The organism is Cedecea sp. VD22 (genome assembly GCF_037150195.1).
Classification (GTDB): Bacteria; Pseudomonadota; Gammaproteobacteria; order Enterobacterales; family Enterobacteriaceae; genus Cedecea.
On sequence record NZ_JBBCPX010000003.1, the window covers coordinates 228,326 to 343,668 of the forward strand.

95 protein-coding genes (2 of these 95 running past the window's edge) are annotated in these 115,343 nt (G+C 56.3%); 44 read left to right on the forward strand and 51 right to left on the reverse strand.

What is annotated here, in order from left to right; all coding sequences use genetic code 11:
* The 3 genes from WFK85_RS09385 to ibpA form a co-directional block, all read right to left on the reverse strand.
* Positions 1-1,515 carry the 5' portion of a putative transporter gene (locus WFK85_RS09385; RefSeq protein WP_008460667.1) on the reverse strand. It extends 144 nt beyond the left edge of the window, so only the first 1,515 of its 1,659 coding nucleotides appear in the window; it begins with the start codon at positions 1,513-1,515; its stop codon lies beyond the left edge, outside the window.
* A gap of 128 nt (positions 1,516-1,643) precedes the next feature.
* Complete coding sequence (gene ibpB / locus WFK85_RS09390) at positions 1,644-2,072, reverse strand: small heat shock chaperone IbpB (protein WP_008460665.1); 429 nt, start codon at positions 2,070-2,072, stop codon at positions 1,644-1,646.
* A 113-nt stretch (positions 2,073-2,185) separates the two neighbouring features.
* The gene (ibpA, locus tag WFK85_RS09395) at positions 2,186-2,599 is read right to left on the reverse strand and encodes a small heat shock chaperone IbpA (protein ID WP_008460663.1); all 414 of its coding nucleotides are present in this window, start codon (positions 2,597-2,599) and stop codon (positions 2,186-2,188) included.
* A gap of 314 nt (positions 2,600-2,913) precedes the next feature.
* On the opposite strand from ibpA, the gene WFK85_RS09400 reads away from it, so the two are divergent.
* Positions 2,914-3,246, forward strand: coding sequence for a YceK/YidQ family lipoprotein (locus WFK85_RS09400; RefSeq protein WP_008460661.1), 333 nt, complete (start codon positions 2,914-2,916; stop codon positions 3,244-3,246).
* 5 nt (positions 3,247-3,251) lie between these two features.
* On the opposite strand, the gene WFK85_RS09405 is transcribed toward WFK85_RS09400, so the two are convergent.
* Both WFK85_RS09405 and WFK85_RS09410 read right to left on the reverse strand, forming a co-directional pair.
* Positions 3,252-4,517 carry a DUF3748 domain-containing protein gene (locus tag WFK85_RS09405; protein ID WP_336706720.1) on the reverse strand — a complete coding sequence of 422 codons (1,266 nt, stop codon included), beginning with the start codon at positions 4,515-4,517 and terminating at the stop codon, positions 3,252-3,254.
* Positions 4,518-4,562: 45 nt separating this feature from the next.
* Positions 4,563-5,438 carry a LysR substrate-binding domain-containing protein gene (locus tag WFK85_RS09410; RefSeq protein WP_336706614.1) on the reverse strand — a complete coding sequence of 292 codons (876 nt, stop codon included), beginning with the start codon at positions 5,436-5,438 and terminating at the stop codon, positions 4,563-4,565.
* 130 nt (positions 5,439-5,568) lie between these two features.
* On the opposite strand from WFK85_RS09410, the gene WFK85_RS09415 reads away from it, so the two are divergent.
* Complete coding sequence (locus WFK85_RS09415; protein WP_336706616.1) at positions 5,569-6,690, forward strand: agmatine deiminase family protein; 1,122 nt, start codon at positions 5,569-5,571, stop codon at positions 6,688-6,690.
* A 53-nt stretch (positions 6,691-6,743) separates the two neighbouring features.
* Here the strand turns inward: WFK85_RS09415 and yidA are convergent, their stop codons facing one another.
* From yidA to dnaA, 6 genes are all read right to left on the reverse strand, one after another.
* The gene (gene yidA / locus WFK85_RS09420) at positions 6,744-7,556 is read right to left on the reverse strand and encodes a sugar-phosphatase (protein ID WP_008460655.1); all 813 of its coding nucleotides are present in this window, start codon (positions 7,554-7,556) and stop codon (positions 6,744-6,746) included.
* A 148-nt stretch (positions 7,557-7,704) separates the two neighbouring features.
* Positions 7,705-8,103: a YidB family protein gene (locus WFK85_RS09425; RefSeq protein WP_008460654.1), complete on the reverse strand. Its 399-nt coding sequence runs from the start codon at positions 8,101-8,103 to the stop codon at positions 7,705-7,707.
* A gap of 101 nt (positions 8,104-8,204) precedes the next feature.
* Positions 8,205-10,619: a DNA topoisomerase (ATP-hydrolyzing) subunit B gene (gyrB, locus tag WFK85_RS09430; protein WP_336706619.1), complete on the reverse strand. Its 2,415-nt coding sequence runs from the start codon at positions 10,617-10,619 to the stop codon at positions 8,205-8,207.
* A 28-nt stretch (positions 10,620-10,647) separates the two neighbouring features.
* The gene (gene recF, locus WFK85_RS09435) at positions 10,648-11,721 is read right to left on the reverse strand and encodes a DNA replication/repair protein RecF (protein WP_039298758.1); all 1,074 of its coding nucleotides are present in this window, start codon (positions 11,719-11,721) and stop codon (positions 10,648-10,650) included.
* Positions 11,722-12,822: a DNA polymerase III subunit beta gene (gene dnaN, locus WFK85_RS09440; protein ID WP_008460651.1), complete on the reverse strand. Its 1,101-nt coding sequence runs from the start codon at positions 12,820-12,822 to the stop codon at positions 11,722-11,724.
* A gap of 4 nt (positions 12,823-12,826) precedes the next feature.
* On the reverse strand, positions 12,827-14,209 hold the full coding sequence (gene dnaA / locus WFK85_RS09445) for a chromosomal replication initiator protein DnaA (protein ID WP_008460649.1): 1,383 nt from the start codon (positions 14,207-14,209) through the stop codon (positions 12,827-12,829).
* 593 nt (positions 14,210-14,802) lie between these two features.
* On the opposite strand from dnaA, the gene rpmH reads away from it, so the two are divergent.
* The 7 genes from rpmH (at position 14,803) to WFK85_RS09480 (ending at position 20,291) form a co-directional block, all read left to right on the forward strand.
* The gene (rpmH, locus tag WFK85_RS09450; RefSeq protein WP_003849659.1) at positions 14,803-14,943 is read left to right on the forward strand and encodes a 50S ribosomal protein L34; all 141 of its coding nucleotides are present in this window, start codon (positions 14,803-14,805) and stop codon (positions 14,941-14,943) included.
* A 17-nt stretch (positions 14,944-14,960) separates the two neighbouring features.
* On the forward strand, positions 14,961-15,320 hold the full coding sequence (gene rnpA, locus WFK85_RS09455; RefSeq protein ID WP_008460645.1) for a ribonuclease P protein component: 360 nt from the start codon (positions 14,961-14,963) through the stop codon (positions 15,318-15,320).
* Positions 15,284-15,541: a membrane protein insertion efficiency factor YidD gene (gene yidD, locus WFK85_RS09460; protein WP_071530513.1), complete on the forward strand. Its 258-nt coding sequence runs from the start codon at positions 15,284-15,286 to the stop codon at positions 15,539-15,541. The genes rnpA and yidD overlap by 37 nt, the downstream gene beginning before the upstream one ends.
* A gap of 2 nt (positions 15,542-15,543) precedes the next feature.
* Positions 15,544-17,187 (forward strand): membrane protein insertase YidC, encoded by a 1,644-nt coding sequence (gene yidC / locus WFK85_RS09465; RefSeq protein ID WP_336706624.1) that lies wholly within the window; start codon positions 15,544-15,546, stop codon positions 17,185-17,187.
* Between the two features lie 77 nt (positions 17,188-17,264).
* The gene (gene mnmE, locus WFK85_RS09470; RefSeq protein ID WP_336706626.1) at positions 17,265-18,629 is read left to right on the forward strand and encodes a tRNA uridine-5-carboxymethylaminomethyl(34) synthesis GTPase MnmE; all 1,365 of its coding nucleotides are present in this window, start codon (positions 17,265-17,267) and stop codon (positions 18,627-18,629) included.
* Between the two features lie 319 nt (positions 18,630-18,948).
* Positions 18,949-19,707, forward strand: a complete 759-nt coding sequence (locus WFK85_RS09475; protein WP_008460638.1) for a 4'-phosphopantetheinyl transferase family protein — start codon at positions 18,949-18,951, stop codon at positions 19,705-19,707.
* Between the two features lie 17 nt (positions 19,708-19,724).
* A complete protein-coding gene (locus tag WFK85_RS09480) occupies positions 19,725-20,291 on the forward strand; it encodes an NADPH-dependent FMN reductase (protein WP_008460636.1) in 567 nt (188 codons plus the stop codon).
* Between the two features lie 59 nt (positions 20,292-20,350).
* Here WFK85_RS09480 and WFK85_RS09485 read toward each other — a convergent pair whose 3' ends face one another.
* Positions 20,351-21,682, reverse strand: a complete 1,332-nt coding sequence (locus tag WFK85_RS09485; RefSeq protein WP_336706628.1) for an NCS2 family permease — start codon at positions 21,680-21,682, stop codon at positions 20,351-20,353.
* Between the two features lie 168 nt (positions 21,683-21,850).
* Between WFK85_RS09485 and yieH the strand changes: the two genes are divergently transcribed.
* On the forward strand, positions 21,851-22,516 hold the full coding sequence (gene yieH, locus WFK85_RS09490) for a 6-phosphogluconate phosphatase (protein WP_166994834.1): 666 nt from the start codon (positions 21,851-21,853) through the stop codon (positions 22,514-22,516).
* Between the two features lie 160 nt (positions 22,517-22,676).
* Here the strand turns inward: yieH and WFK85_RS09495 are convergent, their stop codons facing one another.
* Complete coding sequence (locus WFK85_RS09495) at positions 22,677-23,435, reverse strand: SDR family oxidoreductase (RefSeq protein WP_166994835.1); 759 nt, start codon at positions 23,433-23,435, stop codon at positions 22,677-22,679.
* 119 nt (positions 23,436-23,554) lie between these two features.
* Between WFK85_RS09495 and WFK85_RS09500 the strand changes: the two genes are divergently transcribed.
* The 4 genes from WFK85_RS09500 (at position 23,555) to WFK85_RS09515 (ending at position 27,837) form a co-directional block, all read left to right on the forward strand.
* Complete coding sequence (locus WFK85_RS09500; RefSeq protein WP_008460628.1) at positions 23,555-24,454, forward strand: LysR family transcriptional regulator; 900 nt, start codon at positions 23,555-23,557, stop codon at positions 24,452-24,454.
* Between the two features lie 55 nt (positions 24,455-24,509).
* The gene (gene yhjD / locus WFK85_RS09505; RefSeq protein WP_008460626.1) at positions 24,510-25,568 is read left to right on the forward strand and encodes an inner membrane protein YhjD; all 1,059 of its coding nucleotides are present in this window, start codon (positions 24,510-24,512) and stop codon (positions 25,566-25,568) included.
* A 90-nt stretch (positions 25,569-25,658) separates the two neighbouring features.
* The gene (locus WFK85_RS09510; RefSeq protein ID WP_008460624.1) at positions 25,659-26,315 is read left to right on the forward strand and encodes a DapH/DapD/GlmU-related protein; all 657 of its coding nucleotides are present in this window, start codon (positions 25,659-25,661) and stop codon (positions 26,313-26,315) included.
* 196 nt (positions 26,316-26,511) lie between these two features.
* On the forward strand, positions 26,512-27,837 hold the full coding sequence (locus WFK85_RS09515; RefSeq protein WP_039288941.1) for an MFS transporter: 1,326 nt from the start codon (positions 26,512-26,514) through the stop codon (positions 27,835-27,837).
* Between the two features lie 88 nt (positions 27,838-27,925).
* Here WFK85_RS09515 and WFK85_RS09520 read toward each other — a convergent pair whose 3' ends face one another.
* Positions 27,926-29,992, reverse strand: coding sequence for an AsmA family protein (locus tag WFK85_RS09520; RefSeq protein ID WP_166994836.1), 2,067 nt, complete (start codon positions 29,990-29,992; stop codon positions 27,926-27,928).
* Between the two features lie 65 nt (positions 29,993-30,057).
* Positions 30,058-30,831: a cyclic-guanylate-specific phosphodiesterase gene (gene pdeH, locus WFK85_RS09525; RefSeq protein ID WP_166994838.1), complete on the reverse strand. Its 774-nt coding sequence runs from the start codon at positions 30,829-30,831 to the stop codon at positions 30,058-30,060.
* A gap of 242 nt (positions 30,832-31,073) precedes the next feature.
* Here pdeH and WFK85_RS09530 point away from each other — a divergent pair, with 242 nt between their 5' ends.
* Positions 31,074-32,006 (forward strand): sugar kinase, encoded by a 933-nt coding sequence (locus WFK85_RS09530; protein WP_336706633.1) that lies wholly within the window; start codon positions 31,074-31,076, stop codon positions 32,004-32,006.
* Positions 32,007-32,122: 116 nt separating this feature from the next.
* On the opposite strand, the gene WFK85_RS09535 is transcribed toward WFK85_RS09530, so the two are convergent.
* From WFK85_RS09535 to bcsR, 9 genes are all read right to left on the reverse strand, one after another.
* Positions 32,123-33,607, reverse strand: a complete 1,485-nt coding sequence (locus WFK85_RS09535) for a M16 family metallopeptidase (protein ID WP_336706635.1) — start codon at positions 33,605-33,607, stop codon at positions 32,123-32,125.
* 217 nt (positions 33,608-33,824) lie between these two features.
* Entirely contained in the window at positions 33,825-35,111 is a 1,287-nt protein-coding gene (locus WFK85_RS09540; RefSeq protein WP_008460613.1) for a dicarboxylate/amino acid:cation symporter, read from the reverse strand.
* 181 nt (positions 35,112-35,292) lie between these two features.
* Positions 35,293-37,278, reverse strand: coding sequence for a biofilm formation regulator HmsP (gene hmsP, locus WFK85_RS09545; protein ID WP_336706637.1), 1,986 nt, complete (start codon positions 37,276-37,278; stop codon positions 35,293-35,295).
* Between the two features lie 202 nt (positions 37,279-37,480).
* Positions 37,481-40,978, reverse strand: coding sequence for a cellulose synthase complex outer membrane protein BcsC (gene bcsC / locus WFK85_RS09550; RefSeq protein ID WP_336706639.1), 3,498 nt, complete (start codon positions 40,976-40,978; stop codon positions 37,481-37,483).
* The gene (bcsZ, locus tag WFK85_RS09555) at positions 40,960-42,066 is read right to left on the reverse strand and encodes a cellulose synthase complex periplasmic endoglucanase BcsZ (protein WP_008460608.1); all 1,107 of its coding nucleotides are present in this window, start codon (positions 42,064-42,066) and stop codon (positions 40,960-40,962) included. Before bcsZ ends, bcsC begins: the two co-directional genes overlap by 19 nt.
* 5 nt (positions 42,067-42,071) lie before the next feature.
* A complete protein-coding gene (gene bcsB / locus WFK85_RS09560) occupies positions 42,072-44,465 on the reverse strand; it encodes a cellulose biosynthesis cyclic di-GMP-binding regulatory protein BcsB (RefSeq protein ID WP_166994848.1) in 2,394 nt (797 codons plus the stop codon).
* Positions 44,466-44,604: 139 nt separating this feature from the next.
* Positions 44,605-47,214: a UDP-forming cellulose synthase catalytic subunit gene (gene bcsA / locus WFK85_RS09565; protein ID WP_166994851.1), complete on the reverse strand. Its 2,610-nt coding sequence runs from the start codon at positions 47,212-47,214 to the stop codon at positions 44,605-44,607.
* A complete protein-coding gene (gene bcsQ / locus WFK85_RS09570) occupies positions 47,211-47,945 on the reverse strand; it encodes a cellulose biosynthesis protein BcsQ (RefSeq protein WP_166878813.1) in 735 nt (244 codons plus the stop codon). The genes bcsA and bcsQ overlap by 4 nt, the downstream gene beginning before the upstream one ends.
* 12 nt (positions 47,946-47,957) lie before the next feature.
* On the reverse strand, positions 47,958-48,143 hold the full coding sequence (gene bcsR / locus WFK85_RS09575; RefSeq protein WP_038483072.1) for a cellulose biosynthesis protein BcsR: 186 nt from the start codon (positions 48,141-48,143) through the stop codon (positions 47,958-47,960).
* 173 nt (positions 48,144-48,316) lie between these two features.
* Between bcsR and bcsE the strand changes: the two genes are divergently transcribed.
* From bcsE to bcsG, 3 genes are read left to right on the forward strand one after another with little or no spacing between them, the layout of a single operon-like run.
* Positions 48,317-49,879 carry a cellulose biosynthesis protein BcsE gene (gene bcsE, locus WFK85_RS09580; RefSeq protein ID WP_336706642.1) on the forward strand — a complete coding sequence of 521 codons (1,563 nt, stop codon included), beginning with the start codon at positions 48,317-48,319 and terminating at the stop codon, positions 49,877-49,879.
* Positions 49,876-50,070, forward strand: coding sequence for a cellulose biosynthesis protein BcsF (bcsF, locus tag WFK85_RS09585; protein ID WP_008460596.1), 195 nt, complete (start codon positions 49,876-49,878; stop codon positions 50,068-50,070). Before bcsE ends, bcsF begins: the two co-directional genes overlap by 4 nt.
* Positions 50,063-51,745, forward strand: coding sequence for a cellulose biosynthesis protein BcsG (gene bcsG, locus WFK85_RS09590; RefSeq protein WP_336706644.1), 1,683 nt, complete (start codon positions 50,063-50,065; stop codon positions 51,743-51,745). The genes bcsF and bcsG overlap by 8 nt, the downstream gene beginning before the upstream one ends.
* A 172-nt stretch (positions 51,746-51,917) precedes the next feature.
* Here bcsG and WFK85_RS09595 read toward each other — a convergent pair whose 3' ends face one another.
* The gene (locus WFK85_RS09595) at positions 51,918-52,580 is read right to left on the reverse strand and encodes an OmpA family lipoprotein (protein WP_039298832.1); all 663 of its coding nucleotides are present in this window, start codon (positions 52,578-52,580) and stop codon (positions 51,918-51,920) included.
* Between the two features lie 154 nt (positions 52,581-52,734).
* Here WFK85_RS09595 and WFK85_RS09600 point away from each other — a divergent pair, with 154 nt between their 5' ends.
* Positions 52,735-55,065 carry a molybdopterin guanine dinucleotide-containing S/N-oxide reductase gene (locus tag WFK85_RS09600; protein WP_336706645.1) on the forward strand — a complete coding sequence of 777 codons (2,331 nt, stop codon included), beginning with the start codon at positions 52,735-52,737 and terminating at the stop codon, positions 55,063-55,065.
* Here WFK85_RS09600 and WFK85_RS09605 read toward each other — a convergent pair.
* On the reverse strand, positions 55,013-55,474 hold the full coding sequence (locus WFK85_RS09605; protein WP_336706646.1) for an N-acetyltransferase: 462 nt from the start codon (positions 55,472-55,474) through the stop codon (positions 55,013-55,015). The two genes, WFK85_RS09600 and WFK85_RS09605, sit on opposite strands and share 53 nt — an antisense overlap.
* Positions 55,471-56,034 carry a DNA-3-methyladenine glycosylase I gene (gene tag, locus WFK85_RS09610; protein ID WP_336706648.1) on the reverse strand — a complete coding sequence of 188 codons (564 nt, stop codon included), beginning with the start codon at positions 56,032-56,034 and terminating at the stop codon, positions 55,471-55,473. Before tag ends, WFK85_RS09605 begins: the two co-directional genes overlap by 4 nt.
* 359 nt (positions 56,035-56,393) lie before the next feature.
* On the opposite strand from tag, the gene WFK85_RS09615 reads away from it, so the two are divergent.
* From WFK85_RS09615 to ghrB, 15 genes are all read left to right on the forward strand, one after another.
* Positions 56,394-57,602 (forward strand): L-lactate MFS transporter, encoded by a 1,209-nt coding sequence (locus WFK85_RS09615; RefSeq protein WP_166878835.1) that lies wholly within the window; start codon positions 56,394-56,396, stop codon positions 57,600-57,602.
* 272 nt (positions 57,603-57,874) lie between these two features.
* The gene (locus tag WFK85_RS09620) at positions 57,875-59,551 is read left to right on the forward strand and encodes an LTA synthase family protein (protein WP_336706650.1); all 1,677 of its coding nucleotides are present in this window, start codon (positions 57,875-57,877) and stop codon (positions 59,549-59,551) included.
* 191 nt (positions 59,552-59,742) lie between these two features.
* Positions 59,743-61,425: a kdo(2)-lipid A phosphoethanolamine 7''-transferase gene (eptB, locus tag WFK85_RS09625; RefSeq protein WP_336706651.1), complete on the forward strand. Its 1,683-nt coding sequence runs from the start codon at positions 59,743-59,745 to the stop codon at positions 61,423-61,425.
* 618 nt (positions 61,426-62,043) lie between these two features.
* Positions 62,044-63,651: a dipeptide ABC transporter periplasmic-binding protein DppA gene (gene dppA / locus WFK85_RS09630; protein ID WP_008457607.1), complete on the forward strand. Its 1,608-nt coding sequence runs from the start codon at positions 62,044-62,046 to the stop codon at positions 63,649-63,651.
* 174 nt (positions 63,652-63,825) lie between these two features.
* On the forward strand, positions 63,826-64,845 hold the full coding sequence (gene dppB / locus WFK85_RS09635) for a dipeptide ABC transporter permease DppB (RefSeq protein WP_166994868.1): 1,020 nt from the start codon (positions 63,826-63,828) through the stop codon (positions 64,843-64,845).
* A 9-nt stretch (positions 64,846-64,854) separates the two neighbouring features.
* Complete coding sequence (gene dppC, locus WFK85_RS09640; RefSeq protein WP_166994870.1) at positions 64,855-65,757, forward strand: dipeptide ABC transporter permease DppC; 903 nt, start codon at positions 64,855-64,857, stop codon at positions 65,755-65,757.
* A gap of 10 nt (positions 65,758-65,767) precedes the next feature.
* Positions 65,768-66,751 (forward strand): dipeptide ABC transporter ATP-binding protein, encoded by a 984-nt coding sequence (gene dppD, locus WFK85_RS09645; protein ID WP_008457613.1) that lies wholly within the window; start codon positions 65,768-65,770, stop codon positions 66,749-66,751.
* Complete coding sequence (gene dppF / locus WFK85_RS09650; RefSeq protein ID WP_166994872.1) at positions 66,748-67,755, forward strand: dipeptide ABC transporter ATP-binding subunit DppF; 1,008 nt, start codon at positions 66,748-66,750, stop codon at positions 67,753-67,755. The genes dppD and dppF overlap by 4 nt, the downstream gene beginning before the upstream one ends.
* Before the next feature lie 202 nt (positions 67,756-67,957).
* Positions 67,958-69,145: an MFS transporter gene (locus tag WFK85_RS09655; RefSeq protein WP_336706654.1), complete on the forward strand. Its 1,188-nt coding sequence runs from the start codon at positions 67,958-67,960 to the stop codon at positions 69,143-69,145.
* A 58-nt stretch (positions 69,146-69,203) separates the two neighbouring features.
* The gene (locus WFK85_RS09660) at positions 69,204-70,097 is read left to right on the forward strand and encodes a LysR family transcriptional regulator (RefSeq protein ID WP_008457619.1); all 894 of its coding nucleotides are present in this window, start codon (positions 69,204-69,206) and stop codon (positions 70,095-70,097) included.
* A 79-nt stretch (positions 70,098-70,176) separates the two neighbouring features.
* Complete coding sequence (locus WFK85_RS09665; RefSeq protein WP_166994876.1) at positions 70,177-71,196, forward strand: substrate-binding domain-containing protein; 1,020 nt, start codon at positions 70,177-70,179, stop codon at positions 71,194-71,196.
* A gap of 113 nt (positions 71,197-71,309) precedes the next feature.
* On the forward strand, positions 71,310-72,059 hold the full coding sequence (locus tag WFK85_RS09670) for a sugar phosphate isomerase/epimerase family protein (protein ID WP_008457623.1): 750 nt from the start codon (positions 71,310-71,312) through the stop codon (positions 72,057-72,059).
* A gap of 2 nt (positions 72,060-72,061) precedes the next feature.
* Complete coding sequence (locus tag WFK85_RS09675) at positions 72,062-72,997, forward strand: PfkB family carbohydrate kinase (RefSeq protein WP_166994877.1); 936 nt, start codon at positions 72,062-72,064, stop codon at positions 72,995-72,997.
* Between the two features lie 68 nt (positions 72,998-73,065).
* Positions 73,066-74,349, forward strand: a complete 1,284-nt coding sequence (locus tag WFK85_RS09680; protein WP_008457627.1) for an MFS transporter — start codon at positions 73,066-73,068, stop codon at positions 74,347-74,349.
* 56 nt (positions 74,350-74,405) lie between these two features.
* Positions 74,406-75,380 carry a glyoxylate/hydroxypyruvate reductase GhrB gene (gene ghrB, locus WFK85_RS09685; RefSeq protein ID WP_166994878.1) on the forward strand — a complete coding sequence of 325 codons (975 nt, stop codon included), beginning with the start codon at positions 74,406-74,408 and terminating at the stop codon, positions 75,378-75,380.
* 586 nt (positions 75,381-75,966) lie between these two features.
* On the opposite strand, the gene WFK85_RS09690 is transcribed toward ghrB, so the two are convergent.
* The 3 genes from WFK85_RS09690 to WFK85_RS09700 all read right to left on the reverse strand — a co-directional run bounded on the left by WFK85_RS09690 (position 75,967) and on the right by WFK85_RS09700 (position 78,625).
* Positions 75,967-76,659 (reverse strand): hypothetical protein, encoded by a 693-nt coding sequence (locus WFK85_RS09690; protein WP_166994879.1) that lies wholly within the window; start codon positions 76,657-76,659, stop codon positions 75,967-75,969.
* Positions 76,660-76,836: 177 nt separating this feature from the next.
* Entirely contained in the window at positions 76,837-77,547 is a 711-nt protein-coding gene (locus tag WFK85_RS09695; RefSeq protein WP_039296391.1) for a DUF3053 domain-containing protein, read from the reverse strand.
* A 271-nt stretch (positions 77,548-77,818) separates the two neighbouring features.
* Positions 77,819-78,625 carry a MipA/OmpV family protein gene (locus WFK85_RS09700; RefSeq protein ID WP_336706658.1) on the reverse strand — a complete coding sequence of 269 codons (807 nt, stop codon included), beginning with the start codon at positions 78,623-78,625 and terminating at the stop codon, positions 77,819-77,821.
* A gap of 547 nt (positions 78,626-79,172) precedes the next feature.
* Between WFK85_RS09700 and WFK85_RS09705 the strand changes: the two genes are divergently transcribed.
* Positions 79,173-79,460 (forward strand): HTH-type transcriptional regulator, encoded by a 288-nt coding sequence (locus WFK85_RS09705; protein WP_008457638.1) that lies wholly within the window; start codon positions 79,173-79,175, stop codon positions 79,458-79,460.
* Between the two features lie 111 nt (positions 79,461-79,571).
* Here the strand turns inward: WFK85_RS09705 and WFK85_RS09710 are convergent, their stop codons facing one another.
* Positions 79,572-79,964, reverse strand: a complete 393-nt coding sequence (locus WFK85_RS09710) for a nuclear transport factor 2 family protein (protein ID WP_166994881.1) — start codon at positions 79,962-79,964, stop codon at positions 79,572-79,574.
* A gap of 92 nt (positions 79,965-80,056) precedes the next feature.
* On the opposite strand from WFK85_RS09710, the gene WFK85_RS09715 reads away from it, so the two are divergent.
* A complete protein-coding gene (locus WFK85_RS09715) occupies positions 80,057-80,803 on the forward strand; it encodes an AraC family transcriptional regulator (protein WP_336706660.1) in 747 nt (248 codons plus the stop codon).
* 93 nt (positions 80,804-80,896) lie between these two features.
* On the opposite strand, the gene tcp is transcribed toward WFK85_RS09715, so the two are convergent.
* The 4 genes from tcp to WFK85_RS09735 all read right to left on the reverse strand — a co-directional run bounded on the left by tcp (position 80,897) and on the right by WFK85_RS09735 (position 86,117).
* Entirely contained in the window at positions 80,897-82,558 is a 1,662-nt protein-coding gene (gene tcp, locus WFK85_RS09720; protein WP_166994883.1) for a methyl-accepting chemotaxis citrate transducer, read from the reverse strand.
* Between the two features lie 172 nt (positions 82,559-82,730).
* Positions 82,731-84,800, reverse strand: coding sequence for a glycine--tRNA ligase subunit beta (gene glyS / locus WFK85_RS09725; RefSeq protein WP_008457646.1), 2,070 nt, complete (start codon positions 84,798-84,800; stop codon positions 82,731-82,733).
* A 9-nt stretch (positions 84,801-84,809) separates the two neighbouring features.
* Positions 84,810-85,721, reverse strand: coding sequence for a glycine--tRNA ligase subunit alpha (gene glyQ, locus WFK85_RS09730; protein ID WP_039298895.1), 912 nt, complete (start codon positions 85,719-85,721; stop codon positions 84,810-84,812).
* Between the two features lie 108 nt (positions 85,722-85,829).
* A complete protein-coding gene (locus WFK85_RS09735; protein WP_157141404.1) occupies positions 85,830-86,117 on the reverse strand; it encodes a YsaB family lipoprotein in 288 nt (95 codons plus the stop codon).
* A 199-nt stretch (positions 86,118-86,316) separates the two neighbouring features.
* Here WFK85_RS09735 and WFK85_RS09740 point away from each other — a divergent pair, with 199 nt between their 5' ends.
* On the forward strand, positions 86,317-87,312 hold the full coding sequence (locus tag WFK85_RS09740; protein ID WP_336706664.1) for an acyltransferase: 996 nt from the start codon (positions 86,317-86,319) through the stop codon (positions 87,310-87,312).
* On the opposite strand, the gene WFK85_RS09745 is transcribed toward WFK85_RS09740, so the two are convergent.
* The 4 genes from WFK85_RS09745 to xylA form a co-directional block, all read right to left on the reverse strand.
* A complete protein-coding gene (locus WFK85_RS09745; RefSeq protein ID WP_336706666.1) occupies positions 87,309-88,232 on the reverse strand; it encodes a GlxA family transcriptional regulator in 924 nt (307 codons plus the stop codon). The genes WFK85_RS09740 and WFK85_RS09745 overlap by 4 nt on opposite strands.
* Positions 88,229-88,771, reverse strand: a complete 543-nt coding sequence (locus WFK85_RS09750; RefSeq protein WP_336706668.1) for an isochorismatase family protein — start codon at positions 88,769-88,771, stop codon at positions 88,229-88,231. Before WFK85_RS09750 ends, WFK85_RS09745 begins: the two co-directional genes overlap by 4 nt.
* Before the next feature lie 250 nt (positions 88,772-89,021).
* A complete protein-coding gene (gene xylB / locus WFK85_RS09755) occupies positions 89,022-90,476 on the reverse strand; it encodes a xylulokinase (protein ID WP_312745230.1) in 1,455 nt (484 codons plus the stop codon).
* 45 nt (positions 90,477-90,521) lie between these two features.
* On the reverse strand, positions 90,522-91,844 hold the full coding sequence (gene xylA, locus WFK85_RS09760) for a xylose isomerase (protein ID WP_166994889.1): 1,323 nt from the start codon (positions 91,842-91,844) through the stop codon (positions 90,522-90,524).
* 371 nt (positions 91,845-92,215) lie between these two features.
* Here xylA and xylF point away from each other — a divergent pair, with 371 nt between their 5' ends.
* The 4 genes from xylF to xylR all read left to right on the forward strand — a co-directional run bounded on the left by xylF (position 92,216) and on the right by xylR (position 97,248).
* On the forward strand, positions 92,216-93,208 hold the full coding sequence (gene xylF, locus WFK85_RS09765; RefSeq protein ID WP_166994890.1) for a D-xylose ABC transporter substrate-binding protein: 993 nt from the start codon (positions 92,216-92,218) through the stop codon (positions 93,206-93,208).
* Positions 93,209-93,258: 50 nt separating this feature from the next.
* A complete protein-coding gene (locus tag WFK85_RS09770; protein WP_336706674.1) occupies positions 93,259-94,800 on the forward strand; it encodes a xylose ABC transporter ATP-binding protein in 1,542 nt (513 codons plus the stop codon).
* Positions 94,778-95,959: a xylose ABC transporter permease XylH gene (gene xylH / locus WFK85_RS09775; protein WP_166994892.1), complete on the forward strand. Its 1,182-nt coding sequence runs from the start codon at positions 94,778-94,780 to the stop codon at positions 95,957-95,959. The genes WFK85_RS09770 and xylH overlap by 23 nt, the downstream gene beginning before the upstream one ends.
* A 110-nt stretch (positions 95,960-96,069) precedes the next feature.
* Positions 96,070-97,248 (forward strand): D-xylose utilization transcriptional activator XylR, encoded by a 1,179-nt coding sequence (gene xylR / locus WFK85_RS09780; protein ID WP_166878899.1) that lies wholly within the window; start codon positions 96,070-96,072, stop codon positions 97,246-97,248.
* 183 nt (positions 97,249-97,431) lie between these two features.
* Here the strand turns inward: xylR and WFK85_RS09785 are convergent, their stop codons facing one another.
* A complete protein-coding gene (locus WFK85_RS09785; protein ID WP_008457665.1) occupies positions 97,432-98,268 on the reverse strand; it encodes a protein bax in 837 nt (278 codons plus the stop codon).
* 347 nt (positions 98,269-98,615) lie between these two features.
* Between WFK85_RS09785 and WFK85_RS09790 the strand changes: the two genes are divergently transcribed.
* The 3 genes from WFK85_RS09790 to avtA all read left to right on the forward strand — a co-directional run bounded on the left by WFK85_RS09790 (position 98,616) and on the right by avtA (position 103,017).
* Complete coding sequence (locus tag WFK85_RS09790; protein WP_166994893.1) at positions 98,616-99,371, forward strand: hypothetical protein; 756 nt, start codon at positions 98,616-98,618, stop codon at positions 99,369-99,371.
* 118 nt (positions 99,372-99,489) lie between these two features.
* Positions 99,490-101,520, forward strand: a complete 2,031-nt coding sequence (locus WFK85_RS09795; RefSeq protein ID WP_166994894.1) for an alpha-amylase — start codon at positions 99,490-99,492, stop codon at positions 101,518-101,520.
* 243 nt (positions 101,521-101,763) lie between these two features.
* A complete protein-coding gene (gene avtA, locus WFK85_RS09800; protein WP_166878906.1) occupies positions 101,764-103,017 on the forward strand; it encodes a valine--pyruvate transaminase in 1,254 nt (417 codons plus the stop codon).
* Between the two features lie 39 nt (positions 103,018-103,056).
* Here avtA and WFK85_RS09805 read toward each other — a convergent pair whose 3' ends face one another.
* The 11 genes from WFK85_RS09805 to hycC all read right to left on the reverse strand — a co-directional run.
* Entirely contained in the window at positions 103,057-104,079 is a 1,023-nt protein-coding gene (locus WFK85_RS09805) for a HoxN/HupN/NixA family nickel/cobalt transporter (protein ID WP_336706677.1), read from the reverse strand.
* Positions 104,057-106,315, reverse strand: coding sequence for a carbamoyltransferase HypF (gene hypF / locus WFK85_RS09810; RefSeq protein WP_336706678.1), 2,259 nt, complete (start codon positions 106,313-106,315; stop codon positions 104,057-104,059). The genes WFK85_RS09805 and hypF overlap by 23 nt, the downstream gene beginning before the upstream one ends.
* An 80-nt stretch (positions 106,316-106,395) precedes the next feature.
* On the reverse strand, positions 106,396-108,546 hold the full coding sequence (gene fdhF / locus WFK85_RS09815) for a formate dehydrogenase subunit alpha (RefSeq protein ID WP_166994898.1): 2,151 nt from the start codon (positions 108,544-108,546) through the stop codon (positions 106,396-106,398).
* Between the two features lie 37 nt (positions 108,547-108,583).
* Positions 108,584-109,129 carry an electron transport protein HydN gene (gene hydN / locus WFK85_RS09820; RefSeq protein WP_008457677.1) on the reverse strand — a complete coding sequence of 182 codons (546 nt, stop codon included), beginning with the start codon at positions 109,127-109,129 and terminating at the stop codon, positions 108,584-108,586.
* 253 nt (positions 109,130-109,382) lie between these two features.
* Positions 109,383-109,865: a hydrogenase maturation peptidase HycI gene (gene hycI, locus WFK85_RS09825; protein WP_166878912.1), complete on the reverse strand. Its 483-nt coding sequence runs from the start codon at positions 109,863-109,865 to the stop codon at positions 109,383-109,385.
* Complete coding sequence (locus tag WFK85_RS09830) at positions 109,858-110,268, reverse strand: formate hydrogenlyase maturation HycH family protein (RefSeq protein ID WP_008457679.1); 411 nt, start codon at positions 110,266-110,268, stop codon at positions 109,858-109,860. The genes hycI and WFK85_RS09830 overlap by 8 nt, the downstream gene beginning before the upstream one ends.
* Complete coding sequence (locus tag WFK85_RS09835; protein WP_008457680.1) at positions 110,268-111,032, reverse strand: NADH-quinone oxidoreductase subunit B family protein; 765 nt, start codon at positions 111,030-111,032, stop codon at positions 110,268-110,270. Before WFK85_RS09835 ends, WFK85_RS09830 begins: the two co-directional genes overlap by 1 nt.
* On the reverse strand, positions 111,032-111,574 hold the full coding sequence (locus WFK85_RS09840) for a formate hydrogenlyase complex iron-sulfur subunit (RefSeq protein WP_038477388.1): 543 nt from the start codon (positions 111,572-111,574) through the stop codon (positions 111,032-111,034). Before WFK85_RS09840 ends, WFK85_RS09835 begins: the two co-directional genes overlap by 1 nt.
* Positions 111,575-111,728: 154 nt before the next feature.
* A complete protein-coding gene (locus WFK85_RS09845; protein ID WP_166994900.1) occupies positions 111,729-113,438 on the reverse strand; it encodes an NADH-quinone oxidoreductase subunit C in 1,710 nt (569 codons plus the stop codon).
* Positions 113,439-113,455: 17 nt separating this feature from the next.
* Complete coding sequence (locus tag WFK85_RS09850) at positions 113,456-114,382, reverse strand: NADH-quinone oxidoreductase subunit H (protein ID WP_166994902.1); 927 nt, start codon at positions 114,380-114,382, stop codon at positions 113,456-113,458.
* Between the two features lie 9 nt (positions 114,383-114,391).
* Positions 114,392-115,343, reverse strand: the 3' portion of a protein-coding gene (gene hycC / locus WFK85_RS09855) for a formate hydrogenlyase subunit 3 (protein ID WP_166994904.1). Its footprint extends 857 nt past the window's final position; the window shows 952 of its 1,809 coding nt (coding positions 858-1,809); its start codon lies beyond the right edge, outside the window; its stop codon occupies positions 114,392-114,394.

The window sequence follows — 115,343 nt, forward strand, 5'->3', positions numbered from 1 at the left end:
TGTCATCGAGCCCGCCAGCATGCCGCACAGCGTCAGGTAGTTCATCTTCACCAGCAGGCGAGCAAGCAGGCCGACGGTAATCAGCGGCACCGCGGTGATCAGAATGCCGTAGCCAATCCAGCTTACGCCGTCGCCCACCAGCAGCGTGTCGATAAAATCCCCGCCGGACTTGAGCCCGACCACCGCCAGAAACAGGACGATACCCAGCTCACGCAGCGCCAGGTTCGCACTCGGCGGCATAAACCAGTAAAGCTTGCCGATACTGCCGATGCGCCCGAGGATCAGCGCCATAATCAGCGGCCCACCAGCCAGGCCAAGGCGCAGCGCCGCCGGGAAACCGGGGATAAACAGCGGAATGGAGCCCAGCAACACGCCAAGCCCGATGCCGATAAACACCGGCAGCATTTGCACCTGCTGCAGCTTATGCTGCGCGTTACCGACCTCTGCGGCCACCGCGTCGATCGATTGAGGGCGTCCGACCAGGTTGAGGATGTCGCCGAACTGCAGGCTGGCGTTGCTGCTGGCCACCAGCTCGACCCCGGCGCGGTTAAGGCGAGATATCACCACGTCATATTTCTGCTTCAGATGCAGATCGCGGATCTTCTTGCCCAGAACCTTTTCGTTGGTCACCACGACGCGCTCAACCCGCAGATCCGTGCCTCGCGTGGAAAGCGAAGTATCCACTTCGTTGCCGATCACCAGCAGCGCTTTGTGCAGATCTTTTTCTGCCCCAACGAGGTGCAGCAGGTCGCCAGTCTGAACGAGGGTGCCTGGAGAAGGCACCATCAGCAGCTCTCCGCGCTTGAGGCGGGAGCATATTATTTCGTCGCTGTTAAGAATAGGGATGTCCTGAATCGCCAGACCGTTCAGGTTTGGGTTGGCGACGCAGATATTCATGGTGTGCAGCTGGGCGTGATTTTGGCCGCTGTTGGCTTCAAACTGCTGAGCTTCTTTGTCAACGCTGACGCGAAAGGCCATGCGTAACAGCCACATGGTCAGCAGGATGCCGCAAATCCCAAACGGATAGGCCATCGCGTAGCTCATCCCCATTTGGTCAACCAATTGCCCCGGCGTGCCGAGATCGGTCAGGATCTGCTGCCCGGCCCCCAGCGCTGGCGTGTTCGTAACGGCACCGGAGAAGATCCCCAATACCACCGGCAGCGGCACATCAAACAGCTTGTAGACCACGGCAGTGACCAACGCACCGAGCACAACGATAAGAATAGCGAACAAATTTAGCCGCAAGCCGGAAACGCGCAGGGATGAGAAGAAGCCGGGTCCGACCTGGATGCCTATCGTGTAAACAAACAGGATCAGCCCAAATTCCTGGATAAAGTGCAGCATATCGCCGTTCAGGCCAATCCCGGCCTGATTGACAAAGTGGCCGACAATAATGCCGCCAAACAGCACGCCTCCGATCCCAAAGCCCACCCCGCGGATCTTGATATTACCGATCCACAATCCCACGACGGCAACCAGCGCCAGCATGCTGACGGTTAACGCTATTCCACTCATATATAATCCCTGTGAATAACATTATTGTTACTAAGGATTCTGGCAGAGCTATGGGGAGGATAATGGGGTGCGGAGCACAAAAAAGGCCCCATTTTCAGGGGCCTTAATACTTCATATGGGAAAATTATTTAGCTATTCAGCGCCGGGCGTTCGCTAATGGCGATCCGCTGCGGAGCAACCGCTTCCGGGATGTCCCGCACCAGGTCAATGTGCAGCAAGCCGTTGGTGAACGTTGCCCCTGAGACCTGCATATGCTCGGCCAGGGTAAAGCTCAGGCTGAACGGCTGAGTCACCAGCCCCTGATGCAGCCAGTTGGTCTCTTTTTCCGGTTTAACCGGGGTGCCCTTCACGCTCAGGCGGGTGCCTTCCAGCTCGATATCAAGATCTTCCTGGCGGAAACCGGCCAAAGCCAGCGTGATGCGGTAATGGTTATCGTCGCTTTTTTCGATGTTGTACGGCGGGAAGCCCTGGCTTTCACCGCTGGACTGCAGCGCGTTGGCCAGTTTATCGAAGCCGATCCATTGACGCAGAAGTGGGGATAAATCGTAGTTACGCATAGTGTTTTCTCCTTCTTTGAAGCAAGAAATAACCTGCCCGCATGCGAACGGGCATTGGCTCCCTGACGGCAAGCCAGCTTGATGACGGGCCGCGCACGGCGCGACCCCATGAATTAGTTGATTTCGATGCGGCGGGGCTTCATCGATTCAGGAATTTCACGTTCCAGGCTGATGTACAGCAGGCCGTTGACCAGGTTCGCGCCACGAACGTGGATGTTTTCCGCCAGCTGGAATTTGCGCTCGAAGTTGCGTTCGGCAATGCCCTGGTAGAGGTAAGTCCGCTCTTGCTGCTCGCCCGCGTGCGCCCCTTTGACGATAAGCAAGTTATCCTGGGCAGTGATCTCAAGTTCGCTTTCTGCGAAACCGGCGACGGCGATAGCAATGCGATAGTGATTTTCGTCCACTAATTCAACGTTGTACGGAGGGTATCCGCCGTTACTTTGGCTCTGGTTGCTTTCCAGCAGATTAAACAGACGGTCAAAACCAATGGCGGAACGGTACAGCGGAGAAAGATCGAAGTTACGCATAATAAAAAGCTCCTGAAATCAGCGAGTAAGATGTAAAAGCCTTCCCTTTGGACAGGCCATGAACCTGAGTACCCAATCGGCGTACTCTCTCTGGTTACCCTACTAAAATGTGGCTTGCTTAAAATTTTTCAAGGCGCCTGAACGCAAATTTTTTGCGTGAATGGCTTTCCTTACTTAGACTGGCAAACAGCATAAAAGGTTAAAAATATGCGATAGCCGCCGCAGAGCGGAACGAGGAACATTTTTAAATCACGGGCGGGTGTTATAACTCCGCTGGGGCTGGTACTCCGCCAACCATTGAAGATGACAGCAAAATGATAATGAGAAACTGGTTTCCAACTCTGGTGATTAGCAGCGGGCTGTTATTACTGACCGGCTGCTCAAGTATGATGTCACACAGCGGCGGCAAAGAAGGCTTGTATCCTGGTACACGAGCCAGTGCGGCAACGCTTGGCGACGACGACACCAGTTGGGCAATCAAGCCGCTGGTTGCGCTGGACCTGCCGTTTACCGCCGTGCTCGACACGGTGCTGCTGCCGTGGGATATGTTCCGCAAGGACAATTCGGTGAGATCGCGTGTGGAAGCCAGCGAGCAACAGAATCTGGCCACTAACGCCGTTATCCCACCGGCAGAACTGCCTCACTGAATCATTTACAGGCCGGTTTCCGCGCTCCATAACTGGCGGAAACCGTCGACGTCCTGCATCCAGGCAACCTGCTTGCCGTTCGGGGAGAAGACGATGGCATCGCCAGAAGGTGCTTCGCCCTCTGCCGAACTTAATGGCGTAATGACCCCGCTTTGCGCGTCACACAGCACCACACGCCCCTGCTGCACAAACCCAAGAGCTTTACCTGAAGAATGCCAGTTAAAGGCCGACTGAATGTCGTGCTCACCGTGGGTAACCTGCCGGGGCTCGCCGCCGTTCGGGGATATCACCCAAAGCTGCACCACGCCGCTGTCGTCGCGCATCAGGAAGGCAAGTTGGCTGCCGTCCGGGCTGCTGCGGATCCAGTGCCGGGGCTGATTCACCAGACCCGGATAACGGCGCTGATGGGTAAAGGTCAGCCGACGTTGCATCACGCTTTTTGGCGGCGCTGGCAGCGTCGTGGCGGTGCCACACAGCGGTTCACTTCCGGCCTGCTGGTAAGCCTGCGGCTCATTGGGAAGGTCCACGATAAACAGCTCGGGCACCTTCTCACCGTTTGCTAACCGGGTATCGCCGATAAACGCCAGCGCCCAGCGTTGAACGCTGCCGTCTGGCTTCCGGTAGCCATGTTCCCCGACCCAGCCTTCTTCGTAGGCACGGTTAATCTCATCGCTGCCGGGCTGTGGCTCTGCCGTCGTGCGGCTCACCAGCACGCAATAATGGCTCCCGCCGTATTCTCGTGGATGCTGTTTAGCCGGCATCACGGGGCCAAACGGCAGCGCGACGCCGACGTTACGCAGGTCGAGGCGCGCATCAAGCTCGTGCATAACGTGGTCGTTGTAGGTGAAGCTCAAGCGGCTGCCGTCCGGGCTCCAGACGTGAACATGGCTGCCGCCGCGCAGCGCCCCTGGGGTATAGGGCGAGGTAATGTCCATTGCATCAAGATTGCTGGCCTCACCCTGCGCCACAACCACGCCACGGCGGTGGTGGAAGTCATAGTGCCAGTCGACGTCCGGGTTTTCCGGGCCATGGATAAAAACGTAGCGCTCCGGCTGCCGTGGGTTCACGGTCACCACGCCAACGTGGGCGCCTTCAGGGGCGCGATAAACCACCTCGACGTCACCGTTCTGGATATTAACTCGCTCGATGGTTGTGCCGGTAAAAGAGGCTCCCGAAGGCCGAACGTCGAAGGCCAGCCACTGGCTGTCCGGCGTCCAGGTGTTAACGTTGGTAAGCTGATGATGACGCGGTGCGAAGGTGAGTTGTTTGATCACGATTTTGCCCTGAAGCGCTGAGTACGCCTCAGGGTAAAAGAATTAGCCAGGCCTTTCCACTTTGCCAGGCAACCTGCCCCGGAGCCACGCGCAAAACTGGCGCGTTAACGGGTCATTTTCGCTTTCACGATGGATAAGCCACGCCCAGTCAGCGCCGCGCACGGTTTGCTCCACCAGCGGGCGAAGTTGCTCAATTTCCCTTTTTCTTTCTGCCAGCAGCTGGCTGACAAGCGCAATACCCAGCCCGTCTGCGGCGGCGTCAAGCAACAATCCAGGATCGGAGAAATTCATCCCCTGGCTTTGCTGGCCGACGTCCACCCCGCCAGCCACGCTCCAGTGCTCCCAGCTCATCTCGCGTTCGCCGTGCAGCGTTAGTCGCTGCTCTACCGGCAAATCCTGCACGGCGGGATGGCTGGCCGGATAAAGTCTATCCTTGTACAACACCTCGAAAAGACATTCTGCCTGCTGGCTGAGGTCATCCCGGATAGCCACATCTACGGTTTCGCTGGCCATATCCGGCGGGTCGAAGCTGGTGAACAGCCAAAGATCGGTCTGCGGATACCGGCGATTAAAGTCCGCCAGATTAGGCAACAGCCAGTGCCTGGCGAAAGCGGGCGTGGTGTTCACGATAAGCTGATTCGGCTTGCGGTACTGATCGAGCCGACGAATACCCACCGCCAGCTGTTGCAGCATGACCTGCGCGGTGCTGTAGAGATCCTGGCCGGCGTCCGTCAGGCTGACGCTGCGCCCGCTGCGAAAGAACAGCGGCTGCTCCAGGTAAACCTCCAGGCTGCGGATTTGCTGGCTGATGGCCGACTGGGTCAGGTGCAGTTCAAACGCAGCCTGGTGAAAGCTTCCCAGACGCGCGGCGGCTTCAAACCCACGCAGGGCATTTAACGGTGGCCAGTGTTTTAACATGTCGATAAGCCAGGCTAATCAGATGTCCGCTAAATATATCGTTGGAAGCCGAATTCAGCCAGTGATGAAATATCCACCTGTAATACTGAGCAGAATTTCTTACGTTAAAACAGCTATACGGGAGTCCGGTATGTCAACGCGTCGTGAATTTATTAAATGTACCTCGGTGCTGGCCGGGATGGGTATGGCGGGTTCTCTCGGGCTGCCTGTTTCTGCCTTCGCGGCCGTTAGCCCGGGCTGGCGTATGCCTGACGAAGGAGAACCGCAGCAACGTGCATTTATCGCGTTTGGCGCTCAGCGCGCCATCTGGAAAGATTTTACCCCTGACGTGCAGGATGCCCTGGGGCGCATCGCGCACGCCATCGCCGGTTACCAGCCGCTGACGGTATTTTGCCGGGAGCACGAACGCGCGCTGGCGGAGGAAAAATGCGGCAGCCACAACGTCACTTACGTGGTGACCGAGCTGGACGACATCTGGATGCGGGACACCGGCGCGTGCTTTGTCACTTCATCGGCAGGCAAACTCGCCGCCGTGGGCTTTAACTTCAACGGCTGGGGCAATAAGCAGCGGCACAGCAAAGACACGAAGCTGGCGGCATTTATGGCCGAAAAATACGGTGCAGCGCCGTTCATCCGCAGCGCGCTGACGGGCGAAGGTGGCGGGATTGAAGTGGACGGGCACGGCACCGGCATCATGACCGAAAGCAGTTGGGTAAACGCCAACCGCAATCCGGGCTGGAGCCGCGACCGGGTAGAGCAGGAGCTGAAAACACAGCTTGGCCTGAAAAAAATCATCTGGCTGCCGGGCATCAAAGGCAAAGATATTACCGATGCCCATGTCGATTTTTACGCCCGTTTTGTCAAACCAGGCGTGGTGATCGCTAACCTCGATCCCGACCCGGATTCCTGGGACCACCAGGTGACGCAGACTCACCTGGACATCCTCAGGCAGGCCACTGACGCCGAGGGCCGCAGGCTACAGGTTCACACCGTCACGCCACCGCAGGTCCCACGCGCAAGCCGCTTCAGCGAAGGAAACCCGGACTTTGCCGCCGGGTACATCAATTACTTCGTGATTAACGGCGCGATTATCGCCCCGGAGTTTGGCGATGAAGAGACGGACGAGGCGGCGTTTAGTTTGCTGTCGACGCTCTACCCTGAACGTGGGGTTGTGCAGCTAAACATCGACGCAATTGCCGCCGGAGGCGGAGGGATTCACTGTGTAACAAATCAGTTACCCGCAGTGAAATAACAAAAGGGAGCGCACCTGGCGCTCCCCTCTCCAGCAGACGAGATAAGAGCCGGTTAATTCAGCACAAACTTCTCGATAGCGTAGGCCACGCCGTCTTCCAGGTTGGATTTGGTGACGAAGTTGCTGACGGCTTTCACTTTGTCGGTCGCGTTGTCCATCGCCACGCCCATACCGGCATATTCCAGCATTGCGATGTCGTTTTCCTGGTCGCCAATGGTCATCACTTCTTCCGGCTTAATGCCCAGTTTCTCCGCCAGTGACTTCACGCCGGTGCCTTTGTTGACGCGCTTATCGAGGATTTCCAGGAAGTAAGGCGAGCTTTTCAGCAGCGTATACCGCTCAAAGACGTCGGCCGGGATTCGGGTGATGGCCTCATCGAGAATAGCCGGCTCGTCAATCATCATGACTTTCAGGAACTCGCCGTTTTTATCCATGTTTTCCGCTTCGCAGAACACCAAAGGAATACTGGCGATAAAGGACTCATGCACCGTGTAGTAGCTGATATCGCGGTTCGCGGTGTAAAGGGTATGACGATCCAGCGCATGGAAGTGTGAGCCCACTTCGCGGGACAGGTTTTCCAGGAAACGATAATCGTCATAGTTCAGCGCCGTCTGGGCGACGGTGCTGCCGTCGCTTGCCTTCTGCACCAGCGCGCCGTTGTAAGTGATGCAGTAGTCGCCGGGCTTATCCATCTGCAGCTCACGCAGGTAGCTTTCAACGCCAGCAAACGGACGACCGGTACAGATCACGACGTTCACGCCGCGCTCGCGCGCCGCCGCAACGGCCTGTTTTACCGCCGGAGAGATAGTGTGGTCTGGCAGCAGCAGCGTGCCATCCATATCAATTGCAATCAGTTTTATGGTCATGAGATCTTCAGAGGTAATGGATTTACCTCATGCTAACGCGATTCCGCTCAAAAAACAGCAGCAAACTCCGGGGAAAAGGGGGATGAGAGGCGGCAGGCAAACTCCTCTTTTAAAAGCCCCGGACATACAGCCGGGGCCAACAAAAAGGTCAGCTGAACAACTTACCTTTCAACAGGTTAACGCCAGCACTCAGCAAGTCGTTATGGGCTTCCGGCGTCACTTCACCGTTTGGCGACAGCGCGTCGATCACCTTCGGCAGGTATTCCGCCAGTAAAGCGGAAGCCGAGCCGGTATCCACGCCCAGTTTTTCCCCCAGCGCGGCTACGGACGGCGAACCCAGGGCCTGAGTTATCTGGTCGCCGCTCAGCGGCTGATTTGTACTGTTGCTGCTGAGCCACGAGGAGACGATTTCGCTTAAGCCGCCCTGGCGCAGCTTGTCCAGCAGCGCCTGAATACCGCCCTGCTGTTCTACCCAGCTTAGAATGGCCTGATATTTACCGGCGTCACCGTTCAGCAGCGAGCCCGCAACCTGATCAAAAAGTCCCATGGGGTTTCCCTCTGTGATGTAGAAAATCGACACCGGAAAGTATAGCGCCCATAAAAAAAGCCGTGCTGAAAGCACGGCTTTTTAGTCTGGCTGGGCAGGCCTTAGATATCGATGTTCGCCGCTTTCAGGGCGTTCTCTTCGATAAACGCACGGCGTGGTTCAACCGCATCGCCCATCAGGGTGGTGAACAGCTGGTCCGCAGCAATCGCGTCTTTAACGGTCACGCGCAGCATGCGACGGCTGTCAGGATCCATGGTGGTTTCCCACAGCTGATCCGGGTTCATCTCGCCCAGGCCTTTATAGCGCTGGATTGCCAGACCACGGCGGGACTCTTTCTGCAGCCACTCCAGCGCCTGCTCGAAGCTGGTTACCGGCTGACGGCGTTCGCCGCGTTCGATAAACGCATCTTCCTCAATCAGGCCACGCAGCTTCTCACCGAGAGCGCAAAGACGGCCATATTCGCCCCCTTCCACAAACTCTTTTTCCAGCACGTAGTCAGTGTCCACGCCGTGAGTACGCACGCGTACAATCGGCTCAAACACGTTCAGCTCGCTGTTATGGTGAATATCGTATTTCCAGGTGCTGCCGTGCTGCTCTTTTTCGTTCAGCGTCACGGTCAGCGCAGAAATCCACTGCGTCACTTTCGCTTCGTCGGCCAGCTCGGCCACCTGCAGCGTTGGGTGATAAACCAGGTTGTTCAGCAGGTTGCGTGGATAACGGCGCTCCATGCGGCCAATCATTTTCTGCGCGGTGTTGTATTCCGCCACCAGCTTCTCGAGTGGTTCACCGGCCAGCGCAGGTGCACTTGCGTTGGTGTGCAGAGTCGCACCGTCAAGGGCGATAGCGATTTGGTACTGGTCCATCGCTTCATCGTCTTTGATGTACTGTTCTTGCTTGCCTTTCTTTACTTTGTACAGCGGCGGCTGTGCAATATAGACGTGGCCGCGCTCAACAATTTCAGGCATCTGACGGTAGAAGAAGGTCAGCAGCAGCGTACGAATGTGGGAACCATCGACGTCCGCATCGGTCATGATGATGATGCTGTGGTAGCGCAGCTTGTCCGGGTTGTATTCGTCACGGCCAATGCCGCAGCCCAGCGCGGTGATAAGCGTCGCCACTTCCTGAGAAGAGAGCATCTTGTCGAAGCGCGCCTTCTCAACGTTAAGGATTTTACCTTTCAGCGGCAGGATCGCCTGGTTCTTACGGTTACGCCCCTGTTTTGCAGAGCCGCCCGCAGAGTCCCCTTCCACAAGGTACAGTTCAGACAGCGCCGGGTCGCGTTCCTGGCAGTCCGCCAGCTTACCAGGCAGGCCAGCCAGGTCGAGCGCGCCTTTACGGCGGGTCATTTCACGTGCGCGACGTGCAGCTTCACGAGCGCGCGCCGCATCAATAATTTTGCCGACAACGATTTTCGCGTCAGACGGGTTTTCCAGCAGGTATTCGGCCAGCAGTTCGTTCATCTGCTGCTCAACTGCGGATTTCACTTCCGAAGAAACCAGCTTGTCTTTGGTCTGGGAAGAGAATTTAGGATCCGGCACTTTCACGGAAACGACGGCAATCAGGCCTTCACGCGCATCGTCACCGGTGGCGCTGACTTTGGCTTTTTTGCTGTAGCCTTCTTTGTCCATGTAGGCGTTCAGGGTACGGGTCATCGCCGCGCGGAAGCCCGCAAGGTGAGTCCCGCCGTCGCGCTGAGGAATGTTGTTGGTAAAGCAGTAGATGTTTTCCTGGAAACCGTCGTTCCACTGCAGCGCCACTTCCACGCCGATACCGTCTTTTTCAGTGCTGAAATAGAACACGTTCGGGTGAATGGGGGTTTTGTTCTTGTTGAGGTACTCAACAAACGCCTTGATGCCGCCTTCGTAGTGGAAGTGATCCTGCTTGCCGTCGCGCTTGTCGATCAGGCGGATAGACACGCCAGAGTTCAGGAACGACAGCTCGCGCAGGCGCTTAGCCAGGATTTCGTATTCGAATTCGGTTACGTTGGTGAAGGTTTCATGGCTCGGCCAGAAACGCACCTGAGTCCCGGTCACATCGGCGTCACCGGTCACTGCCAGCGGAGCCTGAGGCTCACCGTGGATGTAGGTTTGCTGATGCACTTTACCTTCGCGGCGAATGACCAGCTCAAGCTTCTGGGACAGGGCGTTAACCACCGAGACGCCTACGCCGTGCAGGCCGCCGGACACCTTATAGGAGTTGTCATCAAACTTACCGCCAGCGTGCAGTACGGTCATGATAACCTGCGCGGCAGAAACCCCCTCTTCCGGGTGAATACCGGTAGGAATACCACGGCCATCATCGGTTACCGAGACGGAGTTATCCGCGTGGATAGTGACCACGATGTCTTTACAGTGGCCCGCGAGCGCTTCGTCGATAGCGTTATCCACGACCTCAAATACCATGTGGTGCAGACCGGTGCCGTCATCCGTATCGCCGATATACATGCCCGGGCGCTTACGTACCGCATCCAGCCCCTTAAGGACTTTGATACTGGAGGAGTCATAAGAATTCGACATCAACGTTTCTCGCTCATTTAATCTTGGGTTAATCCGCTATTTTACCCTGATCCACGGCGAACATCTTTGAATTTTTGTCCGCCATATCCATCACATGTTCGGCGCTGATCGCGCTAACAAAAACTTGTGACTCCGTGGCCTTTAACCGGCTGGCCAACAGGCCGCGCCTGGCGTCATCCAGTTCAGAGGCAAAATCATCTATCAGATACAGGCAACGCCGCCCGTTCTGCCGGGTGAGAAACTCACCCTGCGCCAGTCGTAAGGCGCACATCAGTAATTTAAGCTGCCCGCGCGAGAGCGTGTCTTCCACCGGCGCCCCGTCGGCACGAATCCGAAAATCCGCTTTATGTGGGCCGTGCGCGGTATAGGTCAGCATCCGGTCGCGTTCGAAATTGCGCTCCAGCACTTCGCTATAGTCGCTCTCTTTCTCCCAGCCGCGCTGGAAAGAGAAGCTCAGGGCAAATTCCGGTAAAAACTGTGCGCAGGTATCGGCCATATCTTCCGCAATGGCGGCGCTGTAGTCGGCGCGCCAGCGGCTGATTTGCTCGGCCAGCGGAATCAGCTCCTGATCCCACGGGCGCAGCTGCGCGTAGCGTGTCACCTGGCGCAACGCGGCGTTACGTTGCTTCAGCAGGCGTTTGAGGTTACTCCAGGCCACAAAAAAGCCAGGTTCATTGTGAAAGCAGCCCCAATCAAGGAAAGCTCTACGGTATTTGGGGCCGCCGCCCAGCAAAGTAAACCCCTCGGGGGTAATCAGCTGCATCGGCATCATCATCGCCAGTTCGGCGATTTTGTGGCCGTCGCTGCCGTCAATACGTACTTTGCTGTCGCCGGTGCGGTCTTTGGTCAGGCCGATTGAGGTTTCCCTTTCACCGTCCTGAAGCCGCCCGTGCAAAACAAAAGCGTCCTGCTCATGGCGGATCACGCGTTCAATTTTCAGGCTGCGAAAAGCACGACCGTGCCCGAGGGTATAAATCGCCTCAAGCACGCTGGTTTTGCCGCTGCCGTTAGCACCGACCAGAAAATTAAAGCCAGGAGAAAGAGCGAGATCCGCGTTTTCGATGTTGCGAAAGTCTTTAATCAGCAAACGCGTAAGTGACATCTACAGTCTCATTGGCATAACAACATAGGCCGCCGCCTGGCTGGCCGCGTCTTCAATCTGCACGCTGGAAACGGAGTCGGTCAGCAGAATGCGGACGTTCTCACACTTCAGGGCGTTCAGCACGTCCAGCACATAGCTGACGTTGAAGCCGATTTCCATCTCGGTACCGTCGTAGGAAACGTCCAGAATCTCTTCTGCTTCTTCCTGCTCGGGGTTGTTTGCCGTGATTTTCAGCTGGTTCTCGCTGACGAACAGGCGCACGCCGCGGAATTTCTCGTTCGACAAAATCGCCGCACGGGCAAACGCCTGCTTCAACAGGTCGCAGCCTGCATCGAGGTGTTTATCCGGGTTCTTCGGCAGCACGCGACGGTAGTCCGGGAAGCGGCCATCCACCAGCTTGGAGGTAAAGATGAAGTCGCCGACGTGAGCGCGAATGTTATTGCTGCCGATTTGTACGTGCAGCGGGGTTTCACCGCCGTCGAGCATACGCATCAGCTCAATCACACCTTTACGGGGCACGATAACCGAATGATTAGGCAAAGGTTGACCAACCGGCATCGAACAAACCGCCAGGCGGTGGCCGTCCGTTGCGACGGTACGCAGGTCTTCGCCTTCGGTTTCGAACAGCATGCCGTTCAGGTAATAACGAACGTCCTGATGCGCCATAGAGAACTGCGTGGCTTCGATCAGGCGCTTCATGGTCGCCTGCGGCAGGGTAAATTCTACCTCGCTCTGCCAGTCGTCCAGGTTCGGGAAGTCTGCCGCCGGCAGCGTGGAAAGCGAAAAGCGGCTACGCCCGGAGCGAACCAGCATGCGGTCGCCCTCCAGCTGTACCGCAATTTCAGCCCCTTCCGGCAGGCCACGGCAGATATCGAAGAATTTACGTGCCGGTACGGTCGTAGCCCCAGGTTCATGAGGCTGTACCAGCGCCACGCGCGCCACCATCTCCATTTCCAGATCGGTACCGGTTAAAGAGAGTGCACCTTCAGCCACCTGCAGCAGCAGGTTGCCCAGGATAGGCAGAGTCGGGCGGCCTCCGAGGGGGCCACTTACCTGCTGCAGCGGTTTTAATAAATGTTCACGTTCAACGGTAAATTTCATAGCGTCACGAAGATAATGTTCTGATTAAATTGGAGAAATCTTCTTTAATATCGTGGCTTTCTTCACGCAGCTGCTCAATCTTGCGGCAGGCATGTAAAACCGTGGTGTGGTCGCGTCCACCAAAAGCATCGCCAATTTCCGGCAGGCTATGGTTGGTCAGCTCTTTTGCCAGCGCCATCGCCATCTGGCGCGGACGGGCAACGGAACGGGAGCGACGCTTGGACAGCAAGTCAGCGACCTTAATTTTATAATACTCGGCCACCGTTTTCTGAATATTATCGATGGTGACCAGCTTCTCCTGAAGCGCAAGCAGGTCGCGCAGCGCTTCACGCACGAAGTCGATGGTAATCGCCCGGCCGGTAAAGTTGGCGTTGGCAATCACGCGGTTCAGCGCCCCTTCCAGCTCGCGGACGTTGGAGCGCAGTCGCTTGGCAATAAAGAAGGCCACTTCGCCCGGCAGACGGATATCGTTCTCGTCGGCCTTTTTCATCAGGATCGCCACACGGGTTTCAAGCTCCGGCGGCTCGATCGCCACCGTCAGCCCCCAGCCGAAACGGGATTTCAAACGATCCTCCACGCCGTTGATCTCTTTTGGATAGCGATCCGACGTCAGAATGATCTGTTGATTCCCTTCCAGCAGGGCATTAAAGGTGTGGAAAAACTCTTCCTGTGAACGTTCTTTATTGGCAAAAAACTGGATGTCATCGATAAGCAGTGCATCCACCGAACGGTAGTAGCGTTTGAACTCTTCGATGGCGTTATTCTGCAGTGCTTTAACCATGTCCTGAACAAAACGCTCAGAGTGCATGTACACCACTTTGGCATTCGGCTTGCGGGCCATGATGCCGTTACCCACCGCATGTAAAAGGTGCGTTTTACCTAAACCGGTGCCGCCATAAAGGAAGAGCGGGTTATACGCGCCGCCTGGGTTATCGGCCACCTGGCGTGCTGCCGCGCGAGCCAGCTGGTTCGATTTACCTTCAACGAAGTTATCAAAGGTGTGTTTCAGGTTAACGTTAGAACGGTAGGACGGCTCAGCAGGCGCAGGCATGTTATCCCAGCTTGGGCGCATCGGCGCTGCAGCGCGTGCAACCTGGGCAGGGGCCGCCGCGGTTGCCATAGCGGCAACGGGCTGAGTCACGGGTTTGCTGCCAACTTCGAAGCGTAATAAAGGTGCATCGCTGCCGCAAAAATCGTTGAGCAACCCATTGATATTATTTAAATATTTATCCCGCACCCAGTCGAGCACGAAACGATTAGGCGCGTACAAAGCCAGCGTGTTATCGCTCAGTTCCGCCTGTAGGGGGCGTATCCACATACTGAATTCTGTGGCTGGTAACTCATCCTGCAATCGGGCAAGACACTGCTGCCAAAGCGAAAGTGACACGGCGGACTCCACTCGAACAAAGTCGATAAAAAGACGAAGACTGAAAGTTATACATTCATGATTGTTGACACGCGCTCTCAGGCTGTGGGAGGCGCGCGAACCGCTATTTGCGGTTTCCCCGGTGAAGGCTGGATCACGATCGGGACCGCGGATCATAGCCTAAAGCGCGGCAGAGATCTTCTGTTTCTCACAGATTCTTCACGAATTATCCACAGGGAAGTTTTGAGCGGGTTAAGTGTAATCGATCCTGCCACACGTGCAGCGTATAACCGTCTCATATTGGAAAATTTAATGACTAGCGCACAAATATCGCTAAAGAGATCTGATGAAGATCCTCGTGGATCCTTGCGCTTTCACGGTAAGCCCGTATAATTCTCAACCCGTCGCGTAATGCCGCTGTCATTCAGCGGAGATCCGGGCCTCTTTTCGGGGTCAAAAAGGGCGCAGCAGTAAGGGAATTGAATTGACTCCGGAGTGTACAATTATTACAATCCGGCCTCTTTAATCAGCCACACTGAAGCGTAAGTCGTTCGCAGACCCTGTTGGGCATTACGCAAATCCAGTGAAATTTAATAGTTTAGGTAGAAATCGCCATGAAACGCACTTTTCAACCGTCTGTACTGAAGCGCAACCGTTCTCACGGCTTCCGTGCTCGTATGGCTACTAAAAATGGTCGTCAGGTTCTGGCACGTCGTCGTGCTAAAGGCCGTTCTCGTCTGACCGTTTCTAAGTAATAAAAGCTAACCCCTGCGTGGTTAAGCTAGCTTTTCCCAGGGAGTTACGCTTGTTAACTCCCCATCATTTCACATTCGTCTTCCAGCAGCCACAACGGGCTGGCACGCCGCAAATCACCATTCTCGGCCGCCTTAATTCGCTGGGGCATCCCCGCATCGGTCTCACCGTCGCTAAAAAAAACGTAAAACGCGCCCACGAACGCAATCGGATTAAACGTCTGACGCGTGAAAGCTTCCGTCTGCGTCAGCACGAACTGCCAGCAATGGATTTCGTGGTAGTAGCGAAGAAAGGGGTTGCCGATCTGGATAACCAGGCTTTATCGGAAGCATTGGAAAAGTTATGGCGCCGCCATTGTCGCCAGGCTCGCGGGTCCTGATAGCCCTTATCAGGGTCTATCAACGCCTGATTAGTCCGCTTCTCGGGCCGCATTGCCGTTTCACCCCAACCTGTTCTCACTACGGAATTGAGGCCTTGCGCAGGTTTGGAGTGTTAAAAGGCAGTTGGTTAACGATGAAACGCGTACTAAAATGCCACCCTTTGAACCCTGGTGGAGACGATCCCGTTCCGCCCGGACCTTTTGATACCAGAGAACACTAACGATGGATTCGCAACGCAATCTTTTTCTCATCGCTTTGTTGTTCGTGTCTTTCATGATCTGGCAAGCCTGGGAGCAGGACCACGCTCCTCAACCTCAGGTGCAGCAGACCACGCAGACCACGAACAGCCAGGGTAACGCCGCTAACCAGGGTGTGCCGGCCAGTGGCCAGGGAAAACTCATTACGGTTAAAACTGACGTTCTTGAACTGACCATCAACACCCGCGGTGGTGATGTAGAACAAGCGCTGTTGCCAACCTACCCGAAAGAGCTGAAATCCTCAGAGCCGTTCCAACTGCTGGAAACCACGCCTGAATTTATCTACCAGGCGCAGAGCGGCCTGACCGGTCGTGATGGCCCGGATAACCCGGCGAACGGCGATCGTCCGCTGTATAACGTCACTGCCGATACCTTCGCACTGGCGGATGGCCAGAACGAACTGGTTGTCCCGATGACGTATACCGACGCCGCTGGCAACACCTTCACCAAGACCTTCACCCTGAAACGCGGTGAGTTCTCTGTCGGTGTGGACTACAACGTGAAGAACGTGGGCGAGAAACCGCTGGAGCTGGCGACCTTTGGTCAGCTGAAGCAGTCCATCAACCTGCCTTCTCATCGCGACACCGGCAGCAGCAACTTTGCGCTGCACACCTTCCGTGGTGCCGCGTACTCCACCCCGGACGCGAAATACGAAAAAGTTAAGTTCGACAACATCGCTGACGGTGAAAACCTGAACGTCAACGCCAACAGCGGTTGGGTGGCGATGCTGCAGCAGTACTTTGCTACCGCATGGGTGCCGCATACTCAGGGCGCGAACAACTTCTACACCACCAAGCTGAGCAACGACGTTGCGGCGATTGGCTACAAATCTGCTTCTCAGGTAGTCCAGCCAGGCCAGACCGCTCAGATGGGCAGCACCCTATGGGTAGGTCCGGAAATTCAGGACAAAATGGCAGCCGTTGCGCCACACCTTGACCTGACCGTAGATTACGGCTGGCTGTGGTTCATCTCTCAGCCGCTGTTTAAACTGTTGAAATTTATCCACAGCTTCATCGGTAACTGGGGCTTCTCCATTATCGTTATCACCTTTATCGTTCGTGGCATCATGTACCCGCTGACCAAAGCGCAGTACACCTCGATGGCCAAAATGCGTATGCTGCAGCCAAAACTGGCGGCCATGCGTGAGCGTATCGGTGACGACAAGCAGCGTATGAGCCAGGAAATGATGGCGCTGTACAAAGCTGAGAAGGTTAACCCGCTGGGCGGCTGCTTCCCGCTGATCATCCAGATGCCAATCTTCCTGGCGCTGTACTACATGCTGATGGGCTCCGTTGAACTGCGCCACGCGCCGTTTGCACTGTGGATCCACGACCTGTCTGCACAGGACCCATACTACATCCTGCCGATTCTGATGGGCGCCACGATGTTCTTCATCCAGAAGATGTCGCCGACCACCGTAACCGACCCGATGCAGCAGAAGATCATGACCTTTATGCCGGTCATCTTCACCGTGTTCTTCCTGTGGTTCCCGTCAGGTCTGGTGCTGTACTATATCGTCAGCAACCTGGTGACCATCCTTCAGCAGCAGCTGATTTATCGCGGTCTGGAAAAGCGTGGCCTGCATAGCCGCGACAAGAAAAAGACCTGATAATATTTGGCGTTAAGCTTACGAAAGGCGGTCGATTGACCGCCTTTTTCTTTTTGATTCAAGGTCTGAGATAAACGATGAGCAATCATGACACTATCATTGCCCAGGCTACTCCGCCGGGGCGTGGCGGCGTAGGCATCCTGCGTATTTCCGGCCGCCAGGCGCGCGAGGTCGCAGAGGCGGTGCTCGGTAAGCTGCCGAAGCCGCGCTACGCGGATTACCTTCCCTTTCGCGATGCCGACGGTAGCGCGCTGGATCAGGGCATTGCACTGTGGTTTCCTGGCCCGAATTCCTTTACCGGTGAAGATGTTCTCGAACTGCAGGGGCACGGCGGCCCGGTCATCCTCGACCTGCTGCTAAAACGCATTCTGGCGCTGCCGGGTTTACGCATCGCCAACCCCGGTGAGTTTTCAGAACGCGCTTTCCTGAACGATAAGCTCGACCTGGCGCAGGCAGAGGCGATTGCCGACCTGATCGATGCCAGTTCCGAGCAGGCCGCTCGTTCAGCGCTTAATTCGCTGCAGGGGGCTTTCTCCGCGCGTATTAACCACCTGGTGGAAGCGCTGACTCACCTGCGTATTTACGTGGAAGCGGCTATCGATTTCCCGGATGAAGAGATCGACTTCCTCTCCGACGGTAAAATCGAAGCCCAGCTGCATCTGGTCATTGGCGATCTTGACGCGGTACGCGCCGAAGCCCGCCAGGGCAGCCTGCTGCGTGAAGGCATGAAAGTCGTTATTGCCGGGCGTCCAAACGCCGGTAAATCCAGCCTGTTGAATGCGCTGGCCGGGCGTGAAGCGGCTATCGTCACCGATATCGCCGGCACCACGCGTGACGTCCTGCGCGAACATATCCACATCGACGGAATGCCGCTGCATATCATCGATACTGCGGGCCTGCGCGAAGCCAGCGATGAAGTTGAACGCATCGGGATTGAACGTGCCTGGAAAGAGATTGAGCAGGCGGATCGCGTGTTGTTCATGGTGGACGGCACCACCACCGACGCCGTTGACCCGGCGGCGATTTGGCCTGATTTCATCGCCCGTCTGCCGGAGCGTTTGCCGATTACCGTGGTGCGCAATAAAGCGGACGTCACCGGCGAAACGCTTGGCCTGAGCGAAGTAAATGGTCACTCACTTGTTCGTCTTTCCGCCCGTACCGGGGAAGGTGTTGACGTGCTGCGCGCGCATCTGAAAGAGAGCATGGGCTTCGAAACCAACATGGAAGGCGGCTTCCTCGCCCGCCGCCGTCACCTGCAGGCGCTTGAGCAAGCCGCTGAACACCTGCAACAGGGCAAAGCCCAGCTGCTGGGTGCCTGGGCCGGAGAATTGCTGGCAGAAGAGCTGCGCCTGGCGCAGCAGAACTTAAGTGAAATCACCGGCGAATTTAGCTCTGACGACCTGTTAGGGCGCATCTTCTCTAGCTTCTGTATCGGGAAATAACCCTTACCGCCGCCCCGCGTCACACTTCAGAATGCGGGGCATTTTCCTCATATTTAAAATACTTCATCATTTCAAGACGATGTCTTCAGAACGACATTTTTAAGTGCTCCACTTATGCAAACCACTAAGAATTTTCCCAGGATTGAATATATAATATATTGCTCAAAAAATAGTTCATGCTATTGAAGAGCATCAATGACAGCGCATTGAGCCAGAGACTACTCTTCGATCCCTGACAAGATTCAGGATCGGACGCGGAGCGCTGTTTCAGCCACCCGAAACAGCATGACATCGACTGACCATTATCAAGGAGCGACAAATGGCGACGCATTTTGCAAGATGGGCTCTGAACCCTCCCAACCTCACTTCACCCCGACTGAACGACGAAATTCTTAACGCCGCCAGCCTGATGCCAGAACATCGCCGCACGCGCTATCTCGCGTCGCGTACGCTGGTCGCAGAGATGATGTTTATGCTGTACGGTACCCAGCGCCTGCCGCAAATCATTACGTCTACCGCAGGTCGCCCGCGCTTTGCCGACGCCGAACTGCCGGATTTCAGCATCGCCTACGCCGGTAACATGGTGGGCGTGCTGCTGGCAACCGAAGGGCGCTGCGGGCTGGACATGGAGCTTCGCCGCAGTTTCCAGGCCCCGTCCCCGGTTGTGCCACCGTCTCAGTCCAGCAGCAGCGAAATGACCTGGATCAATAACCAAAACGATCCCAACGAAGCCAGAACCCAGCTGCATACGCTGCGGCGCAGCGTCCTGAAACTAACGGACAATCCCCAGACCAGCCTCAGCACACTACAATTATTGCCAGGCTCTGGTCGTCTGCGCGTCATAAACGAGCCGCATATTGAAGCTATCAGCGATGCGGAAGATATCCTCATCTGGGGCTGTGCCGTGGCGCCAGGCGTGGAGCGCCTGAAGCTGTGGGAATTCGACGGCCAACAGGGCTGGAACGCCCTGCCGGATGCCGAAGCTCGCAGCCGAAGCGCTCAGGCGCGCATCATTCGCCTGACGGGTATATCATCAGAGGCAGCAACGCCGCATAACACATTTTCCCGAACGTCCTGACACATAAAGGAGTACCAATGTCTGATTCGTTGAAGATAGTGACTTTACTGGGGAGCCTGCGTAAGGGTTCATTTAACGCGATGGTCGCCCGTACGCTGCCGAACATCGCCCCGGCAGGCATGCAGATAGATGCCCTGCCTTCCATCGGCGATATCCCGCTGTACGATGCCGATATCCAGCAAGAAGACGGTTTCCCGCAGAGCGTGGAAGCCATTGCCGCACAAATCCGCCAGGCTGATGGCGTGGTGATTGTGACGCCGGAATACAACTATTCCGTGCCGGGTGGCCTGAAAAACGCCATCGACTGGCTTTCTCGCCTGCCTGAACAGCCGCTCGCCGGCAAGCCAGTGCTGATTCAAACCAGCTCCATGGGCGCTATCGGCGGCGCGCGCTGCCAGTATCACCTGCGCCAGATCCTCGTTTTCCTGGACGCGATGGTGATGAACAAGCCTGAGTTTATGGGCGGCGTGATTCAGAACAAAGTCGACCCGCAGAGTGGCGAAGTGGTGGATCAAAGCACGCTCGACCATCTGACCGGGCAGCTCACCGCCTTTGGCGATTATATCAAGCGCGTTAAAGCCTGATTCCAGGCCAAAAAAAACGCCAGTCGCATGACTGGCGTTGTTGTTTTTAGCGTCTGGCTTTAATCAACGAACACAATTTTCAGCACAAACAGCAGCGCCACGATGATCACGCACGGGCTCAGCTCGCGCCAGCGGCCGGTGCCCAGCTTCATGACACAGTAGGAAATAAAGCCCAGCGCAATACCTTCAGTAATCGAGAAGCTGAACGGCATCATCACCGCGGTAACAAACGCCGGTACCGCTTCGGTCAGGTCATCCCACTTCACGCGGGCCAGGCTGGAGGTCATCAGCACGCCAACGTAAATCAGCGCCCCGGCGGCCGCGTACGCAGGCACCATGCCCGCCAGCGGTGACAGGAAGATAACCAGCAGGAACAGCAGGCCAACCACAATCGCGGTCAGGCCGGTGCGGCCCCCGACGGAAACGCCGGATGAGCTTTCGATGTAGGCAGTAACGGAAGAAGTCCCGAAGAACGAGCCGGTCACGGAAGAGATACTGTCCACGAACAGCGCCTGCTTCATGCGCGGGAACTTGCCCTTCTCGTCGGTTAACCCGGCTTTGTCCGTGACGCCAATCAGGGTGCCGGAGGAGTCAAACAGGTTCACCAGCATGAAGGAGAAGATCACGCCTGCAAGGCCCAGATTCAGCGACCCGGCTAAATCCACCTGCCCGACAACGCTGCTCACGCTCGGCGGCGCAGACACGATGCCGTGGTATTGCACGTCGCCCAGCAGCCAGCCCAGCAGCGTGGTTACCACGATAGAAACCAGCACCGCCGCGTGAATATTACGGGAAGCGAGAATCGCAATGATAAAGAAGCCCAACGCCCCCAGCAGCACGCTGTGGGAAGTCAGGTTCCCGATGCTGACCAGCGTCTCTTTGTTGGCCACGATGATCCCGGCATTTTTCAGCCCCATCATGCCGATAAACAGGCCAATACCGCTGGTAATGCCAACGCGCAGGCCAAGCGGGATATTCGCAATCATCCAGTAGCGAACGCGGAAGATGGTCAGCAGCAGCAGGCCTACGGCGCCCCAGAAAATCGCGCCCATGCCGACTTGCCAGGACAGACCCATCGCGCCGACGACCACGAAGGCGAAAAAGGCATTCAGGCCCATCGCCGGTGCCAGTGCCACCGGCAGGTTGGCAAAAAGCCCCATCAGGATGCTGCCAAAGGCGGCTATCAGGCAGGTGGTGACGAATACCGCCTGGGTATCCATCCCGGCCGCGCCAAGGATCTGCGGGTTAACAAAAACAATGTACACCATCGTCAGGAAGGTGGTGAACCCGGCGATCACCTCGGTGCGGGCGTTAGTACCGTGTTCGCGTAATTTGAACGCGCGTTCGAGCAGCCCCGGGGTTGTTTCCGGAGTGGACTGTGGTTGGCTCATTATCGGTTTCCGAACTAAAAGAGGAAAAAATACGCCGCTATCCTATACCAAAATTGGCGGGGGATAACGCAAATCATCCACTTTTTTCGCTGAAATTACCGCAACGGGATCGATTGCGTTGCGCAAAAAGCATAGAGTAAACGTTAAACCAAAGAGAAAGGAAATGGCATGTCCCGGATAGAAGCGGTGTTTTTTGACTGCGATGGAACGCTGGTCGACAGCGAGGTCATCTGCTCCAAAGCCTACGTACATATGTTTGCGCAATATGGCATTCAACTTGCGCTCGAAGATGTCTTCAAGACCTTCAAAGGCGTCAAACTCTACGAAATTATCGACACCATCAACGCTGAGTACGGCACCAGCCTGCCTAAGCTCGAGCTGGAAGTGATCTACCGCGCCGAAGTTGCCCGCCTGTTTGACAGCGAACTTCAGGCAATCGCCGGGGCGAACACGCTGTTGGCGCAAATCAATAAGCCGATGTGCGTGGTATCCAACGGCCCGGTCAGCAAAATGCAGCACTCTCTCGGCAAGACCGGAATGCTCGGCTACTTCCCGGATGCCCTGTACAGCGGCTACGACATTCAGCGCTGGAAGCCGGACCCGGCCCTGATGTTCCACGCGGCGGAACAGATGAACATGGACGTAGAGCGCTGTATTCTGGTGGATGATTCTATGGCAGGTGCGCAGTCGGGCATTGCGGCAGGCATGGAGGTGTTTTACTTCTGTGCCGATCCGCATAACAAGCCGATCGACCATCCGAAGGTGACGACGTTTACCGATTTGGCTGAGTTACCGGGCTTGTGGAAAGCGCGCGGCTGGGAAATTACGGCGTAGAAGTTGCCCCTCATCCCGGCTCTCTCCCCAAAGGAGCGAGAGGGAAATACCCCCCTTCCTTCTGGCTGCTCGATTGCACGGAAGCAGACGGCGGTCGATCCCCTCTCCCTTTTAGAGAGAGGGTTAGAGTGAGGGTCACCTGCCGGGAGCGGTCAAAAAACTAAAGGAACATCCCGCCGGAAACCTCAATCCGCTGCGCGTTCATCCAGCCCGTCTCATCACTAAGAATCGCCGCAATCGCATCACCGATATCGTCCGGCTGACCTACACGCCCTAATGCGGTTTGTGCTGCAATCGCCTTCGAAACGTGTTCGTTGTCGCGCACAATACCGCCGCTGAAATCGGTGGCAATAGCGCCTGGCGCAATAATATTCACCGCAATCCCACGCGATCCCAGCTCTTTGGCCTGGTACTTGGTCAGCACTTCCATCGCCCCTTTCATCGTGGCGTAGGCGGCTTTACCCGGCAGCGAGAAGCGGGTCAGGCCGGTGGAAACATTCAGAATGCGGCCGCCGTCTTTAATCAGTGGCAGCAGGCCCTGAGTCAGGAAAAAAGGCCCTTTAAGATGGATGTTCATTATTTCATCGAACTGTGCTTCGGTGGTCTCGGCAAACGATGCTTCAAGACCTATCCCGGCGTTGTTCAATAAATAATCAAACGTGTTTCGCTGCCAGACCTCGCGCAACGTTTCTTTCACCTGCTCAACAAACCCAGCGAAGGTAGAAGAATCACCGACGTTTAGCTGGATTGCGGCCGCTTTCACGCCTTTTTGCTCAATTTCGCGCACAACATCTTCGGCTTCCTGGCGCTGGCTATTATAGGTCAGCAGAATACCGATTCCGCGTGCAGCCAGCTTCAGCGCTGCGTTTTTGCCTAAACCACGGCTGCCGCCGGTCACTAAAGCGATACGTTGACTCATGATAAACCTCTTATTTGGCTGTCAGGACATTGAGATACAGCTTATTAGCTGATACAAAATCAATAAATATGGCCAAATGCGCATCACTGTTTCATCTTCAGCAACAATGTGGTGATACGATGGATAAAATACACGCAATGCAGCTTTTCGTGCGGGTTGCGGAGCTGGAGAGCTTTACCCGCGCCGCGGACACGCTTGGGCTGCCGAAGGGCAGCGTTTCTCGTCAGGTCCAGGCGCTGGAAACCTCACTCGGCACGCGCCTGCTGCACCGCACCACTCGCCGGGTTCAGCTCACCCAGGACGGAATGGTCTATTACGAACGCTGCCGCGACCTGTTAACTAACCTCGATGAACTCGACGGCCTGTTCCAGACCGATCCCGCCAGCGTCAGCGGGCGCATCAGGATCGATATGCCGGTTACGCTGGCGCGCGGCTTGATCATCCCGAAACTGCCGGGATTTCTGCAGCAATATCCAGGCATAGAGCTAGAGCTTAGCAGCAGCGACAGAATGGTGGATGTCGTCCGGGAAGGGTTTGACTGCGTGGTGCGCGTGGGCCACCTCAAAGACTCAGGTCTGGTAGCCAGGCCGCTGGGGAAATTCACCATGATCAACTGCGCCAGCCCCGACTACCTCAGCCGCTTTGGCTATCCCGAAAGCCTGGACGACCTGGCTTCGCATGCCCTGGTGCATTACGCTCAAAATCTCGGCACCCGCCCACAAGGCTTTGAAGTCTGGCTGGATAAAACAACGCAGTGGGTGAAAACCGGTGGCCTGATCACCGTTAACAGCACGGAAACCTACCAGGCCGCCTGTGTCGCCGGGCTGGGGATCATTCAGGTACCTCGCGTGGGCGTGAAAACCCAGCTCAAAGAGGGCACTCTAGTGGAAATTTTGCCTCAGTACCGCGCCGAGCCGATGCCGATTTCGCTGCTTTATCCGCATCGCCGCAACCTCTCCCGGCGAGTGCATTTGTTTATGGAATGGCTCACTGACGTACTGAAAGCCTATGTCGATTAGCGTTATGACTATAATTTCCTTAAGATCCTGCCACAGCAAAAGGAAAATTGACCCGATGACGACGCCGGATAACCGCGAAAAACGCCCAACCCACGAGCTCGAGTATGAGCCTGTTATACCTATCGAAACCCAGCAGGATGAAGCCCCAGGCGAGCCCGCAGAGAATGAACCGCTGGTGAAGCTTAAAACCAGTAACGCCGCGGTGAACAGCACCATATCCGCGGTCAACAAAACGGTCAGGCAGCCGATGGTTGCCCACCTGCTCCGCGCCGCAGAACGCTTTAACGACCGGCTGGGGAATCAGTTTGGCGCCGCCATTACCTACTTCTCGTTTCTGTCACTGATCCCCATCATGATGGTGGCCTTCGCGGCAGGCGGTTATGTGCTTGCCTCTCACCCGACGCTGCTCGAAGACATTTTTGCCAAAATCCTTGAGAACGTCAGTGACCCGACGCTTGCCGCCACCCTGAAAAACACCATCAATACCGCGGTTCAGCAGCGCACCACCGTTGGCCTGGTCGGGCTGCTGATTGCGCTTTACTCCGGCATTAACTGGATGGGCAACCTGCGTGAAGCGGTGCGCGCTCAGTCGCGGGATAAGTGGGAACGTAGCCCGCAGGATCAGGAAAAATTCTGGGTAAAATACCTGCGTGATTTTATCTCATTGATTGGACTACTGATTGCGCTGATCGTTACCCTGTCTATTACCTCGATTTCCGGCTCGGCCCAGACGCTGCTGATCGGCCTGCTGCACCTGGGCGATATCGAATGGCTGAAACCGGTCTGGCATCTGGTCGGCCTGGCGATTTCTATTTTTGCCAACTATCTGCTGTTCTTCTGGATCTTCTGGCGTCTGCCGCGCCATCGCCCGCGCCGCAAGGCGCTGATTCGCGGCACGCTGATTGCGGCCATCGGCTTTGAGGTGATCAAAATCATCATGACCTACAGCCTGCCGAAGCTCGTCAGTTCCCCTTCCGGGGCCGCTTTTGGCTCGGTGCTGGGGCTGATGGCCTTCTTCTACTTCTTCGCCCGCCTGACGCTGTTCTGCGCGGCCTGGATTGCCACCGCAGAATACAAAGACGACCCGAGGATGCCGGGAAAAACGCATAAATAATCCTGTCATGATTGCCGGTCAGGATAGGTGGCCTGCCGACCTTCAGGTTAGCAGGTCCACTTGTCTAAACCTCCGACCAGAGAACATGCCATGACAACTGCCTCCGTACCCAAACTCCAAAAAACTGTTATTGACCCCAGCGTTCGCCTGCGCGAAACACACATCGGCGAACAGTGTGAAGTACTCGCCAACAGCGTGCTGGAATACAGCACCCTCGGCGACTTCTCCTACCTCGGGGAACACTGCTGCGTAGCCGACAGCGAGATCGGTAAATTCACCGCCATTGCCAACCACGTTCGACTTGGCGCCCCCAATCACCCGATGGATCGCCCGTCACAGCACCGCTTTACCTACTGCCCCGAGTACTACGCCACTGATGTTGGCCGGGATACCTCATTCTTTGCGCATCGCCGCGAGGACCGGGTGATAATTGGTAACGACGTGTGGATTGGCCACGGTGTTATCGTCCTGCCCGGCGTGACAGTAGGTGACGGCGCTGTACTGGCCGCGGGCGCGGTGGTCAGCAAAGATGTGCCGCCGTACACCATCGTTGGCGGCGTGCCAGCGAAACCTATTCGCAGCCGTTTCCCGCAGGAGGTGGCTGAAAGCCTGGGGCGTATCGCCTGGTGGGACTGGCCGCTGGAGAAATTAATGGCGCACCTGCCGGAATTTCAATCCGGTGAGATAGCCAGTTTTTGCGCTCGCTGGGACAAGCCGACCAACTCAGCAGATAAATCTAACTGGTAACTTTTATTTAACCTAAAACCAGTTTTATTCTCTATTTTGAAAATTTTGTGAAGCATTTCATAGAAGGTTACGGGCAGGCTTAAAAATTATCCACTTAATGCGCGTTTTTTGAGCCATTTCGCCCGGTGCGGCGCGTTGAAATGCTTCTTTTGCTATGCGTAAATGGACTTTCGTTCGCCATAAATAAGAAAAATCTATGCAAGCATCCGTTGCCACAACTCTCGATACCGGGGCTGACGCTACGCCCGTAAACTCACGCGGAAAAGTCGTTGTTGCTTCGCTGGTCGGCACGGCCATCGAATTCTTCGACTTCTATATCTACGCCACCGCGGCGGTGATTGTCTTCCCGCACATCTTCTTCCCGCAGGGTGACCCGACGGCTGCCACGCTACAGTCTCTCGCCACTTTTGCCATCGCCTTTGTGGCTCGTCCGATTGGTTCAGCGCTATTCGGCCATTTCGGTGACCGCGTCGGTCGCAAAGTCACGCTGGTCGCTTCCCTGCTCACGATGGGGATCTCGACCGTTGTCATCGGCCTGCTGCCGGGCTATGCCAGCATCGGTATCTTCGCCCCGCTTCTGCTGGCGCTGGCCCGTTTTGGCCAGGGTCTTGGCCTGGGCGGTGAATGGGGTGGCGCGGCATTGCTGGCCACGGAGAACGCCCCGCCGCGCAAACGCGCGCTGTACGGTTCTTTCCCGCAGTTGGGTGCGCCGATAGGCTTCTTCTTCGCCAACGGCACCTTCCTGCTGCTTTCATGGCTGCTGACCGACGAACAGTTCATGTCCTGGGGCTGGCGCGTGCCGTTCATTCTCTCTGCGGTTCTGGTCATTATCGGGCTTTATGTCCGCGTTTCGCTGCATGAAACGCCAGTATTCGCGAAGATTGCCAAAGCCGGGAAGCAGGTTAAAGTCCCGCTGGGCACGCTGCTGACCAAACATTTGAAGGCGACGATCCTCGGCACCTTCATCATGCTGGCGACCTATACGCTGTTCTATATCATGACGGTCTATTCCATGACCTTCAGCACCGCGCCCGTTCCGGCGGGACTGGGCTTCTCGCGCAATGAGGTGCTGTGGATGCTGATGATGGCGGTGATTGGCTTTGGCGTGATGGTGCCGATTGCGGGCTATCTGGCGGATGCTTTTGGCCGCCGCAAGAGCATGATTGTGATCACCAGCCTGATGATTCTGTTTGCGCTGTTCGTCTTCCCGCCGCTGCTGGGTTCCGGGAACCAGGCGCTGGTGATGGCCTACCTGCTGATTGGCCTGAGCCTGATGGGGCTGACCTTTGGCCCGATGGGTGCGCTGCTGCCGGAGATGTTCCCGACGGAAGTCCGCTACACCGGCGCGTCATTCTCTTACAACGTCGCGTCCATTCTTGGCGCCTCTGTCGCACCGTATATCGCCACCTGGCTGCAGGCTAATTATGGCCTGTTCTATGTCGGCGTGTATCTGGCGGCGATGTCCGCACTGACGCTGATTGCGTTGTTGCTGAGTAAAGAGACCCGCCATCAGTCGCTGTAATTTTTACCCTCACCCTCTCCCTAAAAGGGAGAGGGGATTACGATGCACCCTCGCCCCTCTGGGGAGAGGGCCGAGATGAGGGGCAGCCTTACTTCTTCATCTGCCCCAAAATCGTCCGGCACTGATTATCACTTCCTTCAGAAGGCGAGATCAGCGCGGCCAGCGCCGCCGCCGGAGTGACCAGCGTGGCAAGCGCCGCAGCCACTGCGCCACGAATAATCAATGGCCCCGGCTTCACGCCCGCATCCGGGCTCTTGAACGTGCCGCGCACATAGAGCGGAGAACGCAGAGTGATAATACGAATCCCTTTGCTCTCCGGATCGATGGTCAGATCCAGACGTTCGCTGGCAAAGTTTGTGCTGCCGGTGACGTTAATAAGCGCGTTTTCAGTATCAAAGGCAAAAATTCTCGGCGTCGCAATTCCGTTGCGTAAATCCAGGTTCGCAGCGGCGCAGTTGATCCGCACCTCATCATCGCCAAAAATCTTGCCGACAATGTAGTTGCCCACGTTAAGGCCAACGATTTCCATCAGGTTACGGCTGATAAGCCCGTCGTTCATCAACAGCTTCAGGCTGCCGTTACTGGTGCCCATCAGCGCCGCGACTGAGTTACCGCGTCCGCTCAGATTGGCATCGCCGTTCAGCTCGCCCAGCGTTTTCTGCATAGACTCAACCTTCGGCATAAGCTGCTTCAGCTGCAGACGACGCGCCTGAATATCCGCTTTCCCCTGCATCGGCTTTTTATCGCCCTCAAGGTGGATGTTGGCATTGATGGAGCCGCCCGCCATGCCGAATTTCAGCGGCTGCAGGCGCAGGTCAGCGTTATTCAGGATCACATGGGTGGTGAGGTCGCTCAGCGGCAGCGTGCCGCTGTGTTCAATGCGCTGCCCTTTAAAGCGTACATCGGCATCCATCACGTTCCATTTGTCCGTTTCAAAGCGATCGTAAGGCAGCACTTTATCGGCTGGCTGCACCGTCCTGTCGCCCCGCTGCTGTCTGGCTTTTTTCGTCTTTTCGGCATCCTTCCCGGAATCAACGCCAATCAGCGGCCCTAAATCGGCCAGCCGCAGCTGTTTAGAGACTAAATCGCCCTCAAGTTTAGGCCGCGGTTTACCCTGGCTGTAGGTCAGTGAACCGTGGATATCGCTGTCGCCAATGCGCCCGTTAAAATCCTGATAGCGGAAGACCGAGCCTTTATCCGTGTCGATTTTTGCCAGCAGATGGCCGTCCGTTTCAAACGGAGGCGTATCCGGCAGCAGCACGCCGGTCAGCGCGTAAAGATTCCCGAGGGAATCGCCGGAGAACTTGAGCCTGAGATCGACGCCTCCCATTTTCATCGGGTCGTTAACTGTGCCAACGAAGGCCACTCGCGATGTCCCCGAACGCACATCTGCCTGCACCGGGAATGCGCTATCGCCCTCGCTACGCAGCGCCAGCATACCGCCAATTTTACCGCTGCCCTCCACCGGCTGGCCGTTGTAGCGGCCATTCACTTTCAGGCCGAAAACGTAATCTGCCGCTTTCGCCGCATCTTTGCCCTGTGGCTTTTGGCCGGACACTTCGCTAAACGGCAGCGGTTTACCCAAAGGATCAACCAGGATCGTTAGCGCCGCCTTGGTCACTTTATCGTCCACGGCGATCCGGCCTTTATCAAACAGGATATTGTCGAGCCGGAAGGACCAGCCGGAGGGTTTTTGATTGGGATCGCTGCCGCCAGCACTGGCAAGGTTAAAGGTCCAGTTATTGTTTTTGTCCGACAGCCGGATAATACGGACATCCGGCTCAACCAGGCGAAGCCAAGGGATATAAACCGTTTTGGTTAACAGCGAAAGCGGGGCAAGCGTTGCCTCGACGCTGGGCAGATGAACCATGGTGACTTCGGGGATGTCAGGTGGGTTACCAAGCAGGATGTCTTCGGCATGAACGTGTGGCCAAGGCACCCAGCTGCGCCAGCCGGGCTCGTCTTTATTTCGTGCCCAAACCACCCCTAAATCGCCGCGAATGGCAAAGGGGCGGTTCAGCTCTGTCGAGACTTTTTGGTTGATGGTTGGTTTCAGCCGGTTCCAGTCAAACGTGGCGATCGCCACGATCGCTACGACAACCAACAACAAGAAAATCCCGGCGACTGTGCTGCTAATTTTACCCGTTTTTGTCATCCTTCTTACCTCTCCTGATGTTGGTCTACCTGACTAAAAGATAGTTCAGCGTGACCGAAACGACATCAGGGGAGGCGAATCAGAACGTTTTCCAGGTTTTCGAAGGGGACAGGGCGCGACAGGAAATAACCTTGTGCCGCATAAGCAGGCGAAGATTGAACATCTCGCCATTCTTCAACCGTTTCAATGCCTTCTACAATCACACCCTTGCAGTAGCGGTTCATTAATTGCAGCAGCATGGTAAATAAATTCCGTCCTTCATCGCTTTTTCGTAGCATGATGAAAAGCTCGCGCGCCACTTTGATATAGTCGTAGCGGACTTCGCTCAGCGCGGAGAAGTTAGCCAGGCCAGTACCAAAATCATCAAGCCAGAGCGGGCCAAACTCGTGCATGCCGGCCAGCGTTGCCGCCTGCGGCAGGTTAATGTGCTCCACAAGTTCAAAACGTACCCACGGCAGTTTGGCGATCAGATCAAGAATCGGCTGATGCTGCTTCATGGCAATTAAAGTGGGGCCATCGACGTTCACCGAGGCCAGTATGCCGTGACCGATGAAGGTCTGCGCCCAGTCTTCCAGCAGACGCAGTTGCTCTTCCACCACCGTAAGACGCTGGCGGCTGGGGATCGCAGAGAAATAGCGGTCAGGCGGGATACGTACGTCAGCCTCAGCCGGATGCGTGACCACCGTCAGCAGTTCAACTGCCATCAATTTTCCGTCTGTTTTGTAAATCGGCTGAAAGGTGTAGCGGCGCTGGCATTGCAGCCAGAATCGTCGCTCCTGCAAACTTTCAACGCTCGCCTCAAGCGTATGCAGCCGGTGAGTGATCTGCTTCAACTTCATCTGTACATCCTGTTTGCCCTGATAACGCTACATGGCTCGTCGAAAGGTTATCGGCGTCGGAATAGAGAACTTTATGCTCGCTTTCGCAGCAAAATGCGCCGGAGCGATTTTTGTCACAATCACAATAACCTGGCGTACATCAAATATTTTCAAAACGCTGTTTTAAAATGTTTGACTCACTTTTCGCCACGGCGGAGAATGCGAAAAACAGCGTTTTTGTTCATTTAACCGCCAGGTCTCTTATGCTCACTCAGAAAATTGCCGTGATCGGCGAATGCATGATCGAACTGTCTCAAAGTGGGGCCCAGCTGCATCGCGGCTTCGGAGGCGATACCTTAAATACCTCGGTTTACCTCGCCCGCCAGGTCAGCGAAGGCGCGCTGGAAGTGTATTATGTCACCGCGCTCGGCGAGGACAGTTTTAGCCAGCAAATGCTGGACACCTGGCAACGGGAACACCTGCACACGGCATTGATTCAGCGCCTGGAGCACCGCCTTCCGGGCCTGTATTACATCGAGACCGATAGCCACGGTGAGCGGACGTTCTACTACTGGCGTAACGAAGCAGCGGCGCGGTTCTGGCTGGAAAGCGAGCGTTCAGGCGAAATATGTGCGGAACTGGCCCGGTTTGATTATCTCTACCTGAGCGGCATTAGCCTGGCCATCCTCAATAACGCCAGCCGGGAGAAGCTTTTCGCGATGCTGAAGCAGGCCAGAGCGAACGGCTGCAAAGTCATTTTCGACAATAACTATCGGCCACGCTTATGGACCAGCCCGGAAGAGACACAGCGTGTTTACCGGCAAATGCTGGCCTGCACGGATATTGCGTTTCTGACGCTGGACGACGAAGACGCGCTATGGGGCGTAGTCCCGGCAGAGGAAGTGATTCGCCGGACGCATGCTGCTGGCGTAGAAGAAGTGGTTATCAAACGAGGCGCTGAGTCTTGCCTGGTCTCGGTCAGCGGCGAGGATCTACTCGACGTCCCGGCGCTTCGTCTGGCAAAAGAAAAAATCGTGGACACCACCGCGGCAGGAGATTCCTTTAGCGCGGGTTATCTGGCGGTGCGTTTAACCGGGGGTACAGCAGAAGAAGCCGCGAAGCGTGGTCATTTGACGGCGGGCACGGTGATTCAATATCGCGGGGCGATTATCCCGCTGGATGCAATGCCCCAATAAGATGACCCTCACCCTAACCCTCTCCCTGGAAGGGAGAGGGGACGAAAAGAAAATGTCTGCGCAAGTTCCCCCTCTCCCCTGCGGGGAGAGGGGCGGGGTGAGGGGCAATCCCACCGCTAAGAAGCCGGTGGAATATCCGAAACTTCCGGCTTAGGATCGTCCGTCACCGGCGGCGGCGCAGCCGGCACCATCACCTTATCCCACGTCTCTTTCAGCTCCTTCATGTTGTACTCAGGTTCGCCTTTAGGCTGCAGCAGCACCATAGACATCTCCTGAGACAGCTGCTGACGCAGATCCTGATTGAGCATCGACACGGTCAGGCTGTCGAGGAAGTCCTGCCGGAGCTTCTGGTACTGCTCCGGTGCAATATCAACCACCTGATTCTGCAGCGAACGCAAACGCTGGCTTATCAGCACGTCGGTGTCGGTGCGCGCGTAGGTAGCAAACAGCTTCGTCAGCTCATTCTTTTTCTGCGCTATCAGCGCGTCGAATTCTTCCTGAGACAACCCCTTATCGCGCACTCTCAACAGTTCACGCCCGACGCTGGTAAGGCTGGCGTTCAGCTTATCGTTCGGGGATTCAATGTTGATCCCGCACTGGGCGCGCAGATAAAGCACGCGGCAATCAAAGCTCAGATTGAGGTCTTTAACGCCATTTTTGCTCAGGCTTTGCTGCACATTCCAGAACAGCGCTTCACGGGCCAGGTCGGCACGCCAGTAGCGCAGCAGCGCCGCAGACTCACGAATCGGCTGCCAGCTGTTGTCCCACATCAGGGACAACCTGTCCTGACGCACGCTGTCGGTCATCAGGCTCACCGGCTCAGGGTTAAGCGGGGAAAGCGTTGGCACAGGCGCAGGCGTGTCGCGCTTGCCTTTTAGCTCACCAAAGGTTTTGTTGATTTGCTCCGCCACGCTGCGGCTATCCACGTTACCCACCACGATGAGGGTCATGGCATCCGGGGTGTACCACTTGTCGTAAAACGCTTTCAGCTGCGCGGCATCAACCGGGCGCTTGAGATTATCAGCCGGATCGTGGCCAAGCAGCGTGGAGCCTTTCAGGCGGTAGCGCCACCAGCTGTCTTTGGTGTTCATCGGCCAGGTTGCGACCATATCCGGCGCATGCAGTGCCGCGGTGACGGTTGCCGGCGTCACGGGCAGTGACCCGATATTGGTCGACATAAACGTCAGCGCTTCTTTTAGCAAATCATTGCGGTTATTAGGCAAGCTTAAGTTAAACAGCGTGAAGTCATAGGAGACGATAGCCGGAGGAAGTGGACGCTCCGGGTCGCTGCTTTGGTGCCATAACGAACGCGCCTGGCTAGTCGGCAGACCGCCGGTCTGCGTCAACAGCATGCGCGGTAAAAAGTGGCTGTAACCGCTTTGTTGGGCGGTCTCTGTGAGTGAACCGCTATTCACCATCAGGCGAATTTCAACGCGGTCACTTGGGCGCTGGGGGGTGGCCAAAACCTGCCACTGGAAGCCGTTAGAAAGCGTTCCCTGTTGCCAGGCCGGGTCCGGCTGGAGCGCTTCTGCCTGCACGTTGCTGGCCGTTGCGGCTAATAGCAACCCGCCAGCTAAAAGTCGAATCTTGGTGCCCTGCATGTGAACCCCTAAAAACAATCCTGGTTAAAAGTAGCACATCGGCGCGGCATTCGACGTCCGCAGACCGACATAGGTGACGTTTCACCAATCCGTTTGACCGCATTTCTGCGAAAACGTCACGTAAGAAAGTGAAAAATAGAGAATGTTGAATGTTTAGGAAGGTAATTATGCAGAGTCGCCCGCAGCGAGGGCAAGTCGCTGCGGGCAATTGGTCGGATTAGTGGGAGACTTCGGTCACTTTTTTGTCAGATTTTGGATTATCCAGCTGCTGATGAAGTTGCTTTTCATCCAGCTGTTTTACCCATTTAGCGACAACGACGGTCGCCACGCCGTTACCGACCAGGTTGGTCAGCGCGCGCGCTTCGGACATGAAGCGGTCGATACCCAGAATCAGCGCCAGACCCGCAACCGGCAGATGGCCTACCGCAGAAATGGTTGCCGCCAGCACGATAAAGCCGCTTCCCGTCACGCCTGCAGCCCCTTTAGAAGAGAGCAGCAGCACAACCAACAGCGTGATCTGATGGAAGATATCCATGTGGCTGTTGGTCGCCTGAGCGATAAACACCGCCGCCATTGTCAGGTAAATCGAGGTGCCGTCCAGGTTGAAGGAGTAGCCGGTTGGAATGACCAGGCCCACAACGGATTTACGGCAGCCCAGCTTCTCCATCTTATCGAGCATACGCGGCAGAACGGACTCGGAAGACGATGTCCCCAGTACAATCAGCAGCTCTTCTTTGATATAGCGAATGAACTTGAAGATGCTAAAGCCCGTCGCGCGGGCGATGGAGCCCAGGACCAGAATCACAAACAGCAGGCAGGTGATGTAGAAGCAGACGATCAACTGGCCCAGCTGCACCAGAGAACCTACGCCGTACTTACCGATGGTGAACGCCATGGCCCCAAACGCCCCGATAGGCGCCAGGCGCATGATCATGTTGATGATTCCGAAGATAACCTGAGAGAAGCTTTCGATGACGTTAAAGATCATCTGCCCCTTGTGGCCCAGGCGATGCAGGGCAAAGCCAAACAGAACGGCAAACAGCAGCACCTGCAGGATATTCCCGCTGGCAAACGCACCAATCACGCTACCTGGGATCACGTCCAGCAAGAAGGCAATAACGCCCTGCTGCTGAGCTTGTTCAGCGTAAACCGCAACCGCTTTGGCATCCAGCGTCGCCGGGTCCACGTTCATGCCGGCGCCTGGCTGCAGCACGTTAACCACAACCAGCCCGATAATCAGCGCAATCGTGCTGACAATTTCAAAATAAAGTAACGCTACCGCGCCGGTACGGCCTACGGCTTTCATGCTTTCCATGCCAGCGATCCCGGTCACCACGGTGCAGAAGATGACGGGCGCAATAATCATTTTAATCAGTTTAACGAACGCGTCGCCAAACGGTTTCATTTGGGCACCCAATTCCGGGTAAAAGTGACCCAGCAAAATGCCGATGGCAATTGCGGTCAGCACCTGAAAATACAGACTTTTGAAGAGTGAGGTTTTCATTAGAGTATCCTTGAACGGAGAGTAACCGCAGCCCCGGCTCAGGAACCGGTATGACTGCGGCACTCAACATATCACCCTAAAAAAAACGCAGAAGTGGCCTGGATCGATTTTGTTAACGGAACTGTTAAAAACTTGAACTGAACCGATCCAGCTCTTAACATTTGTAACTATTGTTTTTCATTTACGCAGTAAGAAATTCACGTTCAAACTGCTCGAGGGTGCGCGCTTTGGCATACAGGAACCCCTGGGCATAGATAACCCCCTGCTGCACCAGCCACTCGCGCTGCGCTTCTTGTTCCACGCCTTCAGCCACCACTTTCAGATCCAGGGCTTTGGCCATCGCGATAATCACGCCCACCATCGCGTTATCTTCCGGCAGCCCTTCGATGAAGCTTTTGTCTATCTTCAGCACGTCAATCGGCAGCGCTTTCATGTGGTGCAGATGGTGCAGGCTGGCGTAACCCATACCAAAATCATCCAGCGCAATACGCACCCCGGCCTGGCGGAGCGGCCGCAGGATATTGACCGCCGCCTGTGGATCATCAATGCGGCGGCTCTCGGTAACTTCAAGAATCAGCGTGCCGGGCTGGATTCGGTAACGTCTGAGCAGCTCCAGGAGCGAAGGCACCATGGCTTCATGCAGCAGCTGGAGCGCGGAGAGATTGACGCACAGCGGCAGCGTAACGCCCCGGCTTTGCCAGGCAGACAGCGTGCGACAGGACTCCTCGAGGATCCAGCTACCGACGGTAATCATCAGCCCGCAGGCTTCAATACGCTCAATCAGCCCTTCCGGCAGGCTCCAGCTACCGTCAGCCTGACGCTGGCGCAGCAGGACTTCGGCACTGACCACGCTCCCGTCACGCATATCCACCTGCGGCTGTAGCCAGATGGCAAACTGATGCTTCTCAAGCGCATTCAAAATATCGTGCTCTTCGGTCAGGCGCTGCTGGGCTATCTCCATCTGATCGGGATCGAAGAACTGAATTTGGTTTTTCCCGAAGCGGCGAGCCGCAAGCGTTGCCGAAGCCGCCCGGCGATAAAGCTGTTCTGCATCGAGGCCCCCTCTGAACATCGCAATGCCAATGCTGGCGGTCGGTTTCAGTTGCAATGCCTGAACGGGCAAACGGGCGTTGAGCGTTTCCATGATTTTCTGTGCCAGCGTCATGGCATTCCACGGGTCGCTGACGCCATAGAGCAGCAGCCCAAAATCATTCTGACTTAGCTGGGTCAGCACCGCGTTGGTCGGCAACACGGGTTTAATTTTCTCGACCAGCGTCAACAGCAGCATCTCGCGCTGCTCTTCGTTCAGCACGCCGGCCGCATCCTGGAGCGTTTCGCTCCCGATTAACATCAACGCGCCGCGTTTCTCGTTCGCCACCATCTGCTCAATCAGCGCCATCAGCAGCGCCTTATTTGGCAGCTCCGTGACCGGATGATGGGTACTCAACGCGCTCATTTGCTGCTGAAAACGCTGGGCAACCTGTTGATTGCGGTTATAGCTGCGTACCAGCATGCCAATCTCATCGTCATGGTGCAGCGGCGGCAGCGTGAGCTGGTGCTCACCCGCTTGCTGAGGATTCAGGTTACTCAGCTCGCGGCTAATCTTGCGGATCGGATGCACCACCAGCCGGTTAATGCACCAGCTGATCGCCACGGTCAAAATCAGCGCCAGCAGCAAATAGGTGGTCAGCAGAGTGGAAATCGTGCTGATGATAATGCGGTACATGCGCCAGGAATCAGCCTGTAGCACCAGGTAAGCCAGCGGCTGCGGGTTTGCCGGGCGTTCGAGGGAATAAAGCGGCAGGGAAATCTGCACCGGCAGCTCAAACACGCGGGTGATGAGCATCGGGATTTGGTGCTCCGGCATAAAGCTAATGCGAAGCGCCTGGAACTGATTGGGCAGCACGACGTCGGCTCGGCTGATGATGCCCGAAGGTTGGATCTGCTGAAGAATAGCCTCGGCCTGCGGAATATCCGCCCGCAAAATGGCCTCAGACAGCGGAAGACGCACGGAGTGGGCGATTTTCTCCATTTGCGTGGCGGTGTCGTAGCGGTTTTGCTGCACAAAATGGAACAGCTGAATGACGATAAAAATGAAAATAAACGCCAGGGCCACGGCTGACACCATCGCCATCTGTTTTATCGTTAGGGAACGACTGACTCGCAAGCTGACTCTCCGCTTTTGCTTAACCTGCGCCACGCCCGGCATCAGGATATTCTTATGCCCGCAGAGTATACTGCATTGCCGCTCTTTGTAATCCTGACCTCAGGAGAATCGGGTAATTCTGCATTTATGGGCAACTTTGCGCCGAATTCTGAGTAAAAAAACACAAACGGCGGGCTAACCCGCCGCTCTGCGTCACCGCTAATCAGAAGTCCGCGTAAGGCACCAGCGGCTGCGGCGGCATATCCATATCGCCCTGCCAGCCCGCCATGGAGTAGCGCACGAAAATCAACGCGTGGCTTGGGGTGTAGTCCTTGGCCTGCTGAATATCAATCCCGGCACCGATTGACCAGTGCGAGTTGATCCGCCGTTCAACCAGCGCTCTGGCCGTATAACCGAAACCATTGCTGCTGCTGCCAGAGAAGGTGTCATTGCGGTCCGGGTAGCCCTCTGGATCGTCCGGGTAGGGGTTCGTGTTATTTGGCACGAGGTTACGCAGCGGATAGCGCTGGCCCGCATTGCTGTGGGAGTAAGACCAGGAGCCGGAAGCGCCCAGTTCCCAGGACCAGTTTTCGGTACGTTTACGCCAGATGACCGGCACGGCAAACGACACGTATTTTTGCGGGCTGTAATAGCCGCCCTGGCCGAGGAAGTAGTCGCTGAGGTCTTTTTCGTAGTGCCAGACCATATTGGTCAGGCCCACGGTCAGCCGCTGATTATTCTCGTTAATCAGCTTGTAGTAGTAGCCCGTCATCCAGCGCACGCGCCAGTTATCGGCCACGTTTTTACCGGTCAGCGTGTCCGCGCTCAGGCTGGACCAGACGCCGTTAGCTTCGCCCTTGTCGTAGCTCAGGCTGATACCGCCGCCGTTAGCGCGAACGCCACCCCACACTTTATTGGTATTCGGATCCCGCTGCCCGCCGAAGGAGAGCAGCGAGCTGGAGATAGGCCGACGATGCGCATTGACGGTATAGCCAATTGGCCCGAGGTCGTTGCTGTAGCTCACGCCACCCACGACATCCACGACGTCAAAGCCCATCGGCGTGGTGCCAATGTCCGTTTGCCAGGTATTGTTTTTCCAGCCAACGGCCACGCTTGCGCCGTTGCCACTCTGATTTGTGTTGCCGAAACAGTTGTGCTCCGCACAGGTGCCCCAGCGCTCGTTGTAACCCCCGCCGTTATCTTTGAACGAGCCAGCATTCATATTCACCATATCGGTACGGAACCACATCCGCCCGTCGCTAAGCGGAGCGTCCACCTGCAGCATCGTGGTATGTGCTTTCAGATCGGAGTACCCCGGCGTCCCGCTTGAGCCCCAGTATTCGTGGTCCAGCGTCACGTTTACATCCTGCTGGCGGTAAAGATCGGCGGCATCGCTGCGCACGCCCCGCTTCAGCCAGTCGTCTTTCTCATCGTTGCGGGTCAGGCGAGTGAAGGTGTCGTTATCCTGCGGGCGCTGCTGGGTGACCCCCGAGGAGACCATAGCGTCTTTGTAAGTCTCCAGCGCCTGCTGCGGCTGGCCGCTGGCGGCCTGGAAACGCGCGGCATCACGCATCACCAGCGCGCTTTCCATCGACGGCGGCTGGCTTTTCGCCGCAACCAGAATTGGCGCGTAGGTTTGCGCGGCTTTTTCGTTGTCGCCCAGGGCAGCCCAGGCGTTCGCCACGCGGCGTTGCGTATTGATGGACGGTGTTTCACCTGCAGGTGCTTTCTGCAGCTTCGCTAGCAGATCGCGGGCCTGAGATTTATCCCCCTCGGCAATCAGCACCTCGGTTAACCCCAACAGCGCATCTTCGTTGCCGGGTGAACGCTGCAGGACTTTCTGATACTGCGCTTTCGCCGTGGGGCGATCGCCACGTTCGGCGGCCCAGTCGGCCAGCGTTAAGTCGACGCGATCGGACGGCGTCTGCTGCTGAAGCAGCGCAATGGCGTCTTTTTCTTTGCCGCTGTCCCGCAGCCGGTTAGCCGTTTGCATGACTTCGTTAAACTGCAGCCGGTCTGCAAGCTCATGAATATTGTGGGTCCACTGCGCTTTGGGCAGCGTATTGAGGTGGCTTAGCGCCGCCGCATTGTGGTTATTGCCTGAGAGATAAAGGCCGTAAGCGAAGACCTGCTCCGGGTCGCCGGGTTTACGCTGGGCCAGGCCGCGCATCAGGCTGTCTGCCTCGCTGTGTTTTCCGGCGGCATAGAGGTCGTTCGACAGGCGGTAGGTGATCCACACGCTGTCCGGGTCGAGTTTGAGCCGCTGGCGCTGGATCTCTGCCGCTTTTGCCCACTGCCCCTGGCTTTCCAGCGCGGTGGCCTGCTGCTCCAGCCGCTCGCCGGCCAGGCTACGTTCAATATCATCAATACTTTTGCGTTGGCTGGCCGAAAGGCTCTGAATATACGCCGTTGCACGCGCCGGCGACTGGCGCCGATAAACGTTCGCCAGGCCACGAATCGCGTTGCTGTTCCCGCGATCCATGCGCAGCGCCTGCTGATAATAACGCTCCGCGCTGGCATCATCTTTTTTGGCAACGGCCACATCGCCAAAGCCCAGCACCGCGTAGCTGTCGGTGTTATCCACCCTCTGCGCCTGCTGGTACTTCTGCAGCGCGGCATCCGGGTTATTGGCTTTGAGCTGAGCATCACCTTGTTCAATCAACAGCCAGTAACGGTTGGTTTTTAACAAGCTGTCCCACTTGCCCCGGTTGTCGCTTTGCGGGTCCATCTGAATGGCTTTCTCAAACTGCTGTACCGCGAGGGCGCGTTTTCCCTGCTGAGAATAAGCCTGCCCCATGGCGCCAACCACTTCGCTATCGTTTTGCTTCGAGCTTAACGCCTCTTTCAGCTGCGGAATCGCCTGGTTCCCGCGACCACCGCCCACGTCTTCCAGCCCTTTTGCCCGGGCGAGGAAAGCCGGGTCAGACAACTGTTTTTGCTGCTGCGCCAGCCTGTCACGCGCGGTGGCCACCGTATCGCCTTCGGTAAAGACATTAAGAAAACGCTGCAGGGCCGCGACGCTTTGTGGCCCTGTCGGTAAGTTGCTGATTTGGCCATACCATAAAGTCGCCGCGTCTTCCCGGCTGCCGTTGGATTTCGCCATTTGCTCAAGCACCTGATAAGCCTCGGCGCTGCGGCCGTTGGCAAACATCAGCCGCGCCAGATTGCCACGCAGTTCGCCGTTCCCCGGCGCAGCGGCATCCAGCGCTTTCAGTTTATCGATCGCCTGGTTGGTGGTTGCCGGGCGCTTCGCCATCAGCATCCAGTATTCAATCGCTAAATCCCCTTCGGGCGGATTGCCGTCAAACAGCTTTTCATAGGCGGCAATAGCCTGTTCGGTATGCCCGCTGGTCGCTAATAAACGGGCCTGCTGCAGCTGCTGGCGACCATCCGCGCCGGTCAGCATCATCGTAACCTGCGACTGTTTATATTCGGCGGAACCGGGGGCCAGTTTTGCCAGACGCTCAAGCTGTGCTTTCGCCCCGGCGTTATCCCCCTGGCGCAGCAGATAGCGCATGCGGGCCGCAATCACGTCCGGATCGTCCGGCGCCATCAGCTCCAGCCAGGACAGCGACTGACGCACAATATCTTCGCGTTTGCTGGCCTCACCCATCCTCACCTGCTCCAGCAACTGCTGCTGGGGCGTCAACGCGGCCTGAGCCATCGGCATCAGCGCCATGCCCAATGAGAGAGTGACGAAACTTAATGAGAACTTGCGCATACCTGACCCCAGCGAGGGATTAATTCACCCCGAGAATTGAAGCGAAAACGATTTTGATCCCATCCCTGACCAAAGAGCGTTAAAACATAGCTGTAATAGGCATCAGCCTGGGGGAAATTATCTTTCACCCGCTGACGCTGCACGTCCCGCGCTTCGCTATCCTGTAAAAAAGGCAGCATGGCGGCGGAGAATCCCACTGGGCCATTGCCCTGAACGCTGCCGGTTTGCACATCGACTTTTTCCGGCGGCAAACCTTGTTTGATGGTGATATCTGCCATGGGCTGGAAGGCCTTCAGCAGCGCGGCTTTGTGCGGTGCGTCGTCGGCCATCATGCCAATCCACATGTAGACGCGGATTGAGTCATAGCTGCCGCTGCGGGCGTCGTCGGTCTGGAACTGCCAGCCTTTGCCTTCACGCCAGTCGGCCCAGTTGGGTGAAAATCCTTTGGGTGCGGTTTCAAGCAGTAATCTTTGGTTTGCCACCTGCATGGCCGACCACGGGCCGCGGTAACGCACCATTCGCTGCAGTACCTGCGGCGGGAGGTAGCTTGGATTCAGCCGCCAGTCAGGAGAATGATTAAACCCCACTCTCCCCGGCAACAGTGAAAATCCCAGCCCCGGGATTTTAATCACTTCCTCTTTCGCCACGCGCTTCAGCAGCTTTTCACCGAGGCGACTATAGGCAGGCTCATGCCACAGACGCCCCGCTTCAAGCAGGCTCCAGACAATCCACATATCGGCATCGGAGGCGGAGTTGCTGTCTAAAACCGTCCACGCATCTTTGTCGTTTTTGCCCCACAGCCAGGCCGGAAGATGGTCTTTCAGCGCCCCCTGAGCGAGGTTGTTTTCCGTCCAGAGCAGCAGCTTGTCGAACATCGCCCGATCGTTGGCCACCAGGGCAAAGAAAAGCGCGTAGCTCTGCCCTTCAGAAGTGGTGATTTTGCGCTCATCGCTGGGATCGATCACCCGGCCCTGGTCGCTGACATAGCTGGCTTTAAACTGCTCCCAGGCAGGCCAGCTACAGGCGGCCTGCCCGGAAACGGTTGTCAGCATCAGCCCGACCATCAGCAGTGCGGCGCTGATTTTCATCGTAATTACTCGTCTTCTGGATCGATACGGCGGCGGCTAAGGATGCGCAGGATACGCCACAGCACCCAGGCCAACAGCACGACGCTTATCGCGGCGAAGATAGCCAGCAGCACCGGATGGTTCGACAGCGCGTACCAGATGCGCTCGAACCACGGCAGGTGGCCCACATAGTAAATATCGCCGACGCGAAGGCTATCCACACCGGATTCACGAATCACCGCTACCGAGCCGGAAATCGCCGCCCGTTTGCCGCTGTCGTTGAGCGCATTGTTCAGCAGCTCGTAACCTCGCGGGCTGTCGGCCAGTAAAGCAAGGACGCTGCGCTGGTCGTTATACGGCGACTGGAAGCCGACGATCGCGGCCATGGCGCCTTTGGAGGTGACCTCCGTTTGCGTATCCGCCGCGCGATCTTTGGGATCGGAAACGCCGTTCAGCAGCGGAGTCTGGCGAACCGGGGTTTTCACCCAGCTTTGCGTGGCTTCAACCAGCAGATCGATACGTTTGTCATCTTTCATCGTTGGCGGAATAGTGCCGATGATCATGATATCCGCATCTTTGCCCTGGATGGTGCTGCCATCATCCGTCAGGCCCACGTTTACGGCAGGGAAGCCGGTTTGTGAACCAATGGTGCCAAGCGCGTCCAGCAGCGCAGTCACCTGAGCCGGGTTAGGTTCTTTGCTGACCACCACGATAGTTTGCGAGAGATCGGCCATGCGGCTGAACGGGAAGCCCGCATTCGCAAAGGTGCGCAGATCCGGCATGGCAATAAAGTGGTGATAGTTAGAGAAGTCGATGGTTGACTCATCTTCCACCACGACGTGGTTTTGGACCGGCTGGAACGTAATACAGTTCTCTATCGAGCCGCCAGGCATCGGGTTCATATACGAGAAGTCAAAGCGCAGCTGGTTGGCGGCGCCCAGACGCAGCGCGGGAATCGACACATCCGTTTTGCCGTCCAGCAGGCCCTGCAGCACCGGCAGGCGCAGCAGCAGCTTATTGTTCTCTTCGCTCGGCGTCAGGTTGAACGACTGCAGGAACTGGTTGTTCAGGCTAATGTCCATGCGCGAGCTGTCTTTCATCGCCGGTGCGGTGTAGCGATACTTCAGGTTGAGATCGATGCCGTTACTGCGCAGCAGATAGAGATCGGGCGGCAGATTCATCGTCACGCTAATGGCGCTCGGCTCCTGGCCACTGGACTGCAGCTGCTCCTGGTAAGTTTTCATCTCGCCCAGCGTTACCGGCCGGTCAGTTCTCACCCAGTTTGGTGCATCGTAAGGTTCACGTGGCTGCAAGGGCTTCACGTCATCCACGGTGACGCTGCTGCCGCGGAACAGGATATTCCCCTGGGCAATGCCTTTTGCCGCCTGCACGAGGTCTTTATCATCACGGCCCATCACCACCAGCAGTTTGACGTACGGGTTATCCGGGTGGGTCATCATCTCAACGGTTGGCGCCTGCACGGCAGGATGGTCGCGCAGGAAGTCCGGGCGCTTATCGTTGGTCGCAAAAACTATCCCGTTGCTGGCCGGCAACTGATTGAAGAGCACCGGGAAGCTCTGCCCACGCCATGCGGTACGGGAACCAAACCACGAGGCGACAATCCCGGCGGCACGCTGCTGTTCAATATCCGGGCTGGCAGCAAAAACGACAGGTAACGTCAGCGGGCGATCGTCTCGCGAGTCAAAGAAAGGCACCGGGAAATGCGACAGATCGTTTTGAACCGGCAGGCGCTGGTAGGTCAGCGCCAGCGAGCTGCTGCGACCGACATCCATCCACAGCGTGGTGCTGGCCGGATTCTCGCAGATGTCGCGGTAGTGGCCGACAAACTCCAGCCTCACGCGGTTAAAGTCGGTGATATACAGCGGGTCAACCGGCACCTGTGCAAAGGTCTTTTTGCCCAGTTGCTCTTTGGTCACCGGCAGGACGCCCATCAGCTCGTCGTTAAGATAGACTTTAAGCTGCGACTGCACCGGCAGCAGCGAAGGTGAAGGGGTATATTCCAGGTTCAGCAGCGCTTTCGAGACGATTTCATCCCGACGCATCCCAAACTCTACCCCGCCATTCGGGTTCACGCCGGTCAACACCATGCTGCCCGGCGGCGGCGCAATTTGCGCAAAATTCAGCTTCACATCGCGGGAGGGCACATTTTCGGCGACGATGGGCGCATTTGCGCCAGGTACGCCCGGTAAGACTTGCCCAACCGTCGGGGCGCTGCCAGCGGGCGTCGCGGGAACGATCGCCTCGGTTGAACCCGGCGCAGGCGTAACCACTGCCTGATTTGCCGTCGCCACGGCAGGAACCGTCGGAGCCGGCGTCGAATCAGCCGAATTTGCCACTGTAACAGGCAGGGCGCTGATGCCTACCGCCGCTGCATAAAACCAGGATATTTTTCTTTTCATCGCGTTATCATCAAATTAATCAAGCTGTTGACAAACCTCAGGCGAAAGAAGAAACACCAGAGAACATCAATTCGTGATTTCAGTTGCCGGCTACAAAGAGGGAAAAACCACGCTTTTTCCCTTTTGGTGAGCAATTTCGTTAAGCCAGGGCAGACAAAGTCCGCCGTTTTGCTGGTTTGGCCGTCGGGCTGTGCGGAATAAACGACACAATCCAGTCCACCAGCGTGGTGATCGCGTGGAAAACAAACTTCAATGACGGTGGAGCGAACTCCGCAAGGTGCCGGTAACCCCGGAATCCAAGCTTGAGAATATCCACCAGACTTTCCAGCGGCTTATCCTCAGGGAAACTGTCCTGCCACAGCGCCCAGGTATCGGCGCGGGCAAAAGTACACTGAATAAAATCGATATGCTGTTTGGTGGTCATCTGCGCCAGCTGCAGGCCGACTTCATCGCCAAAGACACGCATCACCTGAGCCGGGAAGAAGAACTCCTGTGCCCCACGCTTTAACAGCAGGTTCACTTTCTGCCCTTCCAGCACCTGAGTCGGGCCATGAATCTTGATCCCTACCCCGCCGTCTGAGTAGTCATGCACGGTACACGGGAAGAGGTGACCATCTTCACGCGCCAGCGCGGCCGGCATGGCGATTTCAACACGGTGCGCTCGCCGGACCTGCTTACTCTCCACGGAAACGGCCACCGCGCCGCCCAGTATTATCAAGTTGTAGAACACCCACAGCAGACTCACCACCACCGTTAGCGCTTCGTTTTCCGGGCCGTAGAAGAAGCGCCATGCCCCAAAGGCAACGCCCAGCAGGTTAATCAGGACTAAAATCAGGTACGGACGCGTGATGACCCAATCCACATATTCGTTTTCAACCAGCCCGCCCTTTGCGGTCACGTTGAACTTCCCTTTGTGCGGATTAAACAAGGCCACCAGCGTAGGCTGAGCGATGTACCAGGCCAGCACAGTTTCGTAAATTTCACTCCAGAAAGAGTGGCGATATTTACCCTGGATTTTGGAGTTGGTCAGGCTGGCGTGGATCATGTGCGGCAAAACAAACAGCGCAATCATGATGGCCGGGGCGTAAATGATATAGGCGTGTAACAACAGGAACGCCAGCGGTGCCGTCAGGAAGATAAGCCGCGGGATCCCCGACAGGAAATGGAACATGGCGTTGGCATAACAGAGCCGCTGGGCAAACTTCAGCCCCTTGCCGAAGAACGGGTTATCGAGACGGAATATCTGCGTCATCCCTCGCGCCCAGCGAATACGCTGCCCAATGTGCGCGGAAAGACTTTCCGTTGCCAGCCCCGCAGCCTGCGGAATACGCAGGTAAGCCGAGGTATAGCCCCTGCGGTGCAAACGCAGCGATGTGTGGGCATCTTCGGTCACGGTTTCAACGGCAATACCGCCAATTTCATCCAACGGGCCACGGCGAATCACCGCACAAGAGCCGCAGAAGAACGTGGCATCCCACATATCGTTCCCGTCCTGCACCAGGCCGTAGAACAGCGTCCCTTCGTTAGGCGTTTTACGGAAACGCCCCAGGTTGCGCTCGAACGGATCGGGCGAGAAGAAATGGTGCGGAGTCTGCATCATCGCCAGCGATTGTTCTTTGAAGAACCAGCCCATGGTTAGCTGTAGGAAGGAGCGTGTGGGCACGTGGTCGCAGTCGAAGATAGCGACAAAATCGCCCTTCGCGTGCTTCAGCGCGTTGTTGATGTTCCCCGCCTTTGCGTGCTCGTGCGTCGGACGGGCGATATAATTGACCCCGACCATATCGGCAAACTGCTTAAACTCGTCTCGCCCGCCGTCATCCAGAATCCAGATATTCAGCTTGTCCTTCGGCCAGTCAATGCCCAGTGAGGCATAAATTGTCCCCTTCACGACGTGCAACTCTTCGTTGTAGGTCGGCACAAAAATATCCACCACCGGCCAGGTGCTTATGTCTTTTGGCATCGGCACCGGCTGGCGGTTAAGCGGCCACACCACCTGGAAATACCCCATCACCAGCACCAGCCAGGCGTAGGTCTCGGCAAACAGCAGCCCCAGACCGAAGACGAGGCTGAGCGGATCGTTCCAGTTCAAGGTCGAAGTGTAGCGCCACCAGATGTAGCGACAGGATACGGTGAGCGACAGCACAATCAGCATCAAGGCAGAGAAACGCCCCGGTAAACGCCGAACGATCAGGGCCACGCCCCACAACAGCATCAGGAAAATAAACTGTGACAGCGGGTTAAACGGCTGGGTAATACAAAGCAGGGCAAGAATGGCCGAAAACACAACAATCACGCCCAGAATGATCCGCCGGGCTGTGTGGTTGATATGGCTTAATTCTTTCTTTTCATCGAGATGCTGCGTCCGGTTGCTAATGTTTTCCGGCAGTTTATCAAGCCAGCCGTGCCAGCTTTCACGCCAGGCCTGCATCCGGCCAAAAGAGCGTACCCGCGGGCGCCCGGCTTGCTTACTGACGCGGAGCAACAGCCACAGGCTTTGGATACCGTAACGCACCACGTCCAGCGGGCGCGGCCTGTCTGGATTGATATGCGGGTAGAACTGGTCATGCCCGGCACGTATGCGCTGCCAGCGGGGGCCTTCAAGCGGCAGAAAAACCCAGGCAAGAATCAAGACGATGCAGCCCAGCGTCGCACTGAACATCGGGGCACCGTTGCGACGAAAAGTACGATAACGCTCACCCAGCCGCTGGCTGGCAGCGGGGAGTAACAGCCAGGAGGCCAGATGACTCATGCCTTCTTCCCTGCAAGGTTCAACAGGCACCAGTTGGCGAGCGTCATGATTTCCTCGGCAATCAATGAATCCGGACGATATTCGCCCAGAGGCTGTTTTACCGCCGCACTTTCGGCCATCGCCTCATCCCGGTGAAGAATAATGGGGATCATCGTGCGCTGGCTTTGCAGCCAAATTTGGTAGATATCATCCTGCAGCTGACTGGCCACCTGCAGATAGTTCACCAGAATATGCGCCCCTTGAGGCAAAGCCTGCTGGTGCAAACGAATATGGCAGTTGGTGTCCGGTTTAACCACCGTCACCACGCTGTCAGTTTGCGCTAAAATCTGGCGGGTCAGGGCGTTAAAGCCGTGGGGCAAGTCCAGTAATATCCACTGGTATCGCTGACTCGCTTTCAGGTCAGCAAGAAAATGGCTGAAGTTGCCAAGGGCTTTTTCCACCGTGTCGAACGTTTCATGCTCAGCCGGGCTGAGCTGGCCAAACGGCAGCACGTCGAGATGGCTGGTATAGCGCCATGCACATTTGCGCCAGTCTTCGTTATCCAGCATGGCCCGCGCCCAGCCCTTTGGCTCTGCGAAATCAATATTATAAAACAGACGCAGCAGGTTATCTGGCGAAATATCCACCACCAGCACCGATTCCCCAAGTTGCTGCAACGACCAACCAAGCGCCGCGGTAATAGACGTCGTCCCTACGCCACCACGCAGCCCTTGCAACCCAATGACAGCCATCAGGCCTACTCCCTATTGTTGCGTTAATTCAGCCAGCAGCGGCCAACGTTTAATTGCCGCTGCCAGTTGTTCTTGCTGCGATATATCGGTGTAATCTATTTCGGGCAGTGAAAATGCTTTACTCAGCGCCAGAAAATCATTTTGGAAGGCATAAACAAGCTTGTTTTCCTGAGCATTGCCAGTCTCTTCATCTTGCATTTTAGTTGTCATCTCTTGGTCAGGTTTCGTCAGCAGTGATAACGGCAAATGCCAGGAAAACGAAAAATGTTTTACAATGCTAAAACTGATGCTGTTTATTTTCAATGGTAGGTTTCTTTCTCAGCTTACGCTAGTAAACTGACATACATACTAATTTATCTCCAGGGGACGCCATGGAACCCATATTTTCGCTTGGCTTCCGTTCGTTGTGGAACGAATTGAACCACATGCCCGCAGGCGGCGTCTGGTGGCTGAACGTAGAAAGTCAGGATGATGCAATAAGTATTGTTAATCAAACAGTTGTCTCACAACAATCGACGGCAAAGGTTGCCGTCATTTCGATGTCAGCAAAGTCTGGGCAAGCCATAAAGCTCGATCCGACTAAAGGGCCAGAAAAAGTACGCCTTTTTACCATGCCCTCATCCCTCAATGGGCTCAACGCGCTGCGCCGCGATCTCATGTGCAGTATTAATCCTGAACACTACTTTTTTATACTCTTAAGCTCAGATAACGTCTGGGAAAATATTTCCCCAGAGGATTTACGTCATTGGCTCGCCGTAATGGGAAAATGGACTAAACGCAATAAGTGCAGTCTGCTTTTTGTTAATGTTGGAAATAACAATGATAAACAATTCTCATTATTAGTCAGCGAGCATCGCAGTCTTTCCGGGCTTGCCAGCCTACGGGCGCAAAGCGATATCCATCGCTATGACATCGCCTTTTGGTGTAATGAAAAAGGCGTTACTGCCGATCAGCAGCTCAACGTCCACTGGCAAAACGGGGCATGGCAGGTTGTAGAGGATGCCGAAAGCGCGCCTCAGCCGCGCAGCGATGAAAAAAGCGTCCTCAGCCACATTGCTGTTCTGGAAGGTGCTCCTGCCCTGTCGGAAAACTGGCAGCTCTTCGAAAACAATGAGCAACTGTTTGACGCCGCGCGAACTGCACAGGCCGCCACAATTATTTTCTCGCTCACCCAGAATAGCCAAATCAACAGTATCGCCCGCCAGATTCACGCCCTCCGCCGCCAGCGCGGCAGCGCGCTGAAACTGATCGTGCGAGAAAACCAGGCCAGCCTGCGAGCCACCGATGAACGACTTCTGCTGGGCTGCGGGGCAACGCTAATTATTCCGTGGAACGCCCCGCTTTCACGCTGCCTGACGATGATCGAAAGCGTGCAGGGTGTGAAATTCACTCGCCATGTCCCGGAAGACATTACCGTGCTCATCGACCAGATGCAGCCGCTAAAACTGCGCGGTTATCAGAAATGGGACGTTTTCTGCAACGGTATCGGGACGCTGATGAACAACGCCCTGCTGCCGGAGGATGGCAAAGGCGTGATGGTCGCACTGCGCCCGGTGCCGGGCCTGCGCGTTGAGCAGGCGCTGACGTTATGCCGTCCAAACCGCATGGGCGATATCGTGACCATCGGAGAAAACCGGCTGATGCTGTTCCTCTCCTTCTGCCGTATTAACGATCTCGATACCGCGTTGAACCATATTTTCCCGCTGCCGGTGAACGACCTTTTCACCAACCGCATGGTGTGGTTTGAAGACAGCCAAATCGCCGCCGAAATACTCCAAATGCAGGCCATGCGCCCGGAAAAATGGGTAAAACCGCTGGCCGCCACGCTCGACCTGAACAGCGTTCGCCATGCCAGCCACGAAGGGCATAGCTGGCGCAGGCAGCCCACGCCTGTGACGCTGCTGGATGACACCCCGAGGGAACAGACACAATGATGAACATCACAGACATCATTCAGCTCGTCGTGCTTTGCGCGATAGTTTTTTTTCCGCTGGGCTATACCGCTCATCGCTGGCTTCCCCGCTTTACCGCCGCGGTGCGGCTGATGTTTTTAAAACCACGCTACGTTAAACCGGCCGGGACGCTACGCCGACCTTCCGCCAGGGCAGACCATCAACATGACTAATCACTCTCAAACGGCAAAATCGCCGGCTCATTTTCTGCAGTACTGGCGTGGTCTGGGTGGCTGGAACTACTACTTCCTGTTGAAGTTCGGTTTGCTATGGACCGGTTACCTGAATTTTCACCCGCTGGCGAACCTGGTCTTTCTTGCCTTTTTGTTATTCCCGCTGCCGCCGCTGAAGCTGCACAAACTGCGTAACTGGATAGCCCTTCCCGTGGGGATCGGCCTTTTCTGGCACGATACCTGGCTGCCCGGCCTCGACAGCATGATGAGCCAGGGGAGCCAGGTCGTTGGCTTCAGTGCAGACTATCTTCTCGACCTGGTAACCCGCTTTATTAACTGGCAAATGATCGGCGCGGCGTTTGTGCTGCTGGTTGCCTGGCTTTTTGTCTCCCAGTGGCTGCGCGTCACGGTGTTTGTCGTGGCTATCCTGGTCTGGCTCAACGTGTTGACAGTGGCCGGCCCGGCTATCTCTTTACTGCCCTCCGCCTCACAAACAACGGCCTCCGTTAACGCCAGCGGTACCGCCGGGTCAACGGCCGCCGCCAATACTGCAGCACCTTCTTCCGGTGATATCCCGGCACAAACGGCCCCGCCGACAAGCGACAATATTACCGCCTGGCTGAACAACTTCTACGCCAGCGAAGCCAAACGGCAGACCAAATTCCCGGACGCACTGCCCGCTGACGCACAGCCCTTTGAGCTGCTGATCATCAATATTTGTTCCCTCTCATGGTCCGACATCGAGGCGGTAGGCCTCAGCTCGCACCCGCTGTGGAAACACTTCGATATTCTGTTCAAGAACTTCAACTCGGCGACCTCCTACAGCGGCCCGGCGGCTATCCGCCTGCTCCGCGCGAGCTGCGGGCAGTCGTCTCACAAAGGGCTTTATGAACCCGCCGGCAATCAATGCTATCTGTTTGATGACCTGGCCCGTCTCGGCTTCAAGCAGCAACTGATGATGGACCACAACGGCGTATTCGGTAACTTCCTGAAAGAAGTGCGGGAAAACGGCGGGATTCAGGTCCCACTGATGGATCAAAGCGGGTTGCCGAGCAATCTGCTGGCATTTGATAATTCGCCAATCTACGACGACACCGCCGTACTGCAGCGCTGGCTGCAGGGTGAGCAAAATGACGGCGCGAACCCGCGCACGGCCACCTTCTACAACCTGGTGCCGCTGCACGACGGTAACCATTACCCAGGCAACAGCAAAACAGCCGACTATAAGGCGCGGGCGCAGAAGCTGTTCGATGAGCTGGATTCTTTCCTGACCGAGCTTGAGAAGTCGAACCGCAAAGTCATGGTGGTGATTGTGCCGGAGCACGGTGCGGCGTTGAAAGGCGATAAAATGCAGGTTTCCGGGCTGCGTGACATCCCGAGTCCTGACATCACCCACGTGCCGGCAGGCGTGAAATTCATCGGCATGAAAGCACCGCACAGCGGCGATGCCATTGAAATCAACCAGCCAAGCAGCTATCTGGCGATTTCAGAACTGGTTTCCCGCTCGGTGGACGGCAAAAACTTTGTTGCCGACCAGGTGGACTGGAGCGCGCTCACCAGCAATCTGCCACAAACTGCCCCGGTTTCAGAAAACTCAACGGCAGTGGTACTGAAGTATCAGGATAAGCCTTATGTCCGCCTGAGCGGGGGTGACTGGGTACCGTATCCGCAATAATGTTTGTGTTTAGAAGATCAAAAACCGGTGCCTGGTGCGCCGGTTTTTTTTATGGCGAAAATCGAAAATACTGTGCAACAACTGCAATAAGTCTAAATCTTCAGCGAGATGGATTCCTGAAAGAAAAAGACGTCATATCGAGAGGCTGCCAAGCCCACTGCCGGACATTACGTTAGCCCAAAGGACTCAGGGTAATTTCTACGCGGCGATTTTGAGCTTTACCATCCGCGGTGCTGTTGCTGGCGATCGGGTTCGCCGGGCCTGCACCGGTGGTGCGAATACGACTGGCCTCAACGCCCTGGGTAATCAACGCGCTTCCTACGCCGTCTGCACGCTGCTGTGACAGGCGCATATTCAGCTCGTTACTGCCGGTGCTGTCGGTGTAACCGACCACGTTAACCGCCGTTTTTGGGTACTCTTTCAGCACCATCGCCACGCCGGTCAGTGTATTGGCACCCGCCGGTTTCAGGGTGGCGCTGCTGCTGTCGAAGGTGACATTGTTCGGCATATTCAGCACGATGTTATCGCCGCTGCGGGTCACGCTCACGCCGGTTCCGCGCATTTTGTCGCGCAGCTTAGCTTCCTGCACATCCATGTAGTAACCGACGCCGCCTCCGAGGGCTGCACCAGCCGCGGCGCCAATCAGCGCGCCCTTGCCGCGATCTTTCTTCGATGACGAAAGTGCCCCCACGCCCGCCCCAACCAGCGAGCCAATCCCGGCGCCTATGCCAGATTTTCCGGCCTGGCTTTCGCCGGTGTACGGATTGGTGGTGCAGCCGGAAACCGCTAAGGTGCCACACACGACGGCGGCGATAATCATGACGCGTTTTTTCATCTTATTTCCTTCTATCCTTATTCATCCTTTGCCGGATATGCGCCCGGCGATTGATTATGACGGCAAATCGTGTAGAAAATTCCGGTAAGAATTCTGAATAGTGAACATAAATACGCGGGCGTACAGCCCAGCACCTGCCATCGCGGAGCCCAAATTGGCCTATACATCGCCTGCACGTAAACAGATCCTCACCGCCGCACATTGGGGCCCCATGCTGGTCGAAACCGACGGGCAACGGGTTTACCACTCTCGCGGCGCGCTTGAAACCGGTCATCAAAACTCGCTACAAAGTGCCGTGCCCGACCAGGTTCACAGCAAAGCTCGCGTGGCGTTTCCTATGGCCCGAAAAGGGTTTCTGGCCTCTCCGGATAAGCCGCAGGGAGTTCGCGGTAAAGATGACTATGTCCGCATCAGTTGGGATGATGCCCTGACGTTGATTCACCAGCAGCACAAGCGCATTCGCGAGAGCCACGGTCCGGCGGCCATTTTCTCTGGTTCCTACGGCTGGCGATCCAACGGCGTGCTGCACAAAGCCTCCACGCTGCTTCAGCGCTACATGAGCCTCGCGGGCGGCTATACCGGGCATTCCGGCGACTACTCCACCGGTGCTGCGCAGGTGATCATGCCCTACGTGGTGGGCTCTAACGAGGTTTACCAGCAACAGACCAGCTGGCCGCTGCTGCTTGAGAACAGCGAAGTCGTGGTGCTGTGGAGCGCGAACCCGCTCAACACGCTGAAGATTGCCTGGAATGCCAGCGACGAACAGGGCGTGAAGTTCTTCGAACAGCTAAAAAACAGCGGCAAAACGATCGTCGCCATCGATCCGATGCGCTCTGAAACGGTGGATTTCTTCGGGGAACGAGCCGAATGGATCGCCCCCCATATGGGGACCGACGTAGCGCTGATGCTCGGCATTGCCCACACGCTGGTCATTCGCGGCAGGCACGACACCACCTTCCTTGCCCGCTGCACTTATGGCTATGACAAATTTGAAGCTTACCTGCTCGGCAACACGGACGGGACGCCTAAAAGCGCGGCCTGGGCGGCTGAGATCTGCGGTATCCCCGCGGTAACCATCGAAAATCTGGCCGATCTTTTCAGCCGCAAGCGCACCATGCTGATGGCGGGCTGGGGTATGCAGCGCCAGCAATACGGCGAACAGAAACACTGGATGCTGGTCACGCTGGCCGCCATGCTGGGCCAGATTGGCACCCCGGGCGGCGGCTTTGGCCTTTCCTACCACTTCGCCAACGGCGGCAACCCGACCCGCAGCGCGGCGGTTCTCGGTTCCCTCCAGGGATCGCTTAAGGGCGGCACCGATGCCGTGGAGAAAATCCCCGTGGCGCGCATCGTCGAAGCGCTGGAAAACCCCGGCAGGGATTACCAGCACAACGGGCAACGGCACACCTTTCCGGACATTCGTATGCTGTGGTGGGCCGGCGGCAGTAACTTCACCCATCATCAGGATACCAACCGCCTTGCCGCAGCCTGGCAAAAGCCTGAGCTGATCGTTATCTCCGAATGCTTCTGGACCGCAGCGGCAAAACACGCCGATATCGTTCTGCCAGTGACCACTTCGTTCGAGCGGAACGACATGACGATGACCGGTGATTACAGCAATCAGCATCTGGTCCCCATGAAACAGGTCGTCGCCCCGCAGGGAGAAGCGAGAAATGACTTTGATATTTTTGCCGAGCTAAGCGAACGATGGGAATCCGGCGGTGAAGCACGGTTCAGCGAAGGGAAAAGTGAGCTTGAATGGCTGGCGTCTTTCTATGATATCGCCCGTCAGCGCGGCGCTACGCAGCAGATTGAGCTCCCGGACTTCAGTGAGTTCTGGGCAGCTAACCAACTGATAGAAATGCCAGAAAATGCGAAAAATGCCGAATTTATTCGCTTTGCCGCTTTTCGGGACGATCCTGAGGCAAACCCACTCAAAACGCCGAGCGGTAAAATTGAGATCTACTCTGAGCGCATCGCCAGCTTTGGCTATGCCGACTGCCCGCCGCACCCAAGCTGGCTGGCACCAGACGAATGGCAGGGCAATGCCGCCTCCGGCCAGCTACAGCTACTTTCATCCCATCCGGCTCACCGCCTGCACAGCCAGCTGAACTATGCCGGACTGCGCGACCAGTACGCCATCGCCGGGCGAGAGCCTATCACGCTGCACCCGATTGACGCTAAAGCGCGCGGCATCGCTCACGGAGATTTAGTGCGGGTATGGAACGCTCGCGGGCAGGTGCTGGTTGGCGCTCAGGTAACCGATGGTATCAGGCCCGGCGTGGTGTGTATCCACCAGGGCGCATGGCCCGATCTGGATGAAGATCGGCTGTGTAAAAACGGCGCGGTTAACGTCCTCACCATGGATATTCCGTCTTCGCGGCTGGCCAACGGCTGCGCGGCAAATAACTCCCTCGTCTGGGCGGAGAAATTTACTGGTCCTGCCCCTGTCGTGACGGCGTTTGATCCGCCTGCCAGTTCATAATCCACGTCGGGTGCTGCGTTTCTTCCTGCCAGGCGCTCTCTTCAATATGAAAGCCGTGGCGGTGGTAGAAATGCACCGCCCGGCGATTTTTTTGATACACCTCGAGACTTAAGGCCGGGTATTCCGCCTTCACCTTCGTCAGCAATTCGCCGCCGATCCCCTGCCCGGCAAAAGAAGGCGCCACGAACAGCGCACCTATAAACTGCCGATCCATCACGCTGATAAACCCCACCATCTGCTGCTGGTGCAGATAAACCCACGTTTTTGACTGAGGAATATAGACATTGCGTACCAGGTTGAGGCTTTCGTACCAGTAACTTTCCGGGATAAACGGATGGCCGTCGATAGTACTTTCCAGCCAGAGCGCCATGAGTGCATCCATTTCCCCAATGTTAAACAGCTGGATCATTGGCGAAAATCAGGGTGGCAGAAGCAGCCCGTCACATGGTCATTGACCAGGCCGCAGGCTTGCATAAACGAATAGCAGATTGTCGATCCCACAAACTTAAACCCACGTTTTTTTAGCGCTTTAGACAGCGTATCTGACGTCGGCGTAAAGGCCGGGACCTCGCTGAGTGAAGCGGCATAGGACACCTGAGGTGTATGGTCGACAAATCCCCAGACAAAATCCGGGAAACTCTCGCCGTTAGCTTCCATCGCGAGGAAAGCTTTGGCGTTGGTGATGATCGCCTCGATTTTCCCTCGGTGGCGAATAATGCCGGCATCCTGCATCAGCACATCCACCTCTTCCGGCTGAATCAACGCCACGGCATAGGGGTCAAAATGTCTGAAACGCTGTCGATAATTTTCGCGTTTTTTCAACACGGTGATCCACGACAGCCCGGCCTGCTGGCCTTCCAGGCAAATCATCTCAAAGAGCTTCTGCCCGTCGGTAACCGGCACGCCCCACTCTGTGTCGTGATACTCCAGATACAGCGGATCCTGAGTGACCCAGCCACAACGTTCCATTTAGCTCTCCCTGTAACCTGCCGAGCGCGGGTAAATTTTACTTTCTGACAATAGTGAATCCGGGATATTTCGCAACCCTGAATGAGATCAAAGAAAGGGCACTTAACACCGGTAATTTTGCAAAATGTTAACTATATCTCATTTATGATTTAACATTTGATATACAGCAAACACGCACAACACAACGATAGCGAGCACTAACCAACAAAACATAAAGTGCAACGGGAAGGCCGTTCATACCGTTTCAGAGGCACTTCATTCCGTTCTTCATGCATTTCATGCCGTTTTTTCCTGGAATAAACGGCGCTTCGCTATCGTAGGCGGCAGATAACTTCCCTTAGATTCGCAGGACATCTGCCATGAACACTGCCACCTACAACCGTACTCGCTGGTTAACCCTCATCGGAACCATCATTACTCAGTTCGCGCTGGGTTCCGTTTATACCTGGAGCCTGTTCAACAGCGCGCTGTCCCAGAAACTGGACGCGCCAATCAGCCAGGTCGCCTTCTCCTTCGGCCTGCTGAGCCTTGGCCTCGCCATCTCTTCTTCCGTGGCGGGCAAACTGCAGGACCGCTTTGGCGTGCGTAAAGTCACCATGGCGGCGGGTGTGCTGCTCGGAGCCGGATTGTTCTTCACCGCACATGCCAACAACCTGATGATGCTCTGGCTCACGGCGGGCGTGCTGGTTGGCCTGGCGGACGGCGCTGGCTACCTGCTGACGCTGTCGAACTGCGTGAAGTGGTTCCCGGAACGTAAAGGCCTGATTTCTGCCTTCTCCATCGGCGCCTATGGCCTCGGCAGCCTCGGTTTTAAATACATTGATACCCACCTGCTGGCGGCCTACGGCCTGGAAAACACCTTTATGATTTGGGGTGGCCTGGCGATGGTGATGGTGCTGTTCGGCGCCACCATGATGAAAGATGCCCCGCTGCAGGAAACTAAATCCGCAAACGGCGCGGCAAAAACCGATTTCACTCTCGCTGAATCTATGCGCCAGCCGCAATACTGGATGCTGGCTCTGATGTTCCTCACCGCCTGCATGAGCGGCCTGTACGTTATCGGCGTTGCAAAAGATATCGCTCAGGGCATGGTTCACCTGGATGCAATGTCCGCCGCCAACGCGGTCACCGTTATCTCCATTGCTAACCTTAGCGGCCGCCTGGTGCTCGGTATCCTGTCCGATAAAATTGCCCGTATCCGCGTGATAACTATTGGTCAGGTGATTTCTCTGGTCGGTATGGCGGCCCTGCTGTTTGCCCCACTCAACGAAGCCACCTTCTTTGCGGCCATCGCCTGCGTTGCCTTTAACTTTGGCGGCACCATCACCGTTTACCCTTCGCTGGTCAGCGAATTCTTTGGCCTGAACAATCTGACCAAAAACTACGGCGTGATTTACCTGGGCTTCGGCATCGGCAGTATCTGCGGCTCTATCATCGCCTCGCTGTTCGGCGGCTTCTACGTGACCTTCTGCGTTATCTTCGCGCTGTTGATTCTGTCGCTGGCAATTTCCACCACGATTCGCCAGCCGGTACGCGCCGTACTCAATCACAAGCACGCCCACGCCTGATAGCCTCGTCACACCCATATTAAGGCCGCCGAATAGGGCGGCCTTAACGCAATTCATCCCCGCCTCGCTTGCCCTCTTCAAACAAAAACACAACCACAGCAATGAAATAACCGTCTTTGAGGAGACTTTTTCACCACAAGCTGTATTATCCCGGCCAGGATAAATCCCCTTCTAACCGCCTTATCCTCTTTTCACGCGTCAGGCCAGCAGAGGGATGTCTCTCCTAAGACAACATTTGCTATCCAGAACAGTCCCAAAGAGAAACGAGCATTATGGTACAAAAAACCAGCCGAAAATCACTCTGGACATATCTTTATGTCACATTGCTTCTAATTGCAGCCCTGATCATCATTGCGGGTAACTCTCCGCGCGATATCTACCCTCTTGTTATCGCGGCAAGTGCCTTCATTTTTACCTGCGGACTGTTTTATTTACTCTCCGCCAGAGTCATTTTTGCCATCGGGACCAGCAGCCTGCTGGTGATCCTGCTGCAATTTTGTAACCAGCTTAAGGTCCACTATTACAAAGACCAGCTGCTGTTTAGCGATTTTTACCTGATGGCCGATCCGGCCAATGCGGGCACGCTGCTGCATTATCCTTCCGCCGGTATCGCCGTTGCGGCAATGATAGCGCTGCTTATCCTGACGATTATTATCAGCTGGCGCGCCGTACCGCGGCGGAAAGGGATGCTCGCCCCGCTGATTGCCCTCGGCGTGATGCTGGGCTCGGCGTCGACGCTTAGCCACAGCGTAATGAAGAATCAGCACGACTGGGCCACCAAACTGCCTGGCGGAACCGGCGTGCTGTCAAACCTGGCGCTGTCTGGCATCCAGGCCAGCTATGACGCGCCAACGTTCCCTCAGGCGACGTCTCAGGAATTTATTTCCCGCGCGGCGGCGCTGAATAACAAGACAACCGCCTCAGCCAGCGTGAAGCCTGATATCGTTCTGCTGCTGCAGGAATCAACGGTGGATCCGCGCCTGTATAAAGTGCCTGATCCTCAATTACTGCCGCACTTCTCTATGTTTGAGCAGGACAATAAGGTGAAAGCCCACACGCTGATGCGCGTGCAAACCTTCGGGGGCGGCACCTGGCTGTCTGAGTTCGCAGCCTTAACCGGAATGCGCAGCGATGATTTCGGGGCGTTGAAAAATTCGGTGTTTTATTCCGCGGTCGATCACGTCAACGACAGCCTGTTTAAGCAGATGAAAGACAACGGTTATTACACCGTGGTGCTGACGCCATTCAACAAATCGGCCTATAACGCCGGCCACGCCTACACCATGATGGGCGTGGATAAAATTATCCAGCCGCAGGAGTTGGGCTACCCGGGTGATTTGGCAGATAACCTGTGGCACATTCCCACCGCAGATGTCCTGAGCTATGTTAAAAAGCTCCTTGCCAGCCACACCGATAAACCCGTGTTTGTTTATGCCTTAACGATGTATGAACACGGCCCTTATGACGCAGGGCATGCCGATGATTACCAGCTCACGTCGGCGATGAAGAACAAGGATGCCGCCGGGAAATTCAGCCATTACGTTGAGAAGATTAAAAACTCAGAAACCGCGCTGGCTGACTTCTTCCAGTTTGTTGACCAACGCCCGCGTCCGACCATGTTTATGTACTTTGGCGACCACCAGCCAGCCATAGACTGGGCCAATGGCTACACCACGGAACAGGATGATCCGGTCCATCTTTCACAATTCAGCCTGCGGGATAATTATAATGCCCCGCCGGTGGCTGACCTGGGCGCCATCACCGACATCGCTTTCCTTGGGGGGATGTTGCTCGAACAGGCCCAGCTAAAAGTGTCGCCGTTCTATCAGGCCAATATCGATATGCGCCATTTGTGCCAGGGCAGGCTGAATGATTGCCCGGACACAACGCTGTTTAATAGCTACCGGCATTATGTCTACGATGAACTGCATGCGGCCTCGAAGCCCTGATTCTCTCTGCTAAGCAGACGGCAAAAAGACCCCGGCCTAAAACTGGGGTCTTTTTTTGTTAAAAACCGGCCATTTCCTTCGAATTTTGCCCTCTCACCAGGAATCCTCTTCGTTTCACAAGCTTTTCAGAACTAGCTGGCGACTCCACGGTCTGAATAGCGCTTATATTTTATATCGCCTGGATGCCCTGCATGAATTACATAAAAACATTATCCCAGCAAAAACTGTGTCTCTTGCTGGGGGTATACATTGGCTGGTTTTTGAATATCTCTGTTTTCTACCAACGTTTTGATAGCCGTGCCCAGCTCTTCATCGCCTGGAAGGGCCTGGCCGCCGCGGCAGAGTTTTTCGCCTGCCTGCTGGTGACGTTTTTCCTGTTACGCCTGCTGTCGCTCTTTGGCCGCAATCTCTGGCGGGTGCTGGCCTCCTTCGTGGTGCTGTGTTCCGTGGCCGCCAGCTACTACATGACCTTCTTCAACGTGGTGATTGGCTACGGCATTATTGCCTCGGTGATGACCACCGATATCGATCTTTCTAAAGAAGTTGTGGGCTACCACTTTGCCATCTGGATGACGCTGGTCAGCGCTATCCCGCTGTTCCTTATCTGGTTCAACAGCGCCCAGGACACGCTGCTTCAGCAGTTGAAAACCCCCGGCCAGCGCATCAAAAACATCGCTATCCTGCTCTGCGCGGGGCTGCTGGTTTGGGCGCCTCTGCGTATGCTGGGTGAAATGCAGTCCGACGATGAGCAAGGTTCAACGACGGATATGGCAAGTTACGGCGGGGTGGTGGCCAGCTCCTATGTGCCGGTCAACTGGGTTTCCTCCCTGGGGCTGTTTGCCTGGGCGAATGCCGATGAATCCACCGGCAACGGTTCGCTAATGAACCCGACGAAAAAGTTCACCTACGTCACACCGCCGGGACTGGACGACGCTTATGTGGTGTTTATTATTGGCGAAACCACGCGCTGGGATCATATGGGAATATTGGGCTATGGCCGTGACACCACGCCGAACCTCGCCAAAGAGAAAAATCTGGTCGCCTTCCGCGGGGAATCCTGCGACACCGCAACCAAGCTATCGCTGCGCTGCATGTTCGTCCGCGAAGGCGGGGCAGAAGATAACCCTCAGCGTACTCTGAAAGAGCAAAACATCTTCGCGGTCTTAAAACAGCTGGGGTTTAGTACCGACCTTTACGCCATGCAGAGCGAAATTTGGTTCTACAAAAACGCCATGCCGGACACCCTTGCCTTCCGCGAACAAATCGCCGCCGAGCCCCGCAATCGCGGTAAAACCGTGGACGACATGCTGCTGGTTGATGAGATGAAGCAATCCCTCGAGCAGAATCCTGACGGCAAACATCTGATCATTCTGCATACCAAAGGCTCCCACTTCTCCTATGCCCAGCGCTACCCACGCAGCTTTGCGAAATGGACGCCAGAATGCATTGATATTGGCAAAGGCTGTTCAAAGGAGATGCTGATTAACGCCTTTGATAATTCGGTCCTGTATGTTGATACGATGATAGACAGCGTGCTCGACCAGCTTCGCGATAAGAAAGCGATAGTCTTCTACGCCGCCGACCACGGCGAATCCATCAGCGATTCCATGCACCTGCACGGCACGCCGCGTAAAATGGCACCGCCGGAACAATTCCGCGTCCCGCTGCTGGTTTGGGCCTCGGATAAATACCTGGCCAATCCAACGGCTGCCGCCGCCTTTAAACATCTGCAAGAGCAGGCAGCCATGAAGGTGCCGCATCGCCACGTTGAGTTGTTCGACACCATTCTCGGTTGCCTGGGCTACACCTCGCCTAACGGCGGGATTAATCAGAGTAACAACTGGTGCCACCTGCCGGATAAAGCCGTGAATTAATATCCACGCCGCATCCAACAATTAAATAAAACACTCCGTGCTACGGAGTGTTTTTATATTTTGAACCTCGCCGTTTATTCGCCTCAGTTTCTGCCAGTTTTGCCTCTGCCAGGCCCGATTAATTCATCGTATTTGGTTATGGAAAAGCATGGTTTTTTGCGCCGCCGCTTATGATGGCAGACAGCATTTTCCGCTGTGAGCGATGCAGATCACAAAATAAATCGTGCAACAATTCATCGTTTAACACAAAATTTTACCTATTCCGGACAATCGGTTCGCGCTATAGGTTGCAAATTAAGCAGTGCAATATTCTGGTAACAAGCCTGTAGCATAAATTTCCCTGCTGGAAATGTCCCCGGAAGGTTTTTTTAATCTTTGCCCGCCGAATCCCACCTTGCTTGTAAATCCCCGTGACCTGTATTGACGTTTCCTTAATCTGTTGACAGATTGTAGGACGAGAGGGGCTATTTACGGACCGTCTGTGCTACCTCCATGCATGACTCGCGAAAGGAACTGCTAGCCTCACCACCGCCTCCGGGCACACCGTACCGACCACCCACCAATAACAATGGTCAGACGGTTACAAAACACAACACGACACATAATTGGAGCAGAATAATGAGTATTTCCTTGAAGAAGTCAGGGATGCTGAAATTTGGTCTGAGCCTGGTTGCCATGACCGTTGCAGCAAGCGTACAAGCCAAAACCCTGGTTTATTGTTCAGAAGGTTCCCCAGAGGGCTTTAACCCACAGCTGTTCACTTCCGGCACGACTTACGATGCCAGCTCCGTACCGATTTATAACCGTCTGGTGGAATTTAAAACCGGCACCACCGAAATCATCCCAGGCCTGGCTGAAAAATGGGACGTTAGCCCGGACGGTAAAACCTACACCTTCCACCTGCGTAAAGGCGTGAAGTGGCAGGACAATAAAGACTTCAAACCGACTCGCGATTTCAACGCCGACGACGTTGTGTTCTCCTTCGACCGTCAGAAAAACAAAGACAACCCGTATCACAAAGTCTCTGGCGGCAGCTACGAATACTTCGAAGGTATGGGCCTGCCTGACCTGATCACCGAGATCAAGAAAGTCGACGATAACACCGTGCAGTTCGTGCTGGCTCGCCCAGAAGCGCCGTTCCTCGCGGATATGGCCATGGACTTCGCCTCTATTCTTTCTAAAGAATATGCGGACAACATGATGAAAGCCGGCACCCCGGAAAAAACAGACCTGAACCCAATTGGTACCGGTCCATTCCAGCTGCTGCAGTACCAGAAAGACTCCCGTATTCTGTATAAAGCCTTCCCGGGCTACTGGGGTACCAAGCCGCAGATCGATCGCCTGGTCTTCTCCATCACGCCTGACGCTTCCGTGCGTTATGCCAAACTGCAGAAAAACGAATGTCAGGTGATGCCGTTCCCGAACCCGGCCGACATTGCCCGTATGAAAGAAGACAAGAACATCAATCTGATGGAACAGGCTGGCCTGAATGTGGGCTATCTCTCCTTCAACACCGAGAAGAAGCCGTTTGACGACGTGAAAGTGCGTCAGGCGCTGACCTACGCGGTGAACAAAGAAGCGATCATTAAAGCCGTTTATCAGGGCGCGGGCACCGCGGCTAAAAACCTGATCCCACCAACCATGTGGGGCTACAACAATGACGTGAAGGACTACACCTACGATCCTGAAAAAGCGAAAGCGCTGCTGAAAGAAGCGGGTCAGGACAAAGGCTTCACCGTTGACCTGTGGGCGATGCCAGTTCAGCGTCCATACAACCCGAACGCTCGCCGCATGGCTGAGATGATTCAGGCTGACTGGGCGAAAGTTGGCGTGACCGCCAAAATCGTGACCTACGAGTGGGGCGAGTACCTGAAGCGTGCTAAAGCCGGTGAACACCAGGCCGTCATGATGGGCTGGACCGGCGACAATGGGGATCCGGATAACTTCTTCGCCACCCTGTTCAGCTGCGCCGCGGCGAAAGACGGTTCCAACTACTCTCGCTGGTGCTACAAGCCGTTTGAAGATCTGATTCAGCCGGCTCGCGCCACCGACGACCACAACAAGCGTGTTGAACTGTACAAACAGGCTCAGGTTGTGATGCACGATCAGGCGCCAGCGCTGATCATCGCTCACTCCACCGTGTTCGAGCCAGTGCGTAAAGAAGTTAAAGGCTACGTGGTTGATCCACTGGGCAAACACCACTTCGAAAACGTGTCCGTCGAATAATAAAAGTAACGTGCTTTATTCCCTCTCCCCCATGGGGAGAGGGTTAGGGTGAGGGGTATTGGCGTTGTCCATCCTCACCCCGACCCTCTCCCTCAAAGGGAGAGGGGGAAACATTTGTGAGCAATACAGACGGAACAGTTACCAGGCTTTCCGTCACTACAGAGAATCCGGGATATGCTGCAGTTCATCCTCCGACGACTGGGGTTAGTCATCCCCACGTTTATAGGTATTACCCTACTCACCTTCGCTTTCGTGCATATGATCCCCGGAGACCCGGTGATGATCATGGCCGGAGAGCGCGGTATTTCTCCTGAGCGTCATGCCCAACTGCTGGCCGAGATGGGTCTCGACAAGCCAATGTGGCAGCAGTACCTCCATTACATCTGGGGCGTAATGCATGGCGATCTGGGCATTTCATTAAAGAGCCGCCTCCCGGTTTGGGACGAGTTCGTGCCGCGCTTTAAAGCGACGCTGGAACTCGGCATCTGCGCGATGATTTTCGCCGTTGCCGTCGGCATTCCGGTGGGCGTTATGGCCGCCGTGAAGCGTGGTTCAATCTTCGACCACACCGCCGTGGGCCTCGCGCTGACCGGCTATTCCATGCCAATTTTCTGGTGGGGTATGATGCTCATCATGCTGGTATCGGTGCACTGGAACCTGACGCCAGTGTCCGGGCGCATCAGCGACACCGTGTTCCTTGATGACTCCCTGCCGCTCACCGGATTTGCGCTGATAGATACCGCTATCTGGGGCCAGCCGGGTGATTTTATTGACGCCGTCGCCCACATGATTTTGCCTGCCATTGTGCTGGGCACTATTCCGCTGGCGGTTATCGTGCGTATGACCCGCTCTTCCATGCTGGAAGTGCTGGGCGAAGACTACATCCGTACCGCTCGCGCCAAGGGTCTGACCCGCATGCGCGTGATCGTGGTTCATGCCCTGCGCAACGCGATGCTGCCGGTCGTCACGGTTATCGGCCTGCAGGTCGGTACTCTGCTGGCGGGCGCCATCCTGACGGAAACGATCTTCTCCTGGCCGGGTCTTGGCCGCTGGCTCATTGACGCTCTGCAGCGTCGTGACTACCCGGTAGTCCAGGGCGGCGTGCTGCTGGTGGCGACGATGATTATCCTCGTCAACCTGCTGGTAGACCTGCTGTACGGCGTGGTGAACCCGCGTATACGCCATAAGAAATAAGGGGCCATCATGACGCAACTGACAGAAAACAAAGTGGTGGCAGCACCCAAGCCGATGACGCCTTTCCAGGAGTTCTGGCACTACTTCAAACGCAATAAAGGGGCGGTGATCGGCCTGGTGTACGTCGCCATCATGATCTTCATCGCCGTCTTCGCTAACTTCCTCGCGCCCCACGCGCCAGCGGAGCAGTTCCGCGACGCGCTGTTGCACCCGCCGGTGTGGCAGGAAGGCGGGAGCTGGAGCTACATCCTCGGCACCGACGACGTCGGTCGCGATGTGCTGTCCCGCCTGATGTACGGCGCTCGCCTGTCGCTGCTGGTCGGCTGCCTGGTGGTTGTCCTGTCGCTGGTGATGGGGATTATGCTGGGCCTGGTCGCCGGTTACTTCGGCGGCGTGGTCGACAACATCATCATGCGCGTGGTCGATATCATGCTGGCACTGCCAAGCCTTCTGCTGGCGCTGGTGCTGGTGGCTATCTTCGGCCCGTCCATCGGCAACGCCGCGCTGGCGCTAACCTTCGTCGCGCTGCCGCACTATGTGCGTTTAACGCGTGCTGCGGTGCTGGTGGAAGTTAACCGCGACTACGTGACCGCCTCCCGAGTGGCGGGCGCTGGCCCGGTTCGCCAGATGTTTGTGAATATCTTCCCGAATACCCTTGCGCCGCTGATCGTTCAGGCGTCGCTCGGCTTCTCAAACGCCATTCTCGATATGGCCGCTCTTGGCTTCCTCGGCATGGGTGCGCAGCCGCCAACACCGGAGTGGGGCACCATGCTCGCCGACGTGTTGCAGTTCGCGCAGAGTGCCTGGTGGGTTGTGACCTTCCCAGGTCTGGCAATCCTGCTAACGGTGCTGGCATTTAACCTGATGGGTGACGGTCTGCGTGACGCGCTCGATCCCAAACTGAAGCAGTAAGAGGTTCGAGATGGCGTTATTAAATGTAGATAAATTATCGGTGCACTTCGGCGACGAAGACGCACCGTTCCGTGCCGTGGACCGCATCAGCTATAGCGTGGATCAGGGGCAGGTTGTCGGCATCGTGGGCGAGTCCGGCTCCGGTAAATCCGTCAGCTCGCTGGCGATTATGGGGCTTATTGACTTCCCTGGCCGGGTGATGCCGGAAAAACTGGAATTCAACGGCCGGGATCTGAAGCGCATTTCTGAGAAAGAGCGCCGCAACCTGGTGGGCGCCGAAGTGGCGATGATCTTCCAGGACCCGATGACCAGCCTGAACCCGTGCTACACCGTCGGTTTCCAGATTATGGAAGCCATTAAGGTGCACCAGGGGGGTAACAAGAAAACCCGCCGCCAGCGCGCAATCGACCTGCTGACCCAGGTGGGTATTCCTGACCCGGCTTCACGTCTCGACGTTTACCCGCACCAGCTTTCCGGCGGGATGAGCCAGCGCGTGATGATCGCCATGGCGATCGCCTGTCGTCCTAAGCTGCTGATCGCCGATGAGCCAACCACCGCGCTCGACGTAACTATTCAGGCGCAGATCATCGAACTGCTGCTGGAGCTGCAGCAAAAAGAGAACATGGCGCTGATCCTGATCACCCATGATCTCGCGCTGGTTGCCGAAGCCGCCCATAAAATCATCGTGATGTACGCAGGGCAGGTTGTGGAAGCGGGTTCGTCCCACGATATCTTCCGCGCGCCGCGTCACCCGTACACCCAGGCTCTGCTCCGTGCGCTGCCGGAATTTGCTCAGGATAAAGCGCGTCTGGCCTCGCTGCCGGGCGTAGTACCGGGCAAATACGACCGCCCGAACGGCTGCCTGCTGAACCCACGCTGCCCGTATGCGACCGACAAATGCCGCAGCGAAGAGCCAGCGTTAACCCTGCTGGCAGACGGGCGTCAGTCCAAATGCCACTACCCACTCGATGATGCCGGGAGGCCAACCCTATGAGTACCCCACAGGCCACCGCGCAACCGCTGTTGCAGGCCATCGACCTGAAAAAACATTACCCGGTGAAGAAGGGCTTTTTCGCTCCTGAACGCCTGGTAAAAGCGCTGGACGGCGTAAGCTTTACCCTCGAACGCGGCAAAACGCTGGCGGTCGTCGGTGAATCCGGCTGCGGGAAATCCACCCTCGGCCGCCTGCTGACCATGATCGAAGTGCCGACCGGCGGGGAGCTTTACTACCAGGGCCAGGATCTGCTGATCCCGGACGCCTCGGCGGAAAAGCTGCGCCGGCAGAAAATCCAGATCGTCTTCCAGAACCCCTATGGCTCGCTGAACCCGCGTAAAAAAGTGGGGCAGATCCTGGAAGAGCCGCTGCAAATCAACACCAGCCTGAGCAAAGCCGAGCGCCGCGAAAAAGCGCTGGAGATGATGGCGAAAGTGGGTCTGAAAACCGAGCACTACGACCGCTATCCGCACATGTTCTCCGGCGGCCAGCGCCAGCGTATCGCTATCGCTCGGGGCCTGATGCTTGACCCGGACGTGGTGATTGCCGATGAGCCGGTCTCCGCACTCGACGTGTCGGTGCGTGCTCAGGTACTGAACCTGATGATGGATCTGCAGCAGGATCTGGGGCTGTCCTACGTGTTCATCTCCCACGACCTGTCGGTGGTAGAGCACATCGCCGATGAAGTGATGGTGATGTACCTCGGCCGCTGCGTGGAGAAGGGCAGCAAAGAGCAAATCTTCTCCAACCCGCGCCACCCGTACACCCAGGCGCTGCTGTCCGCCACGCCGCGCCTGAACCCGGACGAACGTCGCGAACGCATCAAGCTGACCGGCGAGCTGCCAAGCCCGCTGAACCCGCCGCCGGGCTGCGCCTTTAACGCCCGCTGCAGCCGTCGCTTCGGGCCATGCACCCAGCTCCAGCCGCAGCTGAAAGACTACGGCAATGGCCAGCTGGTGGCGTGTTTCGCAGTTGACCAGGATGTGAACGGGGAACTGCGTTAATCGTTTTCACCCTCTCCTTAAAAGGAGAGGGTTTTTTCACAACATATTGATTAATTTATTTTTTCCAAGAAAACCTGGCAGACTCCCGTATTATTCCCCCACAGAAACAGTGAAATCATAAATCCTGCATTTATCCCCCGCCGCTGACTGAGTAAATTGTGATCCCTGTCACTCATGCATGTCTCTGCGGAAGCGCAATACTATGTCGAATAATAAAGATAAACCTGCCACATCCCCGTGGATCGCGGTCTTTTCCCTGACCGTGGCCTGCTTTGTCATGGTTACCACCGAGTTTCTACCCATCGGTTTGCTGACCAACATCGCACCTTCCCTGAATATTTCCACCGGCACCGCCGGGCTGATGGTCACCATGCCAGGCATTGTTGCCGCCGTCGCGGCCCCGGTCCTGAGTCTGGCTTCGGGCAGCCTCGACCGCCGCCTGCTGATGCTTGGCCTGTCGCTGCTGTTGGTCGTCTCAAATCTGGTGTCCGCCCTGGCCGTTAACTTCCCGATGATGCTTCTGGGCCGCGTACTGCTGGGGATCTCCGTCGGCGGATTCTGGTCCTTCTCGATAAACTATGGCCGTCACCTTGTGCCGGAAGCGAGCCAGGGGCGCGCCGTGGCACTGATCATTAGCGGCGTGTCCGTCGGCGCGGTGTGCGGCGTCCCCGCCGGGGCATTAATCGGCGACCTGTTCGGCTGGCGTACGGCATTCTTTGCCAGCGCCTGTTTAGCCGCCATCACGCTGCTTGCCCAGTTTCGCCTGCTGACTTCCGTGCCGCCTGGCCGGGCGCTCACCGTTCAGGATTTGCTGTCTCCGCTGCGCCTGCCTATGGCCCGCATTGGGCTTATCGCCATTGTGCTGCTGTTTGTGGGCCATTTCTCGGCTTACACCTACCTGCGTCCGCTGCTGCAGCAGGTCTTTGTGCTCAGCCCGTCGGCGATCACTTTCCAGCTGCTGGCCTACGGCGCAGTTGGCCTGCTGGGTACCTTTATCGGGGAACGCCTGGCGGAGCGCAGCCTGCGCGGGACCTTCATTCTGGCGACGGCGATGCTGGCCATTATCCTGCTCGTTTCCCCACTGCTTAGCGGCCTTGCGGGCGCCACGGTAATGGTGCTGGTGTGGGGCCTGGCCTTTGGGGCCGTGCCGGTCTGCGCGACAAACTGGATGTTTGAAGCGGTGCCGGACGCGCCGGAAGCAGGCCAGGCGCTGATGGTCACGGTGATTCAGGTTGCCCTGGCATCAGGTGCCCTGATCGGCGGTGAAGTCGTAGACTGGCACGGCGTCAGCAGCGCCATGCTGTTTGGCGGGGCGCTGATGCTCTCGGCCACGCTGGTTTTCGGCCTCTCCTTGCACAGCCGGATGATTAGCGCTAAACAATGTGGATGATTGTTTACGTGGATAAACAAAACCCTGCCGGAGGCAGGGTTTTTCGTTGAGGACGGCTATGGATCATCATTTACTGGCTATTAGGGTGTTTAATCGCGTGGTGGAAACCGGCGGGTTTACCCGTGCCGCCGACTCTCTGAGTATGCCGAAAGCGACCGTCACTAAACTGATTCAAAATCTTGAAAACCACCTGCAGACCAAGCTGTTTCAGCGCACAACCCGCAGCGTATCGGTCACCAAAGAGGGCGAATGCTACTACCGCCGCACCGTAAAATGGCTGGCCGACCTGGAGCAGATGGAAGGCAGCATGACCGAATCACAAACCGAGCCTCAGGGCGTGCTGCGCGTGGATGTCGGCGGATCTTTCTCTCGCGAGATACTGATTCCCGCGCTGCCGGAATTTCTTGAACGCTACCCGGGTATCTCCATAGATCTTGGCGTCAGCGACCGACTGGTCGATTTAATCAACGACAATGCGGACTGCGTGATACGCAGCGGCCCACTGGTTGATTCCACGCTCATTGCCCGCCGCCTGTTTACTATGGACTGGGTTACCTGCGCCACGCCGGACTACTTTCAGCGCTACGGCACGCCTTCCCGGCCCGAAGAACTTGAACAGGGATACCCGCTGGCGCATTACCGCCACGCGCGCAATGACCGCATCTCTCCGCTGCGCTTTGTCGATCGGGGAAAAACCATCGAGATGCAGCACCGCTATCAGATTAGCGTCAACGAAAGTAACGCCCATCTCGCCATCGCGCTTTCCGGGGCGGCCTTAACCCAGGTCGTTCGCTTTGCCGCCCAGCCGTATCTCGACAGCGGGAGGCTGGTCAGCGTGCTTGAGGCTTACCCACCGCCGCCGGAACAGATGTACCTGGTTTATCCTTCCAACCGCCACCTTAGCGCCAGGCTGCGGGTATTTATTGAATGGGCCGTGGCGCGGTTTGCCTGACCGGTGTAAAGACGCCACCTCACTTTTCCCCGCATAAAAATATGTTACTCTCCGCAGGGTTAACCCTCTGGAGACGGCTATGAACGGCAAGGCAGCGCGCCCTACGATAAGCGATGTCGCGAAAGCGGCGAAGACCGGGAAGACCAGCGTTTCCCGCTACCTTAACGGTGAGCAGAACGCGCTGTCTGATGACCTTCGTGGGCGCATTGAGCGCGCCATTGCCGAACTCGACTACCGCCCAAGCCAGATGGCGCGAGGCCTGAAGCGAGGGCGCACCCGCCTTATCGGGCTGATCATTGCCGACATCACCAATCCTTATTCCGTCGACGTGCTGAGCGGTATAGAAGCCGCCTGCCGCGAGAAAGGCTTTACGCCGCTGGTGTGTAACACCAACAACGAAGTCGATCAGGAACTGCACTACCTCGACCTGCTGCGCAGCTATCAGGTTGAGGGAATTGTGGTCAACGCGGTTGGGATGCGTGAAGAGGGGCTCAACCGCCTGCAACAGTCCGCCCTGCCGATGGTGCTTATCGACCGCAAAATCCCGGACTTTGCCTGTGACATGGTCGGGCTGGATAACATTCAGGCCGCAACAACCGCCACCGAACACCTCATCGAGCAGGGCTTCGAAGCTCTCCTTTTCCTGAGCGAACCGCTTGGCATGGTGAACACCCGCCATGAGCGGTTGCGAGCATTTCGCAGCACTTTAGGCCGTCATTCCGGCATAATTGCCGAAAATGCCGAAACACCGCTGCATGAAGCAGAACGAATAGACAACACGCTTCGCGAGTTCCACTCCCGCCACCGCGGTATGCGTAAAGCGGTGATCTCCGCCAACGGCGCGCTAACGCTGCAGGTTGCCCGCGCAATGCGCCGCCTCGGCCTGAGCTGGGGCAGCGATATCGGGCTGTTGGGGTTTGATGAGCTGGAGTGGGCGGAACTTGCCGGCGTCGGCATCACCACCCTGAAGCAACCTACCTGGCAGATAGGCTACGCCGCGCTGGAGCAAGTTGTGAGGCGCATTGAAGGCACCGCTGAAACCGTACGTGAACAGCTATTCTCCGGCGAGCTTATCGTGCGAGGCTCCACCTCCCGCTAAATCTTTTGTTCGTGATGGCGCTCAAAAATTGGCAAGCAGGGTCTTTTCTTTGGAACCGGTTCCATCTAGCGTAAATAACATTAGTCGTTCGTTGTTATCGCCTGGAGACCACCATGCCGCGAAAAATTATTGTCGTCACCGCCGCCTACGGCCACGACCGCCTTGCCGCCCTCGGTGGCCAGCAGGCGGTGCTGCCGATCATTGCTGAAGCGGGGGCCGACGGCGTAGAAATCCGCCGCGAACTGTTCACCGCCACACAGCTGGATTTTCTGTCGACCGTAGCCGGAGAAATTACCCAGCACGGGCTTGAGGCCTGCTATTCCGCGCCGGAGCCGCTGTTCACGGGCGACGGCAAGCTAAACTCGCTGATCCCTTCACTTCTGCAGGAAGCCCACCAGCTAAATGCCCGCTGGCTGAAGCTCTCTCTCGGGCAGTTCAACACCGCCCGGGCATTCGACACGCTAAAACAGTGGCTCAGTGAAAGCCCCGTGGCACTGGTGGTGGAAAACGACCAAACCGACAGCGGCAAACTTGCGCCAATGCAGCGCTTCCAGGCCGCCTGTGGCGTTCACAACCTGCCGGTGACGCTCACCTTCGATATGGCCAACTGGCTGTGGGTGGACGACTCTCCACAACAGGCCGCCCGCACGCTGGCACCTTCCGTGAGCTATATCCACGTCAAAACAGCGGTCGCCCAGCATAACCGCTACCGCGCTGTGGCGCTGGATGACGCCAGTTCAGACTGGAAAGGGCTGCTGAATATGCTGCCGCCAGATGCCCCACGCGGCATTGAGTTTCCGCTGGAAGGACGAGACCTGGTCGCGGTTACCCGGCATTACGTCAATCTTTTACGCGAGGAATAACCATGCATCAGCTGGATGTCATCACGATAGGTGAAGCGATGGCGATGTTTGTCGCCAGCGAAACCGGCGACCTTGCCGCCGCCGAACATTTTGTGAAACGCGCGGCTGGCGCGGAGTTAAATGTCGCCACGGGGCTGGCTCGCCTGGGCCTGAAGGTGGGCTGGGTAAGCCGCGTAGGCAACGACTCTTTTGGCCGCTACGTGCTGCAACAGCTGGCGAAAGAAAACATCGACAGCCGCGGAGTGACGGTCGATGAGCAGTACCGCACCGGTTTTCAGCTCAAATCCAAAGTCGAAGATGGAACCGATCCCATTGTGGAGTATTTCCGTAAAGACTCCGCCGCAAGCCACTTATCTGTGGCCGATTTCAACGAGGAGTACTTCCTCTCGGCTCGCCATCTGCACCTGAGCGGCGTGGCGGCGGCACTCTCTGACACGTCTCTTGCGCTGCTGAGCCACGCGGCCAACACGATGAAACAGCAGGGCAAAACGCTTTCCTTCGATCCGAATCTGCGCCCGGTGCTGTGGCGCAGCGAAGCCGCAATGGTGAAACAGCTTAACCAGCTGGCATTCCAGGCCGACTGGGTGCTGCCCGGCGTAAAAGAAGGCATTGTGCTGACAGGTCAAAACACACCTGAAGGGATCGCCGATTTTTATCTGCATCAGGGCGTGAAGGTCGTGGTGCTAAAAACCGGCGCAGACGGCGCCTGGTATAAAACCGCAGACGGCGAGAAAGGCGCCGTGGCGGCGGTAAAAGTGGAAAACGTAGTGGACACCGTGGGGGCCGGAGACGGCTTTGCGGTCGGGGTGATCAGCGCCCTGCTGGAAGGGAAATCTTTGCATCAGGCAGTCAGCCGGGGCAACAAAATCGGCTCACTGGCGATACAGGTCATCGGTGACAGCGAAGGGCTACCGACCCGAAGCGCACTGGGCGAATAACGCCAAATCCATCGCTCTGTCCCCTACAAACAAAGCGATACGGTTAACCTCAAGATAGAGGCACTCTCATGAAAAACCAGACAATCGCGCCAAAGCGCTGGTGGTACATCATGCCTATCGTGTTTATCACGTATAGCCTGGCTTACCTCGACCGCGCCAATTTCAGCTTCGCTTCCGCCGCAGGCATCAACGACGACCTCGGCATCACCAAAGGCATTTCCTCGCTGCTGGGAGCCCTGTTCTTCCTCGGCTACTTCTTCTTCCAGATCCCCGGGGCGATGTACGCCGAGCGCCGCAGCGTGCGTAAGCTTATCTTCGTCTGCCTGATTCTGTGGGGCGGCTGCGCCTCGCTGACCGGCGTGGTGAGCAACATTCCAATGCTGGCCGCCATCCGCTTTGTCCTCGGCGTGGTGGAAGCGGCGGTGATGCCAGCGATGCTGATTTACATCAGCAACTGGTTTACCAAATCCGAACGCTCCCGCGCCAATACCTTTCTGATCCTCGGCAACCCGGTCACCGTTCTGTGGATGTCGGTCGTTTCCGGCTACCTGATTCAGGCCTTCGGCTGGCGTGAGATGTTTATCATCGAAGGGATCCCGGCGGTTATCTGGGCGTTTGCCTGGTGGATGCTGGTAAAAGATAAACCTGCCCAGGTGGGCTGGCTGTCCGACAGTGAAAAATCGGCCCTGCAGGCGCAGTTACAGAAAGAGCAGGAAGGCATCAAAGCCGTGCGTAACTACAGTGAAGCCTTCCGGTCACGTAACGTGGTTATTCTGTGTATGCAGTATTTTGCCTGGAGCATCGGGGTATACGGTTTCGTGCTGTGGCTGCCATCGATTATCCGCAGCGCGGGCGCGTCAGGCATGGGAATGGTGGAGGTCGGCTGGCTCTCTTCCGTGCCTTATCTGGCCGCGACCATCGCGATGATCGCCGTCTCATGGGCGTCGGACAAAATGCAAAATCGGAAGCTGTTCGTCTGGCCACTGCTGCTGATTGGTGCCCTGGCGTTCCTCGGCTCATGGCTGGTCGGTGCCAACCATTTCTGGGTGTCCTATACGCTGCTGGTGATTGCCGGGGCCGCGATGTACGCCCCTTATGGCCCCTTCTTCGCCATTATCCCGGAGATGCTGCCGAAGAACGTTGCCGGCGGCGCTATGGCCTTAATCAACAGCATGGGCGCGCTGGGCTCCTTCGTCGGCTCCTGGTTTGTGGGCTACCTGAACGGTGCCACCGGCAGCCCGGCAGCGTCCTATGTCTTTATGGGGCTGGCGCTGCTCGCCTCGGTATGGCTTACTCTGATTGTGAAGCCTGCTAATCATCAACAAATTCCGTCCGGCGCACATCACGCCTGACCCCGCGCCGGGCGCTCTGACGCCCGGTTCGCGTTTAACCGAAAACGGAGAATCTCATGAAGCCGTCCGTCATCCTCTACAAGGCACTGCCTGACAATCTGCTGTCCCGGCTTGAAAGCCACTTTACCGTCACCCAGCTTGACGATATCAGCCCGGAAACCGTGCAAGCGAACGCAGCGCTGTTTGCCAATGCGGAAGGTATCCTCGGCTCCGGCGGCAAGGTCGACGCAGCGTTTCTCGCGCATACGCCAAAGCTGCGGGCAGCTTCTACCGTTTCTGTCGGCTACGATAACTTTAATGTGGACGCCCTGAACGAACGCGGCGTTGTGCTGATGCACACCCCGACGGTGCTGACCGAAACCGTCGCCGATACCGCCATGGCGCTGATCCTGTCCAGCGCACGCCGCGTGGTGGAAGTCGCCGAGCGCGTGAAGGTCGGCGAATGGCAAAGCAGTATTGGCGCTGACTGGTTTGGTATCGACGTGCATCATAAAACGCTCGGTATTCTGGGCATGGGGCGCATCGGCCTGGCGCTGGCACAGCGCGCGCACTTCGGCTTCAGTATGCCAATTCTGTACAACGCCCGCCGCCATCATAAGGAAGCGGAAGAGCGCTTTAACGCTCGCTACTGCGACCTGGACACCCTGCTGGCCGAGTCTGATTTCGTTTGTATTCTGCTGCCGCTAAGCGACGAAACTCGTCACCTGATTGGTGCAGAGCAAATTGCGAAAATGAAATCTTCGGCCATTTTAATCAACGTCGGGCGCGGCCCGGTGGTGGACGAGAAAGCGCTGATTCAGGCGCTGGAAGAGGGAAAAATTCACGCCGCCGGACTGGATGTCTTCGAACAAGAACCCCTGCCGCTGGAGTCCCCGCTGCTCGGCATGCCGAATGTGGTGGCCTTGCCGCACATCGGTTCCGCCACCCATGAAACCCGCTACGGCATGGCAGAATGCGCGGTGGAAAACCTGATTACCGCGTTAACCGGCAGGGTGGAAGTGAACTGCGTGAATCCGCAGGTACTGAAATAGCTTTTCCGGCGGGCCAGAAAAAAGCTAGCCCGTCGAATAAATGACGTTATGCCGGTATGAGGCTGCCTCGGTCTTATACCGCATGATCATTTCCTGCATTTATGTTTTCTCGCATATAAATATAATTATTTTATCAATAATCCACGATAGATTCCCCTGCACCTCACCATCTTAAGTATCTGGCAACGATATAAATCATAACTATGGCGAAAACACCAACAGGCCAGATGGGGCCATCAGGAAAAAAATAGATCCAGAGAATAGCGAACAAGGCCGTTGCTGCTGTAGGAATACAGGGGAAAAATAAAGATCTAAAAAGTCGCTTAAAGAATCTTTTAATCATATTCATCATAACTATGGAACCCTCTCCTGTGATACCATCAGCAATACGCCTACTACCATCTTACATAGCGTGCAAATATATAAATTATGAATATAGCGAAAACTGGCACAAGCCAAAGTGGAGCACCTGGAAAAAAGTGAATCTGCACTAATGCGTATACAATAATTATTAACTGCGGACCATACACCCCAACAAGGGACTTAAACACTCTTCTAAAAAATCTCTTTATCAGATTCATCATAGTTATCGAGCCATGCTGGTGATAATGTCGATAATTTCGTCATCTGATGCTCGAAGTACATCTCGTGCACGAGAATATTGAAACAATGGTTCTATCAGGAAATACATCATTTCCAGACCTTGTGCGTATAGCGCAGCATAGTAGCCTGGATAGGCAGCACGAAGTCGGTGTGCGCTATCTGCGGCTTTCTGGACTGAACCATACATCCCTGTCGCCATTATTAATCCACTCGACATATGGCCTGCTATCATCTGTATGTTGAAACTCAACCTCATTCTAATAGCAACTGAACGTGCAATAGCTAATGCAAGTCCATTTTTGATAAATGCTCCAGTAGCAACATGGACATTTACAGCCATCAGCTTTTTCTGGATGTATTGTAATTGCTCAGATGTCTTAAATTTAAAAATCTCGGCAAAGTAAATTTCCAGCATATCAATAACAACGCCACCATTTCGCAACAAATAAATAACACCCCCAGTAAATCTGATATCTTCAGTTTTTTGCTGCTGGCACACATCCTGGTACTCTTCAGTAAAGCATGATGTGTAATACAAAGCCCGCGTTGCCCCCGCGCCAATGGTTTCAATCTGATGTGAGACTGCTTTCCGAACCCCAATGACTGCACGATCAAGCTTTAGAGCAAGAATTTTATTTGACTGCAGATAACTAATAACGTCATTTCTGTAAAACATACATAGCCGCTCCGTGCTAATTATTAAGTCCTTTTAAAAGGGTATATTTTAAAATCCGTCAAGTAAATAAAAAGCGTTTATTAAATAACCCAGCCGGCCATCCTTTTATCGAGAATATCAGCCATAAAAAAAGCGGAGTCGCCGTGAAGCGCTCCGCTTTTTCTTAGAGCATAAAACTTACTGCGTAGCAGTCTGCGCTGCGGCCCAGGCCTGAGTAAATGCCTGGTGCTGAGCGGACAGCGGGCCAATCAGCGAGTTGTACTGGCTTGCCTGCTGGGAAGTCGGGAACTGAATCCCGCCGTTAGCAAAGCCAACTTGCGTTCCCTGCTGGGCAATAAAATCACCCACCTGCACCAGCTGCTGGGTCAGGGTCTGCGCGGCAGGGATCAACGGCGCCATGGCGTTCGCCGGGCCGGTGACGACTTTCTGGTAAACCTGATAGTAAACGGTTTTCAGATCGTCAGGCTGCTTCAGCGCTGCAAGCGCACCGTCGGCCTGCATCTTGGCATTCTGAACCTGCTGACCCAAAACGTTCAGCGAACCGTTAGCCTGGCGCAGCGCGTCACGCTGGGTCATGTAATCCTGCGGAGCGCGGATGCTGTTCACGCTATCCACAACCGGCTTCATGCCTTCGTCCATGGCCTGGCTAACCTGCTGGGAGAAGCCGTACAGAATGGCGTAGTCAGAGACCAGCGGGCCAAACTGTTTTTTCTGATCGGACGTCAGCGTCGGCAGGCGGTCGCCGCTACGCATAGCCGTGTTTTGCAGAAAATCGATGAACGCCTTACGCTGATCGCCTTCTTTATCGAAGCAACCACTCAGGCTCACCACCATTAATAACGCCGCCAGCGGCGCAAACCAGCGAGACCAGGACTTACCTGTCGCCATCATTTCTACTCCTGTCACCAATGCACTACCTGGCAAATTGCCACCCAATAACGATGCTAAGAATAGTCCAACCGCCCTTCGCAAGATACCCTTTCGCAACAATCTCTTTCCGCTCTGAGCAAGCTTTGCCTCTCTGCCTGAACTTTGGCAAGGCACTGGCTGAGGAATAACAAAGACCTTCTACTTAGCAAGGTTTAGTCATGCAGAGTAAATAATAAAGCGGCCGCTAATCTGGCCGCTTATGCAAACACATCCTCGTCCAGGGCCAATATCAGAAACTGTAGCTGGCGCTGACAAAACTCAGCGTGGCCACTTTCTTTGCAACAATTGGGCTGTCGGCGGCATCACCCACTAAGGCGGTGACTCCCGCCCCCGCCTGTAGCGCAATATTTTGGGTCCATTCATAATTTAGCGCTGCGGTCAGCGTGACATCCTTAAAACCACTGCCTGGTCGCCAGGTAGAAAAGGCCGTGCGCTGCGCCTGCTCGGGAGTCACGCCAAAATAGCCGCGTTGATAGCCGCTGTTTGCCCATGTTGTGGAGAGATTTGTTTGCAGAGAGAACCGATCGTTAAGAGGCGTTACGGTGCCAACCCCCAGTTCAGCCAGTAAAGTGCGGCCTAAATCCTCTCCGCCATAATGCCTTTTCTTCGTCGCCTGCAGCACCTTTACATAGCTGCGGAAGGGATCCAACAGATAGCTTAGCTCCACGCCCGCCTGCAAAGCGCCCCCCAGGTCGCCCATGCCCTTAAGCGTTCTGTCTTTGCCATCAAGCGTATTAATAACTTCATCCCGGCCTGAGTCATAATCAAGCAAGAGCGCCACGCCAAAAGGCTCATCCAGCGGCAGCGCCCAACTAAGGCCATTATTCCCAAGACTCACGCTGCCCCAGCTTCCGTGACTGTAGCCGATGCTCAAATCGTAAAGCGCCGTTGGCCGGTATTTATCCGCCCCCTGATAAGCCGGCGCAAACGCGACGCCGCCGCCAACGGTTAAATAAGCTTTTCCATCTTCAGCCTGGCCTAATACAGGAAATAAAAGGGATAAAGCAAATGCCGAGATTGCCAGAGATTTTTTCAAAATTAAGTTCCTTTATTTAAAACCACGGTTAGGTATTAAGGAATTGAAATCATTGAATTAATGGTAAATGTTAAAAACATATCTTTTTATATTCAGATACCGCAAAATACAACGTATAGCACCGACAGTGAAACGCAGGATAAATAAACGACAGCAAAACAAAATACACAATTAATTCATTAGACATCTAATTAATAACGGCCGTTCTAATTTTATTTAGTTTTGTACCGCATCAGCGGATGAGTTATTTTTTAATGTGAGTACATTAGGCATGTCCAGCAAAATTTTATCTTTGCCCGCTGCGGCCAACACCTCTGCTCCAGGCATGATGTCATAAACCGCATAACTATTTACATATTTATACTAAAAGCCTGCATCTATGACTTTTCAAGCGCTTACTTCGACTGCGTATTCAGCTGAAACGCATAAGCATTTTTTGCAGCACGTTTAGCCACTAGCGTGATCCCACGCACGCTTTAAATCCAGCTACAGTTAATAGGCTTCTTTGCGTTCACGTTCTCGCTGTGTGATTTATGAGGAGTTCTCAATGGAATATAAAGATCCAATGATTGAGCTGCTTAGCAGTCTTGAGCAGATTGTTTTTAAAGATAATCAGGCCGTTAGCCTGAGTCAGAAACCCAGCGCCTTCTCGGAGTTTGAGCAGCTACGTAAAAGTACCGGACTAAAAATCGATGATTTTGCTCAGGTGATGGGGGTTAGCGTAACGATGGTGCAGGAATGGGAGTCCAGACGACTCAAGCCCTCCATCACCGAACTGAAATTAATGCGTCTGATTCAGGCCAACCCAGGCCTTAGTAAACAGTTAATCAGTTAGAAAACCGCTGTACCGCAAGAAAACAACCCCGCCATGACGCGGGGTTTGTCATTAATAAGCCACCATCTTAGCTCCTGTCTCTGGCAACATCGTAGTGGGTACTAAAGAAAATCAGCGCCTGCTGCCAAAATCACTGTCCTCGCTCACCCCGTGAATCATCCGGGTTACCTCTTCGCAACGATGAATTTTTCCAGCCAGTAAGGTAAATCGGGCAAACACTTCGAATTCACTCCATTCAGCCTCATTTTTCTCGACCTTTACATAGTGCTGCGTAAATACGGTGTCTCCTTCCCCAACGGCCGCCTTAACTGTCAGATGCATTTTTTGGGTCTGCACTTTTAGCGCGCTCATATGATTAATGAAGTCATCATAGCTCAGTGATTTGCCATCGACGATTTGCCGGTAATCCGCAGCAAAGTACTGTGCAATTTTTTGTTCATCATGCTCGGGGCTACAAATAATTTCCTGTAATGCGTCAATGACGCTCTGGCTTTGCGATTTCATAGAAAACTCCTTTTGTTGGAGCCCCCAGTCTACAAAGCATTAATAACTGGATAATATCCGTATCAAGACAACTTTTACGGTTAATCAGCCATATGATAAAAACACAAAAAATTGATTATTTGCGCCAACACTCAACGCCCTGGCACAAACATACCTCGGGACAGCTTTATTGGCTTGAGCAGGGCGTGATGGTGATTGAAACGCTACAGGCGCAGTGGCACGTTACCGCCGGCACGCTGGGTTGGTTTCCCACCGGAATAGAGCACCGGGCCTGGTTTCCGGGCAACGTCAAAGGAAGCAGCCTTTATCTCTCTGCAGCCTCCTGCACCTTATTCCCACCTGAACCGGGGATTTATGGGGTCGACCATTTTGTGTTTGCGCTGCTGGCGCGTTTAGAACTTAATGTTAACCAACCCCTGTCATCTGATTATTTATGTAGCCTTCTCACGCTCTTGAGCCATGAAATAAAGCAGCTCCCACAATGGCCTCTCGAGCTCACTTTGCCTTCGGATCGCCGGGCGCGTAACGTTGCAGAGGAATTATTGAGACATCCCGCCACCAGGCTCGATCAGGCGCAGCTTGCTCAGCAATGGGGACTAAGCGTCAGAAATCTCAGCCGTTTATTCAATCAGCAAACCGGGTTAAGTTTCAGCCAGTGGCGGCAACAGGCGAAAATAGTGTCCTCACTCCAGTGGATAACTTCGGGTTTACCCATCGGTGAAGTCGCCGAGCGAAGCGGCTACAGCAATATCAGCGCTTACATAGAGGCGTTTCGGTTGAGATTTGGCAAGACGCCCGGACAATTTAAAGTGTCATCCTGCCAGCCGTCAGCAGGATGAATCATGCCTATTCGCGGAGGGTGGAATCGGAAGTCCTGTACATTCGGAAACTACCCCCGGAGTCTCTTCGCTCAGCACTGGCAATGAAAAAAATCAGAACGTTTCCCAGTTTGCATCAGAGGCTGAGGCCGTTTGCGGTTTCAACGTCGCTGGCTGCGGGCGAAGTTTTTCCTGCACCGCCTCCACACGGCGTCCGCCGGATTGCTGGAGCTGGAACACCGCCACCGCCAGGCGTAGCTCGCTCGCCTGGTCTTCCAAAGCCGCAGCGGCAGAAGCGGACTCTTCCACCAGCGAGGCGTTCTGCTGGGTCACGCTATCCATCTCAGATACCGCCTGCGCCACCTGTTCAATGCCTTTGCTTTGCTCTTCAGAGGCCGACGCAATTTCGCCCATGATGTCAGTCACCCGGGTGACCGCCGAGACGATCTCTTTCATGGTCGCGCCCGCCTCTCGCACCTGGCTGGAGCCGGTATCAATGCGCGACACCGAGTTTTCAATCAGCACTTTAATCTCTTTCGCCGCCTGTGCGCTGCGGCTAGCCAGCGTTCTGACTTCTCCCGCAACCACGGCAAATCCACGCCCTTGCTCACCCGCACGCGCAGCTTCTACCGCGGCGTTCAGCGCCAGAATGTTGGTCTGGAAAGCAATGCTGTCGATAACGCTGGTGATATCCACGATTTTGCCAGAGCTTTCGGCGATTTCGTTCATGGTGCTGACCACGCTATCCACCACGCGCCCGCCTTTTTGCGCGGTTTCGGAGGCGTTTTTCGCCAGACCGGTGGCCTGACGAGCGTTATCGGTGTTCTGTTTCACGGTCGCGGTCAGTTGCTCCATGCTGGCCGCCGTCTCCTCCAGCGCCGCCGCCTGCTGCTCGGTGCGGGAGGAAAGATCGCTGCTGCCGGCAGAGATTTCGCTGGCACCGGTGTAAATAGAATCCGCATTGTCACGCACCACGCTCACGGTCTTCGCCAGCGATTGCTGCATGGATTTAAGCCCGGCAGACAGGCGGCTCATTTCGCTGCGCCCTTCGGCGTCGATCGTACGAGTTAAATCCCCCTCAGAGATCGCCTGGATATGCCCCATTACGTTTTTCAGCGGGCGCAGCAGCACGCGCTGCAGCCCCAGCCAGATAACCACCAGCGCCGCGATGACAATCAGTAAAATGGTGCCCAGCGTCCAGAGCATACCGGTATAGCTGCTTTGGTTCTCCGCGCTGGCGGCCTTCAACAGCCGGGTGTTCTGAGTCAGCCACTGGCCGTAAACGGCTTTGAAATCGTCCTGAGCCTGCTGGGCGTCGAGGTTGCCATAAGCCTGGTAGTTATCGGCCTTCAGGAACTGAATAGACTGGGCCATGACGTCGTGCATTTGCTTGAAGCTGGCCGCCGCTTTGTCGTCGAGGGCTTTATCCTGACCCGGCACATCGTCGGAATCCATGTAGCTGGAGAACTGCTTTTGCGCGTCGGCCAGCAGCACACCGGCATTCGTTAGTAGCTTGTTCATCGCCTCCAGCGAGGCAGGATCGCGCTGATTTTTCAGCACGCGAATCGCCACGCGGTTGATGGTGACGCGAGTTTCAACCAGCGTCTGGAAGCTGCCGCCCAGTTGCTGCTGCTGGTAGTTCAGCAGGCCGGTATTCTGGAAGTTAAGGCGATCGCTGCTGACGGAGGAGTAGTACAGAACCCCGGTCACCAGCAAGAGCACGCTGAAGATCCCCAGCGTAGTGACAATTCCGGTGATAACTTTGATATTTTTCATAGCGCCCAACGTTCCTGAGGTAATGGCCGATATGAGATATATCGGTTCGGCGCAGATTTCCCTTACCGCCTCTGACGCGACTTTCTGTTAATCCATTGATATTTGAAAGTAAAAAAATTAATAAAAAAACCCGCCGAAGCGGGTTTTGGGATTTCGTCACAACCCAAGGCAATTACTGCAGCAGAGAGATGTCCGCCACCTGCAGGAACAGCTCGCGCAGCTTGGTCAGCAGCGTCAGGCGGTTTATACGCAGATCTTTATCTTCTGCGTTTACCATCACTTTGTCGAAGAACTCATCCACCGGCTCGCGCAGGTTCGCCAGCTCTTCCAGGGCTTCCTGGTAACGGCCTTCGGCGAAGTACGGCTGTAGCTTATCGCGCAGCACGACAACGTTGGTCGCCAGGCGAATTTCTTCGGCTTCTTTCAGCACGGTGGCCTGTACGGTGTCGTTCAGCACTTCGTCAGACTTGGCAAGAATGTTGGAAACACGCTTGTTCGCCGCCGCCAGAGACGCCGCCGCTTCCAGAGTACGGAAGTGGGAAACCGCCTTCATACGAGCATCGAAATCAGCCGGTTTGGTTGGACGACGCGCCAGTACCGCCTGGATGGTATCAACCGCGTGGCCTTCTTCCTGATACCAGGTACGGAAGCGCCCCAGCATAAAGTCGATAACCTCATCCACCACGTTGGTGTTGGTCAGCTTGCTGCCGTAGAGGCGAACCGCTTCTTCGGTCAGGGTCTGCAGATCCAGCGGCAGGTTTTTCTCGACGATAATACGCAGCACGCCCAGCGCGGCACGGCGCAGCGCAAACGGATCTTTGTCGCCTTTCGGATGCTGGCCGATGCCGAAGATGCCCGCAAGGGTGTCCATCTTGTCGGCAATCGCTACCGCACAGGCTACAAGGTTAGACGGCAGAGCATCGCCCGCAAAGCGTGGCTGGTACTGCTCGTTCAGCGCAACCGCCACGTCTTCCGCTTCGCCGTCGTGGCGCGCGTAGTGCATGCCCATCACGCCCTGGGTGTCGGTAAACTCGAACACCATGTTGGTCATCAGGTCGCACTTGGACAGCAGGCCTGCACGGGTCGCGTGGTTCACGTCGGCACCAATCTGGCCCGCAATCCAGCCGGAAAGGGCTTCGATACGGTTGGTTTTGTCGCGCAGGGTGCCCAGCTCTTTCTGGAACAGCACGGTTTCCAGACGCGGCAGATTGTCTTCCAGGCGTTTTTTGCGGTCGGTATTGAAGAAGAACTCGGCATCTGCCAGGCGCGGGCGAACCACCTTCTCGTTACCGGAGATGATCTGCACCGGGTCTTTGGACTCGATGTTCGCCACGAAGATGAAGTTCGGCAGCAGTTTGCCGTCGGCCGCGTAGACCGGGAAGTACTTCTGGTCACCCTTCATGGTGTAAACCAGCGCTTCAGCAGGCACGGCCAGGAATTTCTCTTCGAACTTCGCGGTCAGCACCACCGGCCATTCCACCAGCGAGGTGACCTCTTCCAGCAGGCTTTCGCTCAGGTCAGCCTGACCGCCGATTTTACGGGCGGCTTCTTCGGCATCACGTTTGATGACGGCTTTACGCGCTTCATAATCGGCAATGACCTTCCCGCGCTCCAGCAGGATCTGCGGGTACTGGTCGGCATTGTCGATGGTGAACTCTGGCTCGCCCATAAAGCGATGGCCGCGAATGACGCGGGCGGACTGAATGCCCAGAATAGTGGCAGGGATCAGTTCGTCACCCAGCAGCAGCGTCACGGTGTGAATCGGACGCACGAACTGGATATCGGACGCGCCCCAGCGCATCAGCTTAGGAATCGGCAGCTTAGCCAGAGAAGTAGCGATCATGTTCGGCAGCAGAGCCTGCACGCTTTCGCCCTTCACGTGGGCGCGATACATCAGCCACTCGCCTTTGTCGGTAGCCAGACGCTCGGCCTGGTCAACGGTGATCCCACAGCCACGAGCCCAGCCTTCGGCGGCTTTGCTTGGTTTACCTTCAGCATCGAATGCCGCAGACACCGCAGGGCCGCGTTTTTCGACTTCGCGATCCGGCTGTGAAGCCGCCAGATTAGCAATTTTCAGCGCCAGGCGACGCGGGGCAGCAAACCATTTTACTTCGCCGTGGGCGATGTTGGCCGCATCCAGCTCGGCGGTAACGTTGGCAGCGAAGGATTCAGCCAGGCTGCGCAGGGCTTTTGGTGGCAGCTCTTCAGTGCCGATCTCCACCAGAAAAGTTTTTTCAGACATGGCGGCCTCTTAGTTTTTCTTATTGCACATCGGGAAGCCAAGCGCTTCACGAGAAGCGTAGTAGGCTTCGGCCACGGCTTTGGTCAGGGTGCGAATGCGCAGAATGTAGCGCTGGCGCTCGGTCACGGAAATGGCCTTGCGCGCATCCAGCAGGTTAAAGCTGTGAGCGGCTTTCAGAATACGTTCGTAGGCCGGGAGCGGGAGCGGAGTTTCCAGCGCCAGCAGCTGCTGCGCTTCTTTCTCGTACTGCTCGAAGCAGGTGAACAGGAAGTCCACGTCGGCGTATTCGAAGTTATAGGTGGACTGCTCCACTTCGTTCTGGTGGAACACGTCGCCGTAGGTGGTTTTCCCCAGCGGGCCGTCGCTCCACACGAGGTCGTAAACGCTGTCTACGCCCTGAATGTACATGGCCAGGCGCTCTAAACCGTAGGTGATTTCGCCAGTTACCGGCTTGCACTCGAGGCCGCCAACCTGCTGGAAGTAGGTGAACTGCGTCACTTCCATGCCGTTGAGCCAGACTTCCCAGCCCAGGCCCCACGCGCCAAGCGTTGGGTTTTCCCAGTTATCTTCCACGAAACGAATGTCATGGATCTCCGGATCCATACCCAGCTCTTTCAGCGACCCGAGGTACAGCTCCTGAATGTTGTCCGGAGAAGGCTTAATCACTACCTGGAACTGGTAGTAGTGCTGTAAACGGTTCGGGTTTTCGCCGTAGCGGCCATCGGTAGGACGGCGGGACGGCTGCACATAAGCGGTGGCCATTGGCTCCGGCCCTAAGGCACGCAGGCAGGTCATCGGGTGAGAGGTGCCTGCGCCCACTTCCATGTCCAAAGGTTGAACAATGGTGCAGCCCTGGCGAGCCCAGTAGTCCTGTAAAGTCAGGATCAGGCCTTGAAAGGTCTTGGTATCAAACTTTTGCATGTTGAATTCGCACGCGTTCGGTGGATTTAAGAGAAGCGGCCAGTATATACGCAAACGCGGTCGAGTTGTATCAACACGGCAACGGAACGGCCGTGAGGGAGAAAGGCGTCAGGTTGTTGCGCGTTGGTTGAGGTTTTCGCGGCTGGAAAGGTGTGAAAATTGACCGCTTTCGTCAAACGAACAGGTAAACCCCTCTTTGCGGGCGGTGCTGCCCATCATTTCGTAGCTGGCCTGATACTGCTTAAAATCTGACAGATTAATACGCTGCGGCTGGGTGTTGTAGCGATAAGCGGCCTGATTTTTACAGGCAAGCTCCATTGCTTCGGTGTGAACCACCGGGCGCAACTTCTGCGCGGCCTGGCCTTCCTGCGGCGTAGAACTGCAGGCGCTGAGCATTAACGCCAGAAAAGCGGTTAAGAGGAACCTATTTTTTCTTTCTGCCATCATCATTCGCTACCAGTACGTTAAACTCGGTTTCTTATATCAACTCCTCGTGCAGCAAGCATTTTGCGAAGCCGCCACGGGGATAGCAAGATGCGCCGGGCAAACTCAGACATTTCCGGACACGGGTAAGCAAGCGGGTTCAGAGGGACGAATGCAGCAAAAAATAAACTGGATAGATAACCTTCGGGGCATCGCCTGCCTGATGGTGGTCATGATCCACACCACAACCTGGTACATCACGAATCCACACACCGTCACCGCGTTTAGCTGGGACTTTTCAAACGTTCTGAACTCGGCTTCTCGCGTCAGCGTCCCGCTGTTTTTCATGATTTCCGGCTACCTGTTTTTTGGTGAACGCAGCGCGCAGCAGCGGCACTTTCTACGGATAGCCAGCTGCCTGCTGTTTTATAGCGCCATTGCGCTGCTGTATATCTGGCTGTTTACCCCCATCAGCACAGGCCTTGCGCTACGCTATATCCTGGTCAAGCCGGTGTTCTACCACCTGTGGTTTTTCTTCGCGATTATGGTGATTTACCTGCTTTCACCGCTGATACAGGTGAAGAAAGTCAGTGCCGTGACAATTCTGGGGCTGATGGTGCTGCTTGGCGTGGTGGCCAACCCCAACACGGTGCCGCAGACGGTGGGCAATATGCGCTGGCTGCCCGTTAACCTCTACATCAACGGCGACACCTTCTATTACGTGCTTTATGGGCTGCTTGGCCGGGCGATTGGGATGCTCGAAACCCAAAGAAAAGGCGTCAGCGGCCTGGCAGGCGGCCTGTTTGTGATTTGCGTCATCTCCATTGCGCTGGGCACGCATCGGCAGTTGAAAATCAACAAAAACTTCGCCGAAACCTTTTACGTCTACTGCGGCCCGCTGGTGTTTATCGCCGCCATCAGCCTGCTGGTCGTCGCCAAAAACTGCCTGAACCAGCGCCCGCTGCCCGGCCTGACGTTTATCTCACGCTACTCGCTGGGTATTTATGGGTTTCATGCGCTGATTATCCATTACCTGCGTACCCATAATATCGAGCTGACCCACTGGCCAGTGCTGGATATTCTGTGGATCTTCGGCGCGACGCTGGCGGGCAGCCTGCTGCTGGCCGTTGGGCTGGGAAAACTTGACCGCAAAAAGCTGGTGAGCTAAGCGTCGCGGCTCCGGCCTCTGGCCCGATGAAGCTGGCGCGGAGAGGAAAACCCGGCGGCGCTGGCGGCCTGTTCCATACGCTGCCCCTGCTGCAGCCGCTGTTCCGCCACCGCCAGCCGGAGCTGTTCCAGGTAGTCGCGCACGGAAATGCCCAGGTGATGCTGAAAAAGGCGGGATAAATGTCGGGGGCTGACGTGAACCCGGTTAGCAATTTCCGGGATCGGCCAGGCAGCCTCAGGTGCAGCCGAAAGCAGATCCTGCGCGCGATGCACCGCCGGGTGAATGTGGTTCCGGTAGCGAAGCCAGGGCGAAAGCTGCGGATCGTCTCCCGAACGGCGGAACCAGACCACCATCTCTCTGGCAACATCGAGTGCCATCCGTGGCCCGCAGTGGCGGTTAATCAAATGCAAAGCGAGATCGATCCCCGATGTAATCCCTGCGCTGGTCCATATACCGCGATCTTCCACAAAAATGCGATTATCTTTCACCTGCGCGCCCGGTGCAGCGGCTTTCAGTCTTTCAAGCACGTCATGGTGCGTTGTGCACTGAATGCCGTGCATCAAACCCGCACGGGCTGCCAGCAGCGCCCCGGAACAAACGCACATCAGATTAAGCTGCTGGCTATGGATTTGCGGCTGCAGCCGGGTTAACCAACGCCGGACTTCTTCCGCCTGCGGCGTGGCAAAAAAGCGGTTTGAATCGCATACACCGGGCAGCACCAGCAGACTTCCGGCGGGAAGGGTCTCAGGTAACGGCTGAATACCGCTGAACGTCAGGCCGATAGAGGTTTCGACCTCAGGGTCCGGGCCAATGTAGTGCAGATCAAACGCGTGCCTCGCCAGCACCAGCGTTTCCGCCGGGCCGCTCAGATCGAGGGACAAAATCCCCGGCAGCACCACAAACCAGACCCCCACACTCATTCCAGCGACTCCAGGCACTCGGCTACGGTTTGAATTTCGGCGAACCGCCCTGCCAGCACTGTTTCGGTGCGGTGGCGCAGGGTGGCGGCGTCCAGCGTAACGCCTTTCCAGGTCATCGGGAAGGTCAGCATCGCCTCGCTAACAAAAGAAATCCGGTAGCCCAGGTCGGAGGCCACCCGCGCAGTGGTTTCGCAGCATTGTTCGGTGCGGATCCCACAGATAATCAGGTGGTTGATGTCTCGGGCACGGAGCCAATGATCCAGCCCGGTATCGGTAAACGCGTTGTGGACGTGTTTCTGAAAGCTGACCGCAGGCTGGTGGCGTAAAAATGGCATCGGCGTAACAAACCCGGAGGCCAGCGAAAAGACATCGTCTTCATCCACATGGAAGATATCCACCACCGGCACACCTTTCTGCTGGCAGCCTGCAATGAGTGCCAGCATCGCCTGTTGGAACGCCGGGACATCATCCTCCCGCCAATAATCCCGGTGAAAGAAAGACTGCTGGGTATCAATATTGATCAGCGCTGTACGTGACATTTTCGGACTCCTTGTTAGTGAGGTTAAAACCATTCTGACAAGGGATTTCACGGTTGCTAATACCAAAAACGGACAGGATAGTGTTGGTTTGAGACGATGAACGCCTCGCTGTACGTCCGGCATCTTCTTCAACCGCAATTTATTCCCTCTCCCTGGAAGGGAGAGGGAATAAATCATGCCAACCTTAGCTTGTGATCCCCCTTGCCACCTTGAGGGGAGGAACGAGGTGAGGAGAAAGTGAACACGACACTCAGGACATCAGCGGCAGCAGCTGCTGATAAATCTGGTTAAAGACCTGGCGGCGCCCGGCATAGCGCTGATGGCGAGCCAAATCAGGCTGATGCCTTTGCTCCAGCGGCGGCTGAGGTAACAGAGTCTGTAAAGGCTGGCCCGGTGAGAGCGCGATTTGCGCCAGGCGCGCCGCCCCAAGCGCGGGCCCAACGTCGCCGCCGGTGCGGTAATCCAGCACCTGGCCGCTGATATCCGCCAGCATTTGCCGCCAGTACGGGCTACGTGCGCCGCCGCCAATCAGCGTGACGCTGTCCGGCGTAATACCGCATTCGTGCACAACGTCCATGCCGTCCGCCAACGCGTAGCCCACGCCTTCCAGCACCGCGCGGGCAAGCTCGGCGGGGCCGTGCTGATGGGTCAGACCAAAAAAGGTGCCTTTAGCCTGCGGGTTATTATGCGGAGTACGCTCCCCGGAAAGATAAGGCAGGAACCAAACCACACCGGCGTCCTGATTTGCCTGTTCCGCCGCCGCCAGTAGAGCCGGTACGCTGCCGAGGCCAGTGAGTTTAGCTGCCCAGTCAAGGCAGGAGGCCGCGCTGAGCATCACCGACATCAAATGCCAGCGGTTGGGTAACGCATGGCAAAAACTGTGTACTGCACTTTCCGGCCTGCTGCGGAAGCCGTCGCTGACGGCAAAGTAAACCCCGGATGTCCCGAGCGAAAGCATTGCCTGTCCGGCATCAACCATGCCGACGCCGATAGCTCCAGCGGCATTGTCTCCTCCTCCCGCCACAACGGGCACAGCAGGCATTTTCCAGGCTTCTGCAACTTCTCGCGTTAGTACACCGGTTATTTCACTGCCCTCAAACAATTCAGGCATATGCCGCCGGGAGAGGCGACAGGCATCGAGCATTGTGTCGCTCCAGTCGCGCTTAGCCACATCCAGCCACATCGTGCCTGCCGCATCGGACATGTCGCTGGCGAATTCTCCGGTCATTCTAAGACGCAGATAATCCTTCGGCAGAAGCACTTTATTGATTTGCGCAAAGATCTCCGGCTCATGACGCTCGACCCACAGAAGCTTAGGCGCGGTAAAGCCGGGCATCATCAGGTTGCCGGTTATCGCTCTTGCCTCTTCTACGTTGCTCTCCAGCAGCGCACATTCCTCGCCGCTGCGGCCATCGTTCCAAAGGATAGCCGGGCGGAGTACGCGCTGTTTGCTGTCCAGCAACGTTGCCCCATGCATCTGACCCGCAAGCCCAATCGCCTTTACACCGCTGAGTGCATGTTTCACGCCCAACGCCCGCATTGCACGGTCCGTTGCCTGCCACCAGTGTTCGGGATCTTGCTCGGACCACAGGGAATGAGGCCGGGATACAGTCAGCGGCTCGCTGCATGTAGCCATCACCTCACCTGCTTCACTGAGCAGGATCGCCTTCACGCCTGAGGTGCCAAGATCGATGCCGATATACATGGTAGCTCCTTAATATCGCGCCGCTTTTCAGCGGCGCAAACAAGTTTAGTTATCGAACAAATAGTGGTTAATCAGGTTTTCCAGCCGCTCCTGATGCCCGCTTTGATGCTGCGGGGCCAGCTTGTGCTGCTCAGCGTACTGCGCCAGCTGCGTGAGCGATATCTGCCCTTTAAGAATTTGCTGGCCCAGCTCACTATTCCACCCGGCGTAGCGTTTGGCGACACGTTTATCAAGCTCGCCGTCTTCAACCATGCGGGCAGCCACTTTCAGCGCCAGCGCCATCGTATCCATGGCGCCGATATGACCATAAAACAGGTCATATTTGTCGGTACTCTGGCGGCGCACTTTGGCGTCAAAGTTCAGGCCACCCGTCGTGAACCCGCCAGCTTTCAGGATCTCATACATCACCAGCGCATTTTCCTCGACGCTGTTCGGGAACTGATCGGTATCCCAGCCCAGCTGCGGATCGCCCCGGTTAGCATCCACCGAGCCAAAAATACCCAGTGCAATCGCGCTGGCGATTTCGTGGTGGAATGAGTGACCGGCGAGCGTCGCGTGGTTAGCCTCAATGTTAACCTTTATCTCTTTTTCGAGACCAAACTGCTTCAGGAAGCCGTAGACCGTCGCCACGTCGTAATCGTACTGATGCTTGGTCGGTTCCTGCGGCTTCGGTTCGATAAGCAACGCGCCACGGAAGCCGATTTTATGCTTGTGCTCAACGACCATTTGCATAAAGCGCCCGATTTGCTCGCGCTCCTGTCGCAGGTCGGTATTCAGCAGGGTTTCATACCCTTCACGCCCGCCCCATAGCACATAGTTTTCCCCGCCCAGTTGATGCGTGGCGTTCATTGCCGTCACGACTTGCGTCGCCGCCCAGGTAAACACTTCGGGATCGGGATTCGTTGCTGCCCCAGCGCCGTAGCGAGGGTGGGTAAAGCAGTTAGCCGTGCCCCACAGCAGCTTCACGCCGCTGTCCTGTTGTTTTTGCGCCAGGACTTCCGTCATCTGTGCAAAATTGTTCAGGTATTCCTTAAGCGACGAGCCTTCAGGCGACACGTCAACATCATGAAAACAGTAATATGGCACGCCCAGTTTCTGGAAAAACTCAAACGCCACGTCGGCCTTGCGCTTCGCAAGCGCCATAGCGTCTCCGGCCTGCTGCCACGGGCGTTCGAAAGCACCCACGCCGAACATATCCGCGCCCGTCCAGCAGAATGTGTGCCAGTAGCAGGCCGCAAAACGCAGGTGCTCTTCCATGCGTTTTCCAAGAATTAATGCATCCGGATTGTAGTGACGAAACGCCAATGGGTTGGTGGTTTTAGGGCCTTCAAAACGCACGCGATCGAGTTGGTCGAAATAAGCTTGCATAGTTAACTCCGTCATCAGAAAACTGCGGCAGGATAGCTGGTCAGCTCATCCTGAGTTTTCCCTGACGGTTGCTCAATTACGTTATTTCACTCTGGGATTGAGAGAATACTCAAATGTGCGTCACCTCGCAAAAAAAGAATAAAATAATAAATAAACATCGCGTAACTGCTTCCATAAATTAGTGCAACAGGCTGGTCATTCAATATGAAATCAGATCGCCATCATAATTTTACGATTAAACAAAAAAACATAACGCGAAGATAAAAATCAGTAATTGATGCTTTCTCCATGAACGATAACAATTCAAACCGTCTGCTGATATGAATCACTCTTTATTCCGATAAGCCACTTTCCCCCTACAGGTAAATAACATGAAGATAAAGAACATCTTAGTTACGCTATGCGCCTCACTTATCCTGACCAGCGTAAGCGGCATCGCAAAAGAAGTGAAAATCGGTATGGCGATTGACGACCTTCGTCTGGAGCGCTGGCAAAAAGATCGCGATATTTTTGTGAAAAAAGCGGAATCGTTGGGGGCGAAAGTTTTTGTCCAGTCCGCTAATGGCAACGAAGAAACCCAGATGTCGCAAATTGAAAATATGATTAACCGCGGCGTTGATGTATTAGTGATTATCCCCTACAACGGCCAGGTATTAAGTAACGTGGTTGCAGAAGCTAAACGCGAAGGCATTAAAGTGCTCGCCTACGACCGCATGATTAATAATGCTGACATTGATTTTTATATTTCTTTCGACAATGAAAAAGTCGGTGAATTACAAGCAAAAAGCATTGTGAGTAAAGTGCCGCAGGGGAATTACTTCTTAATGGGCGGTTCGCCGGTGGATAATAATGCGAAATTATTCCGCGCCGGGCAGATGAAAGTATTAAAGCCTTATATCGACGATGGAAAAATTAAAGTCGTCGGCGATCAGTGGGTTGACGGCTGGCTGCCGGAAAACGCGTTGAAAATTATGGAAAATGCCCTGACCGCGAACAATAACAAGATTGATGCCGTTGTCGCCTCCAACGACGCCACTGCGGGCGGTGCAATTCAGGCGCTTAGCGCGCAGGGGCTGGCGGGGAAAGTGGCTATTTCAGGTCAGGATGCCGATCTCGCGGGCATTAAGCGCATTATTGCCGGTACCCAAACAATGACCGTCTATAAACCTATTACCAAACTGGCAGATACCGCCGCCGAAATTGCCGTCGAGCTGGGGGAAGGTAAACAACCAGCCGCAGATGCCACATTAAATAATGGCCTGAAAGATGTTCCCTCCCGCCTCCTGACGCCTATTGAGGTGGAAAAAACCAATATCGACAGCACCGTCATTGCCGACGGTTTCCACAAAAAGAGCGATCTGTAGCCACCGGGCCTGCGCATACGCGGGCCTTCTCTTTCACCAGGAGGAGCCTTATGCCTCATTTGTTGGAAATGAAAAACATCACCAAATCCTTTGGGCAAGTAAAAGCCGTGGATAACGTGAGTCTGGCCCTGGACGCTGGAGAAGTGATGTCGCTGTGCGGTGAAAATGGCTCGGGCAAATCCACGCTGATGAAAGTGCTGTGTGGTATATACCATCACGGCAGCTATGAAGGTGAGATCTGGTTTGTCGGTGAGCCGCTGCAGGCGAGTCATATTCGCGACACTGAGCGCAAAGGCATCGCCATCATTCATCAGGAACTGGCGCTGGTGAAGCATCTTACGGTGCTGGAAAACATCTTCCTCGGCGTAGAAATTACGCGCCACGGCCTGCTCGACTTCGATGCCATGACGTTACGCTGCCAGAAGCTGCTTGCCCAGGTGAACCTTACGCTCTCCCCGGAAACTCGCGTAGGAGATTTAGGACTGGGGCAGCAGCAATTGGTTGAGATCGCGAAGGCGCTGAACAAGCAGGTGCGGTTGCTGATTCTGGACGAACCCACCGCTTCGCTCACCGAGCAGGAAACCGCCGTACTGCTCGGGATAATTCGCGATCTGCAGGCGCACGGCATCGCCTGTATTTATATCTCCCACAAGCTCAATGAAGTCAAAGCCATTTCCGACACCATCTGCGTGATTCGCGACGGGCAGCCCATCGGCACCCGCGAAGCTAAGCAGATGAGCGAGGACGATATCATCACCATGATGGTTGGCCGGGAACTGACGGCGCTGTACCCCAGCGAACCACACCAAACCGGCGATGAGATCCTGCGCGTCGAACACCTGACCGCATGGCACCCGGTCAACCGGCACATCAAGCGGGTCAACGATGCCTCTTTTTCTCTGCGAAAAGGGGAAATCCTGGGTATTGCCGGTTTGGTCGGGGCCGGAAGAACCGAGGCGGTGCAGTGTCTGTTTGGCGTTTGGCAGGGGCGCTGGGAAGGAAAGATCTACATCGACGGGCAGCAGGTTCATATCAATAACTGTCAGCAGGCTATCGCTCACGGCATCGCCATGGTGCCGGAAGATCGTAAGAAGGACGGCATCGTGCCGGTCATGGCCGTGGGGCAAAACATCACGCTTGCCGCATTGAGTCAGTTTACTGGCGCACTAAGCAGCCTGGATGAAGCGCAAGAGCAGCACTGCATGCTGCAGTCGCTGACACGCCTGAAAGTCAAAACGTCATCGCCCAGCCTGGCGATTGGCCGCCTGAGCGGTGGGAACCAGCAAAAAGCAATTCTTGCCCGCTGCCTGCTGCTCAATCCGCGCATCCTGATACTCGATGAACCCACTCGAGGCATCGACATTGGCGCGAAATACGAGATTTACAAACTTATCAATCAACTGGTGCAGCAGGGGATCGCCGTCATTGTCATCTCCTCTGAACTACCGGAAGTGCTCGGCCTGAGCGATCGCGTACTGGTAATGCACGAAGGCCGCATTAAAGCCGATTTGATTAACCATAATCTGACCCAGGAAAAGGTCATGGAAGCCGCCCTGAGGAGTGACCCCCATGTCGAAAAGCAATTTGTCTGAAATGAAACTGACGGCACCAGGCCGCGCCTCCGTTGGGGCATTAAAATCGCTGAATTTGCAGGTTTTTGTCATGATTGCCGCCATCCTGGTCATCATGCTGTTCTTTACGTGGCAAACGGACGGCGCTTACCTGAGCGCCCGCAACGTCTCCAACCTCCTTCGGCAAACGGCCATTACCGGCATCCTCGCGGTGGGCATGGTGTTCGTCATTATTTCGGCTGAAATCGACCTCTCGGTTGGCTCAATGATGGGTCTTCTGGGCGGCGTAGCGGCCATTTTTGATGTCTGGCTCGGCTGGCCTCTGCCACTCACGATTGTTGTCACGCTGGCCCTGGGCCTGGTTCTCGGGGCATGGAACGGATGGTGGATTGCCTATCGCAAAGTGCCGTCGTTTATCGTCACGCTCGCGGGCATGCTGGCGTTTCGGGGAATTTTAATCGGCATCACCAATGGCACCACCGTGTCGCCTACCAGCGGAGCCATGTCGCAAATCGGGCAAAGCTACCTGTCAGACGGCATTGGCTTTACCGTTGGCGTTATCGGTTTGATGGGCTTTATTGCCTGGCAATGGCGGCTACGCATTCGCCGTCAGGCTCTGGGCCTTGCCGCGCCCGCGTCGGGTGGCGTTGTTGGCCGACAGGCAATCACCGCCGTGATCGTACTCGGCGCCATCTGGCTGTTGAACGACTATCGCGGCGTTCCCACGCCGGTACTGATCCTTGCGCTGCTGCTGCTCGCCGGGATGTTTATGGCTACCCGAACTGCGTTTGGCCGCCGCATCTACGCCATCGGCGGCAATATTGATGCTGCGCGCCTTTCGGGAATCAACGTTGAGCGTACCAAGCTAGCGGTGTTTGCTATAAACGGCCTGATGGTGGCGATTGCCGGGCTGATTCTTAGCTCGCGCCTCGGAGCAGGCTCACCTTCCGCCGGGAACATCGCCGAACTGGATGCCATTGCCGCCTGTGTTATTGGTGGAACCAGCCTGGCGGGTGGTATCGGCAGCGTTGCCGGTGCGGTGATGGGGGCATTTATTATGGCTTCGCTCGACAACGGCATGAGCATGATGGACGTCCCGACCTTCTGGCAGTACATAGTGAAAGGCGCCATTTTGCTGCTCGCGGTGTGGATGGATTCTGCGACCAAACGCCGGGCGTAATGTGCCTGGCGGGCAAAACGTGCAAACGATCACAATGCCGGGGTGGCGTTTCCCGGCGCGCTCGCGGCTGTGATATGCAGACATCTGGTTAGCTACGGGAAACTATCGGCATGTTTGAGAAACGTCATCGCATTACGCTGCTATTCAACGCCAATAAAGTCTATGACCGTCAGGTAGTCGAAGGCGTGGGGGAATATTTGCAGGCCTCTCAGTCAGAATGGGACATTTTTATCGAAGAGGACTTTCGCGCCCGGATCGATAATATCAAAGAGTGGCTGGGCGACGGCGTGATTGCCGATTTTGACGATCGGGAGATTGAACACTTGTTGGAAGGCGCCGAAGTCCCGATTGTCGGCGTCGGTGGCTCCTACCACACGCCGGAGCACTATCCCGCAGTGCATTACATCGCGACCGACAACCACGCGCTGGTGGAAAGCGCCTTCCTGCACCTGAAAGAGAAAGGCGTGCAGCGTTTTGCGTTTTATGGGTTGCCCGGCTCGAGCGGCAAACGTTGGGCGGCCGAACGAGAGCACGCTTTTCGTCAATTGGTTGCGAAGGAAAAGTACCGGGGCGTGGTTTATCAGGGCATAGAAACGGCACCAGAAAACTGGCAGCACGCCCAAAACCGCCTGGCGGACTGGGTACAAACGCTGCCGCCGCAAACCGGCATTATTGCGGTCACGGACGCCCGAGCCCGACACCTGCTGCAGGTCTGCGAGCACCTGCATATCCCCGTCCCGGAAAAGCTTTGCGTTATCGGCATCGATAACGAGGAGCTGACCCGTTATTTATCGCGGGTCGCGCTTTCGTCAGTAGCACAGGGTACACGTCAGATGGGCTACCAGGCCGCCAAACTGCTACACCGCCTGCTGGACAGCGAAATCCTGCCGCTCCAGCGTGTGCTAGTGCCGCCGGTGAGGGTTGTGGAACGCCGCTCCACGGATTATCGCTCGCTGCATGACCCGGCGGTAATCCAGGCGATGCACTACATCCGCAATCACGCCTGCAAAGGGATCAAGGTCGAACAAGTGCTGGATGCGGTCGGGATCTCACGTTCGAACCTGGAGAAACGTTTTAAAGAAGAGGTCGGCGAGACGATTCACGCGGTAATCCACGCCGAAAAACTGGAAAAAGCGCGCAGCCTACTGATTTCAACTTCTTTATCTATCAATGAAATATCACAGATGTGCGGCTACCCGTCTTTGCAATATTTCTATTCGGTATTTAAAAAAGAGTATGACGCCACGCCTAAAGAACACCGCGATCGCTTTAGCGAAATTTTAGTTTAAAACCATACTCTAGATAATTCGAGTTGCAGGAAGGCGGCAAGGCCGGGAATCCTCAGGAGCATAGCTAACTATGTGACTGAGGTGAGCGGGTGCAGCAAACGCGCCTGCGGCTTGAAGTATGACGAGTATAAATAACAATGCCCTCCGAAGAGGGCATTGTTTATTTCATTCAGGCAATGAAAATTAATTCGGCAGCATTAAACGCTGGTTGCTCTGATACATCGCGAACAGGAAGTTATTATAGCTTGAGCCTTTCGCCGAATACCCTTTCAGCTTGTGAATCATATTATTAGCCGTCACTTCCTGATCCGCTTTGCGCAGCTTGGCACGCTCTTTACGGAACGAAGAATAGGCCGGATGGGTATTCAGGTTAGCGACGTAAGCATTCACGCCTTCATTCACAGAGCCGTAATGCAGGTAACCTTTCACTTTACCGGGCTCGCTGTTGCAATGGCGCTTGGTGCACTTCATGCCAAACAGATTGTTGTTGCTGCGGGCAAGTTTAGATGTGCCCCAGCCGCTTTCCGCCGCTGCCATTGTCGCCACCATATTGGTAGGAATGATATCGACTTTTTCCAGCAGGCTGTTCCACGGCACACGGTTGGTATTGCCGCGCCACGCCACCTTGTAACGCTGGGTAATTTCTTTCAGACGTGCACGCTCAGTCGGCGACCAGCGCTTTTCGTACTGCTTTGAAATCAACCAGTTACGGTCGGCAGTTATCGCTGCATTTTGGCGGGTAATATATGGCATGACCGTCCGGAGAAACGCTTTTTTCCTTGGTGTCCCGGAAGGGTATTTTCGCAAATCAGGAAGCGAACCATTTTCACTATTGCGAGAATACTCTTTTTTACTACTTGCCAGTTTACTGCTTACCGCTTTCTTGCTGCTTACTTTCGTTATATGGGCCTTGCTGTGCGATTTAGGCTCATGTTTACTGGCGAGCGCGTGACTTGAAAAGCCCACGGTCAGCAACATGAGTATCGCGGCCCCGAATCGTCGAAATGGGGGTGATATCATTAGCTCTCCTGGTCGGATCGATCGTTTCCAGTGCCTTATTTTTTAAAAGGTTTTAGAAAAACAGAGGCGAATTATATCAAAATTAACCGCTCAGAGCACCTTTAGAAATAGTACTATTCCGAAACAATGTCACCTATGAACTTCTTATGGTGATAAAAAGTATTGTAAAATTCGGGGCTTAATCACACTTCGCGGCACAGTAAAAAAATGCACTGCGGAGGATGATTCCCGCATTTAGAGAGTGAGATTATTGGTTATATTTTTAAGGTGGCGGCGGCAATAGCCTGACGGCGGAACGACCGGGGTTAAGGCGCTCAAATAACATTTGATACAGGAAAACTGGCAACATGAGCCTGGTGCAGAACCTGATAAAAAAAGCCTTTGCAACGGCGAACGCTAACGAAGCCGCAAGCTTCCTTGCCAGCGCGTGCAACCGTATGAAAGCGCATAATAAAGAGCAAATTCAGGCCGAGGTTAGCGCAGCATTAGTCAACGTTAATCTTGTTCGCATCAGTGAAAAACCGCCGCAAACCAAAACGGTTTACCAGGACTCGCCGGAAACCCTCCGTCGCCTGAGAGAAGCTGAGTCACTCTCCACCAGCCTGCTTGCCCAGCTGCGAGAAGCCCAGCAGCGCTCCGCTCAGGGTAACACCGTAGAAACAATCGCCCGCCTGCAACGATATGAAAAACAGGTCACAGAGCTCCAGAAAGCGCTGAATATCAGTCAGGAAATGCACCTGAAAGAATCTGCCCTGGTGCGCAGCGTGATGCAGCGGGAAATCGACGAGCTGAAAAGCCTGCTGAACCGCCAGAAAGAGTCCGGCTCCGGGCTGCTGGAGACACATCAGCGGGAAAAAGCCGAGCTTCATCAGCGCCTGGAAGCCGCCGACGAACTGATTAAAACCCAGCAGGAAGCGCGCTACAAAGCGGAAGCGGAAGTGGCGATCCTGCAGGAAAAACTCGAGAATCTGCGCGCCGATAACCATTACAGCTTTGAGCAGTGTGAAACCCTGAACGCCAGACTCACCAAAACAATCGATGAGCTGCTCGCCACCCGCAACACGCTGAGCGCCCACTTCGGCCACTGGTTAACGAACAAATAAAAACGTTAACGCCGTCACTCACCCCGGCGGCTACACCCTGTAAAACACACGGGTAGGATGAGCGCATGTTTCCAGGGGCATGGCAAACTGCGCAATAAATCCTCACTGGATGATGCGTATGACACGACTCTCTCTCTGCCTGTTGTTCACGCCCTGCCTTGCATTCGCGGGCTGGAACGCGCCTGGGCTTTCTGCTTTTCAGGCCACACATCCGGGCTTGTTTACCAGCGCAACAGACCTCGATAAAAGTACCCTTCCCCTCAGGCTGACGCAGGATAATCAATGCTGGCAGCCCTCAGAGGCCATCAAACTTAATCAGGTTCTGTCCCTGACGCCCTGCGCCGGGGATGCCCCGACGTGGCGGGTTTTCCGCGCCGGAGAGTACCAGGCGCAAATAGATACCCGCAGCGGGACGCCAACGCTGATGCTTACCCTTCAGCCGGAGGCCAGCAGTCAGCCCCTGCAAGTGATGGCGCAGTGCCCGAAATGGGATGGAAAGCCGCTCAACGTCGATGTCAGCAGCACTTTTGCTGAAGGATCGGTTGTGCGGGATTTCTACAGCGGGAATACGGCCCAGGTTGAGCAAGGCCACATCACGCTGATGCCCGCGGCCGGAAGCGGCGCTTTATTGCTGCTGGAATCTGCCACTGTGGCGAAGCCTGCCCCGTTTAGCTGGCAGAATGCGACGGTCTATTTCGTTCTCACCGACCGTTTTGAAAACGGCAACCCGGCGAACGACCACAGCTATGGCCGCCATAAAGACGGCATGCAGGAAATAGGCACTTTCCACGGCGGCGACCTTGCCGGGCTGACCAGCAAACTGGATTACCTGCAGCAGCTTGGCGTTAACGCGCTCTGGATAAGCTCCCCGCTGGAGCAAATTCACGGCTGGGTGGGCGGCGGCACCAAAGGTGATTTCCCGCATTACGCCTACCACGGCTATTACACCCAGGACTGGACGAAGCTTGATGCCAACATGGGCAACGAAGCCGATCTCCGCCGACTGGTGGATGAAGCCCATCAGCGCGGGATCCGCATTCTGTTTGACGTCGTGATGAATCACACCGGATACGCGACGCTCGCCGACATGCAGGCATACCAGTTTGGCGCCCTCTATCTCAAAGGTGATGAACTTAAAAAAACCCTCGGCGAGCGCTGGACTGACTGGAAGCCAGCCCCGGGCCAAAGCTGGCACAGCTTTAACGATTACATCAACTTCAGCGACAAGGCCGCGTGGGATAAGTGGTGGGGCAAAGCCTGGATCAGAACGGATATTGGCGATTACGACAATCCCGGCTTTGACGATTTAACCATGTCGCTCGCCTTCCTGCCCGATTTGAAAACCGAAGCGACCGCGCCAGCAGAATTACCGGCGTTTTACAGCCGCAAGCCGGATACCGCTGCAAAGGCGATTCCGGGCTACACGGTTCGCGATTACCTGACCCACTGGCTAAGTCAGTGGGTGCGTGACTACGGCATTGATGGCTTCAGGGTCGATACGGCAAAACACGTCGAAAAAGCGGCCTGGCAGCAATTAAAAACGCAGTCCAGCGCGGCATTGGCTGAATGGAAACAAGTCAACCCGGACAAAAAAATTGACGATGCACCGTTCTGGATGACGGGCGAAGCCTGGGGGCACGGCGTGATGAAAAGCGACTACTACGCCAGCGGCTTCGACGCGATGATCAACTTCGACTATCAGGAACAGGCGGCCAAAGCCGTAGATTGCCTGGCCACGATTGGCCCGACCTGGCAGCAAATGTCTGACAAACTTCAGCAATTCAACGTGCTGAGCTACCTCTCCTCCCACGACACCCGCCTGTTCCGGGAAGGTGGACAAAAAGCGGCGGAGCTGTTGCTGCTCACGCCAGGCGCGGTGCAGATTTTCTACGGGGATGAAACCCAAAGGCCGTTTGGCCCGACGGGCTCTGACCCGCTACAGGGCACCCGCTCAGACATGAACTGGCAGGATGCCACCGGCCCGCAGGCCACAACGCTTGCCCACTGGCAGAAGCTGAGCCAGTTCCGCGCCCGCCACCAGGCCATCGGCGCAGGAAAACAAACCACGTTGAGCGTAAAACAGGGCTATGCCTTTAGCCGGGTCAGCGGGGATGACAAGGTGATCGTGGTGTGGGCGGGCAATCCATAGGCGTTAAAGCCCCTCAGCAAGGGAGAAAATAAGCGGTTTATTCCCTCTCCGTGAGGGAGAGGGTTAGGGTGAGGGTAATAACGCCACATCCCTGAAAAGAGCGCCCGGCTTCAACATATCCTGCTGCACAGCACAAATCACACAGCATATTCGCCAACAGTGGCTATGCTTACCGGGTTTGCACGGCGTTATTTGTAGCGCTATGGTTAGCCTCTTTTCAAAAGTATTCAGCAGACCCACGTTATGACGTTTTCACTTTTCGGCGATAAATTCACCCGCCATGCAGGCATCACCCGCCTGATGGAGGATCTCAACGACGGCCTGCGCACACCAGGCGCCATCATGCTTGGCGGTGGCAACCCTGCGCAGATCCCGGCGATGAACGACTACTTCCAGCAGCTGCTTTCCGAGATGCTGGCCAGCGGTAAACTGACCGACACGCTATGCAACTACGACGGTCCGCAGGGGAAAAGTGAACTGCTAAAATTGCTTGCCGGTATGCTGCGCGATGAACTGGGTTGGGACATCGAACCACAGAATATTGCACTAACAAACGGCAGTCAGAGTGCATTTTTCTACTTGTTTAACCTTTTCGCCGGACGTCATGCGGATGGTCGCACCAAAAAGGTGCTCTTCCCGCTGGCGCCGGAGTACATTGGCTACGCGGATGCCGGACTGGAAGAAGAGCTGTTTGTCTCCACCCGTCCGAACATCGAACTGTTGCCGGAAGGCCAGTTTAAGTACCACGTTGACTTCGAACACCTGCATATCGGCGAAGATACCGGCATGATCTGCGTATCTCGTCCGACGAACCCGACCGGCAACGTAATCACCGACGAAGAACTGATGAAGCTGGACGCGCTGGCGAACCAGCACGGCATTCCGCTGGTGATCGATAACGCCTACGGCGTGCCTTTCCCCGGCATCATCTTTAGCGAAGCCCGCCCGCTGTGGAACCCGAACATCATCCTGTGCATGAGTCTGTCCAAGCTCGGCCTGCCGGGCAGCCGCTGTGGGATCATTATCGCTAACGAGAAAATCATCTCCGCCATCAGTAACATGAACGGCATTATCAGCCTGGCGCCGGGCGGCATTGGCCCAGCCATGGCCTGCGAAATGATTAAGCGGAACGATCTGCTGCGCCTGTCTGAAACGGTTATCAAGCCGTTTTACTACCAGCGCGTGCAGGAGACTATCGCCGTACTCCGCCGCTATCTGTCGCCGGAACGCTGCCTGATCCACAAGCCGGAAGGCGCTATCTTCCTGTGGTTGTGGTTTAAAGACCTGCCGATCACCACCGAGCTGCTGTACCAGCGCCTGAAAAAGCGCGGCGTGCTGATGGTGCCGGGCGATTACTTCTTCCCGGGGCTGGACAAGCCGTGGCCGCACACGCACCAGTGCATGCGCATGAACTATGTCCCGGAGCCGGAAAAGATCGAGGCAGGGGTGAAAATCCTGGCTGAAGAGATTGAGCGAGCCTGGGCGGAAGCCGAATAACGAGTAACAATGTAAAACGGGGCTTAATGCCCCGTTTTCTTATCTCACCACTAAAGCGTCATAGCCTTTCCAGCGGTAGTTCAGCATCGAAATCCCCCAGCAGGCGATAAACAGCCCGACCACAACAAATCCGGCGTTGCCGAGGTTGTCGTTGAGCGCGCCAACCCACTGCCAGATCCCGTCCTCTAACTGGAATTTATCAGCCAGCAGGCCCAGCGCTTCAAGCCCACCGATAAACAACGCCACCACCACAGAAGTGCCGGTAATCGTCATGTTGTAGTAGAGCTTGCGCTGCGGTTTGTTAAACGCCCAGCCGTAGGCACCCACCATAATCACGTTGTCGAGGGTATCCACCAGCGCCATGCCGCTGGCAAACAGCGCCGGGAATACCAGAATCGACCAGATGGACATGCCGCTGGAGGCGCTGGCGGCAGAAATGCCCAACACACCAATTTCGGTGGCGGTGTCAAAGCCGAGGCCGAACAGGAAGCCGACCAGGTACATGTGCCAGCTTTTGCCGATCAGGCGAAAAACAGAGTTAAACAGCCAGCTCATCATGCCGCCGCCGGTCATTTCCGTCGCATCTGCAGCCAGCGGTTCACCGCGTTTAAGCTTGCGGAAGTTGCGCCACACGCCACGCAGGATGACCAAGTTAACCAGCGCCATCGCCAGCAGGAAGCAGGCCGACACGGCGGTGCCGATCACGCCGCCAACGTCATGGAACCAGTCCATTTTTTGCTGGAAAGCCGCAGCAGTAGCTGCAATGGCGACAGAAGCCAGAATCACAATGCTGGAGTGACCCAACGAGAACCAGGCTCCCACGCCAAACGGGCGTTTGCCCTGCTGCATCATTTTGCGGGTGACGTTATCAATCGCGGCGATATGGTCGGCGTCTACCGCGTGGCGCAGGCCGTAGCACCAGGCCAACAGGCTGGCCGCCATCAGCGCCGAGCTGTGGTTAAACGCCGCCAGCGCCCAGGCCCAGGCGGCAAAGTTAGCAGCCACTAAAACCGCCAGCAGCAGGCCGGCGCGCGGGTTGTCACGAAGAACACGCATTAACATCTTTTTTATCCTTGTGGTGATTCAAATAGCGGGCAGCGGCAACCACTGCCTGCCCCAGGGAAAGCGCCCCGTCACCGGCGGGAAGCCGCGTCGGGAAGAGAGGGGTGAAATCGGAGAGATAGAACGCCAGGCGCTCGCGCAGCAGCCGGTTGTGCAGCACGCCACCGCAGCAGGCCACGGTGGTCACGCCTGTGAGCAGGGCATGATGGCGAACCAGCGCCGACAGGCCTTTCGCCAGGGCATCGTGAAACGCCCAGGCCCGCGCTCCGGCCTCGCCCTGCCAGCCAAACCATTGCCGCCAGAAGGCCGCCAGATCGAGATGACCGTTCACCAACGGCAGCGTGACAGGGTGCGAGCAGGGGCCAGCGTCCAGCGCCAGGGCTTCAAGGCGACAGGCGGCTTCGCCTTCATAGCTTTGTTGGTAAGGCGCACAGTTGAGCGCGGTGGCAACGGCATCAAACAGCCGCCCGCAGGATGAGGCTAGTGGAGCATTAACTCCGCGAGCCACCGCTTTGGCCAGAGGTCGCCACGCCTGCGCCCGCACAGCTTCTGTTTCGGGATAACGCTGCCAGCCGGGCACAAACGCCTCACACTGGGCGAGCAGGTTACGCCACGGCTGCACGGCGGCCAGATCTCCCCCCGGCAACGCCACGGCCGGCAATCCGCCGAGAGAGACACAGCGCCGGTAATTCACCAGCAGGCATTCGCCGCCCCAAAGCTGGCCAGCTTCGCCATAGCCAATGCCGTCCAGCACAAGGGCAATGACGCTGCCGCCGTTCAGCGGCCAGCCGTGTTCGGCCAGGCAGGCCGCCGTGTGGGCGTGGTGATGCAGTACTTCAGTAACAGGAAGCGCCATGTCATGTCCCACCTGCGCGCTGCGGTAGTAAGGATGCGCGTCGAGCGCGACATGCTCTGCCTTAAAGCCGTAGATCTCGCTCATCAGCGCCAGCGAGCTTTGCCATTGGGCCTCCACGCCCTCCTGAGCCAAATCGCCAAAATGCTGACTCAGCACCGCCTGCCCGCTGCGAACCAGGCAGAAGGTATTTTTGAGATCGCCCCCCAACGCCAGAATCGGCGGCAGGTCTTTAAAGCCAGCGGGCAAAGGAAGCGCATCCGGCACAAAACCTCGCGCACGGCGCAGCATTTCGCCGCTGGCTCGCATCACCGAGTCGTCCATGCGCTGAAGAATGTCCCGGTTATGCAGCAGAAAACCGTCGGCAATACTGTCCAAATCCTGAAGCGCCTGAGCATTGTCGATGGCTGGCGGTCTGCCGTTGAGGTTCCCGGAGGTCATCACCAGCGGGCCACCAAAGTCCTGAACCAGCAGGTGCTGGAGCGGGTTAGCGGGCAGCATTACGCCGGTTTCGTTTCGCCCCGGCGCCACGGCAGCGCTCAGCTCAGGCAAAACATCACTCGCCACCAGCACCACCGGCGCTGCAGGCGTGGCAAGCCGCGCCATGGCCTCATCAGGCAACCCTTGGGGCGTAGCAATCATCACCGCCAGCGGTTTGGCGGGACGCTGCTTACGCGCCCGGAGGCGTTCAACGGCGGCATTGTTACGGGCATCCACGGCAAGGTGAAAACCGCCCAAACCTTTAACCGCCACGATTTTTCCCTCACGCAGCGCGGCAACGGCCAGGGCGACCGCCTGCTCGCCGTCCAGTCGCTGCGCGCCCTGCTGCCAGTAGATCTGCGGCCCGCAGTCCGGGCAGGCTACCGGCTGAGCGTGAAAACGCCTGTCCATCGGGTTGCGATATTCTTCCTCGCAGGCGGCACAGAGCGGAAACGCCGCCATCACCGTGGACGGGCGGTCATAAGGCATCGCCCGGATGATGGTGAAACGTGGCCCACAGTGGGTGCAGTTGATAAACGGGTAGCGGTAGCGGCGGTCGGTCGGATCGTTAAGCTCGCGCAGGCATTCCGGGCAGGTGGCGGCATCCGGTACGATTTGGGTGTCCATCGCGCCATGGCCGCTGTGGCGAATGCTAAAGTCCTGGGGCAAAACGTCCCAGAAAATTGGCTGCTGCGCCACGCTGTCGATGCGCGCCAGCGGCGGGCAGTATTCGTGCAGTTCGCTCAGAAACGCTTCCGGGTTGGCCACCAGACGAACCACAACGCCTTCGCCATCGTTGCAGACATCGCCCATCAGCTTCAGCCGCTGTGCGATTTGCCAGACAAAGGGGCGGAAGCCAACGCCCTGGACTTTGCCGCGAATGCGGAGTTCGGTGCCCCTCACCCTGGCCCTATCCCCAGAAGGGAGAGGGGAAAAATCGAGTTCAGACTCCACGATTCCTTCATCCGGGGTGAGGGTAAAAATCACGCTTCCACCGCCTCGCGCAGCCGCGCCTTCATGCTGTTATAGGTCGTTTGCGCATAGCTCTCCGCCCACGCCTGATCCTCAATCGCGCTAACGTTCACCGCGCAATATTTGGTTTCCGGCGTTTTGGAGATCGGGTCGAGATTGTCCTGAGTCAGCTCGTTACAGGCGCCAATCCACCATTGATAGGTCATATAGACGGAGCCTTTGTTAATGCGCTCGTTCACGTCCGCGCGGCTGATAACCTTGCCGCGACGCGAACTTACCCAGACCAGTTGCCGATCTTTGATACCTAGCGCGTCCGCATCCAGCGGGTTGATTTGCACAAAGCCGGGTTCATCCGCGAGGGTTTGCAGCGCCGCGCAGTTACCGGTCATCGAGCGGCAGGAGTAGTGCCCGACTTCGCGGACGGTGCAAAGCACCAGCGGGTAGGTATCGTCAGGCACTTCGGCGGGCGCACGCCAGGCGGCGGCAAACAGTTGCCCTTTGCCGCTTGGCGTGTCGAATTTGCTGTCTTTGTAGAGATACGGCGTACCGGGGTGGTCCAGCGTCGGGCAAGGCCACTGCACGTGTCCCATATCGCCCATTTTTTCGTAGGTGACGCCGTAAAACAGCGGACACAGCTCACGCAGCTCATCCCAGATTTGCTGGTTGTTTTCATAGTGCATTGGGTAGCCCATCGCCGTCGAAAGCAGGCTGATGATTTCCCAGTCGCGCTTCACGTTGTATTTCGCCTCGATGGCTTTCTCGAAGCGCTGGAAGCCCCGGTCGGCACAGGTAAAGACGCCGCCGTGCTCGCCCCAGGACGTGGCGGGCAGCAGCACATCAGCGACTTCGGCGGTTTTGGTCATGAAGATGTCCTGCACCACCACAAAGTCGAGCGCCTCAAATCCTTTGCGCACCAGGCCCAGGTCCGCTTCGGTCTGGAGCGGATCTTCACCCATGATGTAGTAGGCTTTGACTTTGCCCTCTATCGCCAGGTGCGGCACTTCGGTAATGCGCACGCCAACTTTGTCATCCATCACCGCCGGGTCAATCCCCCAGGCTTTAGCAAACTTCGCGCGCACTTCAGGATCAACCACATCCTGGTAGCCGGGGAACTGGTTAGGCAACACACCCATATCGCAGGCTCCCTGCACGTTGTTCTGCCCGCGTACTGGGCCAACGCCAACGTTTTCACGCCCCAGGTTGCCGGTGAGCAGCGCCAGGCTGGACAGCCCTTTGACCACGTCTACCGCCTGGCCGAACTGGGTTACGCCCATGCCCCACATGATGGTGGCGGATGGCGCTGCGGCGAAGGTACGCATCGCCTGGCGAACCTGCAGAGCCGGTACGCCGGTTAAATGCTCGACGTCCTCCGGCGCGTAGTCCTTCACGGTTTCGCGGTAAGCCTCCAGACCTTCGGCATATTTGGCGACGTACTCTTTGTCGTACAGCTGCTCTTCCAGCAGGACATAGCCAAAGGCGTTCACCAGCGCCATGTTGCAGCCGTTTTTGATTTGCAGATGCTGATCGGCAATGCGGGCGGTTTCGATGCGGCGCGGGTCGCAGACGATAATTTTCGCGCCGTTGCTTTTGGCTTTAATCACCCGACGAGCCACGATAGGGTGCGAATCGGCGCAGTTGTAGCCCACCACCAGCAGGCATTTGGAGTTTTCGATATCGCCGATGGAGTTGCTCATCGCCCCGTTCCCCAGCGTTGCCTGCAGCCCGGCCACGCTTGGGCCGTGGCACACGCGGGCGCAGCAGTCGACGTTGTTGGTGTTCAGCACCGCGCGGGCGAATTTCTGCATCACAAAGTTGGTTTCGTTCCCCGTTCCGCGCGAAGAACCGGTGGTCATAATGGCGCGAGGGCCGAACTGCTCTTTGATCGCCTTCAGACGCGCAGCGGTATAGCTAATCGCTTCTTCCCAGCTTACCGGCTGCAGTTTGCCGCCCTTCTCGTAGCGGATCATCGGCTGCGTCAGGCGTGGCGTCAGCAGTTTGGTGTCGTTAAGAAAATCCCAGCCGTAGTAGCCTTTCAGGCAGAGTTCGTTTTGGTTAGTCACGCCCCCGGCCGCTTCGGCGCGAATAATTTTGTTGTTCTCAACGACCAGTTTCAGTTTGCAGCCGGCCCCGCAGTAAGGGCAGACGCTGGTAATTTTTTTCATCAGTAACAGACCTGTTAAAAGTTGAAATGCAAAGGGATTAGAACGTCAGCGCCGCAGGGGCATCTAACGCGGCACGGCGACGTTTTTCCGCGCTCATTTGTTCCAGCCGGTTACGGTCCACGCACAGGATGGCGTTGGTCGGGCAGGCTTCCAGGCAGGCCGGGCCAGCCTCGCGGTGATAGCAAAGGTCACATTTGTTGGCCTCAGCTTTTTCCGCCATCACGTTTAGACCGGCACCGCTGTTGCGGATCACTGGCCGCACGACGACCTCCATCGCGCCATAAGGGCAGGCAACGACGCAGGTTTTGCAGCCGATGCAGCGTTCCTGCATGACGTGGACAAAGCCCTGGTCCCGGCTGATGGCGCCGTTAGGGCAGACGTTGGCACAGGGCGCGTCCTCGCACTGGCGACACATGGTGGCGGTAGACACATTCACGCCTTTGATGACGTGAATACGCGGTAAGAAGGTTTGGGGGGTCAGCGCCGAACAGTCCTGGTTCTCCTGGTGAGAGACCACGCACGCCACCTCACAAGTGCGGCAGCCGATGCATTTGCTCGAATCGGCAATGATGAAGCGGTTCATCATGAACTCCTGCAATAAGTGTGTTATTGCGTGGGGTTATTCATAAAGCGTGCCAGATTTGCAGGCCGCGCGGTTAGCGGGTTTGACGAGAGGTAAGAGGGATATTCGACACTTTTGACGATGTCATTTTGGTAACAGTAGTCATTAATGACCCTCACCCCGGCCCTCTCCCTGAAAGGGAGAGGGGGAAAAGAAGTACTGCCGTTCTGATCCCCTCTCCCCCATGGGGAGAGGGTTAGGGTGAGGGGAAAGACTAGAAAGGCGTTTCGCTCTCTGAAATAGTGAGGGGCTCATACCCGCCAAAACCCGTCCACGTCGCCAGACGCTGATAAACCTGCTCCACCGCCGCTTTCACCGCCTCCGTCATCGGATAGTAGAAGCCGACGATATCCGGCTGAATGCCGAGGAACACCACTTCCCCCACGTCCTCTTTCAGCTGATCGACCAGATAATTAAGCGGCATATTGTGGGTGGTCATCATAAACATCTCGGCGATGTCGTCCGGGTCAATGACGCGGATCTCGCCGGGGTTGAGCATCATGTCGGTGGCATCCACAATCAGCAGCAATTCCGGATGCAGTTCGCGGATGGCAACCACGTCGTTTTCAGGCGCACTGCCGCCGTCGATAACCACCCAGTCACCCTGCGGAGAAGCCTGACACTTCTCGGCCAGCAGCGGGCCAGCCCCGTCGTCGCCCATCATGCTGTTGCCTACGCAAAGCAGTACCTTAGTCATAGCGTCTCCTTACCATCAGATAGATGGCGGGTTCTTGTTGAATGGCCTGCAGCATGTCGAGCAGCGCCTGGCTCCAGGCCTGCTGTGCCGGGGTCTGCGTCGGCTTAGCGGCATCCAGCGCCCGGGCCAGCATCACCACGTGATTCTGGTCGATAACAATCTCGCCGTAGCGCGGCACGCCGTTCATTTTGCGCCGGGCTTCGCCGTCAGCTTCAAGCGTGGCAATCCACGCCTGATAGGCTTCCAGCGGGCAAACCAGGCTCTCTTTCAGGCAGTCGATTACCCCCAAATGGTGGCCAATCGCCAGGCTGTAGTAGACCACCTGCTGAGCGTCAGCCGGGGTGTTGTCGTTCTCATCGACAAACTTGCGGCTGAGCTGACAGAACACCACCGACTCGCTCATTACACGCGCTCCTGATGAACCAGTTGCTCAAGGTTAGTGACGATTTCCGTCAGGCGTGGGTCGTTTTCCGCGCTCAGCCACTGCTGAACGGCATCGCCCCCGGTTGTCAGGTTAGTCATGTAGCTGTCGGCAATCTGGCGGCCATAGCGGTAACCGGCCAGGCGACGGGCGGCGCGGTCAATCCGCACGCGCAGCGGCTGAACCATATCCGGGTGGAGGATTTTTGCCGGCTCAACGTCCAGCTCGCTTGCCGGGCGCGCATGGATTTTTTGTTCCAGCAGGCCAAGCGCCATCGCAAACCCGTACAGCGTAGCGGCGGGCGTTGGCGGGCAGCCGGGAATGTACACATCGACCGGCACGATTTTGTCGGTCCCGCCCCAGACGCAGTAAAGGTCGTGGAAGATCCCGCCGCTGTTGCCGCAGGCGCCGTAGGAGATGCAAATTTTAGGATCGGGCGCCGACTCCCAGGCACGCAGCGCCGGGGAACGCATCGCGCGGGTTACCGCCCCGGTAAACAGCAGAATATCGGCATGGCGCGGGGAAGGAACCACTTTGATCCCAAAGCGTTCTGCATCGAAAAGTGGCGAAAGCGTAGCAAAAATCTCGATTTCGCAACCGTTACAGCCGCCACAGTCCACACGGTAAACGTAGGCTGAGCGTTTGATGTTTTTCAGCAGCGACGCCTTCATGCTGGCGATAGATTCGTCCACCGTCATCGGCACCGGAATGCCGTTGTGGTCGCGCGGCCCCAGTAGGTTACTCATTAGCTGGCCTCTCTCATCTGACGGCTAAAGTCGATCCGGTCGGACGACACCAGGCTTTGCTGGCGCTTGCAGTCCGGGCAGGTTTCAAATGCCCCACGGCGGCTTTCCGCACGGGAATCGCCGTTGTGCTCAAGCAGCGCAATGGCGTAGTCGATCTCTTTTTGCACGGCAAACGGGCGGCCACATTCGCGACAGTTACACAGCGGGAAGCTGGCCTGCTGCAGGAAGTCGGCTTTGTTCCACACCGCCAGCTCGTACTGCTGTGAGAGTTTGATGGCGGCCGTCGGGCAAACCTCTTCACAGCGCCCGCAGAAGATGCAGCGCCCGAGGTTAAAGCTCCACTGCAGTTGCCCGGCGGCAAGATCGGTCTCAACGCTCAGGGCGTTGGACGGGCAGGCGTTCACGCAGGCCGCACAGCCGATACATTGCTGCGGATTGTGCTCCGGTTTGCCGCGAAAATTCGGATCGACGGCAATGGGCTGGAGCGGGTAAGACTCGGTTGCCACGCCGCCCTTGATGGCTTTTTTGATGAAGTTAAACATGCGTTTTCCTTGTTTGCCTGGCCTGAATGATTGACCCTCACCCCGGCCCTCTCCCTGAAAGGGAGAGGGGGAAATCTGGCTCGATGCAGTTCCCTCTCCTCTTTGGGGAGAGGGTTAGGGTGAGGGGGTTTCCCTCAAAAGCCAGGCATCAAAATCATTTCAGCGGCGAATTAGTGCGCTCAATGCTGTAGCGCTCCAGCTCTTTGTACGGCACCACCTGGGTTTTCTTCTTGCGCACGTCCACCACCGTCATGCGGTCGGTGCAGGAGTAGCAAGGATCAAGGCTGCCGATAATCAGTGGGGCGTCGGACACCGTGTTGCCGCGCAGCATGTAGCGCAGGGTTGGCCAATTGGCGTACGTCGCCGCACGGCAGCGCCAGCGGTACAGCTTCTGGTTGTCGCCGGTCATGCTCCAGTGAATGTCGTCCCCGCGCGGCGCCTCTGAGAAGCCCAGGGCAAAGCGGTTTGGAATGTAGGTAAAGCCTTCCACGGCGAGCGGGCCGCCCGGCAGGTTATCCAGACCGAAATCAATCATGTTCAGCGCGGTAAAGACTTCGTTGATCCGCACTTTCAGGCGGGAAAGCACGTCGCAGCCGTCGAGGCTGTGTACTTCCATCGGCAGCAGGCCGTAACCGACAAATGGGTGATCGGCGCGGGTATCACGGGCGTGGCCGCTGGCACGCACCATTGGGCCGACATTGCTGAAATCACGGGCGATTTGTGGGTCAAGGCGGCCAATGCCGACGGTGCGCTGCTCAATGTTCGGCGTGCTCAGCAGGATATCCACCAGATCTTGCACTTCCCGGCGCATCTGCTGGGCGAGCTGGCGGGTCTGGATCATGTCGTCTTTCAGCAGGTCGCGGCGGATGCCGCCGATCAGGTTCAGGCCGTAGGTTTTCCGTGCCCCGGTCAGGATCTCCGCCATCTTCATCGACATTTCACGCACGCGGAAGAACTGCATAAAACCGGAGTCGAAGCCGACAAAGTGGCAGGCCAGGCCGAGGTTCAGCAGGTGGCTGTGCAAACGCTCAACCTCCAGCAGAATGGCGCGAATCATCTGCGCGCGCTCCGGCACCACAATCCCCATCGCGTTTTCCACCGAGGTGGTATAGGCGGTGCTGTGGGCGAAGCCGCAGATGCCGCACACGCGATCGGACAGGAAGGTAACTTCGTTATAGCCCATGCGGGTTTCCGCCAGCTTTTCCATGCCGCGATGGACGTAGAACAGCCGGTAGTCGGCGTCGATAATGTTTTCGCCATCAACGAACAGGCGGAAATGGCCGGGTTCATCAGAAGTGACGTGCAGCGGGCCAATCGGCACCACGTTGTTCTTTTTCGTGCCCAGCTCGTTAATGAACTCGTAGGTCTCTTTGTCGGTGGTCGGCGCCGGGCGCTGACGGTAATCCATGCTGTCTTTACGCAGCGGATAAAGATCGTCAGGCCAGTCGTCCGGCAGCACCAGGCGGCGCTCATCGGGCAGGCCAACCGGCTGCAGGCCGTACATATCGCGGACTTCGCGCTCGCCCCAAACGGCGGCAGGAACGCGAGGCGTGACGGACGGGAACTCTGGTTTGTCGGCATCCACTTCCACACGCACGGTGATCCAGCACTTCACGCCGCTTTCCATCGACAGCACGTAATACACCGCATAGCTGCCGCACAGCTGGCGCTCATCGTTGCCAAACAGCACCGAAAGCCAGCCGCCCTGCTGGTAGTAAAGCCACTCCACCACCTCCGGCAGCATGTTGAGCTTCACGGTGACGGTGATTTGGTCTTTGGTCTGCCAGGCTTCGTCGATCACCGCATTCGGGAATTGCTGATGCAGCGCGGCGAGATAGTGTTGACCAATTTTTTCTTCAGACATCGATAGGTTCTCTTAAATCACGCCGCCAGCAAGGAGACGAAGGCTAAAAAGGCAAAACCAAAACCGGCCCAGGTAATGCGTGAGGTTTCAAGCATCCGCAGGCGCGCCATGCTGTTTTCGAACAGCGCGATAATCAGCACGCCCGCCACCAGCTTCACAACGGCCAGCACCAGGGCAAGGACAAGCCCGCCCCAGCTATAGGCGCTCATTTGCCCCCAGGGCAGGAACACGCCGACAAACATTTGCAGCACAACCAGTTGCTTCAGCGAAATGCCCCACTTCAGCACCGCAAAGCCCGCGCCGCTGTATTCGGACAACGGCCCTTCCTGCAGCTCCTGCTCGGCTTCGGCGAGGTCAAACGGCAGCTTGCCCATTTCAATAAAGGTGGCGAAGGCGCAGGCTGCGAAGGCCAGAACCAGCGTCAGGCTTTGCGCCGTCGGCCAGGCGTGAATAGTCCCGGCGATATTGCTGATGTGCGTGCTGCCGGCAACCTGCGCGGCAACCCACAAACCAAGCAATAGAATCGGCTCGACCAGCACACCAAGCATGGCTTCACGGCTGGCACCAATCCCGGTGAACGGGCTGCCGGTGTCCAGCCCGGCGATGGCGAAGAAGAAGCGGGCGATGGCGAACAGGTAAATTAAGGTTATCAGGTCGCCTAATGACGGCAGCGGCGAGGCAATTGTCACCACCGGCAGCGCGGTGGCGATGGTGAGCATCACGCCCACCATCACGAACGGCATCAGGCGGAAAACCCAGCCAGAGGCGGCGGGGGCCACGCTCTGGCGGCCCAGCAGCTTGAACAGATCCCGGTATTCCTGCAGCACGCCGGGGCCACGGCGATTATGCAGGCGGGCGCGCGTCACGCGGGTAATCCCTGCCAGCAGAGGCGCGGCAAAAAACAGCGCCAGCGCCTGGATAAGAGCGAATAAAAACGTATTCATATCAGTTCCTCAGGCAACCATCGCCACCAGTAAGACCGCCAGCTCAACCATCGCCAGGCGGCGGAACGTGCCGGACAGGCGCTCGCACTGCCAGCCAGGGATCCACTTCACCGGGTTCAGGGTTTGGCGCAGCTTAAGCAAAGGCGCAAACGCCGCTTTTACCGGCTGGGCAAAGCCCGTCGCGGTGATCACCATCGCCTGTTCGTGGTCGTAGCCGCAGACCCACGCCGAGCCGCGAGAGCGATTTGGCAAGCGGTCGCCGCGGAAAACGATCATCAAAATAAACGGCAGCAGCGGAGAGGCAATCAGCAACAGCGTGATCATCGGCTGAGACACGGCGGTATGCGCCGGTTGAAGCGGCAGCGGCACGGCGTGCTGAAGCAGAGGCAGCAGCCACGGGGCAGCAACCCCGGCAACTACGCAGCATGCGGCAAGCAGGGCGACTGAGACGTTCATTAGCCACGGCGCAGAGGTCGCGTTTTCCGCTTCTTTAGTACGCGGCGCACCCAGGAAGGTGACGCCATAGACTTTCGCCATGCACATGACCGCCAGTGCGCCGGTGATTGCCAGCCCCACGGCCAGCAGCGGCCCGATAAAACGGCCCACAAACAGCGGCAGGCTGCCGAGGCGGAAGAACGACTGATAGATAACCCACTCCCCGGCAAAGCCGTTCAGCGGCGGCAGCGCGGCCATCGCCATCAGCCCAACCAGCATCGCCAGCGAAATAGCCGGCATGCGTTTGCCGATCCCGCCCAGCTTCTCGATGTCGCGGTGTCCGGTGCGGAACCAGACGGCACCTGTGCCGAGGAACAGCGTGGTTTTGAACAGGCTATGGTTGAACAAATGATAAAGGCCGCCGGTCATGCCCAGCGCCACCAGCACCGGCTCATGCAGTGCGATACCGATCAGGCCGCAGCCCAGGCCCAGCAAAATAATGCCGATGTTTTCAAGGGAGTGATAA

What these genes read in the sequence shown, in the direction of transcription:
- ibpB (WP_008460665.1), bottom strand. Translation starts at nt 2,072, where the DNA reads ATGCGTAACTACGATTTATCCCCACTTCTGCGTCAATGGATCGGCTTC.
- ibpA (WP_008460663.1), bottom strand. Translation starts at nt 2,599, where the DNA reads ATGCGTAACTTCGATCTTTCTCCGCTGTACCGTTCCGCCATTGGTTTT.
- WFK85_RS09400 (WP_008460661.1), top strand. Translation starts at nt 2,914, where the DNA reads ATGATAATGAGAAACTGGTTTCCAACTCTGGTGATTAGCAGCGGGCTG.
- WFK85_RS09410 (WP_336706614.1), bottom strand. Translation starts at nt 5,438, where the DNA reads ATGTTAAAACACTGGCCACCGTTAAATGCCCTGCGTGGGTTTGAAGCC.
- WFK85_RS09415 (WP_336706616.1), top strand. Translation starts at nt 5,569, where the DNA reads ATGTCAACGCGTCGTGAATTTATTAAATGTACCTCGGTGCTGGCCGGG.
- yidA (WP_008460655.1), bottom strand. Translation starts at nt 7,556, where the DNA reads ATGACCATAAAACTGATTGCAATTGATATGGATGGCACGCTGCTGCTG.
- WFK85_RS09425 (WP_008460654.1), bottom strand. Translation starts at nt 8,103, where the DNA reads ATGGGACTTTTTGATCAGGTTGCGGGCTCGCTGCTGAACGGTGACGCC.
- gyrB (WP_336706619.1), bottom strand. Translation starts at nt 10,619, where the DNA reads ATGTCGAATTCTTATGACTCCTCCAGTATCAAAGTCCTTAAGGGGCTG.
- recF (WP_039298758.1), bottom strand. Translation starts at nt 11,721, where the DNA reads ATGTCACTTACGCGTTTGCTGATTAAAGACTTTCGCAACATCGAAAAC.
- dnaN (WP_008460651.1), bottom strand. Translation starts at nt 12,822, where the DNA reads ATGAAATTTACCGTTGAACGTGAACATTTATTAAAACCGCTGCAGCAG.
- rpmH (WP_003849659.1), top strand. Translation starts at nt 14,803, where the DNA reads ATGAAACGCACTTTTCAACCGTCTGTACTGAAGCGCAACCGTTCTCAC.
- yidD (WP_071530513.1), top strand. Translation starts at nt 15,284, where the DNA reads ATGGCGCCGCCATTGTCGCCAGGCTCGCGGGTCCTGATAGCCCTTATC.
- yidC (WP_336706624.1), top strand. Translation starts at nt 15,544, where the DNA reads ATGGATTCGCAACGCAATCTTTTTCTCATCGCTTTGTTGTTCGTGTCT.
- mnmE (WP_336706626.1), top strand. Translation starts at nt 17,265, where the DNA reads ATGAGCAATCATGACACTATCATTGCCCAGGCTACTCCGCCGGGGCGT.
- WFK85_RS09475 (WP_008460638.1), top strand. Translation starts at nt 18,949, where the DNA reads ATGGCGACGCATTTTGCAAGATGGGCTCTGAACCCTCCCAACCTCACT.
- WFK85_RS09480 (WP_008460636.1), top strand. Translation starts at nt 19,725, where the DNA reads ATGTCTGATTCGTTGAAGATAGTGACTTTACTGGGGAGCCTGCGTAAG.
- WFK85_RS09485 (WP_336706628.1), bottom strand. Translation starts at nt 21,682, where the DNA reads ATGAGCCAACCACAGTCCACTCCGGAAACAACCCCGGGGCTGCTCGAA.
- yieH (WP_166994834.1), top strand. Translation starts at nt 21,851, where the DNA reads ATGTCCCGGATAGAAGCGGTGTTTTTTGACTGCGATGGAACGCTGGTC.
- WFK85_RS09495 (WP_166994835.1), bottom strand. Translation starts at nt 23,435, where the DNA reads ATGAGTCAACGTATCGCTTTAGTGACCGGCGGCAGCCGTGGTTTAGGC.
- WFK85_RS09500 (WP_008460628.1), top strand. Translation starts at nt 23,555, where the DNA reads ATGGATAAAATACACGCAATGCAGCTTTTCGTGCGGGTTGCGGAGCTG.
- yhjD (WP_008460626.1), top strand. Translation starts at nt 24,510, where the DNA reads ATGACGACGCCGGATAACCGCGAAAAACGCCCAACCCACGAGCTCGAG.
- WFK85_RS09510 (WP_008460624.1), top strand. Translation starts at nt 25,659, where the DNA reads ATGACAACTGCCTCCGTACCCAAACTCCAAAAAACTGTTATTGACCCC.
- WFK85_RS09515 (WP_039288941.1), top strand. Translation starts at nt 26,512, where the DNA reads ATGCAAGCATCCGTTGCCACAACTCTCGATACCGGGGCTGACGCTACG.
- WFK85_RS09520 (WP_166994836.1), bottom strand. Translation starts at nt 29,992, where the DNA reads ATGACAAAAACGGGTAAAATTAGCAGCACAGTCGCCGGGATTTTCTTG.
- pdeH (WP_166994838.1), bottom strand. Translation starts at nt 30,831, where the DNA reads ATGAAGTTGAAGCAGATCACTCACCGGCTGCATACGCTTGAGGCGAGC.
- WFK85_RS09530 (WP_336706633.1), top strand. Translation starts at nt 31,074, where the DNA reads ATGCTCACTCAGAAAATTGCCGTGATCGGCGAATGCATGATCGAACTG.
- WFK85_RS09535 (WP_336706635.1), bottom strand. Translation starts at nt 33,607, where the DNA reads ATGCAGGGCACCAAGATTCGACTTTTAGCTGGCGGGTTGCTATTAGCC.
- WFK85_RS09540 (WP_008460613.1), bottom strand. Translation starts at nt 35,111, where the DNA reads ATGAAAACCTCACTCTTCAAAAGTCTGTATTTTCAGGTGCTGACCGCA.
- bcsC (WP_336706639.1), bottom strand. Translation starts at nt 40,978, where the DNA reads ATGCGCAAGTTCTCATTAAGTTTCGTCACTCTCTCATTGGGCATGGCG.
- bcsZ (WP_008460608.1), bottom strand. Translation starts at nt 42,066, where the DNA reads ATGAAAATCAGCGCCGCACTGCTGATGGTCGGGCTGATGCTGACAACC.
- bcsB (WP_166994848.1), bottom strand. Translation starts at nt 44,465, where the DNA reads ATGAAAAGAAAAATATCCTGGTTTTATGCAGCGGCGGTAGGCATCAGC.
- bcsA (WP_166994851.1), bottom strand. Translation starts at nt 47,214, where the DNA reads ATGAGTCATCTGGCCTCCTGGCTGTTACTCCCCGCTGCCAGCCAGCGG.
- bcsQ (WP_166878813.1), bottom strand. Translation starts at nt 47,945, where the DNA reads ATGGCTGTCATTGGGTTGCAAGGGCTGCGTGGTGGCGTAGGGACGACG.
- bcsR (WP_038483072.1), bottom strand. Translation starts at nt 48,143, where the DNA reads ATGCAAGATGAAGAGACTGGCAATGCTCAGGAAAACAAGCTTGTTTAT.
- bcsE (WP_336706642.1), top strand. Translation starts at nt 48,317, where the DNA reads ATGGAACCCATATTTTCGCTTGGCTTCCGTTCGTTGTGGAACGAATTG.
- bcsF (WP_008460596.1), top strand. Translation starts at nt 49,876, where the DNA reads ATGATGAACATCACAGACATCATTCAGCTCGTCGTGCTTTGCGCGATA.
- bcsG (WP_336706644.1), top strand. Translation starts at nt 50,063, where the DNA reads ATGACTAATCACTCTCAAACGGCAAAATCGCCGGCTCATTTTCTGCAG.
- WFK85_RS09595 (WP_039298832.1), bottom strand. Translation starts at nt 52,580, where the DNA reads ATGAAAAAACGCGTCATGATTATCGCCGCCGTCGTGTGTGGCACCTTA.
- WFK85_RS09605 (WP_336706646.1), bottom strand. Translation starts at nt 55,474, where the DNA reads ATGATCCAGCTGTTTAACATTGGGGAAATGGATGCACTCATGGCGCTC.
- tag (WP_336706648.1), bottom strand. Translation starts at nt 56,034, where the DNA reads ATGGAACGTTGTGGCTGGGTCACTCAGGATCCGCTGTATCTGGAGTAT.
- WFK85_RS09615 (WP_166878835.1), top strand. Translation starts at nt 56,394, where the DNA reads ATGAACACTGCCACCTACAACCGTACTCGCTGGTTAACCCTCATCGGA.
- WFK85_RS09620 (WP_336706650.1), top strand. Translation starts at nt 57,875, where the DNA reads ATGGTACAAAAAACCAGCCGAAAATCACTCTGGACATATCTTTATGTC.
- eptB (WP_336706651.1), top strand. Translation starts at nt 59,743, where the DNA reads ATGAATTACATAAAAACATTATCCCAGCAAAAACTGTGTCTCTTGCTG.
- dppA (WP_008457607.1), top strand. Translation starts at nt 62,044, where the DNA reads ATGAGTATTTCCTTGAAGAAGTCAGGGATGCTGAAATTTGGTCTGAGC.
- dppB (WP_166994868.1), top strand. Translation starts at nt 63,826, where the DNA reads ATGCTGCAGTTCATCCTCCGACGACTGGGGTTAGTCATCCCCACGTTT.
- dppC (WP_166994870.1), top strand. Translation starts at nt 64,855, where the DNA reads ATGACGCAACTGACAGAAAACAAAGTGGTGGCAGCACCCAAGCCGATG.
- dppD (WP_008457613.1), top strand. Translation starts at nt 65,768, where the DNA reads ATGGCGTTATTAAATGTAGATAAATTATCGGTGCACTTCGGCGACGAA.
- dppF (WP_166994872.1), top strand. Translation starts at nt 66,748, where the DNA reads ATGAGTACCCCACAGGCCACCGCGCAACCGCTGTTGCAGGCCATCGAC.
- WFK85_RS09655 (WP_336706654.1), top strand. Translation starts at nt 67,958, where the DNA reads ATGTCGAATAATAAAGATAAACCTGCCACATCCCCGTGGATCGCGGTC.
- WFK85_RS09660 (WP_008457619.1), top strand. Translation starts at nt 69,204, where the DNA reads ATGGATCATCATTTACTGGCTATTAGGGTGTTTAATCGCGTGGTGGAA.
- WFK85_RS09665 (WP_166994876.1), top strand. Translation starts at nt 70,177, where the DNA reads ATGAACGGCAAGGCAGCGCGCCCTACGATAAGCGATGTCGCGAAAGCG.
- WFK85_RS09670 (WP_008457623.1), top strand. Translation starts at nt 71,310, where the DNA reads ATGCCGCGAAAAATTATTGTCGTCACCGCCGCCTACGGCCACGACCGC.
- WFK85_RS09675 (WP_166994877.1), top strand. Translation starts at nt 72,062, where the DNA reads ATGCATCAGCTGGATGTCATCACGATAGGTGAAGCGATGGCGATGTTT.
- WFK85_RS09680 (WP_008457627.1), top strand. Translation starts at nt 73,066, where the DNA reads ATGAAAAACCAGACAATCGCGCCAAAGCGCTGGTGGTACATCATGCCT.
- ghrB (WP_166994878.1), top strand. Translation starts at nt 74,406, where the DNA reads ATGAAGCCGTCCGTCATCCTCTACAAGGCACTGCCTGACAATCTGCTG.
- WFK85_RS09690 (WP_166994879.1), bottom strand. Translation starts at nt 76,659, where the DNA reads ATGTTTTACAGAAATGACGTTATTAGTTATCTGCAGTCAAATAAAATT.
- WFK85_RS09695 (WP_039296391.1), bottom strand. Translation starts at nt 77,547, where the DNA reads ATGGCGACAGGTAAGTCCTGGTCTCGCTGGTTTGCGCCGCTGGCGGCG.
- WFK85_RS09705 (WP_008457638.1), top strand. Translation starts at nt 79,173, where the DNA reads ATGGAATATAAAGATCCAATGATTGAGCTGCTTAGCAGTCTTGAGCAG.
- WFK85_RS09710 (WP_166994881.1), bottom strand. Translation starts at nt 79,964, where the DNA reads ATGAAATCGCAAAGCCAGAGCGTCATTGACGCATTACAGGAAATTATT.
- WFK85_RS09715 (WP_336706660.1), top strand. Translation starts at nt 80,057, where the DNA reads ATGATAAAAACACAAAAAATTGATTATTTGCGCCAACACTCAACGCCC.
- tcp (WP_166994883.1), bottom strand. Translation starts at nt 82,558, where the DNA reads ATGAAAAATATCAAAGTTATCACCGGAATTGTCACTACGCTGGGGATC.
- glyS (WP_008457646.1), bottom strand. Translation starts at nt 84,800, where the DNA reads ATGTCTGAAAAAACTTTTCTGGTGGAGATCGGCACTGAAGAGCTGCCA.
- glyQ (WP_039298895.1), bottom strand. Translation starts at nt 85,721, where the DNA reads ATGCAAAAGTTTGATACCAAGACCTTTCAAGGCCTGATCCTGACTTTA.
- WFK85_RS09735 (WP_157141404.1), bottom strand. Translation starts at nt 86,117, where the DNA reads ATGCTCAGCGCCTGCAGTTCTACGCCGCAGGAAGGCCAGGCCGCGCAG.
- WFK85_RS09740 (WP_336706664.1), top strand. Translation starts at nt 86,317, where the DNA reads ATGCAGCAAAAAATAAACTGGATAGATAACCTTCGGGGCATCGCCTGC.
- WFK85_RS09745 (WP_336706666.1), bottom strand. Translation starts at nt 88,232, where the DNA reads ATGAGTGTGGGGGTCTGGTTTGTGGTGCTGCCGGGGATTTTGTCCCTC.
- WFK85_RS09750 (WP_336706668.1), bottom strand. Translation starts at nt 88,771, where the DNA reads ATGTCACGTACAGCGCTGATCAATATTGATACCCAGCAGTCTTTCTTT.
- xylB (WP_312745230.1), bottom strand. Translation starts at nt 90,476, where the DNA reads ATGTATATCGGCATCGATCTTGGCACCTCAGGCGTGAAGGCGATCCTG.
- xylA (WP_166994889.1), bottom strand. Translation starts at nt 91,844, where the DNA reads ATGCAAGCTTATTTCGACCAACTCGATCGCGTGCGTTTTGAAGGCCCT.
- xylF (WP_166994890.1), top strand. Translation starts at nt 92,216, where the DNA reads ATGAAGATAAAGAACATCTTAGTTACGCTATGCGCCTCACTTATCCTG.
- WFK85_RS09770 (WP_336706674.1), top strand. Translation starts at nt 93,259, where the DNA reads ATGCCTCATTTGTTGGAAATGAAAAACATCACCAAATCCTTTGGGCAA.
- xylH (WP_166994892.1), top strand. Translation starts at nt 94,778, where the DNA reads ATGTCGAAAAGCAATTTGTCTGAAATGAAACTGACGGCACCAGGCCGC.
- xylR (WP_166878899.1), top strand. Translation starts at nt 96,070, where the DNA reads ATGTTTGAGAAACGTCATCGCATTACGCTGCTATTCAACGCCAATAAA.
- WFK85_RS09785 (WP_008457665.1), bottom strand. Translation starts at nt 98,268, where the DNA reads ATGATATCACCCCCATTTCGACGATTCGGGGCCGCGATACTCATGTTG.
- WFK85_RS09790 (WP_166994893.1), top strand. Translation starts at nt 98,616, where the DNA reads ATGAGCCTGGTGCAGAACCTGATAAAAAAAGCCTTTGCAACGGCGAAC.
- WFK85_RS09795 (WP_166994894.1), top strand. Translation starts at nt 99,490, where the DNA reads ATGACACGACTCTCTCTCTGCCTGTTGTTCACGCCCTGCCTTGCATTC.
- avtA (WP_166878906.1), top strand. Translation starts at nt 101,764, where the DNA reads ATGACGTTTTCACTTTTCGGCGATAAATTCACCCGCCATGCAGGCATC.
- WFK85_RS09805 (WP_336706677.1), bottom strand. Translation starts at nt 104,079, where the DNA reads ATGTTAATGCGTGTTCTTCGTGACAACCCGCGCGCCGGCCTGCTGCTG.
- fdhF (WP_166994898.1), bottom strand. Translation starts at nt 108,546, where the DNA reads ATGAAAAAAATTACCAGCGTCTGCCCTTACTGCGGGGCCGGCTGCAAA.
- hydN (WP_008457677.1), bottom strand. Translation starts at nt 109,129, where the DNA reads ATGAACCGCTTCATCATTGCCGATTCGAGCAAATGCATCGGCTGCCGC.
- hycI (WP_166878912.1), bottom strand. Translation starts at nt 109,865, where the DNA reads ATGACTAAGGTACTGCTTTGCGTAGGCAACAGCATGATGGGCGACGAC.
- WFK85_RS09830 (WP_008457679.1), bottom strand. Translation starts at nt 110,268, where the DNA reads ATGAGCGAGTCGGTGGTGTTCTGTCAGCTCAGCCGCAAGTTTGTCGAT.
- WFK85_RS09835 (WP_008457680.1), bottom strand. Translation starts at nt 111,032, where the DNA reads ATGAGTAACCTACTGGGGCCGCGCGACCACAACGGCATTCCGGTGCCG.
- WFK85_RS09840 (WP_038477388.1), bottom strand. Translation starts at nt 111,574, where the DNA reads ATGTTTAACTTCATCAAAAAAGCCATCAAGGGCGGCGTGGCAACCGAG.
- WFK85_RS09845 (WP_166994900.1), bottom strand. Translation starts at nt 113,438, where the DNA reads ATGTCTGAAGAAAAAATTGGTCAACACTATCTCGCCGCGCTGCATCAG.
- WFK85_RS09850 (WP_166994902.1), bottom strand. Translation starts at nt 114,382, where the DNA reads ATGAATACGTTTTTATTCGCTCTTATCCAGGCGCTGGCGCTGTTTTTT.